Consider the following 113,206-nt stretch of genomic DNA (forward strand, 5'->3'; position numbering starts at 1 on the left):
GTTTCGTCGCTCCCGTCACCGAGGACCAGGTGCGCCCGCTCGCCGAGACCACCCTCGCCGCCGTCGCCCAGGGCGTCGACCGGCTGCTGATCGGTGTCGACGACGGCCGCCTGGTCGCCCTGCTCTTCATCGCCGACAACCGGTTCCCGCTCAAGGCGCACTGGCGGGTCCTCAAGCGCGTCATGGTCCTGCCCGGCAGTCAGGGCCGCGGCTACGGCGCCGCCCTCATGCGGGAGGCCGCCGCCGTCGCCTCAGGGTTGCGACTTGCTGCCTTGCAGGTGACCGTCCGGGACGGGCACGGGCTGGACGGGTTCTACCGGCGGCTCGGCTACCGGGAGGTCGGCCGCATTCCGGGTGCGCTGCGGGTCGGTCCCGGTGATGACCGGGACGAGCTGGTCATGTGGCTGGAGCTGCGTCAGCCGCAGGAGGCCGCTTTCACGGCCGGTTCCGCCGCGGCCAGCGCCACGTCGCCGGCCTGATCGGGTGCGGCTTCGGTTGCTTCGAGCACCGGGGCCGGCGCCGCCGACGAGGAGGTGACGCTCGGAGACGGGGATGCCTTCTTCGGCTTGGGGGACGGCGTTGCCTTCTTCTTGGCCGGCTTCGGCGCTGCTTCGACGTTGGTGCTGGTGCCGTTGGCGAAGCGTACCGATGTGGTCTGCTTCTTCTGCGGGAGCAGTTTGATGTTCTTCGCCGTGATCGTCTTGCCGTAGATGTCGGTCATCTTGACCTGGAACGGGCCGTTGCCCATCCGGCCGTCGATGATCCAGACGTTGTAGTCCTCCTGAGCCGCGGCTTTGAAGCTGCCGCCCGGGCCCTTGGCCGACACCGATCTGATGGCGTTGGAGTGGTTGTCGATGCTGATCGCCCAGTAGTACTGCGAGGTGCCTTCGACGAAGGTGATGCTCAGCGGGCCGGGGGCGGGGGCGTTCGGCACGGTCTTGTAGGTGATCGGGATGATGCCGTCGATCTCCTTGCCGATCTTCTTGAACGCTGTGCGGCTCAGGTCGAGGTGACCGACCGGGCATTCGGGGCACGAGTCGAAGACCTTGACGCGTACCTTGCCCTTGGGGCCGGTGACGTCGATGTAGCTGCCGCAGGCCGCCGCGCCGGAGTATTCGCCTTTGCCCAGGGCCACGTACAGGTCGTCGGCCGGGGTTCTGGTCGAGCAGTTGCCCTGGGTGCCGGCGAGGTCGTAGAACGTCGCCTTGCCGCTGTGTTTGGCGCTGCTCGGTGGCGCCGCGCACGCGGGGTCGCTGTGCTGCAGCAGCAGGGCGACGCCGAGGACGCCGGCGAGCAGCACGGCGCCGCCGGTGGCGAGCCAGCGGGGGGCGAGGAGACGGTGAGCAGTCACGTTGACGCATCCTTCGCGGGTGCGGCGCCCGTGGGCAACTCTCCTAAGACAGAGCTAAGGAAGACTCCCCCACCCGGATGACTTCGGTCTCACCTGGGCTGATGTCGGGGATGAGGTTGATGCCGAAGAGCAGGCCGTCGTCGTAGCGGCGGTGCCGGCCGAGGGCGCGCAGCGGTTGCCGGCCCACTTCGCCGGTCTCCTGATCGACGGTGGTGACTACGCAGCGGCTGCAGGACTTGGCGGCGCGGAAGGTGGTGCCACCGAGCTGGACGCGGTGGCCGAGCCAGTCGTCCTCGGCCCAGGGGTGGGCGCCGGTGATGACGACGTTGGGCCGGAAGCGGGTCATCGGCACGGGTTCGTCGCCGGCTTCGAGCAGCCAGTCGTTGACGGCGTCGAGGGAGGCGGTGCTGGTGAGCAGCAGCGGGTAGCCGTCGGCGAAGCTGACCCGGTCGCCGGGCCGGGCGTGGGTCTCGATCGGCCGCACGCTCGTGTCGGCCAGCCAGGCGAGGCGGGCCGGGCGGCCGAGGAAGTCGGAGATGAAGGCGGTGGCGGCGGGGGCGAGCCGGGCGGTCAGCGGCGGTTTGGAGCTGAAGACGCGCAGGGTCTGCTTGGGGCCGTCCTCGGGTTCGGCGACGTCGAAGCCGTTGAGCAGCAGGCCGCCGGGGCGGGGGACGGCGTGCAGGCCGGTGAGGGCGGGGGCCTGGCGCTGGGTGATGCCGACCCCGTCGGGGTCGATGATCATCCAGCGGCGGTCGCCGGCGAGACCCCACGGTTCCACTCGCGCCGCGTCGTGGTCGAGGCGGTGACAACCCTTGACGGGGTACGTGTGCAGCGAGCTGATCCGCATCCGCCCAGCCTAGGCGTCGTCAGGGGTTGATGAGGCGTACGCGGACCGCGCTCGCCGCACACAGCACGACGACGAGGCCGCCGATGAGGGTGGCCGCGGAGAGGTGTTCGCGCAGCAGCAGGCCGGCCCAGGCGATGGTCAGCACGGGCTGGATGAGCTGTACCTGGCTGACCTGAGCCATCGGTCCGAGGGCCAGCCCGTGGTACCAGGCGAAGAAGCCGAGGAACATGCTGACCACCGCCAGGTAGGCAAAAGCTGCCCATTGCGCCGGCGACGCCTGTGGGTCCTGCCGCGCGGCGGAGAGCACTGTCAGGGTGAGCATCAGGGGTGCGCAGACCACGAGTGCCCAGGAGACGGTCTGCCACGCGCCGAGTTCGCGGGCGAGGAGGCCACCTTCGGCGTACCCGATGGCAGCGGACAGCACCGCGCCGAACAGGAGCAGGTCGCTCCAGTGCAGCCGGCCCAGGTCTCCGCTCTGCGCGGAGGCGAAGCCGAGCGCGGCGGCCGCGCCGAGGCCGGCGGCGGCCCAGAAGGCCGGTGGTGGGCGTTCGTGGCCGCGGATCACGGCCAGGGCCGCGGTCGCGGCCGGCAGGACGGCGATGACCACAGCGCTGTGGCCGGCCGGGGCTGTGGTGAGCGCGTACGAGGTCAGCAGGGGGAAGCCCACCACGACGCCGCCGCCGACCACCGCCAGCCGCGACCACTGGGCGCCGCGGGGCAGGCGCTGGCGGGTGACGATCAGCGCGACCGCCGCCAGGGCCGCCGCGACCACCGCCCGCCCGGAGCCGATGAACAGGGGTGAGAGCCCACCCACCGCCACCCGGGTGAACGGGACGGTGAACGAGAAGGCCACCACGCCGAGCAGTCCCCACCACAGTCCCGATAGCGGTGAGCGAACAAGGACGATAGCGCTACTATGCTCGTTCATGAATGACAGTAGCAGTTCGCGCATCGTCGACGATCTGCGCACGTGGATCGCCGCGGCGGCGCCGGGCGCTCGGCTGCCGTCGACCCGGACGCTGGTGGCCCGGTACCAGGCCGGCCCGGTGACGGTGCAGCGCGCGCTGCGTACCCTGCTCGACCAGGGGCTCATCGAGAGCCGGCCCGGCGCCGGCACCTTCGTCCGGGCGGTACGGACGGCCCGGCCGGCCGACTACGGCTGGCAGACCGCCGCCCTGGGTTCACCCCGGGCGCGGATCCCGGCGATCTCCACGGCGCTGCGCAGCACCCCGCACGACGTCATCGCCCTGCACGCCGGCTACCCCGACCGTGAGCTGCTGCCGGAACGCCTGGTGCGGGCGGCGCTGACCCGGGCGGCCCGATCGGACGCCGCCGTCTCCCGGCCGCCGGTCGCGGGCCTGCCGGAGCTGCAGTCCTGGTTCGCCCGGGAGCTCGGCGCGGCGACCCCGGCCGGGGTCACGCCGCCGGTGCCGAGCGACGTCATCGTGCTGCCGGGCAGCCAGAGCGGCCTCAGCTCGGTGTTCCGCGCGCTGGTGGGCCCCGGGCAGGCGGTGCTGCTGGAGTCGCCGACGTACTGGGGCGCGATCATCGCCGCGCAGCAGGCCGGCGTACGGGTCGTGCCCGTGCCCAGCGGTCCGGCCGGGCCGGACCCGGACGATCTCGCGCGGGCCTTCGCGGAGACCTCCGCCCGGCTGTTCTACGCGCAGCCGAACTACGCCAACCCGACCGGCGGGCAGTGGCCGGCCGCGCTGCACGACCAGGTGCTGGAGGTGGTCCGGCAGCACCGCGCGTTCCTGGTCGAGGACGACTGGGCGCACGACCTCGCCGTCACCGGCACCGCGGCACCGGTCGCCGCCCGCGACGACGGCGGCCACGTCATCTATCTGCGGTCGCTGACCAAGAGTGTGTCGCCGGCCATCCGCGTCGCCGCCGTCATCGCGCGTGGCCCGGCCCGCGACCGCATCCTGGCCGACCGCGGCGCCGAGTCGATGTACGTCAGCAGTCTGCTCCAGGCCGCGGCGCTGGACATCGTGACGCAGCCGGCCTGGCAGACCCACCTGCGCGGGCTGCGCCACCAGCTCGGCGCCCGCCGCGATCTGCTGGTCACGGCCGTCCGCGAACACGTGCCGCAGACGGACCTCGAACACGTGCCGGCCGGCGGGCTGAACCTGTGGTTACGTATGCCGGACGGCACGGACCTCGGGCGGCTGGCGACCGACTGCGCGGCCGCCGGACTGATCATCGCGCCCGGGACCGAATGGTTCCCGGCCGAACCGACCGGGCCGTTCATGCGGCTCAACTATGCGGGTCCCAACCCGGCTGCTTTCGCCGAGGGGGCGCGCATCCTGGGGCGGGCGCTGGCCGGTCAGCTCACCTGAAGTCCGTACTCGCCGGACGCGACGGCCCGCCGGATCGCTGCGGCCGTCTGCGCCGCGTCGAGATCACTTGTGTCGATGGCGTGATCCTCCAGGTTGCCGAGCTGTGCGAACGCGGCGTGCAGGCCGGTGATGGCGTCGATGTCCTTGAGCTCGTGGCCGGCCCGGGCGGTGGCGCGGGCCAAGGTCGTGGTCAGGTCGGGCCGCAGGACCACATAGGACACCTTCGGCTGTTCGCGGCCGGCGAGCGCGCGGAACGGTGGCAGGAACCACGGCCCGAGGATTCCGTCCACCACGACGTCGTAGCCGCCGCGGGCGAACGTCGCCACAGTGCCGACAATCGCCTCGATGACCACCTCGTTCTGCCGCTGCGCGGCGGGCAGGAACGGCAGCACGAAGCCGGTGCGGATCGAGCGGTAGAACATGTCGGTCACCAGATGGACGGTGGGGACTTCGGCGTCGGTGGCGAGCAGCTCGGCCACGGTTGTCTTTCCGGCGCCGGGCGGGCCGGTCAGGATGGTCACTTCGCTGGTCACGCCGGAAAGGTAGCTACCGGACCCGCCGAGAAACAGTCTTGTCTTTCCCCGCGCCGTGCCCCGGCCGGGCTTCCGGTCCGAAGTCGACGGTGGGCGGAAATTGTCGGACCCGGTCGATACGGTCCGTACCCCTGCATCCGCACGCCGAAGGGTGGCCCCCATGCCTGCCGAGACGACGTACCTCGAGCTCTCCGAAGACAGCGGCAGCGCCCACAAGTTCTATGAGGTGACGGTCGACGGCACCGAGCTGACCATCCGTTTCGGGCGGATCGGTGAGCGGGGACAGCTGCGGCAGTCGTCCTTCGCCAGCCGGGACAAGGCGACGGCCGAGGCGGCGAAGAAGATCGGCGAGAAGGTCCGCAAGGGGTACGCCCCGGCTGTCCCCGGGGGACGGGCGAAGCGGGCCGTCTCCCGGCGGCAGATCATCAGCAGCCGCTCGACCGCCACCCGGGCGCCGGTGCTGTGGCGTTACGCCTCGCACAGTCCGGCCTTCGGGATCTTCGTCGACGACGACGTGTGCATGGTCGGCAACGAGAGCGGCCTGATCACGACGCTGAGCCACGATGCCGAGGTGCTGAGCCAGTTCCGGCTGCCCGAGGGCGTCAAGTGCATCGTCGCCGACGACGGCTGGATCTATGCGGGGTGCGACGACGGCAACGTCTACGACCTGTCCGGGAAGGTGCCGCGGCTGGCCTACCGGATCGCTCCCGAGATCGACATCTACTGGCTGGACATCCACGACGGGGTCCTCGGGGTGTCCGACGCCAACGGTGGCATCTCGGCGATCGACCACGAGGACGAGTTCCTCTGGCAGCGGCCCGGGCGGGGCTCGTCGGCCTGGATGGTGCGGTGCGATCCCGGCGCTGTGCACCACGGTCACTCGGGCGGGGTCACCAGCTACGACTGGCGCACCGGGCGCGAGCTCTGGCACACCCCCACCGGCGCGGTGCTGTTCGGCTGGCAGGAGCGTGACACCCTCTACGCGGGCACCGCCACCCGGCAGGTGGTCGAGCTGGGCAAGGACGGGTCGGCCCGGCAGACGTACCGCTGTGACGCCGCGGTGTATTCGTGCGCCACGGCCGCCGACGGTCGTTACGTCTTCGCCGGTGACAGTGCCTCGTCCATCTACTGCTTCGACGCCGCCGGGACCAGGCTGTGGAAGCTGGGCACGGGCTGCGGCTCGGCGTACTCGATGCAGTACCGCGACGAGCGGCTCTACATCGTGACCACCGACGGCTCCCTGGCCTGCATCGACGCCAGCGAGGAGGCGATCCGGTCGGCGGTCGGCGGCAGCGTTCCGCAGGTGGTCGACGTGAAGGCGCCGCCGCGCATGCCCGCGGTCGTCCCGTCGACCACTGTGGAGATCGCCCACGACGTGGCGGGTGGCGTGGTGGTCGAGTGCGTCGACGAGGGCGGCCGGCTGCGGATCCGGGTCGTGTCGTCGGGCTACCACCGCGACTGGCAGGTCCAGTTCCCGAAGGGCATCCGCGAGCACGGCAGCCGCTACGTCGTGACCGGGATCCGCGAGGCGAGCCGCGGCGGCTTCTACCGGGCGTACGGCGAGATCCGCCGCCTGGTCTGAGGCTCACGCAGCCTGATGTCAACCCTGACGATCGTCGGGTCCGGAGGGTGTCGTTCGGCTCGGGTGCCCGGGCATTCCCACTTCTACGTTCGGTCCATGGAACGAGAACGGCGAAAGATGACCCCGGCCGGTCGGTTATGGGCCGCGATGGGGATGCTGAGTGTTGCCGCTGGTGTGATCGCCTGGCTCTCCCCCGGCGGGCTGGGCGAGGCGGGAGCGGTCGCGGTGACGAGCGGAGTCTCGGCGTCGGTGTATCGGTCACTGACCGGGATGATGACGGACGCACCGTCCTGGCTCGGCCCGGTGCTGGAGGTCGCCGGCGAGGGGATTCCGGTGATTCTCGGAGTGCTGTTGGTGGGGAAGTGGTGGACAGCGATCCGCCGCCACGACACCCGCAGAGCTGTCGAAGCCATGCTCGTCGGAGTCAGCACCGTCGCGGCCTACGCGGTCAGCGAAGGGATCAAGCTCGTGGTCGACGAGGAACGGCCATGTCGTGCGCTGCGCGCGACAGCCGACGCGATCGCCGAATGCCCAGGCGCCGGGGACTGGTCGTTCCCGAGCAATCACGCCACCCTGGCCGCCGGGTTCGCTGTCGGTCTGGCCCTGCTGTGGCCCCGGCTGGCTGGGGTCACGCTGGCGCTGGCCGCAGCGGCGGCGCTGTTGCGTGTCCTGGTCGGAGTGCATTACCCGCACGATGCGCTGGCCGGGGCGGTTCTCGGCGGCGCGACGGTGGCAGCGGTGTCATGCCTGGCGGGACTGTGGCGGGGGAACGATTCCGGCCTCGTGAGCCATGACCGCGGCGGCGGCCCGGTTGTCCACGCCCAGGCGTCCCAGGATGGAACTCACGTGGGCCTTCACCGTTCCCTCCACCACATGCAGTCGCCGGGCGATCCGGCCGTTGGACAGCCCGCTGCCGAGCAGGGCCAGCACCTCGCGTTCCCGGGCGGTGAGCGCCTCGACCCGGTCCCGGGCGGCGGAGCGCCGGCCGGCCAGGACGCCCGCGCCCGTCGCCGCCAGGTGCGCGACGACTCTGGCGGCGACCTTCGGTGACAGGTAGGCGGCGCCCTCGGCCACCGCACGAACCCCGGCGATGAGTTCCTCGGGCTCGCCCGACTTGATCAAGAAGCCGGTGGCGCCGCCGCCGAGGGCCTTCAGGATGTAGTCGTCCTCACCGAAGGTCGTCAGGATGATGACGCCGGTGGCCGGCACCGCGCTGCGGATCTCCGCCGCAGCCTCGATGCCGTTGATTCCGGGCATGCGGATGTCGAGGACGGCCACCGCGGGACGGTGGCGACGAGCCAGTTCCACGGCGTCGCGCCCGTTGCCGGCCTCGGCGACGACGTCGATGTCCGGGTCCGTGGCCAGCACGGCGCGGACCCCGGCACGGATCATCGGCTCGTCATCGGCGATCAGCACCCGGATCATCGAACGCTCACGGGGTGAGCGTGTCGAGGGACACCAGCGTGTCCTTCCGGAAGCAGAGCCGGTAGGCGTCGCCGGATCGGTCGTCGAACCGGTCGGCCGTCATCGCGTAGTACTCGCACCTGAGGTCGTCTCCCGTCGGCTCGGCGGTCAGCGGCCGGTGGTTCGTCTGCCGGTCCGGCAGTACGTGCGCGAGCTCGGAACGATTCTGTCCCACGCGCAGGCGCGCATAGTCGCCCGGATCCAGGACCGCTTGCGACGCCGACCGCATTTCCCACCCCATGAGTGCTCCGCTCAGCAACGCTCCTACCACCAGGGGCACCATGACGGCGGCCGCCAGGACCCGGCCGGCCCGGTGCCGAGCCCGCCGATGTTCGGGCCGCAGTTCACCGCCCGCGGCCGGGGAAGCGGCGGTGCTGGGCGCGGGAAGCTGCGATGGCAGAGCGTGCGGAATCGTCGCGACAACCTCGAAGCCGCCGTTGCTCGGGCCGTACCGGAAAGAGCCGCCGGCCAGCCGCACGTGTTCGGCGAGTCCGATGAGGCCACGGCCTCCGCCTGACGGGCGGACAGCGGTCGTGAGCGATGGCAGGCTGTTCTCCACGACTACTGTTGTCGCCGAAGGCGTATGCGTCACGCGGATGGCCGCTTTCGCGTCGGGTGCGTGCTTGGCCACGTTGGTCAGTGCCTCTTGTACAACACGCTGAACAGCGCGTTCGACCGCCCGGGAGAGACCGCCCGGCTCGCCGTCGACATGCAGCTCGACCGCGAGCCCGGACGCGGACGCCTCGGCTGCCAGCTGCGCGAGCCCGGGCCCGGTCGGCCGCGTGGGCGCTTCTTCGTTCTCCTCGCGGAGGACACCGATCACCTCTGCGAGCCGCTCCACCGCAGCCGCCGCCCGGGCTCTGATGTCTCCGGCGGCCTGCCGGTGGTGGTCTTCGAGCCCCGGCGCGAGCTTCAGAGCGCCGGCCGACAGCGCGATCAGGCTGAGGTCATGACCGAGCACGTCATGCATGTCCATCGCGATGCGGGCCCGCTCGCGCAGCCGGGCCTGGTCGGCGACGAGCCGTTGCTCGCGCTGCAACTGCGCGGCCCGTTCCCAACCGGCCCGGCCGAGTTCCTGATACTGCCGCCAGAACCGGCCGGCGAACCAGGGCAGCATCGTGGCGAGCACCACGACCGCCACAAACCGGCTCCCCCAGGGCAGCCAGGCCGGCACGACGGACAGCAGCAGCACACCGGCCGAGAGCAGGGCGACCAGAGCAAACACCGTCGAACGGGCCCGTCCCGGTCGTCGTCCCGCCAGGAACGCGGCGACCGCGGCGGGCACAGCCCACCAGAGGCTCACCACGCTCAGACCGGCAAGCAGCGCCGCAGCCACGGTCAGGAGACTTCCTGGATCAAGAGTGCGCCGGGACCCGGCCGGTCGTGGCTTCACGGAGGCGACGGTACGGACATCGCCGGTCGTTCGACACTGCCGAAAGACCAATATCGGCGACAGGACTAGCGCTCTGAAAGTTTTCATGCATACTCTGCTTGGGTGAATGACGGAGCGGCCAGAACGGCCGAGCGGGTGGTGGATCTCTTCCAGGGCGCCCGGCTCACCCCGACGCAGCGGCGGATCGCGCACAGCCTCGTGCAGCACGCGCCCTCCGCCGCCTATCTCTCCGCCGCCGAGGTCGCCGAGCTGGCCGGGGTCAGCCAGCCGTCGGTGACCCGGTTCGCCATGGCCCTGGGCTACGCCGGCTATCCGGCCCTGCGGCGCGAGCTGCGCGCCCTGGTCGGGGTCGGCACCGCCCCCGCCGACAACGGGGACAACCCCGTGCAGCGGGCCCTGCGGGCCGAGACCCGGCATCTGGAACGCATGGCCGACCAGTTGAGCAGCCTCGACGCCGTGCAGCAGGCCGCCCGGCTGCTCGCGGCCAGCCGTCCGCTGCCGGTGCTGGGGCTGCGCGCCGCCGGACCGCTCGCGGCGTACTTCGGCTACTTCGCCGCCAAGGTGCAGCCGGACGTCCGGGTGCTCGACGACGGCGGCACGATGCTGCTGGATCGGCTCGATCAGGCCCGCGCGGCCGGCGCGACCGCGATGCTGGCGATTGTGCTGCCGCGCTATCCGCGGGAGACCCTGGAGGTGATCCGCGAGGCCGGGGCCGCCGGTCTGGCCGTCGTCGCGCTCACCGACTCGGCGGTGAGCCCGGCCGCCGCGCACGCCGACGTGGTGCTGCCCGCCCCGGTCGGCACCCAGCTGGTGTTCGACCTGCACACCGGCCCGATGGCCATGGCCATGGTGCTGCTCCAGGCGATGTGCGACGCCGCGCCCGAGCAGGCCCAGCGTCGCCTGGAGGAGTTCGAGGCGACCGCCTCCCGCCGCCACATCTTCGAAGCGTGAAGGAGTTCGGTATGTCAGTGCGAGCGCCACGGGGCACCACCCGTACCGCCAAGGGGTGGCCGCAGGAGGCCGCCAAGCGGATGTTGCTCAACAACCTCGACCCCGACGTGGCCGAGCGCCCCGACGACCTGGTCGTCTACGGCGGCACCGGGCGCGCGGCCCGGAGCTGGCCGGCGTTGCACGCGATCGTCCGGGAGCTGGACCTGCTGGCCGACGACGAGACGCTGCTGGTGCAGTCGGGCAAGCCGGTCGGGGTGTTCCGCACCCACGAGTGGGCGCCGCGGGTGCTGCTGGCCAACTCCAACCTGGTCGGCGACTGGGCGACCTGGCCGGAGTTCCGCCGCCTGGAGCAGCTCGGCCTGACCATGTACGGCCAGATGACCGCCGGCTCGTGGATCTACATCGGCACCCAGGGCATCCTGCAGGGCACCTACGAGACGTTCGCGGCCGTGGCGGCGAAGCGGTTCGGCGGCGACCTGGCCGGCACGTTGACGCTGACCGCCGGCTGCGGCGGCATGGGTGGCGCCCAGCCGCTCGCGGTCACCATGAACGGCGGCGTCTGCCTGATCGTGGACGTCGACGAGTCGCGGCTGCGGCGCCGGGTCAAGGACCGCTACCTCGACACGGTGGCGGCCGATCTGGACGACGCCGTCCGGCAGGCCGAGGCGGCCAGGCGGGACCGGCGGGCCGTCAGCATCGGGGTCGCCGGCAACGCCGCCGAGGTGTTCCCCGAGCTGCTCCGCCGGGGCGTGGCGATCGACATCGTCACCGACCAGACCAGCGCGCACGATCCGCTGAGCTACGTGCCGATCGGCATCGACCCGGGTGACGCCACCGACTACGCGGCCGCCAAGCCGGAGGAGTTCACCGACCGCGCCCGGGAGAGCATGGCCCGGCACGTCGAGGCGATGGTCGGCTTCCTCGACGCCGGGGCCGAGGTGTTCGACTACGGCAACTCCATCCGCGGCGAGGCCCAGCTCGGCGGCTACGACCGGGCGTTCGCCTTCCCCGGGTTCGTGCCCGCGTACATCCGGCCGCTGTTCGCCGAGGGCAAGGGGCCGTTCCGCTGGGCCGCGCTGTCCGGCGACCCGGCCGACATCGCCGCCACCGACCGGGCCGTGCTGGAGCTGTTCCCGGACAACGAGCCGCTGGCCCGGTGGATCCGGCTGGCCGGCGAGCGGGTCGCCTTCCAGGGGCTGCCGGCGCGGATCTGCTGGCTCGGCTACGGCGAACGCGACAAAGCCGGCGTGCGGTTCAACGACATGGTGGCGCGCGGCGAGGTCTCCGCTCCCCTGGTCATCGGGCGCGACCACCTCGACGCGGGGTCGGTGGCGTCGCCGTACCGGGAGACCGAGGCGATGCTGGACGGCTCGGACGCGATCGCCGACTGGCCGCTGCTCAACGCGATGATCAACACGGCGAGCGGGGCGAGCTGGGTGTCCATCCATCACGGCGGTGGCGTCGGCATCGGCCGGTCGATCCACGCCGGGCAGGTCTGTGTCGCCGACGGCAGCGCCCTGGCCGGGCAGAAGATCGAACGTGTGCTGACCAACGACCCGGGCATGGGCGTGATCCGGCACGTCGACGCCGGCTACTCCTCCGCCGCCGCGGCCTCCGTACACATCCCCATGCGGGAGCCGAGCCAACCCGCGGCGGAAAACCAAAAGGGAAAAACGCAGTGACCGCGGCCTTCCCGCGGCTCTGGGCCGAGATCGCGCCGATCGGCCTGGACCGGACCGGCGGTTATCTGCGGTACGCCCTCAGCGACCCCGAGCTGATCCTGCGCGACTGGTTCCGCAACCAGGCGGACCGTCGCGACATGACGGTCACCGACGACGGCAACGGCAACCTGTTCGCCTGGTGGGGCCGGCAGTGGGGGCCCGGCACCGTGCTGACCGGCTCGCACTTCGACTCGGTCCCGCACGGCGGCGGCTACGACGGCCCGCTCGGCATCGTCAGCGCGTTCCTGGCCGTCGACCGGCTCCGGGCCGCCGGCGTGACGCCTTCGCGGCCGATCGGCGTGGCCGCGTTCGTCGAGGAGGAGGGTGGCCGCTTCGGCCTGCCCTGCCTCGGTTCCCGGCTGCTGACCGGCGCGATCGACCCGGACGCCGCCGCCGCGCTGTGCGACGCCGACGGGGTGACCTTCGGCGAGGCGCTGGGCGGCCGCCCGGCCGGGGCGCTGCCCGCGCTGGCGAGCCGGGTCGGCGCCGTCGTGGAGCTGCACATCGAGCAGGGCCGGGCGCTGGAGGTGCCGGTCGGGGTCGCGAGCGCGATCTGGCCGCACGGCCGCTGGCGGCTGGACTTCACCGGTCACGGCGACCACGCCGGGACGACCCGGATGGCCGACCGGCACGACCCGATGCTGACCTTCGCGGCCACCGTGCTGGCGGCCAACGAGGAGGCCCGGCTGGCCGGGGCGCTGGCCACCATCGCCCGCGTCTCGGTGCAGCCCAACGCCACCAACGCGATCCCGTCGCTGGTGCGGGCCTGGCTGGACGCCCGGGCGGCGGACACCGCCACCATGGACCGGCTGGTCGAGACCATCGTCAAGCGGGCGGTCGACCGCGCGGCCGACGACGGTACGCAGGTCAGCGTCGAACCGGAATCAGCCTCCCCGGAGGTCGCCTTCGACACCACGCTGGCGTCCCGGCTGTCCACGTTGCTGGGCGGCGCACCGATTTTGCCGACCGGTGCCGGTCACGACGCCGGGGTGCTGTCCGCGCACGTGCCGACCGCGATGCTCTTCGTCCGCAACCCGACCGGCGTCTCGCACTCCCCGGCCGAGCACGCCACCGACGCCGACTGCGCGGCCGGCGTCGAGGCGCTGGCCACCGTGCTCGGGGAGCTCGCGGCATGACGTACTTCGCGCAGTACGCCTGGGTCGGCGGGACGGTCGCGCGTGATGTCCGCATCGAGATCGAGGACGGGCGCTTCGCCGCGGTCACCCCGGGCTCGGCGCCCACCGGCACCCTGCTGCCCGGGCTCGTGCTGCCCGGGCTGGCCAACGCGCACTCGCACGCGTTCCACCGGGCTCTGCGCGGTCGCACCCACGCTGACCGCGGCAGCTTCTGGACCTGGCGCGAGCTGATGTACGAGGTGGCCGGCCGGCTCGACCCGGACAGCTACTTCACCCTGGCCCGGGCGGTCTACGGCGAGATGGCCCTAGCCGGGATCACCTGCGTGGGCGAGTTCCACTACCTGCACCACGGCCCGGACGGCACCCCCTACGCCGACGCGAACGCGATGGGTCACGCGCTGATCGAGGCGGCCCGGGAAGCCGGCATCCGGATCACTCTGCTGGACGCTGTCTATCTGACGTCCGGCGTGGACGGCAAGCCGCTCGAAGGCGTGCAGCGCCGGTTCGGCGACGGCGACTACGACGGCTGGGCCGCACGTTTCGACGGACTACGCGCGTCCGCGGGCGTGAAGATCGGCGCGGCCCTGCACTCGGTACGGGCGGTGCCGGTCGACGGGATGGCGACGTTCGCGCACCGCACCGACGGGCTGCCGGTGCACGTCCACCTCTCGGAGCAGCGCGCCGAGAACGAGCAGTGCCAGGCCGTGCACGGCTGTTCACCGGCTGAGCTGCTCGACAGCATGGGCGTCTGGCAGCCCATGACGACCGCGGTGCACGCCACCCACCTGTCCCCCGCCGACCTGCGGATCCTCGGCGACCAGCACGTCTGCCTGTGCCCGAGCACCGAACGTGATCTGGCCGACGGCATCGGCCCGGCCCGGGCACTGGCCGACGCGGGCGCCCGGCTCAGCCTGGGCAGCGACAGCCAGGCGGTCATCGACCTCTTCGAGGAGGCCCGCGGCGTCGAACTCGACGAGCGGCTCGCCACCGAGCGCCGCGGTCACTTCACCGCCGCTGAGCTGCTGACCGCGGCCACGGCCACCGGTCACGCGGCGCTGGGCTGGGACGACGCCGGCACGATCGCGGCCGGCCGGCGCGCCGACCTGGTCGCGGTGTCGCTGGAGAGCGTGCGCACCGCGGGCGTCGACCCGGCCGGCCTGGTCTTCGCGGCCACCGCGGCCGACGTCACGCACGTGGTCGCGGACGGCCGGCTGATCGTGGACGGCGGCCGGCACACGGCATTCGATGTCCCGGCGGCGCTGCGGGAGGCCCTGACATGAGCGACAGCACCGGTGGTGGGCTTGCGGGCACAGGGCCGGAAGGGCACGCCGGAGCCCCCAGCACCGCACGCGAGCTCGCCGGTGCCCGGCCCGGCCGCACGGAGCCCGGCCGCAGCCTGCTGATCGGCGGCATCGGTGAGCTGGTCACCAACGATCCCGAGCTGGGCGTGCTGACCGACGCGGCGGTGGTCGTGGCGGGCGACCGGATCGCCTGGATCGGCCCGATGCGCGACGCGCCCGCGGCCGACGAGCGCCTCGACGCTGCCGGCGCCGCGGTCATCCCGGGCTTCGTGGACAGCCACGCCCACCTGGTCTTCGCCGGTGACCGGGCCGCGGAGTTCGCGGCCCGGATGAACGGCGAGCCCTACACCGGCGGGGGGATCCGCACGACGGTGGCCGCGACCCGGGCGGCGAGCGACGAGGAGTTGCTGGCCGCGGCGAGCCGGCTGGTCGGTGAGGCGCGGCGCCAGGGCACGACGACCATCGAGATCAAGAGCGGCTACGGCCTCAGCGTCGCCGAGGAGGCCCGGAGCCTGCGGATCGCCCGGCAGCTGACCGAGGAGACCACGTTCCTGGGCGCCCACGTCGTCCCGGCCGAGTACCGCGACGACCCCGACGGTTACGTGGCGCTGGTCGCCGGGGCGATGCTGACGGCTGCCGCGCCGTACGCCCGGTGGATCGACGTGTTCTGCGACCGGGGCGCCTTCGACGGCGACCAGACCCGGGAGGTCCTGACCGCCGGGGCGAAGGCCGGGCTGGGGCTGCGGGTGCACGCCAACCAGCTCACCGCCGGGCCGGGCGTACGGCTGGCGGTCGAGCTCGGTGCGGCCAGCGCCGACCACTGCACGCATCTCGATGACGCTGACGTGGACGCCCTCGCCGGTTCCGGGACGGTGGCGACGCTGCTGCCCGGGGCCGAGTTCTCGACCCGGTCGCCGTACCCGGATGCCCGCCGGCTGCTCGACGCCGGGGTGACCGTGGCGCTGGCGACCGACTGCAACCCCGGGTCGTCGTACACGTCGTCGATGCCGTTCTGCCTGGCTCTCGCCGTACGGGAAATGCGCATGACGCCCGCCGAGGCCCTCTGGGCCGCGACCGCGGGCGGCGCGCGGGCCCTGCGCCGCGACGACGTCGGCGTGCTGCGCCCCGGCGCCCGCGCCGACCTGGCCGTCCTGGACGCGCCCTCGTATCTGCACCTGGCCTACCGGCCCGGTGTCCCTCTGATCAGCACAGTGCTGCACAACGGAGTGCCCCAATGACCGTCTCAGTCGAACCCACCGGCATCAACCCCGCCGATGTCCTCGCCGTCGCCCGGCACGACGCCCGGGTCGAGCTCTCCGAGGCCACCTACGCGGCCATGGCCCGCAGCCGGGCCATCGTCGACACCATCGAGGCCTCCGGCCGCCCGGTCTACGGCGTCTCGACCGGCTTCGGCGCGCTGGCCAACACCTCCATCGCCCCGGAGCGCCGGGCCGAGCTGCAGCACGCGCTGATCCGCTCGCACGCCGCCGGCATCGGCGCGCCCATGCCCCGCGAGGTGGTGCGGGCGATGATGCTGCTGCGGGTGCGCTCACTGGCCCTGGGCCTGTCCGGGGTACGGCCGGTGCTCGCGCAGGGACTCGTCGACCTGCTCAACAACGACATCACCCCGTGGGTCCCCGAGCACGGCTCGCTGGGCGCCTCCGGTGACCTGGCACCGCTGGCCCACTGCGCGCTGGTGCTGCTCGGCGAGGGCTGGGTGCTGGGCAAGGACGGCTCCCGGATGGCCGCCGCCGATGCCCTGCACGGCACCGGCCTGCAGCCGCTGACGCTGGCCGCCAAGGAGGGCCTGGCGCTGATCAACGGCACCGACGGCATGCTCGGCATGCTGCTGCTGGCCATCGAGGACGCCCGGCATCTGTTCACCATGGCCGACGTGACGGCGGCGCTGGCGATCGAGGCGATGCTCGGCTCCGAACGGCCGTTCCTGCCGGAGCTGCACGCGATCCGGCCGCACCCCGGGCAGTCCGACTCGGCGGCCAACATCCACCGGCTGCTCCAGGACTCGGCGATCATGGACTCGCACCGTGACGACCTGGCCCACGCCGTGCAGGACGCGTACTCGATGCGCTGCGCGCCGCAGGTCGCCGGGGCCGCCCGGGACACGCTGGAGTTCGCGTGGACCACCGCCGGCCGCGAGCTGCGGTCCGTGGTCGACAACCCGGTCGTGCTCCAGGACGGCCGGGTGGAGTCCACCGGCAACTTCCACGGCGCGCCGCTCGGCTTCGCCGCCGACTTCCTGGCCATCGCCGCCGCCGAGGTCGGGGCGATCGCCGAGCGCCGGGTCGACCGGCTGCTCGACGTGACCCGCAACCGCACGCTGCCGCCGTTCCTGACCCCGGACGCGGGGGTCAACTCGGGCCTGATGATCGCCCAGTACACGGCGGCCGGGATCGTCGCGGAGAACCGGCGGCTCGCGGCGCCCGCCTCGGTGGACTCCCTGCCCACCAGCGGCATGCAGGAGGACCACGTGTCGATGGGCTGGGCCGCGACGAAGAAGCTGCGCACGGTCCTGGACAACCTGACCAGCCTGCTCGCCGTCGAGCTGCTGGCCGCGACGCGGGGCCTGCAGCTGCGGGCGCCGCTGAGCCCGTCACCGGCCGGCCGGGCGGCGGTCGCCGCTCTGGAGGGCTTCGCCGGGCAACCGGGACCGGACGTCTTCCTGGCCCCGGTGATGGAGCAGACCCGCGCGGTCGTCGGCGGCCGGGCCCTGCGCGCCGCGATCGAGGAGGCGATCGGGCCGCTGCTCTAGGTGTTCTGTCCGGTGAGGTTGGGGACGCGGCCGGCGGGTGGTCCGAGCGGCCGGATACCGGTGTTGTATCCGGCCGTTCGGACCGCGCCGCGAGGCGGAAGCTGGGCCCGGCGCAGGCCGTCATGACCGGCAGGACAGGCCCTAAGCTCTCCACCATGGACGGCACAGCGGTGGTCATCGGGGCCGGCATCGGCGGGCTCGCCGTCGCTCGGGTACTGAGCCGACGGTACGCGCGGGTCATAATCCTCGACCGGGACCTGCTGCCGGCCGACGGGGTGCCGCGGCGCGGCGTGCCGCAGAGCGCGCACGGGCACATCCTGCTGATCTCCGGACTGCGGGTGCTGACCGAGCTGTTCCCCGGCCTCGAGGACGCCCTGGCCGAGCAGGGTGCCAGCCGCATCGACCTGGGCTCCAGCCTGTGCAACTACCGGTTCGGCCGGCGCCGGGCCCGGATACCGACCGGACATCACTTCACCTCCGTGAGCCGCCCCCGGCTGGAGGCGATCCTGCGTGACCTGGTCGCCGCCGACCCGAACGTGACGATCCGCCACGGCGTCGCGGTCACCACGCTGGCCGGCTCCGCCGAGGCGGTCGCCGGGGTGGTGCTCGACACCGGTGAGACGATCGCCGCCGACCTGGTCGTGGACTGCTCCGGGCGCGGCAGCCGCTCCGACCGGTGGCTCGGCGACCTGGGCCTGCCGGCGCCCCGGCAGCTGGAGGTCAAGGTCGGCGTCGCCTACGCCACCCGCCTCTACCGGCGGGCGCCGGGGCAGCTGGAGGACTGGCAGGCGGCGTTCGTACTGCCTGACCCGCCGCGGGAGAAGCGGTCCGGGCTGGTCCTGCCGATCGAGGGCGACCGGTGGCTGGTGTCGCTCGGCGGCTGGCACGTCGGCTCGATGCCCACCGACCCGGCGGGCTTCGAGATCTACGCCAAGAGCCTGCCCGACCCGATCGTGGCGCAGCTGATCGCGGAGGCCGAGCCGCTCGACGACCCGGCGCCCATCCGCTTCCCGTCCAGCCGCCGCCGGCTCTTCGAGGAGCTCGACCGGCTCCCGGCGGGCCTGGTCACCGTCGGCGACGCCGTGTGCAGTTTCAACCCGATCTACGGCCAGGGCATGACAGTCGCCGCCATGGCGGCCGCCGCGCTCGGTGACACCCTGGACCGGCACGGTTCCGTCACGGCCGCCGCCGCCCGCGACTACTACCGGGCTGTCGCCGAGGTGATCGCCGTGCCGTGGCGCTTCGCGGTCGGCAACGACTTCTCCTATCCGGAAACCACCGGGCCGCGACCCCGCGGCGTCCGCTTCAGCAACTGGTACGCCCGGCGGCTGGCCGTCGCGACCCACGCCTCGCCCGAGCTGACCGACGTCTACCTGCGGGTGCAGCAGCTGCTGGCCCCGCCGACCGACCTGCTGCGGCCGGGCGTGGTCGCCAAGGTGCTGCGACTCGGCGGGCGGCGGGCCGCCTAACGCGGGATGGCCGTGCGGACCACCAGCACCCGGTCGGTGCTCTCGTCGTCGGTGAAGGCCCGCGCCAGGTAGAGCCAGTCGCCGTGCACCGCGGCCGCGTCGGCGTGACCGGCCGCGGTGGCCAGCGACCCGTCCGGCCGGATCTGCAGCACCTCGGTCGTGTCGGTGCCGACGTCGCGCCGCTTGCGGGACTGGACCAGCAGGTCACGTTGGCGGCCGGTGGCGTCGCCGGTCCAGTCGAACCTTCCCGGCAGGTCGTCGGCGCCGGTGCGGACGCTGGTCACGTACACGTTGCCGCGCTCGTCGGTCACCAGGCTCGCGTTGCTCTCGCCGCGCTGGCCGGTGCGGCTGCCCCGGAGCCAGACCGACGCCCGCGCCGCCGGGCCGCGGTCGGCGAACGGCTTCTCCGGATCGTCGACGGCACCGTCGAGGCCGCCGGCGGCGACGTTGCCGATCAGTTCGTGCGCGGAGCCGTCCGCGCGGACCGCGACGACGCTGCGCCGGCCCGGCGCAGCGAAGAGAGTGCCGTCGGCGCCGATCGCGATCGGGTCGTTCAGGCCGCCCTCCAGGGCGATCTGCGTGGCCGCGATGCCGTCCGGGAAACCGCCCTCCCGGGTACGCGCGGAGCGCCACTGCCGCGCGGTGAGCCCGGCCAGGTCCCGCCCCAGCACGGTTTTGATCTTGCCGCCGTCGACCGTACGGACCAGCTGGTGGGTCGTCGGGTCGTTGCGTTCCTCGGCGAAGTACATCCGGTTGTCCGGCCCGACCGCGACTCCGTGCAGATACCGCAGGTAGGCGCCCTCGGCAGCGGCACCGTCGGCCGGCGGCTTGCGGTCACCGCGGTAGGTATCGCGGTTGATGCCGAGCCGCTGGGTGGCCTTGCCCTCCGGCGTGATCTGCCAGACGCCGCCGTCGCCGTTCCACAGGGCGACGTAGACGGCACCGTCCGGGCCGGTCGTCATCTGGCTCACGTACTCGGCCCGGAAGCCGGGCACCGCCACATGGGACAGCTTGCCGTCCTGCACCGTCCACATGGTGGGGACCGCGTTGGTCTCGGTCAGCACCCGCAACGTGCCGGCCCGGTCCACCGTCATGTCCACGAGCCGGCCGTCGATGAACGCGTCCACGGCCGGGCCACCGTCGGCCTCGCCGCCGCCGGCCACCAGCTCCACCGTCTGCGCCGACGTGCTGCCCGGCGTGCATCCCGCAGCGGCCAGCACCAGTGCGGCCGCGACACCCATCCCCCGTTTGGTCACGGCGGCATAGTAAAGCTAGCGGGGAAGCTCCTTGGCAATGACCTTGGCCAGCTCGCGGAACGCCTTGCCGCGGTGGCTGATCGCGTCCTTCTCCTCGGCGCTCAGCTCCGCGTTGGTCCGGCTCTGGCCCTCGCCCAGGAAGATCGGGTCGTAACCGAAGCCGCCGGTGCCGCGCCGCGCGCGCAGGATCTGGCCGCGCTGCTTGCCCTCGACCAGGTGCTCGCGGCCGTTGGGCAGCACCAGCACGGCCGCGCAGACGAAGGCGCCGCCGCGGTGCTCGTCCGGGACGTCGCCGATCTGGGCCAGCACCAGATCGAGGTTGGCCTGGTCGTCGCCGTGGCCACCGGCCCAGCGGGCGCTGAAGACGCCGGGCATGCCGTTGAGCGCGTCCACGGCCAGCCCGGAGTCGTCGGCCACCGTCGGCAGACCGGTGCGCGAGGCACCCTCGCGGGCCTTGATCAGCGCGTTCTCGCCGAAGGTCAGGCCGGTCTCGGGCACGTCCGGGTAGTCCGGGAAGTCGCCCAGCCCGACCAGGTCGATGCCGCCGGAGCCGAGCGCGTTGTCGAGGATGCGCTGGAGCTCCACCAGCTTCTTCGGGTTCGCGGTGGCGAGCAGCAGGCGGGCGCTCACGACGCCAGCGCCTTCTGCTGGGCCGCCGCCAGCTCCGCGCAGCCCAGCACGCCCAGGTCGAGCAGCGCGTCGAGCTGGTCCCGGCGGAACACGTTGGCCTCGCCGGTGCCCTGCACCTCCACGAAGTCGCCGTCGCCGGTGCAGACCACGTTCATGTCCACCTCCGCGGCGACGTCCTCGAGATACATCAGGTCGAGGCGCGGCTCGCCGTCGATGATGCCGACGCTGACCGCCTGGATCGAGCGGTGCATCACCTTCTCGACCTTGCCGGCCAGCGACTTGCGGTCGGCCAGCCAGTTGACCGCGTCGTGCAGCGCGACGTAGGCGCCGGTGATGGCCGCCGTGCGGGTGCCGCCGTCGGCCTGCAGCACGTCACAGTCGAGCACGATGGAATTCTCACCGAGGGCCTTGAGGTCGATGCAGGCCCGCAGGCTGCGCCCGATCAGCCGGGAGATCTCCTGGGTGCGGCCGCCGACTTTGCCCTTGACGCTCTCCCGGTCGCCGCGGGTGTTCGTCGCGCGGGGCAGCATGGCGTATTCGGCGGTCACCCAGCCCAGGCCGGAGCCCTTGCGCCAGCGGGGCACGCCCTCGGTCACGCTGGCGGTGCAGAGCACCCGGGTGTCGCCGAATTCGACGAGCACCGATCCCTCGGGATGAATGCTCCACCGGCGGGTGAGGGTCACGGGTCGGAGTTGGCCGGGCTCTCGGCCGTCGGGTCGCGCCATGGGAAGAGCCTAGGCTGATCGCCGCTACAGCGCGTCGCCGGGTGCCGTCGCCCAGGCACTGGAGGCGACGGCGGCAACCGCCGGCACGGCCGGTCGCAGCGCCCGCTCCGGCCTGGGCTGCCGGGCCAGGACCGCTGAGCTGCGCGCCTGCGGCTGGGCGCCGTGGGCCCGCAGGAAACCGTCGACGGCTTGCGGCCAGCCGAACAGCTCGGCACGGGCCCGGGCGGCCGCCCGGCGCTCGCCCTCGGGACGCTCCATGAGGCTGCGCACCCCCTCGGCGAACGCTTCCGGGGTGCCGCGAACAGCCACACCGGCGTCCCCGACGACCTCGGGCAGCGCGCTCGCGGCGTTGACCACCACGGGTGTGCCGCAGGCCAGCGCCTCCAGCGCGGCGAGCCCGAAGGTCTCCACCGGGCCGGGCGCCACGGCCACGTCCGCGCTGGCCAGCAGCGCGGCGACGTCGTCACGGTCGGAGATGTGCCCGGCGAACCGCACCGGCAGCCGGGCCGCCCGGTAGGCCAGCGCGGCCCGGCGGGAGCCGTCGCCGGCCAGCGCCAGCACGGCGGGCACCTTGGCGGCGCGCAGCGCGGCGATGGTGTCGACGGCCAGCTCGGGACGCTTGTCGGCGGACAGCCGGCTGCAGTAGACGACCAGCAGCTCCTCCGGGCGGGCATAGCGGGCCCGGACGGCGGCGTCGGCCCGGCTCGGGTGGAACTGGCGCAGGTTGACGCCGAGCGGCACCTCGACCAGATTCGGCACGCCGAGGCGGCGGAACTCCGCCGCCGCGAAGGCGGTCGTGCAGACGATCTGGTCGAAGACCTCGGCCGTACGCCGGTTGAGCCGGTCGGCGAGCGAGTCGCGGTGCGGCATGCCCCAGACGCCCAGCAGGCCGGCCAGGGACTCGTGGGAGACCATCATCGAGCCCACCCCGCGCTCCCGGGCCCAGCGGCCGGTCCAGCGCAGGGTGGCCCGGTCGGAGACCTCGATGCGGTCCGGCTGCAGGCCGTCCAGCAGCCCGGTCAGCTCCCGCCGGCCGGCCAGCACGCGGTAGCCCCCGGTGCGCGGCACCCGGTGGCCGGGCAGCGTGATGACCCGGCCCTGCTCGGTCATCTCGTCGGAGCGCTCCCGCCCCGGCACGATCAGGATCGGCTCGTGGCCGGCCCGCAGATAGCCCTCGCCGAGGTTGCGCAGCGCGGTGCGCAACCCGCCCGAACGAGGTGAGACGAAGTTCGCCAGTCGGACGATACGCAGCTTGCGTTCACCCACTGATCGACCGGTCATGCAAGGCACTCCAAGGTCACTTCGAGGTCGGTGGTCCGCTCGTGCCGTCCCCTCGGCAAGCTCAGAGATCGTAGCGGGAACCGGGTCGCACGACCTCCACCGGACCCACGAACGCGGCGGACGCGGCCTCCACAGTAGAGGCCTCACTGCCCCAGGCGGGAACCAGATGGGTCAGCAGCAGTTTGCCGACGTCCGCCTTGGTGGCCGCCTCCCCCGCCTCCCCGCCGGTGAGGTGCAGGTCGGGCGGGTTGACCACGCCGTCGAGGTAACTCGCCTCACACAGGAACAGGTCCGCGCCCTGGGCCAGGCGCAACAGGGCGTCGCACGGCGCGGTGTCCGACGAGTACGCCAGCACCCGGCCGTTGTGCTCGACACGGACGCCGTACGTCTCGATCGGATGGTTGACGCGGTCGGCGGTCACGGTGAACGGGCCGATCGGGAACGTGCCCGGCTGCAGACCGTAGAACGTGTACACGTCGTCGACCGGCTCGTTCTCGGCACTGTAGGCAGCTGAGATGCGCTCGGCGGCGCCCATCGGGGCGTACACGGGCAGCGGCGGGAGCGGGCCGCCCGGGGCGTAGCGGCGCACCACCACGTAGGTGCACGCGTCCAGCATGTGGTCGCAGTGCAGGTGGGTCAGCATGATCGCGTCGACGGCGCCGATGCCCGCGTACCGCTGCAGGGCCGACAGGGAGCCGGACCCGAAGTCGATCAGCAGCCGGAACCCCTCCGCCTCCACGAGGTAGGCCGAACAAGCCGACTCGGGGCCGGGAAAACTGCCGGCACAGCCGAGAACGGTCAGTCGCATGCGGGTTCCTCTGGTTCACGCTCGGTCGTCCACTCGGCCAAGACCCATGCTCCTTGAAAGTCCTTTGCCCCCAGGAAACGGTCCTTGGTCGAGACGGCAGACCAGTCAATCACGCTGCGCAGCCTACGCCGGGGCCAGCACGTCGGCTAAATGTCTGATCGATTTGTCGCGAAATCGACAACGCAGGTCACACCGGTCGTGACCTGCATCATTATCCCATCCGTTACGCCACGTGAGTCGCATTCGTTGCACACCGTGAAGGACCACCAGGGTCAAACGGAGGAGCGCAGTGGCGACGACGGGCGTGCAGGAGCCGAGACGGACTCGGGTCCCGGTGCAGGACTCTCCGGCCCCGGACGTGGTCCCGTTCGGCTGGGAACCGGGTCCCGCCGACCTGATGGACGACATCGACGGCGAGGTCTACTTCCGCTTCCCCACCCCGGACGACCCGGCGCCGGGGACCCGGCGGCTGCTGGCCATGTCCCTGTACGCGTCGCTGCTGGGCCTGGCCGGCGTCGGTATCGGTATCCGCGGCCTGGTCTCGCAGATCGGCGGCGGGGTGCCCGGCTGGTACGTGCCGGTGCTGGCCTTTCTCGGCATGGTCAGCGTGGCCCTGTCGGTGGCAGCGTTTCTCTCCATCCACCGGCGGGTGCTGCCGTGGCTGTTGCTGCTGGCCGCGGCGCTGCCGCTGATCGCGGACATCATGCTCGCGGTGGCCTACTGAGCTCGTCGGCGCTGGGGCGGTGCTGGCCGCCCCCGTGCAGCGCTGGCCTGCCTGGCGCGGCCCTCGCCGCTCCCGCCGCTCCCGTGCAGCGCTCGCCCGCCCGGCGTGCGGCCCTCGCCCGCCTTGCGGGCGACTGAGCCGGCGGGACGGCAAAGCCGCCCCGCCGCGTGCTCAAGCCCAGAGCTGACCTTCGAGGGCGTCCTCGGCCTCGGCCAGCGTGCCGCCATAGGCACCGGTGGAGAGGTATTTCCAGCCGCCGTCGCAGACCACGAAGGCCACGTCGGCGCGCTGACCGGCCTTGACCGCCTCGTGCGCCACGGCCAGCGCCGCGTGCAGGATCGCGCCGCTGGAGAAGCCGGCGAAGATGCCCTCGACCTCGACGAGCTGCCGGGTGCGCAGCACCGCGTCGCGGGTGCCGACCGAGAAGCGCCGGCTCAGCACGGTCGCGTCGTAGAGCTCCGGGACGTAGCCCTCGTCGATGTTGCGCAGGCCGTAGACCAGCTCGCCGTAGCGCGGCTCGGCGGCGACGATCTGGATGCCTTCGACCTTTTCCCGCAGGTAGCGGCCCGTGCCCATCAGCGTGCCGGTGGTGCCCAGACCGGCCACGAAGTGCGTGATCGTCGGCAGGTCGTGCAGCAGCTCCGGCCCGGTCGTCTCGTAGTGGGCCCGGGCGTTGCCCGCGTTGCCGTACTGGAACAGCATGACCCAGTCGGGGTGCTCGGCCGCGATCTGCTTGGCCGTCGCGACCGCCTGGTTGGAGCCGCCCGCGGCCGGCGAGAAGATGATCTCCGCGCCGTACATCCGGAGCAGCTGGACCCGCTCGGAGGAGACGTTCTCCGGCATCACGCAGACCAGCCGGTAGCCGCGCAGCTTGGCCACCATGGCCAGGGAGATGCCGGTGTTGCCGCTGGTCGGCTCGAGGATGGTGTCGCCGGGGCGCAGCCGCCCGGACTCCTCCGCCTCCCGCACCATGTACAGGGCCGGGCGGTCCTTGATGCTGCCGGTCGGGTTGCGGTCCTCCAGCTTGGCCCAGAGCCGCACCGGCGGCGCCCCCTCGGGCACCGTCGGCGACAGCCGGGGCAGACCGACCAGCGGCGTGCCCCCGCAAGCGTCCAGCAGGCTCTCGTAGCGAGCCATGACGACGCCCTACCTGGTGCCGAGCAGGGCCGCCGCGGCAGCGAAGCCCAGGGCGCCGCCGGCCACGGCCGGCAGGATGGTGACGGAGTCGCCGTCGTTCAGCGGGGCGTCGAGCGCGCCCAGGAAGCGGACGTCCTCGTCGTTGACGTACACGTTGACGAAGCGGTGCAGGCCACCCTCGGGCGTGAGCAGCCGGCCCTTGAGACCCGAGTGCTTGGTGTCCAGGTCGTCGATCAGGCCGGAGAGCGTCGCACCGGAGCCCTCGACGACCTTCGAGCCGCCGGTGTAACTGCGCAGGATGGTGGGAACGCGAACTTCGATAGCCATGACTGTGATGCTCCTAGGAAAAGAGAAGTCGAGAGAGTTCGAGGGCAGGGTCTGCTGAGGTCGCGCGTCAGCGACACTCGTAGTAGACCGACGCGGGGCTCTGCCCGAACATGTACGACTGGACGGCGTAGCCGTCCGCACTCCCACTCACGCGTCCACCGTCGCATCCACGATGTTGACCTCTTCTTCGGTCACCACACCGTCCACGATACGGAACGAGCGAATCTCCTCGGAATCCGGCTCGCGGGTCGAGACCAGAAGGTAATGAGCGTCCGGCCAGCCGGCGATGTCGGCGTCCGTCCGGGAGGGGTAGGCCTCGGTCGCGGTGTGCGAGTGATAGATGACCACGGCTTCTTCGTCGTTGTCGTCCATCTCGCGCCAGACGCGGAGGTACTCCATCGAGTCGAACTCGTAGAAGGTCATGGACCGGGCCGCGTTGTCCATCGCGATGTGCCGCGTCGGCAGGTCGCTGCCGACGGGCCCGGCGACGACACCGCAGGCCTCGTCGGGGTGGTCCCGGCGGGCGTGGGCGACGATCGCGTCGACGATCGCGCTGTCGATGGTCAGCACGTTGTTCACATTACCGTGGCGCGGCGCCCGACCGGGCGTGGCAGTGCTCACGCGCGTACGGATCACCGCGTGGGGTAGGGGTGGGGGCATGAAGCAGCGATCAATCGGAAACGTCCAGGTCAGCGCCATCGGGCTCGGCGGCATGCCGATGTCCATCGAGGGGCGGCCCGACATCGACCGCTCGGTCCGTACCATCCACGCCGCACTCGACGCCGGGGTGACCCTGATCGACACGGCCGACGCGTACCACCTGCACGCCGACGAGGTGGGGCACAACGAGACCCTGATCGCCCAGGCGCTGGCGAGCTGGAGCGGTGACACCTCCGACGTGCTGGTCGCCACCAAGGGCGGCCACCTGCGTCCCGGCGACGGCTCGTGGACCGTCGACGGCTCCCCCGCGCACCTGCGGGAGGCGGTGGAGGGCTCGCTCAAGCGTCTCGGCGTCGACGCCATCGGCCTCTACCAGTTCCACCGGCCCGACCCGAAGGTCCCGTACGCGGACTCCGTCGGCACCCTGCGCGAGCTGCTCGACGAGGGCAAGATCAGGCTGGCCGGCATCTCCAACGCGAACGTCGAGCAGATCCGTCAGGCCCAGGAGATCCTCGGCGGCCGGCTGGTGTCGGTGCAGAACCAGTTCTCGCCCGCGTTCCGCTCCTCGGAGGACGAGCTGCGGCTCTGCGACGAGCTCGGCATCGCCTTCCTGCCGTGGTCGCCGCTGGGCGGGATCGCCAAGGCCGGGGAGCTGGGCAGCCACTTCGCCGGGTTCGCCCAGGTGGCCGAGGCCCACGGGGTCAGCCCCCAGCAGGTCACCCTGGCCTGGGAGCTGGCCAAGAGCGAGCACGTGATCCCGATCCCCGGCGCCAGCCGTCCCGAGTCGATCACCGACTCGGTGCGGGCGGCCGAGCTGACCCTCACCGACGAGGAACTGGCCCGGCTGGACCAGGCCGCCTAGGGCCGTTCCTCGATCTCCGGAAGGGCGTTGAGCAGGGACTCCTGGAGGTAACCGAGATAGGCGTAGACGGACAGCTGGAAGACCCGGCTCGACGCGGGGTCGCGCACCACGGCCTCGTCGAGCTCGTCACCGAGGTCGGTGTCGCCCTGGATGTCGAGCCGGGTCCCCATGGCCAGCCGGGCGTCGTTGATCGCCCGCAGCCAGGCCTCGGCCTCCTCGCCGTCCAGGCGCACCTCGCCGGGGCCGTCGTCGGGCAGCGCGGCGAGGATGGCCCCGGCCTGGTCGATCTTGCCGGTCTTGAGGTCACCCTCGGTGTAGAGGCGGAACTCGGCCGAGTCGTCGGGCCGGTCCGGGTAGATGTCCGGGAAGAGCCGGCCGACCACCGGATCGGTGTGGTCGAAGCCGTCCATGAGCAGGCCCACGACCTCACCGGCGACCTTGCGCAGCACGCGCACCTCGTCGATGGCGAAGGTGGCCACGCACTGGCTCCCGTTGCGTCGGAACATCGTTCAGTTCACCCGCCCACTCAACCGCGGTCCACCGTCGCCCACAAGCCGTAGCCGTGGAGTTGCGCAGCGTCCATTTCCATCCGTTCACGCGCGCCGCTGGACACGACCGCCTTGCCCTTGTTGTGCACGTCCATCATCAGCTGCTCGGCCTTGTCGTGGCTGTACCCGAAGATCTTCTGAAAGACCCAGGTCACGTACGACATGAGATTGACCGGATCGTCCCAGACGATGGTCACCCACGGCCGGTCATCAGCCGGTACCTCCTCGATCTGCGGCGTCTCTGCGGGAGCGACCTGAGGCAACGCCATGCCCCCCATCGTGCCACGCCGATTCGGGCGGGAGTCGAACCGAGCACGCCAGGCGCGCCGCAAGGGGTGGGATGGCGCAGCCCCGAGCCTGCGCCGCGCCCGCGGAAAACGCCGCTCACCGGCGCGAACAGCCGGTGGAACCGGCGGGGCGCCCGGACCCGCCCCGCCAGGCTGGGCCCGGGCAGTCACGCCGGCACCGCCGAACCGTATGGGACGGCAGCGGGGGCGGACAGATGCCTGATTACTCACCGTTTCATGCACTCTTACTCATTCTCGAACGTGGTACGGGCGGTGATGTGAAGGTGACGGATCTCGATATGCTGACCCGGTGGAGCACTGGGGATTCGTCGGTCGCGCCGACGAGTTGACCCGGCTCACGACCGTCGCCACCGCGGACACCGACCGCGGCCTCATCCTGAGCGGCAGCGCCGGCATCGGCAAGAGCAGGCTGCTGCACGAGGCCGTCGCCGCGCTGCCGGACGAGCATTACGCCGTCCACTGCGCCTCGGCGAACGTAGCCAGTTCCGGATTGCCGTTCGGCGGCCTGGCCCAGATCCTGCCCACTGACCCGCCGGCCGGGCTGTCCCCCGCCGGGCTGCTGCGCTGGGCGGTCGACGGGCTGCACGCCGACTCCGGCGACCGGCCGATGGTGCTCGCCATCGACGACGCCCACCTGCTGGATCCGCCGTCCGCCGCGCTGACCCACCTGCTGGTCCGCGAGGGCGCGACCCTGCTCGGCACGCTGCGCACGGCCGAGCCGGTGCCGTCCCCGATCAGCGCGCTGTGGACCGAGGGGCTGCTCAGCCACGCCGAGCTCGATCCGCTGACCGACGACGAGTCCCGCCAGCTGCTGACCGCGCTGGTGCGCGGGCCGGTCGAGCCGGGCTCCGCGCAGCGGCTCATCCGGCTGGGCGGCGGCAACCCGCTGCTGTTGCGCGAGCTGGTGCTCGCGGCGCTGAGCGGGGGCGAGCTGTCCGAGACGTACGGCTTCTGGCGCTGGACCGGCCGGCTCACCCTGGCCCCCAGCCTGGCCGACCTGGTCGGCGCCCGGATCGGCGGGCTCACCCCCGGCGTACGCGACGTGCTCGAGATGGTCTCGTTCGGCGAGCCGGTCGGGCTCACGCTGCTGATGCGGGCCGCCGCGGCCGCCGACGTGGAAGCCGCCGAGGAGCGCGGGCTGATCCGGATCGTCGCCGACGAGCGCCGCCGCGACGTACGCCTGGCCCACCCGCTCTACGGCGAGGTGGTCCGCCGCGGCTGCCCGGTCACCCGGTCCCGGCGGCTGCTCGGCACGCTCGCCGACCTGGTCGAGGGGGCCGGCGCCCGGCGCCGGGACGACCTGCTGCGGGTCGCGGTCTGGCGGCTCGACTCCGGTACGGCGCAGGACGGCACGCTGCTGCTGGACGCGGCCCGCCAGGCTTTCAACCGCTTCGACATCGACCTGGCCCGCCGCCTCGCCGCCGCGGCCCGCGATGCCGGAGCCGGCTGGGCCGCCGCCGAGCTGCTGGCCACGGTGCTGCTGTTCGCCGACTGCCCGGAGGAGGCGCTGACGGTCCTGGGCGCGGATCCGGACGACAGCGCCCGCCGGCTCACCGCGCGGGCCGCCGTGGAGTTCTTCGGGCTGGGCCGGGCCGAGGCGGCGGACACGCTGGCCGCGGCCCAGCCGGCCGACCCGGCCGAGCGGGCCCGGGTGCGGGCGTTCGAGGCGTTCATCCGGCTCCAGCTCGACGAGCTGCCGGCCGCCCGGAGCCTGGCCCGCGGCGTGCTCGAGGAGCCGGCCGCCGGGGTCGCCACCCGGGCGCTGGCCCGCTGCGTGCTGGCCTACCTGCTGGCCGCCGGCGGCGACCCGGACGGCAGCGCCGAGCTCATCGCGGCGGTCGAGGCCGACACGGCGGACTGGCGGCGCGACACCCCGACCCTGCAGTACGCCCTGCAGATGGCCGAGGGCACCCGGGTCAGTGTGGCCCTCGACCTGCCCGCCATCGACCGGATCCTGGCGGCCGAGTTCGCCCACCTGGCCCAGGCCGGCGGCTTCGGCTTCGGCTCCGGCTGGGTGTCGCTGCTGCAGGCCCAGGCGAGCCTGCTGCGCGGGCAGACCCACGAAGCCCTGCACGCCACCGAGCAGGCCTGCGCGTCGCTGGCCCCGGCCCGGGTGTACGACGGCAGCGCCCACTTCGCCCGGGCCAACGTGGCGGCGTTGCGCGGCGAGAGCACGATCGCCACCGAGTCCCTGGCCACCGCCGAGGCGGCCGCCGGCACCGCCGTCAGCCTCTACTACCCGTGGCAGGAGCAGGCCCGGGCGTGGACGCTGGTGAGCCAGGGCGAGCCGGCTGCCGCCGTACGGGTCGTGCAGCGTGCGGTGACCCGGCTGCGGGCCGACCACCTGCACGGTCAGGAGCTGCTCGCCCTCTACGACCTGGTCCGGCTCGGGCAGCCGCAGCTGGCCGCCGCCCGGCTCGGGGAGCTGGCGCCGCTGGTCGGCGGCCCGGCGACACCGCTGGTGGTCCGGCATGCGGCGGCCGCCGCGGCCGAGTCCGGCGAGGACCTGTTCGCGGTGGCCCGGGAGTTCGCCGTGCTGGGCTACCAGCTCTTCGCCGCCGAGGCCGCGGCCGGTGCGGTCCGGGTCTTCCGCACGGCCCGGGACCCGCGGGCCCTGGCCGCCAGCACGCTGATGGCCGACGTGCTGAGCCGCTGCGGTGCGCTGCGGACCCCGGCGCTGCTGGCGGTCCAGCCGGCGCTGACGGTCCGCGAACGCCAGGTGGCCGAGCTGGCCGCCGAGGGGGTCCGCAGCCGGGAGATCGCCGACCGGCTGTATCTGTCACCACGCACGGTCGAGAACCATTTACAGCGCGTCTACACCAAGCTGGGAGTCAACGGCAGGCTGGAACTTGCTCCGGCACTGCGCCTGCTCCCGCAATAAGGTAGGCCGGTGACCGACTTCGCACCCGCGCTGCTGACCGACCAGTACGAGCTGACCATGGTCAGTGCCGCCCTCAAGGACGGGACGGCGAACCGCCGCAGCGTCTTCGAGGTGTTCGCCCGGCGCCTGCCGTCCGGGCGCCGCTACGGTGTCGTCGCCGGTCAGGGCCGGCTCATGGAGCTCATCCGCGACTTCTGCTTCACCGACGCGGACGTCGACTTCCTGCGCCGCTCCGGGGTCGTCGACGAGACCACCGCGGCGTGGCTCGCGGACTACCACTTCACCGGCGACATCGACGGGTACGCCGAGGGCGAGCTGTTCTTCCCCGGCTCACCGATCCTGACCGTGTCCGGCAGCTTCGCCGAGTGCGTGGTGCTGGAGACGCTGATCCTGTCGGTGCTCAACCACGACTGCGCGATCGCGGCGGGAGCGGCCCGGATGGTCACCGCCGCCCGCGGCCGGCCGATCATCGAGATGGGCTCACGCCGTACCCATGAGGAAGCCGCCGTGGCCGCGGCCCGCGCGGCCTATCTCGCCGGCTTCGCCTCGACCTCGAATCTCGCGGCCGGCGGCCGCTACGGCATCCCCACGACCGGCACGTCGGCGCACGCGTTCACGCTGCTGCACGACGACGAGCCGGCCGCGTTCGCCTCGCAGGTGGCGGCCCTCGGCAAGAACACGACGCTGCTGGTGGACACCTACGACATCGCCCAGGGCATCCGCAACGCGATCGCCGTGGCCGGGCCCGACCTGCGCGCGATCCGCATCGACTCCGGTGACCTGTCGGTGCTGGCCCAGCACTCGCGCGAGCTGCTCGACTCCCTCGGCGCCACGGAGACGAAGATCATCGTCTCCGGTGACATGGACGAATACTCGATCGCGACGCTGGCCGCCGAGCCGGTCGACATGTACGGCGCGGGCACGGCGGTGGTCACCGGCTCCGGGGCGCCGACGGCGGGCCTGGTCTACAAGCTGGTCGAGGTCGAGGGCCGGGCCGTGGTGAAGCGCTCGGAGAACAAGGCGACGGTCGGCGGCCGCAAGACCGCCGTCCGGCGGCACAAGCCCACGGGTACGGCCACCGAGGAGATCATCGTGTCCCAGGGTGTGCCGGACCACAACACCAACGACCGGCTGCTGCAGCGCTCGTTCGTCGTGGGCGGTGAGGTGGCCCCGCTGCCGACCCTGGCCGAGTCCCGCGATCACCTGCGCCAGTGCCTGATCTCGATCCCGTGGGAGGGCCTGAAGCTCTCCGCCGGCGACCCGGCGATCCCGGTCACCGTCGTCCCCACCGCCTGAAAGGTGTGACCATGTCACGCGCACTGATCATCGTCGACGTCCAGAACGACTTCTGCGAGGGCGGCTCCCTGGCCGTGGCGGGCGGCGCGAGCGTGGCCGCCGGCATCTCGGCCGCCCTGAGGTCGGGCAGCTGGGACCACGTCGTGGCGACGAAGGACTACCACATCGACCCGGGCGCGCACTTCAGCGAGCACCCCGACTTCGTCGACTCGTGGCCGGCCCACTGCGTGGTCGGCACGGAAGGCGCGTCCTTCCACCCGGCGCTGGAGACGCAACGGGTGGAAGCGGTGTTCCACAAGGGCGAGCACAAGGCGGCGTACTCGGGCTTCGAGGGACACACCCGCGAGGGCGAAGGGCTGGCGGACTGGCTGCGGGCCAGGTCGGTGACGGAGGTCGAGGTGGTGGGCATCGCCACAGACCATTGCGTACGGGCGACAGCGCTCGACGCGCAGCAGGCGGGTTTCGCCACCACCGTGCTGCTGGACCTGACGGCCGGGGTGGCCGCGGCAACGACGACCGCGGCACTGGCGCAATTCGAGGAGGCCGCGATCGTGACGACCGGCACACCGATCGTCGCGTAGACCTGCCCTGAGTTGTCGTACCCCTGCTGTTGACTGTCCGGCGGAGGTTAGGACCGCCATGACACTCACGCCTTACCGGGAGACCCTCGCGCTGCGCGGGATCCGTTCGCTGCTCATCGTGGCGACGCTCGCCCGCATCCCGATCACGGCCGGCACGGTCACCCTGACCCTGCACGTGACCCAGGACCTGCACCTCGGCTACGGCGCCGCGGGCCTGGTCGGCGCGGCCTTCACCGTCGGCAGCTCGCTGGGCGCGCCGGTGCTGGGCCGGGTCACCGACCGCAAGGGCCTGCGCCCGGTGCTGGTGCTGACCACGGTGGCCGAGGTGACCTTCTGGACCACGGCGCAGGCCATGCCGTACTGGGCGCTGCTGATGGCGGCCCTGGTGGGCGGCTTCCTGACCCTGCCGGCATTCGCGGTGGCCCGGCAGTCGATCGCCGCGCTGGCGCCGGAATCGCACCGCCTGCCGGCCTTCGCCCTGGACTCGATCACCACGGAGCTGTCCTTCATGGCCGGCCCGGCACTGGGCGTCCTGGTCAGCACCACAGCGGGCGCCCGGGTGGCGATGCTGGCGGTCGGCACGGGCATCCTGCTGTCCGGCATAGGGCTGTACCTGCTGAACCCGCCGATCCGCGGCAAGGACGAAAAGCCGATCTCCGCGGGCGAACGCGTCCCCCGCAGCACCTGGCTCAAGCCCCGCCTGGTCGCGATCCTGGCCATCACCAGCGCGGCAACCATCGTCCTGAGCGGCACGGACGTGGCGGTGGTGGCGGTGTTGCAGAGCTCCGGGGAGGTCGAGTGGACCGGGGCGGTGCTGGGCCTGTGGGCGGCTTATTCGCTGGTGGGCGGGTTCGCGTACGGGACGGTGAAACAGGGGCTGTCGCCGTTGGCGTTGCTGGCGCCGATGGCTCTGCTGACGATCCCGGTCGGACTGGCCGGAGGTCATTGGTGGCTGCTCGCGCTGCTGCTCCTGCCGGCGGGCGCGCTGTGCGCCCCGACGATCACGGCAACGGCGGATGCGGTGAGCCGGATGACCCCGGCGTCAGCCCGAGGCGAGGCGATGGGGCTGCACAACTCGTCGCTGACGGTAGGGGTGGCGCTGGGGGCGCCGTTGGCCGGCGTGGTGATGGACACGTGGTCGCCTGCTTGGGGGTTTGCTGCGGTTGGTGGGGTCGGGGTGGTGGTGGCTGTGCTGGCCCTGCCGGCCGAGCTGCGTCGGCGGCGGGAGGGTTCTGGCGGGTTGGAGAGTGAGGTCGGGCAGGGGTCGGCGGATTCGCTGGGGTCGGGGATGGCTGGGCCAGCGGCGGAGTTCCCGACGCCTGACGCGGCGGCACCTCGGCGCTGAGGTGGGCGCGGCGGGTGCGGCGGGTGCGGCGGGTGCAGCGGGTCGGAGGCAGCGCGCGGCATGGGCAGTGATGGCAGCGGGGGCAGTGAGCGGCGGGCGACGGCACGCGCGAGCCGCGTCGGCGCGAGCCGCGTAGGCGCGTAGGCGCGAGCCGCGTAGGCGCGTAGGCGCGAGCCGCGTAGGCGCGAGCCGCGTAGGCGCGAGCCGCGTAGGCGCGTAGGCGCGTAGGCGCGAGCCGCGTAGGCGCGTAGGCGCGAGCCGCGTAGGCGCGTAGGCGCGAGCCGCGTAGGCGCGAGCCGCGTAGGCGCGAGCCGCGTAGGCGCGTAGGCGCGAGCCGCGTAGGCGCGTAGGCGCGAGCCGCGTAGGCGCGTAGGCGCGAGCCGCGTAGGCGCGAGCCGCGTAGGCGCGAGCCGCGTAGGCGCGAGCCCGGCGGGCACGGGCAGCGCGAGCAGCGGCTCGCAGGCGGCCTAGGCACCGCGGCCGGGGTGGCACGGGCAGCGGGTTCGCCGGGAGCTTAGGCGCGGGGCCAGGGCGGGAGCAGGGAGCGTAGGCGTAAGCAGCGCAGACACAGGCTCCGTAGGGCGCAGTAGCTCAGGCACCGCTGCCACCGGCAGCGCAAGTAACACGGCCAGCGCAAGCACAGTCACCGCAGGCGCGGGCACCGCGGGCGCGGGCACCGCGGGCGCGGGCAGCGGGCAGCGCGGGCAGCGCGGGCAGCGCAAGCAACACGGCCAGCGCAGGCACAGTCACCGCGGGCGCGGGCACCGCGGGCACAGGTACCACAAGCGCGGGAAGCGCGGGAAGCGCGGGAAGCGCGGGAAGCGCGGGAAGCGCGGGAAGCGCGGGCGCAGGAGCAGGCAGGCATGGGCAGCACAGCCATGATCAGCGGCGCTGCTCGTTGCCGACTGTCCGATGCCGGCGGCAAGGCCGCAAGTTGGCGCTCCGCGGCCGGCGACCGCAGGACGCGACGCGCCGCAAGCTGGCCGACGGCCACCGCCTGCAGCGGACCGTCGTCAGCCGGTTGTGACCAGCCAGCGGCGATCAGCCAGCCGTGGCCAGCCAGCCGCGATCAGCCAGCCGTGGCCAGCCAGCCGCGATCAGCCAGCCGTGGCCAGCCAGTCGTAGCGAGGCGGCCATCACGAGGCGCCCATGGCCAGCGGCGGGCGCCGCCCAGGCCAGTCAGCGCAAATACCCCGAACGCAAGCCCCCGCGCCACAGCTCGGCGCTACAGCTAGGAGCGCTGCGCGAGATCGCCCGGCCGGAGCTTCCCGAGACGAGCCCCGGCGCACGGAGGTTCGTGACGGAACCGCCACGTGAACGCAAGCGGCCCGCCCCCGGCAAGGGACGGGCCGCGAAGCGGATACCGGTCAGTGCTTACGGTCGCTGACGTCTTCCTGGTAGGTCGCGCCGCCGTCGGACTCGCTGGTCAGGGGGCGGGCGCCGCCCTCCGGCGGGCCGGCCAGGGACTGGGCGCCGGCCGCGAGCTCTGGGAACTTCGCGTCGAAGGCCGGCCGCTCGGAGCGGATCCGCGGCATCTTGTCGAAGTTGCGCAGCGGCGGCGGCGACGAGGTCGCCCATTCCAGGGAGTTGCCGGCGCCCCAGGGGTCGTCGACGGTTACCAGTTGGCCGACCTTGTAGGACTTCCACACGTTGTAGATGAACGGCAGGGTCGAGGCGCCCAGGACGAACGAGCCGATCGTCGAGAACGTGTTCAGGAAGGTGAAGCCGTCGCTCGGCAGGTAGTCCGCGTACCGGCGGGGCATGCCTTCCGCGCCCAGCCAGTGCTGGACCAGGAAGGTGGCGTGGAAGCCGAGGAACGTCAGCCAGAAGTGGATCTTTCCTAGGCGGTCGTCGAGCATCCGGCCGAACATCTTCGGGAACCAGAAGTAGATGCCGGAGAACACCGCGAACACGATCGTGCCGAACAGCACGTAGTGGAAGTGCGCGATGACGAAGTACGAGTCCGAGACGTGGAAGTCGATCGGCGGGGCCGCCAGCAGCACGCCGGACAGGCCACCGAACAGGAACGTCACGAGGAAGCCGATGGCGAACATCATGGGCGTCTCGAAGCTGATCTGCCCGCGCCACATCGTGCCGATCCAGACGAAGAACTTCATGCCCGTCGGGACCGCGATGAGGAAGCTCAGGAAGCTGAAGAACGGCAGCAGCACCTGGCCGGTGACGAACATGTGGTGCGCCCACACGCTCATCGACAGCGCGGCGATGAGCAGGGTCGCGCCGACCAGGCCCTTGTAGCCGAAGACCGGCTTGCGGCTGAAGACCGGGATGACCTCCGTGATGATGCCGAAGAACGGCAGCGCCACGATGTAGACCTCGGGGTGGCCGAAGAACCAGAACAGGTGCTGCCAGAGCATCGGGCCGCCGGTGTCCACGTCGAAGACGTGCGCGCCGAGGACACGGTCGGCGGCCAGCGCGAACAGCGCCGCGGCCAGGAACGGGAAGACCATGATCACCAGGAGGCTGGTGACCAGGATGTTCCACGTGAAGATCGGCATCCGGAACATCGTCATGCCGGGGGCGCGCAGCGTGATGATCGTGGTGATGATGTTGACGCCACCGAGGATCGTACCGAGGCCGGAGAGCGCCAGGCCGACGACCCACATGTTGCCGCCGATGCCCGGCGAGTGCAGCGAGTTGCTGAGCGGGGTGTACGCGAACCAGCCGAAGTCGGCCGCCCCACCCGGGGTCAGGAACCCGCCGATCGCGATGGTGCCGCCGAACAGGTACAGCCAGTAGGCGAACGCGTTGAGCCGCGGGAACGACACGTCCGGGGCGCCGATCTGGATCGGCACCACGAAGTTCGCGAAGGCGAACACGATCGGCGTCGCGAAGAACAGCAGCATGATCGTGCCGTGCATCGTGAACAGCTGGTTGTACTGCTCCGGCGAGAGGAACTGCATGCCCGGACGGGCCAGCTCCGATCGCATGAGCAGGGCCATGAATCCGCCGAGGATGTAGAACACGAAGGCGGTGATCATGTACATGATCCCGATCTGCTTCGCGTCCGTCGTCCGCAGGATCCGCGCGAGGGCCGAGCCCTTCACCTGCTGTCGCACCGGCCAGGGCCGGGTCACGATCGGCTTAGGCGCAACGGTCGTCACGGATAGCCTCCGGTGTCTCGTTCGTCCCACTGCGTACACCCGAGATGAAAGGCGTACCTCGCAGGCAGAATAGTCCCCCGCCGACCCCCGGCGGGCGCGGGGTGACCAAAGAGCACCCAGGTCTCAGAACGGCTCGACGAGTCCCCGGTACTGATCGGCGAAGATCCGTTGACCCCGCCTGCGCAGCATAGGGTCGCGCTCGGCCGGGGCGACGTCACGGGTCTGGTCGCGCTGGCGGGTGTGCTCGCGCACCTGGGCGCAGCGATCGCGTCTGCGCTGCTCAAAGGACCGCAGCGCGGCCGGCACGTCGTGCGGGGTGGCCTTGAGCACTTCGCCGAGCACGACGGCGTCCTCGAGCGCCATCGCGGCGCCCTGGGCCAGGGTCGGGGCGGTCGCGTGGGCCGCGTCGCCGACCAGGAGCACCGGGCCCCTCGTCCAGCCGTCCAGCACGACCTCGTCGGTGCGGGCGACCTGGACTTTCTCCAGCGCGGCGAGGACGGCCGGGACCGGCCCGCCGAAGCCGCCGAACAGCTCACGGACGCGGGCGCGCGGGTCCTCGGGGTTGGGGGTGCCCGCCTCGACCGTCTCGTCCGCGTGGACGTAGAGCCGGCGGCCGCCCATCGGCATCACGACGAACTGCGAGCGCTCGCCGAGCAGGCAGGTCCAGTCGCTGAGCGACGGGCCGCCGCTGACCACGCTGCGGTAGACGATCTGGCCGGTCGGGACCGCGGCGCCGCCGAGCCCGGCCTTGGCCCGGATCATGGAGCGCCGCCCGTCGGCCGCGACGACCAGGTCGTACTCGGCGATGGCGCCGTTGCCGAACTCGACCTTGGCCCCACCGTCGACGATCTCCAGGTCGCGCACGGCGGTCTCGTAGCGCACCTCGCCGCCGACGCTGGTGAGCAGCACCTGCTGCAGGTCGGCCCGGGACAGCGCACGGCTCTCGCCGACCCCTGCCCACAGCCCGGCCAGGTCGACCTCGAAGAGCAGGTCACCGCTGGAGTCGTGGAAGACCTGCCGGAAGATGAGGTCGCCGAGTGGGCGCAGCGGTGCATCGAGGCCGAGCTGCCGCATCGCGCGCGACGCGTTGCCGGGCAGGAAGATGCCGGCGCCGGGGACGGTGCTGGCCGGCAGCTCCTCGACCACGTCGGGCCGGAAGCCGGCGACTCTGAGCCCTCGGGCCGCCGCGAGGCCGCTGATGCCGGCGCCCACGACGAGGATGCGCAAGGTCATCGCAACAACGCCTCCGAGGGGTGGTCGATACGCGTCGGAGCCAAGACACTACAGGCCGCCACTGGAGGACGAAACCCACGATCATGCTTGTGTCCGATTTGTTCGGGACGAAGAGACACGTCAGGCCACCAGCTCGCGCAGGGGTACACCCGCCAGCGCCTTGACGTCCCGGGAGAGGTGGGCCTGGTCGGCATAGCCTGCGGACACCGAGACGTCAGCGAAGGGACGGCCGGACCGGGCCAGCGCCACCGCCGTCTGCAACCGCAGGATCCGGGCGAGCGTCTTGGGGCCGTACCCGAAGGTGCTCCGGCATTTTCGCTGCAGGTGGCGCGGGCTCAGGCCGCACCGGTCGGCGATCGCGCCGACCGGGCGCCCGGCCCGGGCGCCGGCCGCCACCGCGACCATCGCCGGGTCCGGCTCCTGCCAGCGGCTCCGCGCGAAGTCCTCGAGCGCGGCGAGGGGGTCGGCGGCCTCCGACAGCCGGCGCTGCTCGGTCGCGGGGCACACCGCGTCGAGCGGCACCTGCTGGTCGGTGAACTCGTCGGCCGGGATGCCCAGCACGCCGGGGCCGGTGCCGACCGCGAAGCGCAGGGCGAAGAAGCGGCTGCCGGCAGGGGCCGTGCCGAGCTGGGCGGTGGTGTCCGGGCCGGCGATGAAGACGGCTCCGTCGTGCCAGATCAGGTCCATGCAGCCGTCCGGCAGGATCCGCGTCGGCGGGCAGCCCGGCGGGACCGTGCTGCGCCACGCGATCACATGCGGAAGCTTCGCGGCCCATTCGACGTACATGTCCCAGACCTTGGCACGGGGGTGCGACAACTTCTCCGAATGACAACCGTGTAACTCCGGCGGACAATTGGGTGGTGACCGACCAGCTGGACGAATACCGGCGTAAGCGTGATGCCCGCCGTACCCCCGAGCCCGTGCCCCGCGGCCGGCCCCGGCCGACCAGCGGAAACCGGTTCGTGATCCAGCAGCACCACGCCCGCAGCCTGCACTGGGACGTGCGGCTCGAACGCGACGGCGTGCTGGTCTCCTTCGCCGTCCCGCGCGGGCTGCCCCGCGATCGCGGCCGCAACAACCTGGCCAAACACACCGAGGACCACCCGCTGGAATACCTCACCTTCGCCGGCGAGATCCCGGCCGGCGAGTACGGCGGTGGCCGGATGTCGATCCATGATCACGGCACCTACGAGACCGACAAGTGGCGCGACGACGAGATAGGCGTCACTTTTCACGGCGAGCGCACCAGCGGGCGCTACGTCTTCTTCCAGACCGGCGGCAACGACTGGATGGTCCGCCGGATGGACCCGGCCGAGCCGGGCTGGCAGAGCATGCCCGAGGCCGTCGAGCCCATGCTCGCTGCCCGGGCCGCCGGGCTGCCACCCGACGACGAGGACTGGGGGTACGAGCTGAGCTGGGCCGGCCGCCGCACCCTGATCCACGTGTCCGGTGGCCGGGTCCGGCTCGCCACGGCGGACGGCACGGATGTGACCTCGTGGTATCCGGAGTTGCGCCCGCTGGGCGAGGCGCTGGCCCCGCTGGAGGCCGTCCTGGACGGGGAGATCGTGGCCTTCGACGGGCCCCGGATCGCGCCCGAGCTGCTGGAACGCCGCAAGCCACCGCGCGACTCAGCGGCCGCCCGGCGCGCCGCGGAACGGACGCCGGTGCAGTTCCTGGCCTACGACCTGCTGTGGCTGGAGGGCCATTCCACGGTGGAGCTGGTGCGCTACGCGGAACGGCGGGAACTGCTCGACGGGCTGAACGTGAGCGGCGACAACTGGCAGACCCCGCCGTACTTTCCGGGTGGCGGCACCTTCGCGCTCGACACCGCCCGGGCCCAGGGGCTGACCGGCGTCGTCGCGAAACGGCTCGACTCGCCGTACCTGCCGGGCCGGCGCAGCCGGTTGTGGCTGGCCATCGACGCCGGCTGAGCCGGCCCGCGCGGAAGACCCGGGTTCGCGGCCGTTTTCCTTGATCCGGGCCGGGTGCACCCGATGAAGGGGTTTACCGGTCCCGGCGACGGAAAGGGCTATACCTGAATGCGTTGCCCGAAGCTCGAGCCGCCCACCGCTGTGGATTCGGATATGTCTGCAGATCTCTGGAACTCCGCCGCTCACGTCCTCGACACCAACTGGTCCACCGATCACATGGTTCCCTCGCGAGGCCTCTATCCCCACCAGTGGAGCTGGGACGCCGCGTTCATCGCTGTCGGGCTCGCCTACGTCAACCCGACCCGCGCCTGGCGCGACCTGCGGAGCCTGTTCGAGGCGCAGTGGCCCGACGGCCGGGTGCCCCACATCGTCTTCGACCCGCGCACGGCGGAGGACGACTACTTCCCGGGGCCGGGCTTCTGGGACGTGCCCGCGTACGGTGGCCGCCCGGCCCGCGGCAGCACCGGCCTGGTGCAGCCGCCGCTGCACGCGCTCGCCGCCTGGGAAGTCTACCGGCGCGCCGCCTCGCACGGCGTGGCCTGTGCCCGCGCGGCCGGCGAACAGCTCGCCTGGCTCTATCCGCGGCTGGTCGCGCAGCAGGAATACCTGACCGGCCGCCGCGACGCCGGCGGTGACGGCCTGGCCAGCATCGTGCATCCGTGGGAGTCGGGGCTGGACAACAGCCCGTCCTGGGACTCCGCTCTGGCGGCTGTGCCGGCCGATCTGACGCTGCTCCAGCGCTTCCGGCGGCGGGACATCGAGAACGCGGACGCGGCGCACCGGCCCACCGACGCCGACTACGCCCGGTACGTCGGTCTGGTGGTCGACTACCGCGACGGCGGCTATTCCGACGTCGAGCTGGCCCACCGGCACGCGTTCGTGGTGGAGTGCCCGTCGTTCAACACGATCCTCGCGGCGGCCGAGCTGGCCCTGGCGCACATCGCCGCGGTGGTCGGGGCGGATCCCGTGCAGCACCGGCAGCGCGCCCAGCGGATCACCCGGGCGATCTCCGAGCACCTGTTCGACCCGGAGACCCGCACCTTCCGGTCGCGCGACGTGCGCACGCGCACCCTCAGCCCGGCCCGTTGTGTCAACGGCCTGGTGCCGCTGCTGCTGCCCGACCTGCCCACCGGGCAGGTCGAGGCGATCATGGCCGAGGCCGGCTCGCCGCGCTTCGGCCTGCCCGCGCAGACCGGGCTGCCAGTGCCGAGCTACGACCGGACCGCGCCTGATTTCGACCCGCTGCGGTACTGGCGCGGACCGGTCTGGATCAACATCAACTGGCTGCTGCGGCGCGGCATGCTCGTGCACGGCTACCTCGACGAGGCCGAGGACCTGCGGCTGGCGATGATCCGGCTGGTGCACACCTCCGGGCACTTCGAGTACTACCACCCGCGGACCGGTGCGGGGATCGGCGCGCCGGCGTTCAGCTGGACCGCCGCCCTCGCCCTCGACCTGCTCGCCGACCGCAGCGTCCCCGCCTACGCCCGGGCCGCCTGAGCGCTCAGAACGCCTCCGCCCGCACGGTCGTGTCCGCGCCGTGGCCGGTGTGCACGACCGTGTCCGGCGGCAGGGTGAGCAGGCGCTCGCGGATCGAACGCTCGATCGTCGGCCGGTCGCTGTGCGAACGGCCGGTCGCGCCCGGACCGCCCTGGAAGAGGGTGTCCCCCGTGAAGACGCAGCCCAGCGCCGGCGCGTAGAGGCAGACGGCGCCGGGGCTGTGGCCGGGCGTGTGCAGCACCCGCAGCGCCTCACCGGCGACGGCGATCTCGTCACCGTCGGCCAGCGGCGCGGGCATCGGCTCGCCGGGGTGCACCAGCTTCCAGAGGACCTCGTCAGCCGGGTGCAGCAGCAGCGGGGCGCCGGTCTGCCGGGCCAGCTCGGGAGCGACCCGGACGTGGTCGTCGTGGGCGTGGGTGAGCACGATCGCGACGATTCGCCGGCCGCCGGCCACGTCGAGGATGGTCCGGACGTCGTGCGGGGCGTCGATCACCACGCACTCCTCGTCGTCGCCGACCACCCAGACGTTGTTGTCGACGTCGAAGGTTTCCCCGTCCAGCGAGAACGTGCCGTGCGTCACCGCGTGGTCGACCCTCATGAGAAGAGCACCACCGAACGCAGCACGCCGCCCTGGTGCATCTTGGTGAACGCGTCCTCGACCTGGTCCAGGCGGATCTCCTCGGTCACGAACGCGTCCAGGTCGAGCCGGCCCTGCAGGTAGAGCTCGGTCAGCATGGGGAAGTCGCGGGTCGGCAGGCAGTCGCCGTACCAGCTGCTCTTGAGCGCCCCACCGCGGCCGAAGATGTCCAGCAGCGGCAGCTCGACAGTCATGTCGGGGGTCGGCACGCCGACCAGGACCACGGTCCCGGCCAGGTCGCGGGCATAAAAAGCCTGCTTGTACGTCTCCGGCCGGCCCACCGCCTCAACCACGACGTCGGCCCCGTGGCCGCCGGTCAGCTCCTGCACGGCGGTGACCACGTCCTGCTCGCGCGCGTTGACGGTGTGCGTCGCGCCGAACTTGCGGGCCCACTCCAGCTTCTGCGGGTCGGTGTCCACCGCGATGATCGTCGTCGCCCCGGCCAGCGCGGAACCGACGATCGCGCCGTCGCCGACGCCGCCGCAGCCGATCACGGCCACCGAGTCGCCGCGGGTGACCCCGCCGGTGTTGATCGCCGCGCCGATGCCGGCCATCACGCCGCAGCCGAGCAGGCCGACGGCGGCGGGCCGGGCCCGCGGGTCGACCTTGGTGCACTGACCGGCGTGCACGAGCGTCTTCTCCACGAACGCGCCGATGCCCAGCGCCGGGGACAGCTCGGTGCCGTCCTCGAGCGTCATCTTCTGCGTCGCGTTGTGGGTGTTGAAGCAGTACCACGGCTTGCCCTTGCGGCAGGCCCGGCAGTCGCCGCAGACGGCCCGCCAGTTGAGCACGACGAAGTCACCCGGGACGACGTCGGTGACCCCGGCTCCGACGGACTCCACGATCCCGGCGGCCTCGTGGCCCAGCAGGAACGGGAAGTCGTCGTTGATGCCGCCCTCGCGGTAGTGCAGGTCCGTGTGACAGACCCCGCAGGCCTGGATCTTGACCACGGCCTCCCCGGGACCGGGATCCGGCACGATGATCGTGGCCACCTCGACCGGCGCGCCCTTGGCCCGGGCGATGACTCCGTTGACTCGCTGACTCATGGTTCCCACCTTCTCACCTCCGGCTCACCGCGCGGGTTGTCGGACCCAGGTTCTAAGTTGAGGTGGTGACCGTCCTGCGCCGCACGCTGCTCGCCGTCCTGGCTCTGCTCCTGGTCCCCGCACCGGCCTGGGCGGACGCCCCGATGCGGGTGCCGACGCAGGTGACCGACGAGGCGGGCGCACTGGGCAGCCGCGCGGCCGCGGTCGACACGGCGCTGGCCCGGCTGCAGTCCGACACCGGCATGCAGCTCTTCGTGGTGTTCGTGGAGTCCTTCGACGGCACGCCGGCCCAGACCTGGACGGACGAGACAGCCCGCCTGAGCGACCTGGGCGAGCGCGACGCGCTGCTCGCGGTGGCGACCCGCGACCGCTCGTACGCGTATTCGTTCCCCGACGACTCCCGCTTCTCCAACGCGGAGCTGGCCGACGTGGCCGGCAACGACATCGAGCCGGCGCTGTCCCGTGGCGACTGGCCCGGCGCGGTGATCGCCGCCGCCGAGGGCTACTCGGCGGCGGCCGCGGGCTCGAGCGGATCACTGATCTGGGTGCTGATCCTGCTCGCGGCAATCATCGCGGGCGCGCTGATCTGGGTGCTGCTGCGGCGCCGCCGTCGGGCCCGACCGGCCCCGCCGCAGGTCACCGGCCCGCCGACCGAGGAGCTGACGGCCACGGCCAACGCCCTGCTCATCGAGCTCGACGACGACCTGCGGGCCAGCGAGAGCGAGCTGGCGCTGGCCGCCGCGCAATACGGCCCGGAGGCGACGGCGCAGTTCCGGGCCGCGCTGGATGCGTCCCGGCAGGACGTCGCCGAGGCGTTCCGGCTGCGGATGACGCTCGAAGAGGAGCCGGCACCGGACGAGGAGACCCGCCGCCGCACGCTCGGCGAGATCATCGCGAGGTGCCGGGCCGCCGACGAGCGGCTGGACGCGGAGTCCGAGGCATTCGACCGGCTGCGCGACCTGGAAGGCCGCGCGGAGCAGGTGGCCGACGAGGTGGACCGGCGCCGGGCGGCGGTCGAGGCCGCCCTGCCGGCGGCGGCTGAGGCTCTGCAAACCCTGACTCAGCGGTACGCGGGACCGACGGTCACCGGGATCTCGGCGAATCTGGATCAGGCGCGGGAGCGACTGCGGTTCACGGGTGAGGCGGTGGGCCGGGCCCGCGCGGCTCTTGTCGCTGCCGGAGCTCGGGCGGGCGGAGCTGGGGCGGCCGGAGCTGAGGCTGGCGGAGCTGGGGCTGCCGGAGCTGCGGCTGGCGGAGCTGGGGCTGCCGGAGCTGCGGCTGGCGGAGCTGGGGCTGCCGGATCCGGTGGCGTTTCCGGTGGGGTCGGGTCGCCGGGAGGTGGGCGGGCTGAGGCGGCGTTGGCTCTGCGGGCCGCTGAGCAAGCGGCCGGGCAGGCCGAGCAATTGGTCGCGGTCGTTCAGCGCGCCGGGCCCGAGCTGACCAACGCGCGGTCGGCGGCCGATGCCCTGATCGTGGAGCTGGACGCGGAGATCGCGGCCGGGCGGGCGGCGCTGGCCGGCGGCAGTGCGGTGCCGGCCGGGCTCGGAGCAGCGGTGACGGGCGCCGAGCAGGCCGTGACTGAGGTGCGCCGGGAGCTTTCCGGATCGAAGACTGATCCCGTGACTGCGGTCGCGACGCTGCAGGCTGCCGATGCGGCGCTGGATCGGGCGCTTGCGGAGGCGCAGGACGCCGCCGACCGTGCGGCACGGGCCCGGGGGCTGCTGGCCCAGGCGTTGCCGGTGGCGCGGGCCGAGGTTGCGGCGGCGGGAGACTTCATCACCACCCGGCGCGGGGCGGTCGATGCGGGGGCGCGAGCGTCGCTGTCGGAGGCTCAGCGGCATCTGGCGTTGGCCGAGAGCCTGGCCGGGTCCGACCCGGTGGCGGCTCTGGGTGAGGCCCAGCAGGCGCAACAGCTGGCGGCGAGTGCCGGGCAGGCTGCGCGGGCGGATGTGCAGAGCTGGGGCGGGGGTTATGGCAACCGTGGGGGCTTCGACGAGGCATTTGCGGGTGCGGTGCTCGGCGGGATTCTGTCCGGCGGCCGAGGCGGCTTCGGGCGGGGCGGTGGTGGCGGCTTCGGCGGCGGCGGCTGGGGTGGCGGCGGCTTCGGCGGCAGCGCCAGCCGGGGCCGGCGATCAGGTGGCGGCGGGGGCGGCGGTGGACGCCGAGGTGGCGGCGGCCGCTTCTGATCCGGGGCCGGGCTCACTTCCCGGGGCGGACTCCCCGCCAAGGCGGACTCCCCGCCAAGGCGGACTCCCCGCCAAGGCGGACTCCCCGCCGGGGCGGACTCCCCGCCGGGGCGGGCTCCCCGCCGGGGCGGGCTCCCCGCCGGGGCGGACTCCCCGCCGGGGCGGACTCCCCGCCGGGGCGGACTCCCCGCCGGGGCGGACTCCCCGCCGGGGCGGACTCCCCGCCGGGGCGGGCTCCCCGCCGGGGCGGGCTCCCCGCCGGGGCGGGCTCCCCGCCGGGGCGGGCTCCCCGCCGGGGCGGGCTCCCCGCCGGGGCGGGCTCCCCGCTGGGGCGCTCCCCGCTGGGGCGCTCCCCGCTGGGGCGCTCCCTGCCAAGGCGAGCTCCCGCCGGGCGGACTCCCTGCCAAGGCGGACTCCCTGCCAAGGCGGGCTCCCTGCCAAGGCATACTTCCTGCCGGGCGGGCTCCCTGCCGGGCGGACTCCTTGCCGGGCGGACTCCTTGCCGGGCGGACGCCCTACCAAGGCGGACTCCCTACCAGGACGGGCTCCCTACCAGGACGGGCTCCCTGCCCGGGGCGGGATCGCTGCCGGGCGTCGAGCTCAGCTCAGGAGCAGGGCTTCTCGGCGGGGGCGGGGTTTTCCAGGAGGGCGTCGCAGAGCTTGCTGAGCTGACGGATCTGGGCCGGGGTCAGCCGGTCGAAGACCAGGTGCCGCACAGCGTCCACGTGACCGGGCGCCGCCCCCACGATCTTCGCGAAACCATCGTCGGTCAGCACCGCGATCTGAACGCGGCCGTCCTCGGGGTCACGCTCCCGGCGAACCAGGCCCTGCGCCTCCAGCCGGGCGACCACGTGCGACAGGCGGGACAGTGAGGCGCTGGCCTTGCGCGCCAGGCGGCTCATCGCCAGACGGCGGTCGTCCCGCTCGGACAGTGTGGCCAGCACCAGATAGCCCATATGGGTCAGGCCCGCGTCCCGCTGCAGCTGACCCTCGAGCGCGGCCGGCAGCTTGACCAGCACCTCGATGAACCGGCGCCACGCCTGCTGTTCCTCTTCGGTCAACCACCGTGGCTCGTCCATGGCAGCAGATTAGTTAACGGGGTTCCCAGCAAGCTGCCCCGGGGCCGGGATCGGCGTCCCGCCGCACCCCAACCTTCGGGAAACAGGGCAAGAACATTCGGGCAGGTCGATCGACTTCATTGAAGCCTCAAGGGTAAAGTGCGTGGAGACTTTTCCCTTCCGGCACGGCGCCGGGACCGGCTGGCTGGGGGGCCTCGGCCGGCCCCGGCGCTGTGTCGCCCCGGCCGGCGGGGCTCCTACCGCGGGCACGGAAAGAGACGGCCTGCGCGTCACGCTCAGCGCGGCCGTCCCTGGATCCGATGCATGAACACCTCGCCCCGGAGGGCGGCGAGCTCAGGAAGCCGGCGGCTCGTCCTTACCGGCCTCTTCCAGCGCATCCGCCTCGTCCTTGGTCTTGTGCACCGCACCCTCGGCGTGCTCCGGCGGCCCGTAGACCGTGTACAGCACCAGCGGGTTCGGGCCCTCGTTGGTGAAGTTGTGCTTGTGCCCGGCCGGTACCACCACCAGGTCGCCCTGGCTGACCTTGCGGGTCTGGCCGCTGACCTTGGCCTCACCCACGCCGCTCACGAACGTGAGGATCTGGTCCACCTCGTGGACCTCCTCACCGATCTCGCCGCCCGGCGGGATCGTCATGATCACGAGCTGGGTGTGTTTGCCCGTCCACAGCACGCGGCGGAAGTCCGGGTTCTTCTCGGCAACGGTGGCGATCGTGTAGTGCTCCATGGCACCCACGTACCCGGATCACTGCAAGTTTGAACGCCGCAGCCGGGTCGCCGGCCGCAGTTCCTCCACCGGCGCCGGCCGGCCGATCAGGTAGCCCTGCACGAAGTCGACGCCCATCTCGCGCAGCATCCGCAGCGTCGCCTCGTCCTGCACGTACTCGGCCACCGTGTGGATGCCGTACGCCTGGCAGACCTGCACCAGCGCCCGGACCAGCACCTGGTCCTCCGGGTTACGCACCAGGTCGACCACGTACTCGCCGTCGATCTTGACCAGGTCGATCGGGAAGAGCCGCAGGTAGCGGAACGACGCGTAGCCCGAGCCGAAGTCGTCCAGGGCCAGTTGGCAGCCCAGGTCGCGGATCCGGTCGGCGAAGTGCCGCGCTTCGCTCAGGTTGCCGATCAGGGCCGTCTCGGTGATCTCGAACGTCAGCTGTTCGGGGTTCACCGCGTACCGCTCGATCAGGGCCTCGACCTCAGCGGTCAGCCGGGGGTCGCCGACCGACCGGCCGGAGAGGTTGATCTGCAGGCAGAGGTCGGTGCGTTCGGCCGCCAGCTGCATCGCCCGCTCGACCACCCACAGGTCGATGTCGTAGATCGTGTCGAGGCGTTCGGCGATCTGCAGCACCTGCTCGGGCGACTGCGGGTCGTCGGCCTCGTCGAGGACGCGCAGCAGCAGCTCGTGCCGCAGCACCCGGTTGGTCTGCAGCTCCAGGATCGGCTGGGCGAACAGCGTGAACCGGTCGGTGCCCAGCGCGTCGGCGACCCGGTCGCGGTAGGTGTCCTGCCGGTCGCGGGCCGGCACCGGGTCGGAGACCAGGGTCAGCGGCCGTTCCGCGTCGCGAGCCTGCCGCCACGCCTGCTCGGCGTCGATCAGCAGATCCTGGCTGTCCGCCTCGCCCTCGGCGCGGAACCGCACCAGGCCGCCCCACACCCGGGCCCGCAGCCAGGCGTCCGGCAGCACGAACGGCTGCGAGCGCAGGGCCTCGACGAACAGGTCGGCCTGGCGGCGGGCCATCACCCAGGATGCGCCGGGCAGCAGGACGGCGATCTCGTTCGGCCCGGCCCGGCCCAGCAGGTCGTCGGGACGGGCGAGGCCTTCGAGCACGCGGGCGGCCCGCTGCAGCAGGTCGGCGTGCCGGTCGGCGCTGATCCCCTCGGCCCGGTCCGGCTCGACGCGGACGACCAGCACCGCCCCGCCACCGCGGCGCTGCGCCCGGTCCACCTCGTCGGCGAAACGGGCGCGGGTCAGCAGGCCGGTGGCCGGGTCCTTCTCGACGACCGACGCCTGCACGGTCTCGCCGCGGCGGCTCAGCCGGGCCACTTCACGGCGGGCGCGTTCGCGGGCGGAGACGTCACGCAGGGAGCCGTGGATGCCGACCACGGCGTTGTCCGGTCCGATGATCGGTTCGAGCCGGCAGTCCACGTCGAACCAGCCACCGTCTTCGCGCATCAGCCGTACCGTCGTGCGCACCGGCTCGCGCGCCGTCCAGGCGCGGGTGATCGCGCCGAGGGCCTTGGCGTGGTCGTCGACGTGCACGTGCCGGGCCAGGATCTGCTGGGTCAGCTCGTGGCCGCCCGGGGGACGGCCGAGCAGGCCGGCGAGCGCGTCGGACCAGACGATCTCCTCGCCGGCGGCCAGGTAGGTGAACCAGGCCTCGTCGTCGGGGGCCGTGCGGGGCTCGGGCAGCGGCAGCTGGTGGCCCTGGTTGGGGGTGAGCCGGGGGCGGCGGGAGAGGCGGTCGCGCAACGCGCGGGGACGCGGAAAGCGTTCTTCGGGTGCCGTCATGCGCCGTCGCTACCTCCCTCCCAGGTCAACCGTTGCCCCTGACCTATTACGACCCGTCACAGGTCGATGTAACAGTGGGCACCCACGACAATGTTTTCGCAGCTGGCCCAACAAAACAACGAACTGCACGTTCTCCACCGTTCAGGGCCGTAATTTGGCCGATCGGTCGACCCTGCTGCCGCGCTCGGCGAGAGCCCGGTCACCGTCGGATCCATGACGGACAGTTACTTGCTGTGCTTACTGTGGAACCTTGTGCGACCCCTACCCGCTCTCCTCGATCAACATGCACGCATAGGCGCGACAGGCATGCGCCGCGTAACGAGATCCGGAGACGGTGGATATGGTGGCTGTTCGGACACGTGAGCGAGGACGACGACGCATGGGCATCATTCGGGACATGCAGCGGGCGCACGCGACCCAGACTGCCGCCGAGCAACGGGCACAGACTGCCGCCGAGCAGCAGCGCCAGCTGATCAGGCGTAATGCCGACCTGGCCGCCGCGGCCGCCCAGCGGGCAGCCGCTGACGCGGAGCAGCAACGCGAACACCGCCGGTTGTACGCGGAGGCCCGCACGGCCGAGGCGGCAGCGGCGAACGCGGACATCCGGGCCCGGCTGTCCGAGCTCGACTCGCTGTTGCTGTCCACCCTGGATGTCGACGACCACATCGACCTGGACCGGTTCAAGAAGCCGGTGCGGGTGCCGCCGTTCGACCCGGGCAAGCTCGGCCGGGCGCTGCCGGAGCCGGCGTGGGAGAGCTTCGCCCCGCCGGAGCCGCGCGGGGTGGGCAAGATCCTCGGTGGTGAGCGGATTCACCAGCAGCAGGTGGAAGCCGCGAAAAGGGCGTACCAGGACGCGCGGGCGCGCTGGATCGACGCGGAGACCCGCCGGCTGCGCCAGCTCGCGGCCCGGGAGCTGCAGTACGAGGAGAACCGCAGCCGGTACGAGGCGAAGCTGATCTCGTACAACGCCGAGGTGGACCGCTTCGCGGCGGCCGTGGCCGGGGCCGATCCGGCGTCCGTGGTCGAGTACTTCGCGATGGTGCTGGGCAACTCGGTCTATCCGGACGACTTCCCGCAGCATTTCCGGCTGGCGTACCAGGCGAAGCAGCGCCGCCTGCTGGTCGAGTACCACCTGCCGCCGGTCGAGGTGATCCCGGTCGTCAAGGAGTACCGCTACGACCGGGTCCGCGACGACCTGGTGGCGGCGCCGCGCGACGAGGGGGAGATCCGCCGCCGGTACACGGAGATCATCTCGATGGTGGCGCTGCGGACCATCCACGAGATCATCGAGGCCGATCGCGGCGCCCTGGTGGGTGAGGTGCTGTTCAACGGCATCGTCGACACGATCGATCGGCGCACCGGCCAGTTCGTCCGGCCCTGCCTGGTGTCGGTACGGGCCGACCGGGACACCTTCGCCGCGATCAAGCTGCGCCGGGTCGATCCGGTCGCCTGCGTCAAGCACCTGCCGGCCGGCCTCTCCACCCAGCCGGACCAGCTCGACGGCGTGACCCCGATGATCGACTTCGACCGGGAGGCCGGGGAGGACTTCACCGGCGAGTTCAACGTGCTGGCCGACATCGACGAGCGGCCCAACCTGGCCACGCTGCCGGCCGCCGAGTACGAGCAGTTGCTCGGCGACCTGTTCGGCAACATGGGACTGGAGATGGGCCAGGCGGCCGAGGGTCCGCGCTGGCTGGCCACCGATCCCCGGCCACTGTTCGGGGGCGCGGTGGTGATCTATGCCGTACGCGGCAAGCCGGTCAGCGCGGCCACGGCCGCCGGCCTCGCCGAGGAGGTCGCGGCGGCGGGCGCGACAAAAGGCATCCTGGTCGCCGTCGACGGGTACGAGGTCGAGGCGTACGAGGCGGTGGCGGGCCGCCCGGTCGAGCTGCTGGACGGCTCCGCCCTGCTCAACCTGCTGACCGAGCACTCGGGGGTGAAGGCCCGGATCGAGTCTGCCTAGCCGCCGAGCTGGTGGCCGGTGGTGGCGTCCACGTGATCGGGGATCTCCTCGTGCCAGTCGCCGACGGTCGGCGTCCCGGTCGGTTCGAACATCATGATCTGGGCGCCGCCGGGTGAGCTCGGCTTGTGCTCGGTGCCCCGCGGCACGGTGAAGACGTCGCCCTGGCGCAGCACGACCGTACGGTTACGCAGGGCGATCTGCAGTTCGCCGTCCAGTACGAGGAAGAACTCGTCGGTGTTGTCGTGGGTGTGCCAGAGGTGCTCGCCCTGGACCTTGGCCACGCGTACGTCGTAGTCGTTGACCCGGGTCACGATGCGCGGGCTCCACAGGGTGTCGAAGGAGGCCAGGGCCGCACGCAGGGAAATCGGTTCGTCGCTCATCTGCTCATCCTCGCCGCTGGCCGGCCGAGGCAGGGAGTGCTAGGAATCGCGGATGACGCAAGATTCCTTGCACCGGGTCGTGGTCGTCGTCGACGACAACTCCAACCCGTTCGAGCTGGGCTGCGCGACCGAGATCTTCGGCCTGCGCCGCCCCGAGCTGGGCCGCGACCTGTACGACTTCCGCCTCTGCTCCCCCACCCCCCGTACGCCGATGCGCGACGGCTTCTACACGCTGACCGGCGTGGCCGGGCTGGAAGCAGCCGAGCAGGCCGACACCCTGATCGTTCCGAACCGCCCCGACGTCGAGGTGCCCCGGCGCCCGGCGGTGCTGGCGGCGATCCGCCGTGCCCACGCTCGCGGCGCCCGCCTGATCGGCTTCTGCAGCGGGGCCTTCACGCTGGCCGAGGCGGGCGTGCTGGACGGCCGCCGGGCCACCGCGCACTGGCAGTGGGCCGACGACTTCCGCACCCGGTTCCCGGCCGTGACCCTCGAACCGGACGTCCTGTTCGTCGACGACGGTGACATCCTCACCGCCGCGGGCAGCGCGGCGGCGCTGGACCTGGGCCTGCACGTGGTCCGCCGCGACTTCGGCGCCGAGGTCGCCAACGCGGTCAGCCGCCGCCTGGTCTTCGCCGCCCACCGCGACGGCGGCCAGCGCCAGTTCGTGGAACGCCCGGTGCCGGCGACCCGCGACGAGTCCCTCGCACCGCTGCTGGCTTGGGTGCAGGAGCACCTGGACCAGCCGCTGACCGTGGCCGACCTGGCCGGGCACGCGGCGATCAGCCAGGCGACCCTGCACCGCCGGTTCCGCGCCGAGCTGGGCACGACGCCGCTGGCCTGGCTGACCGGCGAAGGCGTCGCCCTGGCCTGCCGGCTGCTCGAACGCGGCGAGTCCCGCCCCGAGGTGGTGGCCCGGCGCACGGGCCTGGGCACCGCGACTAACCTGCGGGCTCTGCTGCGCCGGGAGACGGGTCTGACCCCGACGGAGTATCGCCGCCGCTTCGGAACGGTGCCACGTTGAGCTCCTCGATGCGCTGCCAGAGGGGGCGCAGAGCTGCTTCCGGTTCGCGGGCGAAGATGCTGCCACGGATCCGGACGAAGACGCAGTTGCCGACCCGTTCCAGCACCGCCTGCCGGCGCATGTCGCTCTCCCACTGCTCCGGCCCGTGGTACGCGTCCCCGTCGCACTCGATGGCCAGGCGGCGCCCGTCCGGGGCGTTGAGCACGAAGTCGATGCGGTAGCCGCCGATCCGGAACTGCGGGGTCGGCCGGTAGCCGCGCTGGACCAGCCGGCGCAGCACCTCGCGTTCGAAGTCGCTCTCGCAGAGCAGTTCCAGGTCCGGTGCGGTGGTCTGCACCGGCAGGTTCAGCGCGTAGTTCAGCAGCAGCGCCCGCGCGTCGTCGGCCAGCAGCGACGACGGCCGGACCGAATAGAAGATCCAGAGCTGGTCGCGGGCGCGGGAGGCGGCCACGTTGATCCGGCGGTGGTACTCGCGTTTGGTGAACGCCGAGGGCCGGCCGTCGTTGTCGGAGACCACCATGGACACGAGCACGACGTCGCGTTCGTCGCCCTGGAAGGTGTACGCGTCGCCGACCCGCAGCCGCCGCGCCTCCATCTCGTCCTCGCCGATCGCCTCGCGGATCCGCGACAGCAGGTAGGTGGCCTGTCCGCTGGTGCTGAGCAGGCTGATGACTCCGATCGTCTTACCGGCATACGACGGATCGGCCACCAGGGCGGACACCTGCGCCACCAGGGCCTCAGCCTCGGCGACGTTGACGTCTCCGTAGGGCGGCAGCGGCTGCCGGGTCCCGTCCGGGACGAACACCGGCCGCACCGGGGCATGCACCGCCCGGTCCGCGCGCAGCGGCTGGATCTTGCCGTCGTAGTAGTGCCGGGACGAGAACTCGATGATCTGCGGCACGCAGCGGAAGTGCTCGGTGAGCAGGATCCGTTCCGGCGAGCGCCGCACCGCGTGGTCGTAGAGCGACGACTCCGGGTCGAAGTGCTCGGCCGACGGCACGTCGTCCAGGTGGCTGTGGATGAGCCCGGCGACCGAGCCGACGAAGCCGAGCTGCGGGCCGATCTGCTGGTCGTCGCCGACCACCACGGCCCGCTCGGCCAGCGACAGCACCGGCAGCGCGAACAGGTCGGCCTGCGACGCCTCGTCCACGATCACCACGTCGAAGTGCGCGCCCCCGGCGAACTGCTCGATCGCGCGGTCCACCGACATGACCCAGACCGGCACGGCCTCGACGGCGGACTCCATGGCCCGCTGGGCGTGCGCCTGCCAGGCTGCCGCGCTGCGGCCCGTACCCTTGCCGATCTTGCGCAGGGCGGTGGTCCAGTCGGCCAGCGCGGCCCGCCGCCGGTCGTCGAGGGCGCGGGAGACCTCGAGCCACGCGGACGCGACCACCAGGTCACCGGTGAGCCGCCGGATCTTGTCACGGGCCAGCTCGACCCGGCGGTTCAGCACGGCCGGGTCCACGCTGCCGACGACCTGGTCGAACCACGTCTGAGCCTGCCGCCACTGCCAGGCCCGCAGGCAGAGAGGACCGGACACGGCCGGCACCAGGCCCGCGTCGACCTGGGCGGCCCACTCCGGGGCCACCTCCGCCAGTTGGTCGCGCAGGTCCACGTACCGCTGCACGTCGGGCCGCAGCGCCGCGAGCCGGCGGGCCTCGGCGACCAGCGCGTCCCATTGGTCCAGGTCAGGCGCGAACCAGGCGGCGGCCAGCGGCGGCCACGGCACCAGGGCATCCGCGACCGCGCGGTCCGCGGCGTCCAGCTCATCCAGCTGAAAAACGTCCAGGAGGCCGCCTTCAGTCCGGTCAAGGGTGGTGGTGGGGTGGTTGGACGAGGCGTCGAGCAGGGCCGAGACCTCGGCCAGCCGGGCCGCGTCGAGCTCCAGCTCCTCCTGGGGTACGAGCACCCGCAGCCGCGCCGACAGCTCGGGCCACTGCCGGGCGTCCCAGCCCAGCGACTGGGCGGCCTCGGCCAGCAGCGTGCCGGCCCACACCTCCGGGTCGCCGGGGCGTTCCGGGATGGCCAGCCGCTGGATCCACTCGGCCCAGTGCTCGCCGAGCCGCCGCCGGGCCTGCCCCCGCCGCACCCAAGCGGCCGCCAGGTCCACGTCCTCGACCGTGCGCAGGGCCTCGCCGTCGACCCGGACCTCGTCGGCGATGCGCCACAGGCCGCCCTGCAGGATCCGGTTGACACCCCGGCCCGCGGCGAACCGTTCACGCAGTTCGCCGAGGCCGATCAGCAGCCTCTTCGGCTCCGCGGCCAGCGCCTCCGAGGCGGTGACCCGGTGCCCGCCGAGGGCGCGGGCCAGCTCGGCCAGGGTGCGCTGCAGCTCCTCGGTCGCGGTCACGTGGTCGGTCCACAGGGTCGCCCAGTGCGGGTCGGACAGCAGCCGGCCGAGCCGATCGGTCCAGGTGCCCTCCCGGCGGTGCAGCCACGCGACCGCGTCCCGCAGGCCGTCGAGCAGCTCAGCGACGGCACTCGCGCCCTGCGTGCGTACCGCGTCGGTGTCGACCCCGGCCGCCTCCAGGCGGGCGACGCGGTCGGCGGCCGACTCCCGCTCGGCCCGCGCCTGTCTGGCGGTAGCCGCGTCCGGCAGCGCCGCGACCTCCGGCAGCGGGCGCAGCGCGGCCGCCCGGTCGGCCGGCGAGATCCGCGCGGCGAGCTGCAGCAGAGCGGCGAACTCGTCCGCGGACAGCGGCGGCCGGTCGGCCGGAGAGACTGGGTCGGGGATGCCACCGTGCGCGGCGGCCCGCTCCCGCAGCCAGGCGCCGACCTCGGCGGGCGAGAGCCGCACGTCGTCGATCCGGTACGTCGCAGCCTCGTTCTCCGCGATCGCCCGCAGCCCACCCAGCGCCGCCGCCAGATCCTGCTCGGCGTCCTCGAGCCGCCGGGTGAGCCGTTCCACCCGGCCCGCCTCGGCGTGCTGATCCAGCGTGGCGGCCCGGTCGGACAACTCCCGGGCGGCCAGTTGGAGCTGCACGAGCTGGTCCGTGGTGCGGCCCAGCACGGCCAGGCAGAGTGCCTGCACCTCGGCCGGCAGCCCGTCGCGGAGCACCCGCAGCGGGTCCTCCTTCTGCGCGACGACCAGCACCCGCTTGCCGTTGGCCATCAAGTGGCAGATCAGGTTGCGGATCGTGTGGGTCTTGCCGGTGCCGGGCGGGCCCTGTACGGCCACGTTGCGGTGCAGCGCGAGCCGGCGGGCGATCGACTCCTGGGCCTCGTTGGTCGGCAGCGGCATGAGCAGCCGCTCCCCCACCCGGTGCCAGTCCTCCGGCCGGTCGTCGGGCATCCGCAGCTTGCTGGGCTCGTGCGCGACGATCGCGGCCAGCGCGCCGATGCTGGTGGTGTCGCCGGCGAGCAGCCGGTCGCGCAGGCTCTCCAGGAAGCCGCGCAGCAGTCGCTGCCGCGGCCGGGCGAACAGCACGCCGGTGTCGACGATGTGCGAGCCGATGGCGGTCTCGCCGGGCGCGACGACCCGCCGGTCGTAGCCGAGCCGGCCCAGGGCCCGCTCGAACAGCTCGCGGCGTTCCAGATCGTCCCAGAGGTCGACCTCCAGGGTGCCGGCCGGCCCGGCCAGGCCCAGGAGCTGGCCGAGGTAGCGCTCGTCCAGCCCGGCCAGCGCGTCGGTCTGCAGCCGAGACGGACCCTGCGGGGACACGGTGATCATCGAGCGGTCGGGGTCGTATTCGATCAGCACCGGCGTCGCCACCAGCGGATAGCGGACCCGCTGGCCGTTGATGACGGTGTCCAGGACGCCGTGGCCCCAGACCAGCTCGGTGCCGGCGGCGGCCATGTCGACCTGGTGCATGAGGTCGAACAGCTGCCGGTGCAGCACCCGGGCTCGCTCGGCCTCGGCGCTGGCGATCGACCAGGGCCGCCACACCTCGTCCCGCCAGGTCTCGAACTCCTCGCCGTCGGCCTTGGGCTCGTCGGTCGGGCTGATCTCGTTGAGCCGGCGGCGCAGCTCGGCGGGCACCGCGACCGCGGCCGGCGGGTCCGGCAGGCCGACCCGCAGCCAGCCGGGGCCGTCCGCGCCCGGTCCGATCGAGCACGCCGGGTGCTCCGGCAGGGCATCCATCCGGTACGCGTCAGCGGGCAGCGTCCGCGCGGGACGTTCCATGTGCGCGCGAACGGCGAGCAGGTAATCCGCGACGGAGACGGCCCGGTCCCGGATGACGGTGGGCGACTCAACCTGCGGCGCGGACATTCTTCGCAGGTTATCCGATGTCCGCAGCACAACGGGGCGGCGCGGGAGGCACCGGCACCGCTATGGTTTCGACGCCTGGAGGGGGGATTCATGTCGCAGGGTGATTGGCAGGGCTGGGACGCGCAGCCCCAGCAGCCGTACCCCTATCCCTATCCCTACCCGCAGCAGGTCGGCTTCGATCCGGCCGACCCGCTGGTCAGCAACGACTTCAACGGCTGGTGGCGGCGCAGCTTCCGGCTGCTCAAGGCGGCGTGGCGGCCGATGGCGGTGATCCAGCTGATCGTCTCACTCCCGGCGCTGGTGCTGCTGCTCCCGGCCATGCTGGCCTTCCAGGACGAGCAGCGGGTGGCGCAGGAGAGCCTGCAGGCGTCGGTCGACGCGGGCACCCGACCGGACTTCTCCCTGTTCTTCGCCGGGCTGACCGTGCTGCTGCCGGCCGCCGTCGTGGCCGGCCTCTTCTACATGCTGGGCCAGCTGGCCAACCAGCAGGTGGCGGTGTTCACCGCCACCGGCCGCACCGGCAACCTGGTGGGCCCGGCCCTGCTGGCCGCGGCGAAACGCCTCCCGGCGCTGCTCGGCTGGTACCTGCTGGCGATCCCGGTGCTGATCGTCGCGACGGTGCTGTGCTTCTTCCCGGTGTTCTACGTGGGCGCGGCCCTGACCGTGCTGTCGGTGGTGGTCCTGCTGGAACGCGGCAACGGCATCGGCCGCTGCTTCCAGCTCTTCCACGCGAGCATCGGCGTCTCGGTGGCCCGCATCGCGACGATCTTCGGCCTGAGCGTGGGCGCGAGCCTGCTCCTGACGCTGGTGACCACACTGGTCGACGTGACGCTCGGCGGCAGCTACACCACCCCGAACAGCACGGCCACGGTGATCAACACGCTGCTGCAGACGGCGTACTACGCGGTGAGCTACGTGGTTCTGGCCCCGCTGCTGGTGACCACGTACGCCGACATGCGCGCCCGCCGCGAACCGTTCACCACGGCGAGCCTCGTCACAGAGGACCGGTAAAGGTAGTCGTACACAGACGTTCAGGGGAAGACCCGGTGCCATAGACACATGGCGATTCCACGAACTCAGCGTCGCAAGGTGTCCTCGGTGACGGCCCTCCAGCAGGACCTGTCGATCGGCCTCCACACGGTTACGGAGATCAACCAATCCATTCGGTACGCCGACACCAAAGCCGGCGCCCTGGCCGCCGTACAGGCCCTCGCCGTTACGGTTCTGGCCAACCGACGAGCAGCCGGCACGGCTGACCTCGTACCGATGGTGGTGTTCACCGTAGGGTTGGGGTTGGTTCTGGCTTCGGCGGGGTTGCTGGTAGCCGGGCAGGTTCCCCGTCTGTCCCGCCCGACTGCCGCTGGCAGCCGCATTGCCTTTCCGGCCCTCGCGACGATGTCGGCGTTAGATGTCTTGACCACGCCGTCCCCGGCCGGGCAGCACGAACAGGTCTGGCGGCAAGCATCGGACCTCGCATCGATCGCGATGGCGAAGTACCGCTGGCTGCACCGCGCAACTGTCGCGACCTTCCTCACGCTGGCAACTGTACTGCTCTGGCTCGGCGTGACCGCTTGGTTCACTCCTTGATCAGCTTCTTACGCTCCGTCTCTGTCACCGTCTTGGTCTTCTCATGCACGGCGGTGATCTTGGTGGGCATGGCCCCGATATCGAACGCCGACTGCAGTCTGCTGATGGCGTACTCCCGCATCGGCTCGGCGTCCGCCTGATTGATCAGATTGTTGGTGAGCAGGTCTTGCAAGATCTGCCGAGCTCGCTCGTACTCGTCCTTCTGACCGGCATGCAGCATGTCCACGACGGTCTTGATGTCGTTGGGGTGTTCGAGCAGGTGCAGCATCACGACGTTGTAGCCGCCCTCGGCGACAGCGGTGCGGTAGAACGCCACCCGCTGATCTTTGAGCGCCAGTTCGTGCCGGGACGCCATCGCCTCGAGTTGATGAGTGTGCTCTGCGCGAATCCGCTCGGCCTGGATCCGGTGCTCTTCCTGTCCGCGTTCCAACACCCCTCGCAGGACGGCCAATTCGCGCGTCCGCTCCGAATCGATGCGGGCGGCGATGTGTCGCCCAGCGGCTTCATCGCATTGGACGTTCACTGACAGGAGGTTCAGCCGCACCCCTTGGCCGATGTCCTGAATCTTGCGTTCCAGGCAATCGTTCATGTCCTGTTCGGCGATGCCTGCGGTCTCGATCCGGTGCCTTCTGCTGATGCCCCGTAGCAGGTGGTCGAGAAAACCCCAGATGACCGGCCGGAAGTCCCGGATGCCCGAGAGGACCACCTGCGCCGGATCGCTGATCGTCCAGGTGAGATTCACCCGGGCCGTGAAAACGGTGGTCTCCTCGGCCGCCGGTAGCGTAAGGCTCACCGACGTGGCATGCATCGCGGTATCCACCTCGAAACGCCAGTAGCGCCGCTTGATACGTTCCCGCAGAGGCGGCGGGTTCCCGATCCTGACGTCAGGACGTCCAGACCCCGTGCGCGACAGGTACACCAGAACGGCATGGCCGGTCATCATGTTCACCGGAGCGCCGAGGGTGAACAGCGGTAGCACAGACTCGCCGATGATCGGGTCGATGGTCTCGGAAACGTTCATCGGCATTCTCCATCGTTGCTCAAGGCGGTCAGAAGCCGGTCGAGAATCGGCGCGTGCGATTCTTCCCGCGTCCACTGCCGTGCTTCGAAGACAAGAGTCCGCAGTTCCCGCGCTGTTTCCGGCAGAGTGCGGACAAGCTCGACGAGCGTGCGCTCCTCAGCGCTTTCCACGTCGACGTGTTCAGCGAGTTGGCGCAGGGCCCGGAGAGTCGCCGGACCCATCAGCCGGTCGTCCAGCGCGCGACGCCACAAATATGCGATGCGTGGAAGATTTTCAGGCTCGACTACTGCGGCCCGCAGAACGGGAGGGATGCGGCGGCCTTCGCCGTCGCCCGCATCGGGTGACCTGCCGACGATACCGATCAGAGCGCCGACGGCGACGTTGTGCGGTCCGATCTCCTTCTTGTCGATCCAGTCCACCATCTGCTCGAGCACCATGACACTCTGCGTGGAGCTGCCATCGCCGAAGAGTTCGACCACTGCCCGCGCCGTCGCAAGGATGCGCCGATCGGGATAAGACCCGGGCTGCCGGTCGAGCAAGCGGCGGTTGATGATGTCCAGAGCCCGCCGACAGTCGGTCCCACCGACGGGGTCGCCGAGCGCCGCGGCAGCGGTCAACCTCCGGTTGTTCTCGGCAGTCTTCGGCGTACCCCCCGGCGACGCCCAGTCGTCGAGCAGTTCCCAAACGATCTCCTTGAGCGTGCCACTGAGGGCGGAAGCCCGGAGCGCAACCCCGGCCGCGCGGCGCACATCGGACCTCTCGTTTCCAGCCCACTCGAGAAGGACACGTACGCGAATGAAGTCGAAGTCGTGTTCCGCCAGAAGTCCGGTGACGACCGCCGCCCGATCTCGTACGTAGGGATCGTCGCTTCCCACCAGATGACCCAGCCACTCGAGATAGATCTCCTGCAGATATGGAAACTCTTGCCACAACGCGGTGAGCATGCGCCGGGGGAAGTCCTCCCGGTTGGAACGCACCACCGTTACGGGCACCTTGCCGTAGCTTCGCTCCAGCTCACCCGCGGCTCTTCGCGCGTTCACCGCTTTCAGCAACGGATGTGCCGGACGCTCAACCGGCCTGATGAAGATCCTGCCTTCCGGATCTTCGGCGGCTTGCAGCATCTCGTCCAAACGGCGGGCACCAGCGACAACTGTCGGGAAGGACAGGCCGTCGAGCGCTCCCAGCGCGAGTGCGAACGCGCGGTCCTCACGCTGTTTCAACGTGGCGAACCATTCGCTGGTCTGCTCCGCCGAAGCGGCGAACCGGTTCAGGACATCCGCCGGAGAGCCGCCGTCGCGAACCACGTCGCGCAGTGCGGCGCCCAGCCGCGCAGCCTCCTCGGCACCGGCGAGCCGGGCAAGTGCCTCCGCCACCAGCGGATCATCGAGCAGCGAGGCCACTGCGGAGGTCGTCCGTGGATCTTCGTCGAGACCCGCCTGCAGGTGCTGTCTCAGGACGGCCGAAAGATCCGGCGTAGCTGTGAACAACTGGCGCAGCTCATCGAGCTCAAATGGCCACGTCGCACTGGCCGGCCAGATGACGACCATGCGCGAGCGGCGTGTCCGCAGAGCTTCCCGCAGCAGTTCGGCTTCATGCGCCTCGGCGACGACGTTGTCCGCCAGGCCGGTCCAGAGGTAGCCGGTGTCCTCGGACAATTCGGCAACCGTCAGCTCGGCCATGCCGCGAGCGGTCAGTTCATGCACGCGGCCGTCACAGACCGCGTCCAGCGCGTGCATCGCGGCGTGGCGCTTCCCGCGGCCCGGGCCGCCGCTGAGCACCACCAGATGTTGATCAAGCAAGCGGTCCCACAACGCAGGGTAGTCGTTCGACTGCACGAAGGAACCACGGACCCGTGAAAGAGTGTCAGCAGACAAGGCGGTGACGGAGAACGGTCGCGCACCGTCGGGCGTACCGAAAATGTTGATTTGTTGATTGGTCTGCAGCCGGAAGGTACGGGAAGCTTCGGCCAGTGCGCGAGAGCCAGCAGCGAGAGCATCCGCACCATCCAACAGTCCCGCGGATACGCGGTCCCGGCCCTGTGCGGAGTCATCGTCCGATGTCTTTTCGCCGGCTGTCGTCGTCACACCGTCGTCGGCTGAGGGTTGCGCTCCCTGGACCGGCTCCACGCGCTCGTCCCCACTCATCGGTCGCCGCCGGGGTCGCGCGAGGCGGCGCCGAACGTCACAGTCCCCGAGCTGCGGCCGACGAACCCGCCGGCATTCGTCCCGACGGAGTTGTTGTCACCGACGTGCATGGATGGTTGCGGGTGAGAGACATGCAGCTCCGACGTGCTCGCATCGCCCGCGCTGCTGCCGGGTTGCTCGGTTGCGCCGAGCACGGTCACCCAGGTGCGCAGCCGGCCCCTCTTGGTTTCGAGCTGTCGCATGCGGAACCGCTGCGGATCGGGCCTTGGATAGCCACGCACGACACTGAGGTACAGATCGTCCGGCACCACGACCGCTATCCGTCCTCGCTTCGCACTTCGCAGTGCCTCGCGAAGTTGGGGGGAGTCCACCATCGCGAATGCCGTGTCGACAGCCCCGCCGCTTGATCCTTGCTCGTCCAGCAGTACTTCACCGTGGTGCACGACGAGGCGTAGCCGCAGACCCGGCTGGCCGACTGGGCGCTCGCCCAGTTCGTCGTCCAGGGCGGCGATGAACGGGTCGATCAGCAATCGCTTGGAGACATCGGCCGAGATGAGCAGATAGACGCCGTCCCCGCGGTCCTCCTTGCGTACCGAGGCCGCGCCGACGCCGCTCAACTCCAATGCACGGCTCAAGATGGCATAGAGGTCTCGTCTGACCAGTTCCTTCTCCGGCCCGGTCAGCTCTCCGGACCCCTCAACATCAAGGACGACGATGGAGAAATGGTGCGGTACCGCCATGAGTGTCGCTCCTCCGAGATAGGCACTGCGATGTGTCTATCTCCGGTGACGGCAGACGTCTGTGCAGAAATACCGGTTCAGAGACGTGGCCTCAGTGCCTTCACGCTGAGCACGACGATCCGCTGGCGCGCGGTCGTGACCACCCCGCGGTCGCGCAGTTGACGAAGCGCCTTGGCGACAGCTTCTCGAGACGCTCCCGTAGCACCCGCCACCTCCTCCTGGGACAGCCGCAGGCCGATGGTCACTGCCCCCTCGGCGGAGACTTCTCCGTGGGTGAGCGCTAGCTCAGCAAGCAGGAGGGACACTCGTTCCAGCACGTCGAATCCGGTGAACTCGAGCCGGCGCCGATCCGACTCCCGCAGGCGCCCGATCACGGCGGCCAGCACAGCGAACAACGCATCCGGGTCCTGACGCAGCCGCTGCTGAAACACCGACGCGGCGATCAAACGGGCTTCAACGCCGCTCAGTGCTCGCACGGTCGCCGACCGCGGGCTGCCGTAGAGTGCTGCGAGCTCACCTACGATTTCGCCCGCACCGCGCAGGCCAAGCAGTGCCTCTCGGCCCGTGGCAGTGGAAGCGGTAATTTTCACGACACCGCGGAGGATGATCGCGATGTGGGTGGACTCGTCGCCCTCTCCGAAAATCTTCTCTTTGGGCGGGTAGGTGACCGTCCTCCCGTCGGGCAGCAGGTCCGCCATTCGTTGCCGCAGGTCAGGGGGAAGCAACGACTGCGTCAGACCCGTTTTCAAGCAGAACACCCCTCGCCAGAGACTTCACCTTTCGTAACCATAAAGAAGCATTGAGTGTTCGGCAATTGATGACGATCACTATCAAGCCTCTTCGGGGTCGCGCCCCTGGGCGGCGCGGCCCCCGTCGACCGGGAGCACCGCCCCGTTGACGAAGGAGGCCGCCGGCGACAGCAGGAACGCCACCGCGTCGGCGACCTCGGTCACCCGCCCGAGCCGCCCCACGGGATGCAGCAGCCGGATCTCGCGCGCGAAATGCCCGGCCCCGGCCTCGTCCAGCCCGGCCACGTATTCGTCGGACCGTTCGGTGGCGATCGAGCCCAGCGCGACCGCGTTCACCCGGATGCCATGGGGTCCGTAATCGACGGCCAGCGCCCGGGTCAGCCCCTCGATCGCGGCCTTGGCGGTGGCGTAGGCCAGCGCGCCCCGGACCGGGCGTTGCGCCTGATGGGACGAGACGTTGACGATCGCTCCGGTGCCCTGCGGCAGGAAGTGCCGGACCGCCGCCGCGCTGCCGACCACCACCGGGTCGAGGTTGCGGCCGATCAGCGCGAGCAGCTCGGCCGGCGGCACCTCGTGCAGCCACGCGTCGCGGAACACGGCGGCGTTGTTGACCCAGCCGGCGAGCGGTCCGGCCGCCGCGGCGACGGCGGCGGCCTGCTCGGCAACCGCCGGGTCGGCGGCGTCACCGATGACCGGCAGGATCCGCCCGGCGGCCGGATGGTCACGGACCCAATCCAGCGCCGCCGGATCGAATTCGAGCACGGCCACGCTGTCGTGCTCGCCGGCCAGCCGCTCGACCACGGCCCGGCCGACGCCTCGTCCACCGCCGGTCACCACGTAGGAAGCCATGCCCCTCAGCTTTCCAGCCGGGCGGCTGCGGCGCCGCGCACACCGGCGTCCTCCATCGGGTCGTCGCGCAGGTAACCCAGCCGCTCGCGGGTCTCGGCGTCAAGCGCCACGTGCTCGGCGGCCACTCGGCGGACGCCCTCCTCGCAGTCCCACAGCCCTTCGACGAGCAGACTTTCTGCGACCGCCGGGTCGGCGATCCGGTACGCCCGCAGATAGCTCGCACGTTCATAGCTGTGCGGAGTGAGCCAGAGCCGGCGCAGGATCGCGGCGACCGGGCCACCGATCCGGGCCAGGCCGGTGACCAGCTCGTCGTACCCGCAGAGCTGGTCCGGTGTGCTGTCGAGGCGGACGACCTCGGCCAGCAGCACCGGCACGTCGGCCTCGTCGCCGTGGGCAGCGAGGATGGAAACGGCCGCTTGCCGCAGCGGGCCTTCGGCTGCGGCCCAGCGCCGGGCGGCCGGCACCGCGACACTGCCCAGTTGCGCGACGGCCCGGACGATGGCACCGCCGAGCCCAGCGGTGTCCATTGTGTTCAGCACGTCGAGCAGCTCCGGCTCACCGGGGCGCCGCGCCAGTTCACGCAGCACCGACCGGTGGAGCGACCGGGGTGCCGGAGCGCGCAGCACGGCCAGCAGCTCGCCGTTCGACCAGGCCAGGTGCGGCGGCGGCGGCGCACTCCGCGGCGCCGGCGGCTCCCGATCGATGTGTTCGAGCACCTCCGGTCCGCGCCGCCCGCGCTCGATGTAGTCGCGGACACCGGCGACCACTTCCTCGATTCCGGCCGCTTCCAGACAGGCCAGCACACCGAGAGAGACGGTGAACTCCGGCTCCTCGGCGTACAGCCGCGCCAGGATCGGCTGGACCGGCAGGCCGAGGTCCCGCACGAGCCGAGCCAGATAGACATCCCGTGAATCGACCTGCCAGTCCCAGGCGTACTGCCGCCGTAGGCAGGCCTCGACGAGCGCCGGGTCCCGGACCGCGCGAGCGCCCCGGCCGAGGCCGCGTTGCAGCTGCCCGGCGATGGTCCGGGCCGATTCGTGGAAAGTCATCGCCAGGCAGTGTGGGCCCCGGCGCGGCCGGCCGTCCGCTGAATTTCAGACGATGGCGCTGTACGCGTTCAGGGCCGGCTGGCCGCCGAGGTGGGCGTACAGGACCGTCGCGTCCTTGCTGATCTCGCCCCGGGTGACCAGGTCGATCAGCCCGGCCATCGACTTCCCCTCGTACACCGGGTCGGTGATCATGCCCTCGGTCCGGGCCGCCAGCCGCATAGCTTCCAGGGTTGTCTCGTCCGGGATGCCGTAGATGCCGGCGTGGTAGCGGTCGTCCAGCAGGATCTCGTCGTCGCGCAGCTCGCGGCCCAGGCCGATCAGCTCGGCCGTGTTGCGGGCGATCCGGGCCACCTGGTCCCAGGTCTCCGCCGGCTTGGCCGAGCCGTCGATGCCCAGCACCCGCCGCGGCCGGTCGTCGCCCAGCGCCGCGAAGCCCGCGATCATGCCGGCCTGGGTGCTGCCGGTCACCGAGCAGACCACCACCGTGTCGAAGAAGACCCCCAGCTGGGCCTCCTGGTCGGCCACCTCACGCGCCCAGTTGGCGAAGCCGAGACCGCCGAGCCGGTGGTCGGAGGCGCCGGCCGGGATCGCGTACGGCTTCCCGCCGCGCGCCTCCACCTCCGCGATGGCCTGGTCCCAGCTCTCCTTGAAGCCGATCCCGAAGCCGGCCTTGACCAGCCGTACGTCAGCCCCGGCCAGGCGGCTGAGCAGGATGTTGCCGACCTTGTCGTAGACGCTGTCCGGCCAGTCGACCCAGCTCTCCTGGATCAGCACGCACTTCAGTCCCGCGTACGCGGCCACGGCGGCGACCTGCCGGGTGTGGTTGGACTGCACGCCCCCGATCGAGACCAGCGTGTCGCAGCCCTGGGCCAGCGCGTCGGCGACCAGGTATTCGAGCTTGCGGGTCTTGTTGCCGCCGTACGCGATGCCGGAGTTGCAGTCCTCGCGCTTGGCCCACACGGCGGCACCGCCGAGGTGCCGGGTGAGCCGGTCCAGGCGGTGCACGGGCGAGGGCCCGAACAGCAGCGGGTACCGGTCGAAGTCGTCCAGCGGCATGGCAGCTCCTCAGTCGGGTCCTGCCGACCATCCTGCCAGGTCAGGCCGGGCGAACCCGGCGAGAAGGCCGGTGTGGTGCGGCGGCGACGGGTGACGTAAGCAGGCCCAGCGACTGCGGTGATGAGACCCCGGAGGAGGCGGCCACGCCGTCCAATCGCCCCGCCTCGGACCGAGGATGTGGCCCTGACCCTGTGCGTGCCGCGTTGTCGGCGGGTTCCCGCTACTTCAGCGGCTGCAGCTTCAGCTTCTTCGCCCGTACGGTGTTGATGATCTTCTGCAGTCCGGACGCGGTGTTCTTTCCGTGGCCGTGCATGAGGATCACGCCGCCGGCGCTGATCGGCGCCGAGCGGTGGTCGCCGTACCGGATCCGCTCGGTCATCAGCGCCGTGGACGGGCCGTCCCAGTCGTAGGTGTCCGTGGTCCACCGGCAGAGCTGATAGCCCTGGCCCTTGGCGTGGCTCTGCAGCCGGGTGGTGAAGGCGCCGGCGCCGAACGGGGGCCGCAACAGCTTCGGAGTGCCGGTCGCCGCCGTGCCGGCGGTGATCTGCTTGACCACGTTGGTCTTGCCCATGCGGCTCAGCGCGGGATGGCTCGAGGTGTGATTGCCGATGACGTGCCCGGCCGCCTTGATCGTCTTGAACAGCGCGGGGTTCTTGCGGGCCCAGTCGCCGCGGAAGAAGAAGTGGCCCTTGACGTTGTTCCGCTTCAGCGTGGCCAGGATGGACGTGACCTGGGCCTTGCTGCCGCCGTCGTCGAAGGTCAGCCAGACGTCGCCGGTCGTGTTGCCGCAGCGCTCGATCTGCTGGATGCCGGCCATTGTCATCGGCTTCGGTGCCGCCACGCCGTCGGCGACCACGGGCCGGGTGCCCTTCCCCGAGGCGGTGCGGACCACCGAGCCCGTCGTGACCACAGCCTTCCCCCGCACGGCGTAGCCGCCCTTGGCGTTGGGCAGCTGCAGATAGCAGGTGCGGCTGGCGGTGTGCCGGACCGGGTTCTGCCAGACGGAACCGGTGCAGGTGACCGTGCTGCCACCGGCGCCGGTGGCGGAGATGGACACCTTCGAGGACTTGGGCACCGCATAGACGGTCACGATGGTGGGCACGGTGCCGCCCGGGCTGTCGTACTGCGGGGCACTCACGCCGATCCGGAGGGCGACCTTCGCCGGCCCCCGTTGGGCGGCGACCTTCGCGGTCGCCTGCGGAGCGGCGACCTTGGCCGCCCCCTGTGGGGCGGCAACCTTCCCGGTCGCCTGGTGGGCGGCGATCGTGCCGCCCTCGGCCACACCGATGCCCGCTCCGGCGACCAGCAGGCCGCCGGCGGCGACGGTGGCGGCAACCCAGGAATGACGCATGAGACTCCCCCGTGAGCAAGATCGATGGACTCTAGCGTCCGGGCGTCGCCGGCGGAACCGGCCGCGGACACAAAAACGTCCGCCGCCTGCGGGTCTGCAGGGCGGCGGACGGAGGGGGAAGTGCGCTAGGGGAATTGCATGCGGCGCGGTCGCGGGATCACCGGGGGCGGCAGTGGCAGGTCGGCCAGGTGACTCCAGTTGAGCGAGCCGTTGTCCGTCGACTTGATCTCACCCAGGCAGGCCCGCAACAGGCCGAGGTTCGGCGCACCGGCATAGCCGGCGATGACCACCTCGGGTGTCGGATCGAGCTGGGCGATCGCCGCGCAGATCTTCGACACCTCGCGCTCGTCGACCGCGTCGAGCGGCAGCGGCGCCTCGGCCTGCGAGCGGCGCCACGGCGGCCCGAACCGGCGCAGCAACTCGCGGGCCAGCCGGCCGAAGGAGCGGCCGACCTCGGCATCCGCCATGGACATCCGCGCCGACTGGCCGTAGCACCAGGGCACCACCACGTGGCCGTTGATGACCACGAGCTGGTAGACGGACCGGGGGACGCTGATGATCTCGGCCCCCGGCAGCGTGCCGAGAAATAGGACCAACTCCTCGTACGGCAGGGGCCACCGTGGATTGGCGAGCACTCGTTCCGTGGTCGTCGTCATAGCGGGATGAGCATGGACCTCGCGGTCGATCGCCGTGCTCAAAGCTTCGGGAACCCGGGTCCAGAGCTCTGCGGCAACCTTGTCGCCGAACTGCTCGACCACCCACTCACTGGGACCGACGAGAACGTCTGGGCGCATGCGGTACCACCACCGTCCGTGTCGCTGGCGCTACGTCTGGGTAGAACAGTTCCACTCACGGAGATCGACTGGAAGACCAATCATCGCCGAACTCAAAAACATCCATGAATGAAAACCGGCAGGACGGTCAAACCGTTGCGGCGACATTGGAGCAGCAGGTCCGCGACTCGCGAAACATGCAACTTGCATGGCGAACCGCTGTGCAAGTTGCATGCCGGCTCGCGAATCAGTCCTCTATCCGACAGTGAACCCCTCCCATATTTCGAGCCGATGACCGTCACGCAAACATCAACGGACAGTGATCAAGGCTCGTCGGCGGCCCGAGGACCCGGTAACGTGCCCGGCTGTGATCGACCCGGCCGGCACCACAGCGCCGCCGCCCCGGCGGGCGGATCGCTGGCTGGCCCTGTTCGGTGTGCTGGCACTGATGTGCGGCGGCGTCTTCGCCTTCAGCGTGGCGCGCAGCCGGGTCACCGCCGGCCGGGCGCAACAGGCCGAACGGGCGATCCGCGCGACCCTCGACCGGCAGGGCGCCGCGCTGCTGCGCGGGGACCGGAGCGGATGGCTGAGCGGCGTCGACCCGGCACTGTCCGGCGACCTGACCCGCCTGTACGCGAACCTGCGCGGGCTGCGGGTGTCCGGTTGGCTGCCCCGTACGCGCAACGTCCGGACAGGACCGCGGTGGACGGCGGACATCCGGATCCGAGTCTGCTTCTCGGCGCCGGCCTGCCCGCGGACACCCGAGACGTACGTGCCGGCGGGTGACGTCATCTCGGCCCGTACCGAATGGCTGGTGACCGGTGACCGGGCCGTCCTGACGGCCTTCGACCAGAGCGGGCCGGACGGCTCGGTGCCGTGGAAACGGGGGACGCTGAGCTTCGCCCCGGGCCGGCGGGTGGTGGTGGCGGCCGCGAAGGGCCTGACCGGCACGAAACCAGAGGCCTGGCTGGCGGCGGCGGAACGCGCGGCCCAGGTGGCCGACCGGTACGCCCTGGCCCGGCCCGGCACCTACGTGGCCTTCCTGGCGGACGAGCGACACTGGCGCGAGTCACTGGGCGAGGACCGCGAAGCGGCGGCCTTCGTGGACCGGACCAGCGAGCAGACGGCCTTCGCGATCATCGACGCGACCGCCCTGGACGCGGACCCGGCCGACGAACGCCTGCTCCGCCACGAGTTCGGCCACATAGCGACCCTGCTCGGCACCCTGGACAACCCGGACGAATGGGCCATCGAGGGCCTGGCCGAATACATCGCGTACGCGGGCGCGCCGGTGCAGTCGTACGAACTGGTGGCCGACGCGCGCCGGCATGTGGAGGAGTCGGGCTGGAACGGCCGGCTGGACCTGCAGTGGTCGGCCGAACCGACGGAGAGGTTCGGCTACTACGCGATGGGCTTCCTGGCGATGCGCTGCCTGGCCGAGACGTACGGCGAACCGAGGATGCTGACGTTCTTCACGGAGGTGGCCCGCCGAGGCGAAGCACCGGCGGAGGCGGCCGAGGGGGCGCTGGGGATGCCGTGGGAGCAGGTGCAGAACGCCTGCCAGCCGAAGATCTTGTCGTGGCTCAGCCCCGCCGCCGCCGAACCCCGACAACCAGCGCGCTGACGGCACCGGCGAGCAGGAGGATGCCGAGCCCACCGATCGCCAGGAGGGGTAGGCGGTCATCGTCGTCACCCGTACCGGCGATGACCGTGGCCGATGTCGCCGGCGCCGGCCGCGAAGGCCGACCAGCAGCCTTCAGCGCGGCGACCAGATTCAGCTCCCCGTGGCCGTAGGTGTCATCCCGCCCGGGCGTGCCTTTGTCCGTGGCCGTCGACTCGAGAACGGATACGACGTCGGCGGCAGACAGCCTCGGATACTTCGACCTGATCAGGGCAGCCGCCCCGGACACGATCGCCGTGGCCGCGCTGGTGCCCTCGACCACCCGGTACTCGCGGTCCAGCTTGCCGCCGATCACCGGGATGTCGACGCCCGGCGCCACCAGGTCGAGCTGCGGCCCTCGGTGCGAGAACTTCGTCGCCTCGCCTTGGCGTCCGCTGGCCCCGACAGCGAGCACCTCCGGACAGGCCGCGGGAAAGTCGTCCTCGATGCCCTCCTCGCCGTCGTTGCCCGTGGCCGCCACCAGCACCACGTCGGATCTCGCAGCGGCGGCGACAGCTGCGGCCAGGTCATCACCGCCCCCGACGGCGAACGACATGTTGATCACCTTGGCGTCGTGGTCCACCGCCCACTCGATTGCTTTCGCGACGACGAGCGGGCCGCTCGCGGGCCTGACCGGCAGAACCTTGGCGCGGGGGGCGATGCCGAGCAGGCCACGATCACCGCCGCGGCCGCGGGCGGCGACGATGCCCGCCATGGCCGTACCGTGCCCCAGCTCGTCCTGACGGGCGTCGCCGGAAGCCGTCACGTCGAAGCCGGGCAGCACGGCGCCCTTCAGGTCGGCCCGATCGGCCTGGACGCCCGTATCGATGATGGCAACGGTGACACCGGCTCCTTGGGAGACCCGGTGAGCAGCCGCGATGTCCAGCCGCTTCAGGTACCACTGGGCGTCCCGGCGCTGGTCGGCGCGGGCCGGCGCGCCGCCGAGCACGGGCATCACCAGAGCCGCCGCGACGATCGTGGCGACGCCTCTGATCGTCACGGACCGCTTCACCCCTGCCATCCGATGACGCCGGGACCCGGATCGTGACGGTACGTCTTGCGGGACGGCTCGATGACCGGAGCGACGCCCTGCGCGGTCGCCCATCGGCTGTCCGCGTCCAAGGCGATCTCCGTATCGCGATCGTCGGCGTCCGGACGGTGCCCTCCGCTCATCGGCACGGCAGATGACCCGGCTGCACCCGTGCTGACTCGCGAAGCCTGCCCTGCTGCCGGCGGTAGCCAGGACGGTGGCGTCGGCCTTACCGGCGTGGTCGGGCCGGCCGGGCTCCGGCCGGGAACGCCGCTGCCGATGACCGCACCCGGCGGCAGTCCGCGCTGCGCCGCGCCGCCGAGAGGGGTGGTGCCGTTGGAGCCCCGGCCTCCTGAGCCGCCGAGCGGGGTGCCGGTCAGGCCCCGGCCAGCTCCGCCAGCGCCAACCGGGGTGCCGGTCAGGCCCTGGCCTGCTGCGCTACCGCCTGGCGGGGTGCCGGTCACGCCTTGGCTCGCTCTGCCACCGATGACGAGACCCGGCAGCTGCGAACCCCCGGCAGCAGCGGTGGAGGGCGCCACCACGCTCGGCGCCGGATTGGCCGGCGCCGGAGTGATCGCCTCCGCCAGCGAGGGTCCCGCCGGAAGCGTGGTGCCCGGCGCGGTAGGCCCGGACGGCTCCTGGCCGGGCACGGGAGGCGGTGGATTGTGCGGAACCGCGATGCTGTCCGCGGCACCGACACCGATTGCCGGCCAGCCACCACCTGATTCGTCGCCCGGCCGGGTGCGGGTCTCGTCGGGCTGGAACTCGTAGATCGCCGGCGCCGTGATGGCATTGCCCGGATGCGCCACCCACTCCTCGGTCTCGCGCATGTGCCGCCGGGCCTGCTCGTCCAGCTCTTCCTCGGCGTGGTCCCACCAGCCGGGCACCCAGTCGTCACTCTTGTCGAGATAAGACCGGTAGAGCGGCGCGATCTTCTCCTTCGCCTGTCGCAACGCCTCAATGATCTGGCCCAGCGCGCCGGCGTTGGCGTCGGCGATGTCCTTGTTCGCCTGCATGGTGAACAGCAGCTCATCCATCTCGTCGACGAACGCGCGGGCGGCTTTGTTCCGCTCCGGTGGCCAGGCTTCGATCAGCTTCTGCTTGGCGGTCTCGAGCCGCGACCGTTGATCCTTCAGCAACCCGGCCATCGAACCCAGGGCGGCGACCTGCCGCCAGGACTCGGGATCGTCCTCGCGCGCAACCATGGCCCAGATCCGCGGCGTGTTGTAGGAGGACCAGGCTGTCACGCCACTCGGCCGGAAGGTTCCGTCACTCATGGCGCTTCCACGCCGGACCGCGCGGCCCGCGTCTGATCCGTCGCCGCGGTCAACATGTCCTTGATGTTGCTGATGCTCCGCTCCGACTGATCGTCGACGGCTCGGAAGTCCTCGGCCGCCTGCTCGGCAGCGTCGGCGAGGATGCGCGCCGCCTCGATGAAGCGGGTCAGATTGGTCAGCGAGTGGGCCAGCGCCTTGGCGTAGCTCTCCTTGGCCCGCAACACGGCCTCGCTGGCGTTGGTGGTGCCGAAGGTGATGCCCGCGGAGAACGACTGCCGGGACCGGGCCACGTCGACCGGGTCGACTTTCTCGGCATAGAACCGCACGTCACCGGCGAACTCGACAAGGCCGCCGGTTTCCAGGTGGATCGAGCTGTCGCTCATCGCTGCCTCCCGTGTCGTCCCGGGCGCGGACCCCGCGGAGAAGTGTCGACACCGGCCGACGTTCGTCAGCCCGCGCTCACATCCCCCATCCGCCAGCAACACGTCCCCCGGACCCGATCCGGTTCACTTCTCCTTGCCGTCCTGAATCTCCAGCAGTCTCTGCCGGCGGCTCTCGTCGATGGCCGCGTATGACTCCGCCGTCGCCCGCAGGCGCGCGCCCGTGTCCTCCAGCGCCACCGCCGCCGCCCCGATGCCGTCGACCACCACGTCCTGCAACGCACCCAGCATCACCGGGACCATCACGCACAACTTCCCGTACGCGTCGACGCCCGGCCGGACCGCCGCCCCGGCCTCCGCCGCCGTCGTCACCCGGCCGGCGATCGCCTCCACATGGCCGGCGTGGGTCACCAGCTCCTGCGGGCGTACCTCGAATTGGTCTGTCATCGCGTCAGCGAGGCGATCACGGCCTGGCCCGTCTCCGAGTCGGCGCCGACGGTCTCGTCGGTGACCACTGTCGCCTTCGCCGTGAGATCAGCCTGGGCCGCGGCCAGGGTCGCGAGGATCTGCCGGGCTGTCTCCGTCGCCGGTTGCCGGCGGATCCCCTCGTCCAGCTCCAGGCCGGTCAGCCCCCCGCCGGCCCCGACGGTCACCGTGACCAGGCCGTCGTCGCTGCGGGCCGCCCCGCTGAGCCGGGCCAGCCGGGCGGCGAGCTCGCGGGCCTGTGCCGCCCGCTGCTCGAATCCGGCTTGCCAGTCGTCGACGCGGCGCTCGGCCGCGTCCAGGTCCGGTCCCTCGAACATGGATCCACCGTAGTGCCGGAGTACGACAGAAAGGCGTTCTAGTCTCGGCCGGTGACCACGTCGTCGATCCACGAGCTGACCGCGCGCGTCCGGGCCTTCGCGGACGAGCGGGACTGGCAGCAGTTCCACACTCCCAAGAACCTTGCCATGGCGTTGACCGGGGAGGTCGGTGAGCTGGTCGCCGAGTTCCAGTGGCTCACGGCCGATCAGTCCGCCGCCGTCATGGCGGATCCGGAGCTGGGGCCACGGGTACGGGCCGAGCTCGGCGACGTCACCATCTACCTCGTCCGGCTCGCCGACGTGCTGGGCATCGACCTGGTGGCCGCGGCCCTGGACAAGCTCGCCGATTCGGCCCGCCGCTACCCGGTCGACCAGGCCCGCGGCTCCGCGGCAAAGGCCCGCGACAAAGCCGAAGCGCACGACAAGGCCGATGCGCACGACAAGGCCGAACCGCGAGACAAGACCGATTAGGGAGCCAGGCCGGCCAGGTGGGCCAGCATCGACTGGTTCGCCTCCCACCCGTCCGGGAACTTCACCGGTACGCCCAGGTGGACCGGTTCCGTCGACGGGTGGGCATCCAGCAGCTCCGCGATCCCCGCCCTGGCTACCACCACGCACGCATGCCGGTGCCGCGAGGTCAGCACGCACAGCCGCCCCGATTCCAGGTGGAACGCGGTCGCGTCGCGGCGGCCCGACAGCGGGTGCAGGACCACCGTCAGGTCGTACTCGCGGCCTTGCAGGCGGTTGGCCGTGTCCACCGTGATCTCGCGGGCGTGGGCCGGCAGGAACGACCTGATCGCCGCCACCTGATCGCGGTGGGCCGCGCCGATCGCGATGCGGTCCGCCGTCAGCGGGGTCTCGCCGGTCTCCGACACGGCCAGCGCGCCCCGGGCCAGCGCCCGGGCCGCGATCAGGGCGCACGCTGCCGCCGCCTCGGCGTCCGTGCGGACCGTGAAGCGGGCCGGGAGTTCGTGCAGGCCCCAGCCGGTGGCCGTCGCCACGTCGAGGACGCGGTCGACGTCGGTCGAGGCCGGTTCGGTGAACGTCAGCCGGCGGTCTCCCGGACCGGTGCCCGACCGGAAGCCGGTGAACGGGTAGAACGCGGCCGCGACCACCGGCGCCGCCGAGGCCGGCAGGCGCCACGACACCGGGAGGCGGTGGACCGGCAACGTCGGGTTGTGGCGCAGCAGCACAGCCACCGCGCTCTGCATCGGGTCCCAGCTCAGGCCGGTCCAGCGGTCGACCTCCACCGTCGAGAACGGGTCGAGCTGGCCGGGGTCGCCGACGAACAGGGCGCGTTCGAAGCGGGGGGCCACGCGCAGCAGGGCGTCCGAGCGCATCTGGTACGCCTCGTCGACGATCGCCCAGGGCCAGGTGCCCTCGGTGACCGTGGCCCATTTCGCCGCCGTGCCGATCGTGACCGGCGGGCCGCCCAGGTCCGGAACCTTCGCGCCGACGCGGCACGACGGGTGGTCGCGGACGCGTTCCGAGGCGGCGTAGTCCACCGCGGACAGCCGGCCCACCCCCAGCGCCGGGTGTTTCACGCCGAGGCGCTCGATCAGGTCGTCGACCTGTTCGTTGGTCTGCGCCACGATCATCAGGGAGGTGCCGGTGGCGGCGAGGACGCCGGCCGCGCGTACCACCAGGGTGCTCTTGCCCGCGCCGGGCGGTGAGTCGACCACCACGCCGCGCTGGTCGGAGGTCGCGAGGTCCCGCAGCACCGCGTCGACGACGTCGGCGGCCGCCGCGGCCGGAGAGTCCAGGGACATGGTCACCGACGCACCGTATCCCGTGACGCCGCCACCCGAGATCTTCACCTGGGGTGAGGAAAAGCCTCCACATTGTCACTCGTCGGATATCTGACGCTACTTTGAGTGAATGACCGATGGGGTATACCGTCCGATCCTGCGGCCCCGGCGCGGTGAACTCGCCGCCCTGCACCACCTGGACGCCGCCACCGCCGGCCGGGTCATGCCGATCATCGAGCTCTCCCCCGGCGACCGCCTGCCCCAGCTCGTCCGACAGATGCCACCCCGGACCGGCGCCATCGCCGTCGACCTGAGCGCGGTCGACGAGCCCGAGGACCCGCTCGATTCACCGCCGCTGGAGCTCGCCGAGGAACTGGCCGCGGTCGGGGTGGCCATGTTGCCGGTGCTGCGGGCGTACGACAGCCGTCGCCGGCTGGTGGAGCACGGCCTGGCCGCTCGCATGCACCTCGGGCGGGCCGTGCTGCGGCTGCAGCCGCACCGCGACGCGCGCAATCCGGCCACCGCGACCGAGACCACCGACCGGCTGCTCGCCGGGGCCGGCCTCGAGGCCGAGCGGGTCGACCTGGTCATCGACCTGGCCGAGACCGCCTGCGCCGCGCACGCGAACAGCTTCGAGGAGCGCGCCCGGCACGTGCTGCGCTGGGCGCGGTCGTCGCCGTGGCGCTCGGTCACCGTCGCCGCCGGCGCGATGCCGCCCAACCTGGACGACCTGCCCACCGACGAGGCCGTCCCGGTCGGGCGCCTGGACGCCCAGGTGTGGGCGCGGCTGTCGGAGCCCGGCGTGGGCTATGCCGACTACGGCGTGACCTCACCGGTACGGCGCCTCGGCATCAACCACCGCCAGCTGCCCACCCTGCGCTACACCACCGACCGCGACTGGTGGATCTACCGCTGGGCCCGGCGCGGCGCCCGCAGCGACGACCGCTGCCACGACCTGTGCCGGACCCTGGTCGGCTCGGCGCAGTGGCCCGCCGCGGGCGCCCGCTTCTCCTGGGGAGACGCGCAGATCGCCCGGCAGGCCCGCAGCGCGCGCGGCGGCGGCAGCTCGGCCAACTGGATCGCCTGGAGCACGTCCCACCACATCGCCCACGTCCTGCGGGCCCTGCCTCAGGAAGGCGCCTAGCCCAGGTGCCAGGTGGCGATGACGTCGATGGTCGGCCAGACGAAGACGATGTCACCCTTGGTGTTCGGCACGTCGAAGACGATCGTCGTCTTGTAGGTGCGGCCCGCGACGAGCCGCCGGACGAACGCGCCGTAGTTCTTGTCGCAGTTGCTGCCGTACGCCGAGTTCAGCCAGGTGCCGTCGCGCTGCTGGAAGCGGAACGCGTAGTCGGTCACGTCCGGCTCGCCGGCCAGCACCTTCACCCGCAGCTCGGTGGGCAGGTAGGCGCCGTTCTCCGGCTTGCGGGCGTACGAGTCACAGCCGGTCTTGCGCAACTTGCCGGTGCGGACGGTGACCTCGAAGCGCACCCCGCGCTCGCCCTCGACGACGAACTTCTCGCCGTTGGCCAGCCGCTGCGGCCCGATGCGTTCCAGCAGTGGCCCGGACGGCTCGATCAGCCCGGGCGCGGTCACCCGCCCGGAGGCGCGCGGGGCCGGGGACGCCGCGTTGAGCTCGGTCGCCGCCCGGTCGTAGATGCCGGCCGCCAGGTAGACCACGGCGGCGGTGCCCGCGAGCAGCAGGACCAGACCGACCGCGAAGTACGCGGTGACGAGCCGGCGGGAGAGCGTCCCGCGGGTGCGCGGGCGCCCGATCACGACCGGCTTCAGCTGCGCCGGCACGGTGTCGTCGGCCGGCGGGGGCGGCTGTTCGACCGGCGACATCTCCGCGGGCGGAGGCTCGGCGTGCGGCTCCTTCGTCACGGCGGTGGATCTCCTCGAACGGTGGTGAGTGGTGCGAGCGCAGCATAGAGGCCGTCGATCACTGCCGCAGTCCCGGCTTTCTTCGTACACTTGTGCCAATGCTGCTCGATGCCGCTCTCGCGTACGCCCGGCACGGGATTCCCGTCCTGCCGGTGCACTCGCCTGCGGCCGGCGGCTCCTGCTCCTGCGAGCGGCCCGGTTGCGAGCGGCCCGGCAAGCATCCGCGGCTGCGTCATGGCCTGACCGACGCCAGCGTCGACCCGCGCCGGATCGAGATGTGGTGGGCGCGCTGGCCGGCGGCGAACATCGGGCTCCGCACCGGCATCGTGATGGACGTCGCCGACGTCGACTCCCCGGGCGGCTGGCACGGCCTGCGCCACCTGCTCGGCGACGCGATGCCGGTGGGTCCCCAGGTCCGCACGGGCGGCGGCGGCTGGCACTTCTGGTTCCGCCCGCTGGGGTACGGCAACCGCGTCAACCTGCTGCCGGGCGTCGACTGGCGCGGGGCGGGCGGGTACGTGGTCGCACCCCCGTCCCGGCACGCCGACCGCACCACCTACTACTGGACAACCGGCCCGGGCGCGGACCCACCCGAGGCGCCTCCCGCCCTGCGTGAGCTCATCGCCGGCCCGGAGCCACCGTCCCGGCGCGGCGGTGCCGGCCCGGAGCGGATCGCCCACCCGGATCGTTACGCGTCCGTGGCCCTGGCCGCCGAGGCCGACCGGGTGGCGCGCGCGCCGGTGGGCGCCCGCAACGACACGCTCAACCGGGCCGCGTTCTCGCTGGGCCGGCTGGTCGGGGCGGGTCTGCTGGAGCCCACGCTGGTGACTGAAGAGCTGTCCGCGGCCGCCCGCTGGGCCGGGCTCGGCCGCACCGAGACGATGCGCACGATCCGCTCGGGGCTGACCGCCGGGCGGCGCCAGCCGCTCGACCCGGGACGGCGCAACGTGGCGTGATCAAGCGGTGACGGCGGCGCCCTGGCAACCCGGCCGGTGCCGGGTAATCTGGCTTGTCGGACCGCCGGGGGGCGACGGTTGGAGGGCGCATGGCCGAGGACGTCGAGGCTGCCGCGGCACACGCGGGCAGTCTGGCCGATCCCGCGCGCCTGCGTTCGTTGCAGCGCGTCTGTGTCGGCGCCGAGCCGGACGAGGCCTTCGACCGCTTCGCGAGCCTGGTCAAGCGGCTGCTCGACGTCCCGGTGGCGCTGGTCTCGCTGGTCGACGACCAGCGTCAGTTCTTTCCCGGTCAGGTCGGTCTGGCCGAGCCGTGGCTCACCAAGCGGGAGACCCCGCTGTCCCACTCGTTCTGCCAGCACGTGGTCGTCGAGGGCGAGGCCAAGGTGTTCCCGGACGCGCGGATCTACGCGCAGGTCCGCGACAATCTGGCCATCCCCGATCTCGGCGTGGTGGCCTACGCGGGCATGCCGCTGACCGACGCGGACGGCCGCACCCTGGGCTCGCTCTGCGCGATCGACACCAAGCCGCGGGCCTGGACCACGGCGGAGCTGTCGATCCTGCGCGACCTGTCCGAGGCCTGCTCCTCGGAGCTGCGGCTGCGCATCTCCCGGGAGCTGGCCGAGGAGGCGCGCCGGCACGCCGAGAACGCCCACGATCAGCTCGCGATGCTGGCCGAGCTGACCGAGACGCTGGCCACGACCACCGACATCGACGAGGCGCTGGGCTCGCTGGGCACGGCGCTGACCCCGCGGCTGGCCGACTGGTGCCTGATCTCGCTGATCGGCCCGGACGGCATGCCCCGGCAGGTCTCCACCGCCCACCGCGACCCGGAGCGCGCGGCGGACGTGGCCCGCTTCGCCGAGCTGATGGCCACCGGCCTGAACGCCAAGTCCATCGTGCTCGCGGTCCAGGGCACCGGCCGGCCTATCCGCCGCGACGGCGAGAGCGCGGCGAACATCCTGGAACGCACCACCGACGCCGAGCTGGCGACCATCGCGGAGCGGCTGGGCTACGCCTCGTTCCTGGTCGTGCCGATCACCGCGCCGGTGAGCCACCGGGTCCTCGGCACGATCACGCTGGTCAACGGGCCGTCCCGGGCCACGTTCAGCGACGCCGACGAGCGCACCGGGACGGACATCGGCCGCCGGGCCGGGCTGGCCATCGACAACAGCCGGCTCTACCGCCAGCAGCGGCACGTCGCCGAGGTGCTGCAGCAGAGCATGCTCACCGAGCTGCCCACGATCGACGGCATCGAGCTGCACGCCCGCTACCTGCCGGCCCAGGACGGCGCGGCGGTCGGCGGCGACTGGTACGACGCGTTCGCCCAGCCGGACGGCTCGGTGATGCTGGCGGTCGGTGACGTCTCCGGCCACGACATCGAGGCCGCCGCCACCATGGGTCAGCTGCGCAATCTGGTCCGCGGGGACGCGTTCGGCCGCGACGACGAGGCGGGCCCGCTGCTCAGCCAGCTCGACAAGGCGCTGCGCGGGCTGCGGGTCCCGGCCGCCGCCACCGTCGTGCTGGCCCGGCTACGCCGCGAAGCCGACCGGTACACGCTGTCGTACTCCAACGCGGGTCACCCGCCGCCGCTGCTGCTGCTCCCGGACGGCACGGTCCAGACCTGGTGGACCGCGCCGGAGCCACTGCTGGGGCTGGTCTCCCGCAACGACCGCGCCACCCACATCCGCACGGTTCCACCCGGCTCCACGCTGGTGCTCTACACCGACGGGCTGGTGGAGACGCCGGGCCGCCTGCTCGACGACGGCATCGCCCTGGTCGAGCAGGCACTGCGGGACAACGCGGGCCTGCCCGGGGACGAGCTGTGCGAGCGGCTCATCGAGGCGGCGAGCCGCCGCGCCGACGACATCGCCCTACTGCTGATCCGCCTGCTCTGAGCCGGCTTCGGGCGGCTCGAAAGCAACGGGCGGGCCGCCGTGGGTCCAGGGGGTCTGGTCCGGCTCCGGGAAAGCGCCGCCCGGCCGGTACGCCTCGCTCAGCGTCGTCAGCAGCAACCGCTCGCCCACCTCGGGCACACTGCCGGGCTCGGCCACCAGCTTGCGACCCATGCCGCCGGAGAGCTCCAGCAGCACCTCGGTCTTCTCGTCGACCGCCGTCACCGAGATCACCAGCGCCTTCTGGCCGGGCCGCTGCGGGCTGGTCAGCGTGGCGCCCGGCTCGACCCGGACCGTCTCGGTGGTCACCACCATGATCCGCGGGCGCAGCACCGGGCGCTTGCCGCTGTCGTCGATCCGGTCCGCCTTGGCCAGGGTCACGTCGCCGACGAAGGCCGCGCCGGTGAGCCGGTACTCGGCCATCACCAGCGGGTCGTCGAAGGCGCGCTGGACCGCGTACCGGGTGGCCGCGTTCTCCAGGCGGTGCAGGCGGGCCGCGGCGGCCACCGCACCGTCGCGGCGGGGCTGCGGCGGCCCGCCCTCGGCCAGGTGCTGCACGAAGCCGGAGTAGGTGTCGCGGTCGCTGTCCCACCGGCCGGCCACCCGGGCGCCGGGCGGCAGCTCACGCAGCAGGTCGAGGGTGCGCCACATCAGCTCCCAGGTCGGCAGCAACTGCGCGCGCAGCACCTCGGTGAGGGCCGCGACGTCCGGGTCGGCCGTGGACAGCAGCGGCGCCAGCACGTGGTTGTCGAAAGCCGGGTCGGTGGCCGGTCCGGCGGGTGGGCACAGCTCCGGGTCCTCGGCCGCCCGCGCGGCCTCGGCGCCGGTGCGCCCCGGCGGCGGCGAGATCCAGCCGAGCAGGGCGGCCAGCTGGGCGTCCTCCGCGCTGCTCTGCCCGCTCGCCCAGTGCAGACCGAGAGCCTGTACGGCGTTGAGCAGCAGCGACGACCCGGCCACCTCGGCGGCGTGGGCGAAGAACGTGAGCCAGCGCCCGAGCAGCGGCACCGACGGCGGCACCGCGTACTCCCCCTCGGTGCTGCGGAAACGCGTGGACCGGCCGAACAGGCGCAGGAAGTCGACGCCACCGGTGTTCGGCACCCACAGCTGCGGCGCGTCGGTGAACCGGTGTCGCACGTCGCGGCCCCGGTCCACCGCCACCGCCTCGGTCTCGGAGGTGAAGCTGTCCACGTAGGGCACGAGGATCTCGGCCAGCTCGGCGGCGAAGGCGAAGCGGTCGCTGCGGTTGCGGGGCTGCGCGACGACCAGCAGCCGGGGCGCCGAGCGGTCGGTGCCGGCCATCGCCGCCAGCGGGGCGTTCGCCTCACCGGCCATCGCGAGCGGGATCAGCACCAGCGGCCGGGAGTGGACGTGCAGGTGGCGGACGGTGGCGACGGGCTGGGCCCGGCCCGCGACAAGGGCCTGCGCGCGGGCGAGGGCGGTGAGCGTACTCATAGGATCTCGGCCCGCAGCCGGGCAGCCGCCTGGAGCAGCGCCGCGGCCTCGGCCTGCTCCTCGGTGGGCGTGGCGGCGCCCGCGGCCAGCGCGAGCGCCTCGGCCACCGTGTCGACCCCGCCGAGCGCGTCGCGGACCGGGCGGCCCAGCGCCGCGGTGCGGCCGGCCGCCTCGTGCCGGCAGTAGACCGCCAGCTCGCAGGTCGAGAGGCATTCCGGGGCGTAGCGGGCCTCGACGTGACCCAGCGCGGTGATCAGGTCGGCGGGCGCGAGCGCGACGTCGAAGCTGACGGACTCCGGCAGCGCGGCGGCCAGCGACGACACCGAGGCCAGCCGGGTCAGCTGGCGCTTGAGGGTGGAGAGCTGCTTGCGCACGTCGAGGACCACCGCGACCGGCTGGAGCGAGAAGTTCTCGGTGCAGACCAGCACGACGTCGTGGCTGACCAGGGCCGGGTCGTGACCGAGCTCCGCCAGCAGCCGGCGCAGGGCCAGCACGTAGACCGCCGCCTGCACGGCCGCGGCGGAGACCTTGGCGCTGTCGGCCTGCCCGTCCACGATCGCGAACGACTTGATCTCGACCACGTGCAGGCGGCCCCCGGCCTGGAACGCGATCAGGTCCGGCTCGAGGAAGACCCGCTGCCCGGCGACGTCGAGGGTGAGCAGCGGGTGGTCGATGAGGGCGGCGCCGGCCGACGCGGCGAGCAGCTCGCGGGTGCGCCCGTGCCGGGCGGTGAGCGTGTCGTCGGCGTCCTCGCCCAGGTCGTCGTACGCCCCGGCGGCGTCCAGCCCCAGGCACCCGGCCAGTACCTCCCGCAGCAGCGCGCAGTCGTCGGCCTTGAGCATCGCCTCGAAGCCGTTGCCCCGGGCCAGCGCGAACCTCGACTGCCCGAAGCTGCCCGGGAAGCCGATCCGCTGGGCCAGCTGGGGCTTGTCGACCCCGGCGGCGTCGAGCACGGCTCGGCGGGTGCAGCCGGGGTTGCCGGTCAGCGCGGCGATCGTCCGGGCGTTGTGCCGCTTCGGCGGGATGGCTCCGCGCAGCCGGTCGAGTCCCGCGGTCACGCGCGGCCCCGCTGCTGCGGCATCCGCGGCAGGCCGAAGAGCTGCTGCTGCTCGTCGAGGCCCTCCCAGCGCTGCACGGTCGCGGCCGGCAGCGGCGCGACCGGAACGGCGGCGAGCGCCGTGCGGGCCGCGTCGGCCAGGGCGGCGGGATTCTGCACCGCGTACGCCTCCGGGCCGCCGGGTACCTCGTCGGCCAGGCGGCGCAGCAGGGCGGCGGCGGCCGCTCCGGCGACCTCACGCATGGCGATGAATTCGGCGATCCGGACGATCGCCGCGAACAGGTCGGCCCGCGGGGCCGCGACCCGGCCCTCGACCGGCCAGGTGGAGAGCGTGAGCAGGCCGCGGGCGGCGGTCAGGTCCGGCTGCAGGGCAGGGCAGATGCGGTACGCGGACGAGTCACCGGCCGGGCGCGCGCGTTCCTCGTCGCGCAGCAGCGCCACCAGCGCCGGCACGGTCAGGTCGCCGTCGAACAGCGCGCCGTGCACGTCGACGACGAGCCGGGACGAGGCCGGGGCGCCGATCAGCAGCAGGGCCCGGCGGGCCTGCTCGCGGGTGCTCGGCAGCGTGCTCAAGCGGGTCATGGCGGCCGCTTCCGTCGGGGGGCTGGCGGATCGACTCTAGATCTTCGTACAGCGCCCGGGCAATGTGCGGACGACTCACCACGTTTCACCCACGGGAGGTGAATAAGCCGCGCGTATCGGACAGTCCCCCGGTGGCGCGCTACGTTCGGGGTATGCCGAAGGCCATCTGGAACGACGAGATCATCGCTGAGAGCGACGACACCGTGGTAGTCGAGGGCGTCTACTACTTCCCGCGCTCCTCGGTGCGCGAGGACGTGCTGCGCCCCTCGGACACGCACACCGTCTGCCCCTGGAAGGGCAAGGCGTCGTACTACACGCTCGAGTCAGGTGAGCACGTCACGCAGGACGCGGTCTGGTTCTACCCGGAGCCCAAGCCCGACGCCAAGGCCGTACGGGACCGGGTCGCCTTCTGGAAGGGCGTCAAGGTCGAGGCCTGAGGATCACCCGACGGCGCGGGCTCCCCTTGGAGTCCGCGCCGGCTAGCCGATCCGGGGATGGGCCTCCTCGATCGCGGTGACCTCCAGATAGTCCAGCATGTCGCGCTGCTCGGCCTCGCCGAGGGCGTAGAACGCCTCGTAGGCCGAGGACCGCGAGTGCGGCGTCTCCGCCGCCAGCAGCGCGATGATCGCCGACCAGGCCAGCGAGACCCGGTCGAACAGCCGCGCGGTCCGCAACGAGGTCAGCCGGCTCAGCATCGCCACCTTGGTCGCGGCGTCGTCGTCGACCGCGATCCGGTCCGAGAGCTCGAACAGCGCCTTGCCCCGGTACGGGTGCTCCGCCTCGACCAACCGGGCCAGTTCGGCGTTGTCCATCCGGTCGACGGGCGGGGCGGGGCCACGGCGCGGCAGCTGTGGCCGGGAGTCCTCAGCGGGCACGGCTGTCCCGTCCGCTCTCGAAACCCACGCCCGGCACCTGGTGCGGCAGGGTGGGCCGGCTGGAGAAGGTCGGGAACGGCGGGGCCGGCATCACCGGGGTGTCCGGCTGCTCGGGACCGCCCTCGGCGTCTGCGGCCTCCTCGACCGCGGCGTCGATCTGATCGTGCACCTCGTCCTCCGAGCTCGTCGCACCCTCCACGTTCCGTCCCAGCACAGTTTGTCCTCCGTTGCCGACTTTTGCTGTGTTGGCGTCCTATGAGATCACGCCGCGTCAACCCCGGCGAGCGCAGCGTCCGGTAACGCCCGGACATCACCCGACCCGGCGACCGCCGTAATGTGGCGGCAATACATTGATCGTTGCCGGTCGGCAAGCAGCGCCGGCCCTGAGGTGAGGGTAGGTGCCCGTGGACGGGGGTACGAGCACCACCGGTGCGACACCCGAGTGGCGGTCCGCCATGGTCGACGTCTCCGGGCTGTCCCTGGCTGAGCTGGCCGACGCGGGCCCGCCGGCGGAGACCGATGACTCGGTGCTGGCGCACTGCCTGCGCCGGCTGGCCGACGACCTGGCCCGGCCGGGCGAGCCGATCGCCGGCTTCAACTCGGCCCTCTGAGCCGTGGGTTCCACCGCCACCCTGCCGGTGCACCGGCTCAGCGACCCGGCGTTCGCCGCGCTGGCGGCGGGCCGCCCGGATGCCGCCACCCTCGACGAGCTGCGCCGGTCCCAGCTCAGCAAGCATCTGCTCCTGCTGCGCGAGCTGGTCGCAGCCGCACCGGTCCCGGGGTACGCCGAGCTGGTCGCGGCCGAACGCGAAGATCCGGCCGCGGTCCGCGCCCTGCTGGCCCGCCCGCTGGTCGGTGTATGGGCCACCCGCTGCCTGAGCGCCCTGCGAGCCGGCCGGCCGCCGCAGGCCCCGCTGGACTACCTGACCACACTGACGTCCGGCACCCGACCGGCCGCCCGGCAGCTCACTGCCGCCCATGACGGCCTGTCGATCACGGTACGGATCGAGGACAGCGACCCGCTGCGCGCCGGCCTGGGGCTCCCACCGGCCCCCACGCTGACCCCCGCCGAGCTGGACCGGTGGCAGCAGTTGCTGACCGAGGCCTGGCGCCGGCTCGTCGAGCAGCTGCGCCCGGACGCCGAAGTGCTGGCCACGGTGCTGGACTGCATCGTGCCCGTCGAGCCGGATCCGGCCGCCCGCGGGATCAGCGCCACCTCGGCGGACGCGTTCGGCGCGGTGGCCATGTCCGAGCCGGCCGACGCCACCGCCCTCGCGGTCGGCCTGCTGCACGAGACCCAGCACAGCCTGCTGAACGCCGTGCAGTACCTCTTCGACCTGCACCACCAGCCGGACGCCCTGGGCTACTCCCCCTGGCGTGACGATCCCCGTCCCGCCGCCGGCATCCTGCACGGCGCCTACGCCTACCTGACGGTCACCCGGTTCTGGCGGACCCGGCGCGCGGAGCCACTGGCGGCGTTCGAGTTCGCCCGGTGGCGGACGGCTGTGCTGAGCGCGGCGGACGGGTTGCTCGCCGGCGGCACGCTGACCGCGGCCGGCACCCGCTTCGTGACCGCGCTGCGCGCCGAGGTGCGGTCCTGGCTCACCGACGAGGTTCCGGCGACGGTCGCCCGGCTCGCCACCGCCGCCAACTCCGACCACTACCTGCGCTGGCGGCTGCGCAACCGCCACGTGCAGCCCCAGGACGCCCGCCTGCTCGCGGACGCCTGGGCACAGGGCCGGCCCGCGCCTCGGGTCGAGTCCGAGCTGCGTCCGGCGCCGCGCCGGGCTCTGGAGGCCAGCGGCCGCCTCGACCTCATCCACGCCACGCTGCGCGGAGAACCGGCCCCGGCGGATACGGCCGACGGTGATCTCGCTTACGTGCGCGGAGACGAGGCGGCGGCGCTGCGGGCGTACCGGAAAAGGGTCGGCACGGACCCGGGGGACGACGCGGCCTGGACCGGACTCGCGCTCGGCGGGGCCGGCGGCGCCCTGCGCGACGCACCGGAGGTGGTCGCCGCCGTCCACCGCACGCTGGGTGACCCGGCCGTCGATCCGCTGGCCCTGGCCGATTGGCTTTCTTCCTGAGGTTCGCTCAGGTAGGCCCCCGGCCCACCGATGAAGGCCCTGTCGGAGGTGAGTCATGGGTCGGACCGGGAAGACCATGGATCGTGTGCGTCGGGTTGTCGACGGCACCATGATCTTCACGTCGCTGCTGCTGCTCGCGTGGCCGCTGATGGTCGGCGGTCAGGCGCGCGGTGCCACAGGTGTGCTCATCGGCCTCGGCGCGGTCGGGCTCCTCGGCCTGGGCGTGCTCGTGCTGGCCGAGCGGTGGCCGCTGGTGCAGTACGCCCCCGTGGCCGCCGCCGTCCTGACGGCCGCGGCCGGGCTCGCCCGCAGCGGCGCCATCAGCCCGGGCCTGAGCTGGCTCATCATCGCCGTCGCGGCGATCATCCTGGTCCGGCAGTTCCTCGGCGCGCGCACCAACGAGGGCCTGGTCCGGGACCTGACCCGGCAGCGCGCCCAGCTCGCCCGGCAGGCGTTCCGCGACCCGCTGACCGAGCTCGGCAACCGCAAGCTGTTCATGGACCACGCCACCGACGCCCTCGCGGACGCCGACGACACGATGACCGCCGTGATCCTGTTCGACCTGGACGGGTTCAAGGAGGTCAACGACACGTACGGGCACGCCACCGGCGACGAGCTGCTGCGTACGGCGGCGGAACGGCTCACCGCGAACGTGCGGACCAACGACACCGTGTCCCGCCTCGGCGGCGACGAATTCGTGGTGCTGCTCCCCCGCCTGGTCGACGACCGGATCGCCGACACCGTGGCCAACCGGATCCTGCGCGACCTCAGCCAGCCACTGGTCATCGGCGACACCGTGCTGACCATCCCGGCCAGCGCCGGCATCGCCCTGACCCGGGGCAGCGGCCTGGCCGTCGACGACGTGATGCGCGAGGCCGACCTGGCGTTGTACCAGGCCAAGGCCGAGGGCAAGGGTGTCGCCCGGCGCTTCGACCCGGCCCAGTTCGCCGTGGCCGAGCAGCGCCGGCAGGAGGAGGCGGACCTGCGCCGCGCGCTCGACGACGGCGAGTTCGAGGTGCACTACCAGCCGATCGTCGACCTGGACGGCGAGCGTACGGTCGGCGTCGAGGCGCTGGTCCGCTGGAACCACCCCGAGCGCGGGCTGCTGCCCCCGATCGCCTTCCTCGACCTGGCCGAGACGCTGGGGCTGCTCCCGCGGCTCGGTGGCTGGGTGCTCGAAGAGGCCTGCCGGCAGGCCGCGGTGTGGCAGGCGCAGGAGCCCGGCTTCGAGCTCAACGTCAACCTGTCGGCCAGCCAGCTCGGCAATCCCGCGCTGGTCGACGAGGTCCGCTCGGTGCTGGAGCGCACCGGCCTGCCGCCCGCGCTGTTGGTGCTGGAGCTGACCGAGTCGGTCGCGCTGGTCGACCTGATCGAGTCGGCCCGGGTGCTGGGCGCGCTCAAGAGCCTCGGCGTGCGGATCGCGCTGGACGACTTCGGCACCGGCTTCTCGTCGCTGAGCCACCTGGGCACGCTGCCCGTCGACGTGGTGAAGATCGACAAGTCGTTCGTGCAGGCCATGCAGGAGGGCAACGGCGCTTCGGTGGCCGAGGCGGTGCTGCAGATCGCCCGTACGTTCAACCTGGCGCCGGTAGCCGAGGGCGTCGAGGACGCCACCCAGGCCAGCCGGCTGCGCGAGCTGGACTGCGCCCAGGCCCAGGGTTACCACTTCGCTCGCCCGATGCCGGCCGACGACCTGACGTCCCTGCTGACCAGGCAGTCCGCGCTGTCGGCCTAGGTCCTACAGCGGCGGGGGCTCGATCTCGGTCTCCAGGCGGGCCCCGGCCAGGGCCCGGGCCAGCAACGGGTGGCCCTCGCCGTACGCCTTCTGCAGCTCCTCGACGGCGGCGTGCATCGACGGCTCGTCACCGGCGTCCAGCGCCACGTTGAACGCGCAGGCCAGCGTGTCCGGATGCGAGGCTCCGCGCAACGCCCGCGACCGGGAGACCGTGTCCAGGGCGATCTCTCGGGCCTGCTGCGCGTCGCCGGTGGCCAGCAGGTCGGCGGCCAGGCCGTTCGCGCAGCTCAGCGTGAACGGGTGATCGGCGCCGACGCTGCGCCGCAGCCCGCCCAGCGCCTCGGTGTCGATTGTGCGGGCCTCGGCGAACCGGCCACCGGCCCGGACCACTCCGGCCAGGTCCGCCGCCGCGGCCAGCGTGAACGGATGCTCGTCGCCCAGCACCGCGTGATAGCGGACCACCGCGCGTTCCAGCAGCCGGTGCGCCTCCTCCAGGTCCCCGTCCTCGCGGGCACAGTTGGCCAGCGAGACCAGCGCACCGAGCGTCTCCACGTTCAGGTCGCCGAACTTTTGCCGGTACAGCTCCACGTTGGTCGCGGCCAGCTCGCGGGCCTGCGGCAGCCCACGCCGGCGCGCCGCGATGGCCGCGAACCGGCCGGCCCACAACGCCATCGGATGGTCGGCGCCGAGCGCTTCGGCTTGCCCGTTGGACAGCAGCGCCGTGGCGCCCGCGTAGTCACCGAGGCCGAACAGGTCGAACGCCAGCCCGGCGCGGGACGACAGGGTCTCGGGATGACCCTCCACGAAGATCATCTGCCGGTGCCGCAGCACCTGCTCGTCCAGCGCTCGGGCCCCGCGGAAGTCGCCCAGCAGCCGCAGGTCCACGGCCAGGTTGTTGGCGCAGCGCAACGCGGTCGGGAAGCTCTCGCCGAACAACCGGCGGTAGCGCACCAGGTTGTCGGCGTCGAGCTGCCGGGCCTGGCCGAAGTGGCCCTGCATCCGCAGATCGGCACCGACGCTGTTGGCCGTGGCCAGGGTCGTCTCGTCGTCGCCGCCCAGCGCCTCCCGCTGCGAGCGCAGGGTCTGCGCGTTCAGGGCCCGGGCGTCCGCCGTACGGCCGACCGCCCGCAACGCGTTGGCCAGGTGGAACGAGGCCAGCAGGGTCTGCTCGTCGGTCTCGCCGAGACTGTCCCGCCAGCGCGCCACCGCCTGCGCCGCCAGGTCCCGGCTGGAGTCCCAGTCGCCCCGGGCGTACAGGAAACGGATGCAGTTGATCACGAGCTGGCGGATCTCCTCGGCATCGCCGCCGAGCACGTCGGAGTGCACCAGGTGCGGGACGATGGCCGCGTACCGGGGCCAGTGGGTGGGGTTGTCCGGGTCGCCCGGGTCCGCGGCCGCGAGCATGGCCCGGACCGTGCGCAGCAGGGCGGCGTGCCGCTCCGAGCTGAGCTGCTGGCCGAGCATGCCCCGGACCAGCGGATGCACCAGCAGACTGTCACCGGGCGGGTCGAGCTCGCCCAGCCCGTACCGGCCGATCAGGCGCAGCGCGGCCTTGAGCCGGCGTTCGATGCGCACCGTGCCGGCCAGCTCCGGCGACACCAGGCCGCGGGCCGCCCAGAGCAGCTCCCACGACACGGGTGCGCTGGCCAGGAAGGCACAGAGCTCCAGCAGCTCGGAGGCGGCGGGCGAGGCGTCCCGCAGCGAGTCGGCGGCCAGCCCCCACGCCACCCGGATCGGCGTCGGGAAGGCCAGCGCGGCGGCCCGCTCGTCGTAGTGCCGCAGGTAGTCGCCGACGCTCCAGCCCGTCGCCGTGCGGACCGCGGCGGCCAGATCCAGCGCCATGGGCACGTCGTCGAGCCGCTCGGACAGCCGCTCGGCGTCGTCGGTGGACAGCTCCGCGGTGCGCCGGCGCAGGAAGTCGACGCTGTCCGAACGGTCGAACACCGGCACCGGCACGGCCTGCGCCACCTCGGACGTCCACCGCGGATTGCGGGACGTGACCAGCACATGCCCGGCGCCGCTGGGCAGGTAGGGCTTGATGTCCTCGGGCCGGTTCGCGTTCTCGAAGACGACCAGCCAGTTCCGGTACGGCTCGCCGCGGCTCAGCGCGTCCCGGACCGCGCCGAGCGTGCGGTTGATGTCGCGGGCCTCGGGCAGCTTGAGCTCACTGGCCAGCCCGACCAGCGCGGCGCGCATGCCGGCGGTCTGCTCGGCCGGGATCCACCAGACCAGGTCGTAGGTGTCGGCGTAGCGATAGGCGTACTCGACGGCGAGCTGGGTGCGCCCGGTGCCACCGAGCTGATGCTCGGCCGCCGGCAGCAGCACCACCGGGCCGTTGCCGAGCAGCCCGCGCACGTCGGCGAGCAGGCCCTCCCGGCCGACAAAACGCGGATTGCGCGGCGGCAGCCCACCCCGGATCGGCACGCCGCCCTCCCCACTGGTGACTCGGCCATCTACTGTCGTTGTGCCGATTACCGTACGTGGAATCATCACCACAGCGGAAGCTTGCGCCGAACGGAAAGGCCCCGGTGTCCGAAGAACCCGTAACCAGTCTCGACCGCGACGCCGACGTGGTCACCGTGCGCCTGCACGGCGAGATCGACGTCCTGAACGTCGACCAGGTGCGCGTCTGTCTGGTGGAGGCGCTGGAGAGCCGGCCGGCCACGATCGTGGTCGACCTGGCCGAGCTGTCCTTCATCGACTCGACCGGCCTGGGCGCGATCATCTTCGGCTTCCAGCGGGCCCGGGACCAGGGCGTGGAGTTCCAGCTGGCCCATCCGAGCCGTGGGGTGCGGCAGATCCTGGTGCTGAGCGGGGTGCTCGAAGTCGTCACCCTGACCGAATGACAAGGATCAAGAGCTTCATGTCGTAGGTCCGTGCGGATAACTGACCGTCGCTCCCGCCGAGAGCGGTCGCTGCGCTCCCTGCCAGGTGCGGGACCACTCGCCCTCGCCCGCCCAGCGGGCACCCCCCGGCTACGCCTCCACCCCCGCGCGACGCATCACGCCGGCTCGGCTCGGCTCAGCTAGATCTTGGTAGAAAGCGGCCGCATACAAGGGCCGGAATTTACCAAGATCTCGCGGGGCGCGTCCTCGGCCGCGGGCTGAAGGTGACGCGCTCTCAGACCTGGATCGGGCGCGGACCGGTGGCCCGCGCCCGAGGGAAGCAGGGTCAGCCGACCCAGACGAATTCGCGGGCCGGGATCGACGCCGCCACCGCCGCTGAGCGGAAGTTGTTGTTCACCGTGTTCGCCTCGGTGGTGTTCGGATTGGGGTTGCGGCAGGAGACCGGGGCGCTGCTGCCGGACATCAGGTCGGTGCACAGACCGGTACGGCGGTCCGGCAGGCCGAGGATGTGGCCGAACTCGTGGGCCGCGATCCGGGGCGTGTAGTAGCCCTGGTTGACCGCCTCACGGCCCATGTACCAGCGGCCGTTGCCGAGCGAGGTCGAGTAGGTGCGGGGCCAGCCGTTGTCCGCGTACACCCGGATGTTGGGGGTCCGGCCGGCCGGGACGGGCTGGAGCTGGACGTTGGTGACCCGGCTGTTCCAGATCTGGGCGCCCTGGTTGACGACCGAGACGAACTCCTGGGCCTGGCTGGCGTCGTAGTACAGGATGCGGGGTGCCGCGGCGGCCGGCCCGGCGGTGGTGACCTGCAGGCCGACCAGCATCGCGACGGCTGCCAGCGCGGCGAACAGTCTCTTGCGCAGCATCGGGGGTCCTCCCTGGGGGTGTGGGACGGGGGTGTCCACACCGTAGCCAGAAAGTGACGATTGTCGATGCATGGCGGCCATACCGGTTGCCGCCTCTCGCCATGTGATGGCTACGAGGCGGGCGCGGCCGAGGTGGTGGCGGCCGGGAACGCCAGGCCGATACCGGGGCCGGCCGGACCCACGTCCTTGCGGCGCTTGCCCAGCAGCAGCATCAGCGAGAGCAGCGAGGCCAGCAGGGCCAGCGCGCCGGCGCCGTACCAGGCCGCGTCGTAGTTGCCGAGCTGGTCGCGGACCAGGCCGGCCGAGGTGGCCGCGATCGCCGCGCCGAACTGGTGCGAGGCGAAGACCCAGCCGAAGACCACCGCACCGCTGGCCCCGAAGTATTCCCGGCACAGGGCGACCGTCGGCGGCACGGTGGCCACCCAGTCCAGCCCGTAGAACAGGATGAACACCACCATCGAGGGGTGCGCGGTCGCGGCGAACAGAGACGGGAGCACCAGCAGGGACAGCCCGCGCAGCGCGTAGTAGCCGGCCAGCAGCCAGCGGCTGTCCACCCGGTCGGTGAGCCAGCCGGAGGCGATGGTGCCGATGATGTCGAACAGGCCGACCAGCGCGAGCAGGCTCGCCGCGGTGGTCGGGGCCATCCCGTGGTCGTGCGCGGCCGGGATGAAGTGGGTGCCGATCAGCCCGTTGGTGGTCGCCCCGCAGATCGCGAAGCCGCCCGCGAGCAGCCAGAACGGCCGGGTCCGGGCGGCCTGACCCAGGGAACGCAACGCGACACGCACCGCACCGCCGGGCGCCACCGCGGGCAGCGAGGCCACATCGTCGGGCCCGGCGCCGTACGCGGTCACCCCGAGGTCGGTGGGCCGGTCCCGCAGCCGCCACCAGACCAGCGGCACCACCGACAGCGCGACCGCCGCCACGGTCAGCGCGGCGACCCGCCAGCCGTGAGCGCCGGTGAGCCGGGCCAGCAGCGGCAGGAAGACCAGCTGCCCGGCCGCGCCGCCGGCGGTCAGCACGCCCACGACGAGTCCGCGCCGGGCCACGAACCAGCGGTTGGCCACGACCGCCACGAAGCCCAGCGCCATCGAGCCGGTGCCGAGCCCGACCAGCACGCCCCAGCAGAGGATCAGCTGCCAGCTCTGCTGCATGAAGACGGTCAGCCCGCTGCCGGCCGAGACGAGCACCAGCGCGCCGGCCACCACCCGGCGGATGCCGAGCTTCTCCATCAGGGCCGCGGCGAAGGGGGCGGTGAGGCCGTAGAGCAGGAGGTTGACCGAGACCGCCGCGGAGATCGTGCCCAGCGACCAGCCGAACTCGTCGTGCAGCGGTTGCAGCATCACCGACGGGGTGGCGCGGAAGCCGGCCGCACCGACCAGCGCGATGAAGGCGACGGCGGCGACGAGCCAGGCGGGATGAAGACGGCGAAGGGTCACCCGATCATTCTGCGGAGGTGGGGACGGACGGACGAGTGGCCGGGAGGCCATCATGCGCAAGAATCGGGCCATGGTGCATTCCGTGGCGATGCTGGCCCTCGACGGTGTGGTCGGTTTCGACCTCGGCGTCCCCCCGCAGGTCTTCGGCGCGGCCCGTGATCCCGGCAACCGCTTCCTCTACTCGGTGACCACCTGCGGCGACGGCCCCGGCCCGGTACGCCCCGAGCGCGGCGGCTTCCAGATCGTCCCGGACCACGACCTGAGCCCGCTGGCCACCGCCGACACCGTGCTGGTGCCCGGGGTCAGCGGTGGCAGCACGATGACTGACGGCAAGGTCTCGCCGGCCGTCACCGAGGCCCTGCGCGCCGCCCACGCCCGCGGCGCCCGGATCATCTCCATCTGCACCGGCGCCTCGGTGCTGGCCGCGGCCGGCCTGCTCGACGGGCGCACCGCCGCCAGCCACTGGGCCTGGGCCAAGCGGCTGACCCGGCTGTACCCGCAGGTCGACTGGGACTTCGACGTGCTGTTCGTGGACGACGGCGACGTGCTCACCTCGGCCGGGGTGGCCGCGGGCGTGGACCTGTGCCTGCACGTGATCCGCCAGGACCACGGCAGCTCGGTGGCCAACCAGGCGGCCCGGCGCTGCGTGGTGGCCCCCTGGCGCGACGGCGGCCAGGCCCAGTACATCGAGCAGCCGGTGCCCGCGGTGGCAGGCGCCGGCACCGAACCGGCCCGGGCCTGGGCGCTGAGCCGGCTGGCCGAGCAGCTGAGCCTGGAGGAGCTGGCCGGGCACGCCCGGATGAGCGTGCGCACGTTCACCCGCCGGTTCCGCGACGAGACCGGGCTCAGCCCGCTGCAGTGGCTCCTCCAGCAGCGGGTGGCCCACGCCCGGTTGCTGCTGGAGTCGACGGATCTCAGCATCGACGTGGTGGCCCGGCGGTCCGGGCTGGGCAGCGCGACAGCCCTGCGCCAGCACCTGCGGGCGACGATCGGGGTCGCGCCGTCGGCCTACCGGCGGGCATTCCGGCAGACGTGACGTCCAGCCAGCCCCGGCGGCCTCAGGAACGGGCATAAGTGTCCGATGGGACGGACGTACCCCGAACGTACCGTTTCCCTGAGGATGTCATGGACCAGACCTTCCGCCCGCTGCTTGACGCGCTCAAGCAGATCGGCATCGACCCGGTCGCGGTGGACGCCGCGGCCGACGAGGCCCAGCGCAGCGGACGTTCGGTACGCGCCGTTCTCATCAACGACCAGGTCGTCACCGAGGAGCAGCTCACCTCGGCCGCCGCGGCCGCGTTCGGCATCAACACCCTCGACCTGGTCGGTTACTCGCCCGACCCGGCCGCGCTCAAGCGCATCCCGCTCCCGGTGGTTCTGCGCCACCGCGTGCTCGGCCTCGCGATCAACGACGGCGAGCTGGTCGTCGGCGTGACCGATCCCGGCGACGTGGTCGCTCTCGACGACATCCGCGCCTCCACCGGCATGACCATCCGCCCGGTCGTGGTGGCCCGCAGCGAGGTCCGCCGGATCATCGAGCGACTGCAGCGCGAGTCCAGCGACCTGGGCGACCTGGCCGACAGCTCGCTCGACGAGCAGCCGATGGTGGCCCAGGCGACCAGCGCGGACGACGCGCCGATCGTGCGGTACGTCAACAACCTGATCGAGCAGGCCGTCCAGAACCGTGCGTCGGACCTGCACCTGGAGCCGACCGAGGACGAGATGCGGGTGCGCTACCGCATCGACGGCGTGCTGCACGAGCTCGACACGGTGCCGCGCGGCGTGATGGCGGCGCTGACCTCCCGTCTGAAGATCATGTCAGGGGTGGACATCACCGAGCGGCGTGTCCCCCAGAACGGCCGGATCACGGTCACCATCCGGGACCGGCAGGTGGACCTCCGGACGGCGACGCTGCCGACCGTATGGGGCGAGAAGATCGTGCTCCGGGTGCTCGACACCGGCGGCATCGACCTGGACCTGGCCAAGCTCGGGTTCACCCAGCACAACCTGAACCGCTTCTCCGAGTCCTTCTCCAAACCGCACGGCATGCTCCTGGTGACCGGCCCCACCGGCTCCGGAAAATCCACCACCCTGTACGCGACCCTGGGCCGGATCAGCAAGCCGGAGATCAACGTCATCACCGTTGAGGACCCGGTCGAGTACCGCCTGCGTGGCGTCAACCAGGTCCAGGTGAACGCCAAGGCCGGACTGACGTTCGCGGCGGTGCTCCCGGCGATCCTGCGCTCCGACCCCGACGTCGTACTGATCGGCGAGATCCGCGACGGCAACACCGCCCAGATCGCGGTTGAGGCGTCGCTCACCGGCCACCTCGTCCTGTCCACCCTGCACACCAACGACGCCCCCGGCGCGGTCACCCGGCTCACCGAGATGGGCATCGAGCCGTTCCTGGTCGGTTCGTCACTGGACTGTGTGCTGGCCCAGCGGCTGGCCCGGCGGCTCTGCGACTGGTGCAAGGAGGCGTACCGGCCGACCGACGAGGAGCTCGAGGGCGCCCGCTGGCCGGTGCACGACCTCAAGATCCCCGAAGCGCTCTACCGGCCGGTGGGCTGCCGCAACTGCGCCAACACCGGCTACCGCGGCCGGGTCGCGCTGCACGAGGTCATGCCGATCTCGCCGGAGATCGAGTCGCTGGCCATCCGCCGGGCCTCCTCCAACGAGATCCGCGACGTGGCCCTCGACCAGGGCATGTACGAGCTTCGCTCGGACGGCCTGGCCAAGGCGGCCGGCGGGCTCACCTCCATCCGCGAAGTCTCGCGCGTCGCGGTCTGACCGGCGGGGGCGGGCAGAGTATCGCGCGCTCCGAGCGCCCGTGGATTTCTCGCGAAAACCGTCCTAAACCAGCTCCCCGCGATGCCGAATGAATAGGCGTCAGACTTCACGACGAGATTGCCGGTGCAGCTCATGTACACGCTCGACCACGAGGTACCGCCGCAGGCGGCACCGGTTGACCCGGCCGCGCCCGGCCCGGGCGACCTGGCCGTGCTGGACCAGATGCTGATCTCGCTCGTCGAGGCCCGCGGCTCCGACCTGCATCTGACCGTCGGCTCTCCGCCGATGATCCGCGTCGACGGCACCCTGCGGGCGCTGCCCGGCTACGGCAAGCTGAACTCCGCCGACACCGCCCTGCTGGCCCGCGCCGCCGTCTCCGCCCAGCAGTGGGAGACCTTCGAGCGCGACCAGGAGATGGACTTCGCACACAGCATCACCGGGGTCTCCCGGTTCCGCGGCAACCTCTACATCCAGCGCAACTCCTGTGGCGTGGTCTTCCGGGCCATCCCGCACACCATCAAGCCGCTGGACGAGCTGGGCATGCCGGACTCCGTGTCCCGCTTCGCGCACCTGCCGCGCGGCCTGGTGCTGGTGACCGGCCCGACCGGCTCGGGCAAGACCACCACTCTGGCCTCGGTGCTGGACCTGGCCAACCGCAGTCGCGCCGCGCACATCATCACCATCGAGGACCCGATCGAGTTCCTGCACCCGCACAAGCGCAGCCTGGTCAACCAGCGGGAGGTCGGGTCCGACACGGAGACCTTCCCGCAGGCACTCAAGCACGCCCTGCGCCAGGATCCCGACATCATCCTGGTCGGCGAGCTGCGTGACCTGGAGACGACCGCGACAGCGCTGACCGCCGCGGAGACCGGTCACCTCGTACTGGCGACGCTGCACACGCAGAGCGCGACCCAGACGATCGACCGCGTCATCGACATCTTCCCCCCGCACCAGCAGCTGCAGATCCGGGCCCAGCTGGCGGCCAGCCTGCAGGGCGTCGTCACCCAAGCGCTGGCGCCACGGGCCGACGGCAAGGGCCGGACGGTGATCTGCGAGATCCTCACCGCGACACCGGCCATCCGGAGCCTGATCCGCGAGGGCAAGTCCCACCAGATCCCGTCCTTCATGCAGGCCGGCGGCAACGACGGCATGTTGGCGTTCGACCAGCATCTGGCCGAGCGCGTCCGGGAGGGCGTGGTCTCCATGCAGGCCGCCCTCGAGATCTGCCACTCCCAGGAAGAGCTCAAGCGCCTGATCGGACGGATGTGACATGCCGGCCACCAAGACCTTCCACTACAACAGCATCGACGCCAACGGCCGCAAGTCGAAAGGCACCGTCGAGGCGGCCAACGAGACCGCCGCCACGCACGCGCTGCGGCAGCGCGGCGAGACCCCGCTCGAGCTGACCCAGGCCGGCCAGGGCCTCAACCGGGACCTCAAGATCCCGGGTCTGGGCAACCGGACCAAGCTGAAGGACCTGGCCGTCTTCGCCCGGCAGTTCTCCACGATGACCGGGTCGGGCATGTCGCTGTTGCGTTCGCTGGCGATCCTCGAGGAGCAGACCAGCGCGGTCCCGCTCAAACGGGCGACCGGCGAGATGCGTACCGATGTGGCCGGTGGCGTGTCGCTCTCGGCCGCCATGGCCAAGCACGACAAGGTCTTCCCCCGCCTGATGGTCGCGATGATCCGCGCCGGCGAGGCGGGCGGCATGATCGACAGCGCGCTGGAGCAGATCGCCGCCAGCCTGGAGAAGGACACCGCGCTCCGCGGCAAGATCAAAGGCGCGCTGACCTATCCGGCGATCGTGCTGGCGTTCACCTTCGTCATGATCGCCGCTGTGCTGATCTTCATCGTCCCGATCTTCGAGGCGATGTTCAAGAATCTCGGCGGCGAGCTGCCGGCCATCACGCAGTTCCTGGTCGACACCAGTCACAACATGTGGTGGATCGGGCCGCTGGCGCTCGGCCTCGGCATCGGTGGGGCGGTCTTCTACAAGCGCAAGATGCGCGCGAGCGAAGAGTTCCGCCTCAAGGTCGACAAGGTGAAGCTCGGCATGCCGGTCTTCGGTCCGCTCTTCCGCAAGCTGGCGATGAGCCGGTTCTCGCGCAACCTGGGCCTGCTGCTCAACGTCGGCGTACCGGTCATGCAGGCGCTCTCCGTGGTCGGCGAGACCACCGGCAACGAGATCATCAATATCGCCATGCGCGACGTCCAGTCGGCCGTACGCGACGGGCAGCCGATGTCCTCGGCCATGCGGCAGCACAAAGTCTTCCCCGAGATGGTCACCCAGATGATCGAAGTGGGCGAAGAAAGCGGTCAAATCAGTCAGATGCTCGACAAGGTTGCCGATTTCTATGACAGGGAAGTCGACAGCGCCGCCGAGTCCCTGACCGCTTCGATCGAACCGATCATGGTCCTCGTCATGGGCTCCGTGGTCGGCGGAATGGTGATCTGTCTCTACCTACCGATGTTCACCATTTACCAGAACATCCAGGGCAACTGACGCCCTGGGCGAGAAAGCGACCGGTCTCCGGTCGACGTCGGGCGCCCGAGCCCGAGCAACCCCATCCCCACCCCTGACGCCACTGGAGGCACCCCAAATGCAGGACATCATCAGCCGGATGCGCGCGAAGAAGCAGGACGAGGGCTTCACCCTCATCGAGCTCCTGGTCGTCGTGGTCATCATCGGTGTGCTGGTCGCCATCGCCGTCCCGGTCTACCTGAACTACCGCCAGGGCGCCGCCGACAAGTCGGCCCAGTCCGACGTGCGCGGCGCGGTCAGCGCGGTCGAGCAGTGGTACACGGACAACGGCAACACGTACCCGGACGGCCCCACCGCGGTGCAGAAGGTCAGCTTCAGTCTCGAGAGCACCGCCGTGCCGGCCACCGCCGCCACTCCCAAGCACGTCACGCTCTCCGACAACACCGAGATGATCTACAAGAAGACCTCGACCACCGGCACGGCCGGCAGCTACAAGATCTGTGCCGTCAACAGCGGCGGCACCGGCAACGTGTACGTGTACGACAGCTCCAAGGGCGGCTCGGTCAAGGCCGACAAGTCCCTCGCCAACCTCGCGGCCTGCAGCTGACGTTCCACCGCTCCCGAACAACCCCGTCCCGGGTGGCGCCGACCGCGGCGTCACCCGGGTCATCCACTCAGTAGACCGAGGAGGATCGTCATGCCCCAGCCCATGTTGCTCGGCATCGTCGCTCTGCTCGGCCTCGCGGTGGGCTCGTTCCTCAACGTCGTCATCCACCGCGTTCCCCGCGACGAATCCCTGATCCGCCCCGGCTCGCACTGCCCGCAATGCGGCGCGGCGGTCCGCAACCGGCACAACGTGCCGGTGCTCGGCTGGCTGCTGCTGCGCGGCCGGTGCGCCGACTGCCGTACCCCGATCAGCGTCCGCTATCCGCTGGTCGAAGCCGGCACCGCGGCCCTCTTCGTGGCCGTGGCCGCCCGATTCGGCCTGTCCTGGGCCCTGCCCGCCTACCTCTACCTGGCCGCCGTAGCGATCGCCCTCGCTCTGATCGACCTCGACGTGATGCGGCTGCCGAACGCCATCGTGCTGCCGTCCTACCTGGTCGCGGCCGCACTGCTGGTGCCGGCCGCGCTGCTCGGCGACGGGCCGGCCCCGATCGTCCGCGGGCTCGCCGCCGCCGCGCTGCTCTGGCTCCTCTATCGCGGGCTGGCCCACTTCGGCGGCATGGGCGGCGGCGACGTCAAGCTCGCGCCCCTGCTCGGCTTCTACCTCGGCTGGCTGGGCTGGGGCCCGGTAGCGGTCGGTGCCTTCGCGGCGTTCCTGCTCGGCGGGGTCGTCGGCGTGACGCTGATGGCCACCCGGCTGGCCGGTCGCAAGAGCCGGATCCCGTTCGGGCCGTACATGCTCGCCGGCGCCTTCCTGGCCGTCTTCGCCGCGGCACCGATCACCGACTGGTACGCATCCCTGCTCCTCCCCACCGCCTGACGAGGAAGGAAACCGATGGCTGGCGTCAATCCGATCGGGCTGGACATCGGCTCGTCGTCCATCCGCGCCGTGGAGGTCCGCCGCGCGAAGGACGAGTACTCCCTGAGCAACTTCGGCCAGGTGCCGCTGCCCCCGGGCACCGTGCAGGGCGGCGTGCTCGAGGACCCGATCGCGGTCACCTCGGCCCTCAAGCAGCTCTGGGCCGCCTGCAAGTTCACCACCAAGAAGGTCATGCTGGGCGTCACCAACCCGCAGCTGGTGGTTCGCGAGACCTCCGTCTCCAATCTGCCCGCCAAGGAGATGCGCAGGTCGTTGCCCTTCCAGGTGCGCGACATGCTGCCGCTGGCGGTCGAGCGCTCCCTGCTGGACTTCCGCCCGCTCGAGGATCCGGGCGACAGCCCCACCGTGCGCGGGCTGCTGATCGCCATGCCCAAGGACGCCGTGATGGCGCTGGTCGACGCCGTGGAGAAGGCCGGACTGCGCGTGGTCAACGTCGACCTGGGCTCGTTCGCGATGCTGCGGGCCGCGTCCCGGCTGGATTCCCAGGTCGAGGCCATCGTGGACATCGGTGCCGAGGTCACCAGCGTGGTCGTGCACGCCGACGGCGAGCCGCTGATCGTCCGCACCGTGCCGCGCGGCGGCGTCGAGATCACCGCCAGCATCGCCACCCGGCTCGGCACCACGCCGGCGGAGGCCGAGGCGCTCAAGTGCCGCTACGGCCTGCACGGCGACGACCGGCCGGACACCGCGGCCGCGGTCGCCGACGCGATCCGGCCGCTGGTCAACGAGCTGCGCAGCTCGTTCACCTACCTGGCCTCCGGTGAGCGGCAGAAGCAGGTCACCCGGGTCTCCCTGTGCGGTGGCAGTTCCCTGATGCCGGGCCTGGCCGAGCACATCCAGAATCAGCTCGGAGTCCAGGTCATGTACGCCGACGCCGCCGGCCGCCTGCGCGACACGCGCGCGGCCCGCCAGCACGGATTCGACAGTTTCGTGCCGTCGGCAGCGGTGTCGATCGGCCTGACCCTGGGAGCGGCAGCCTGATGGCCACGACCCTGATGCCGATCGATCCGGCCGTATCGACCCAGCGGGCCAACCGGATCCCGATGATCTCGGCGAGCCTGCTGCCCGAGGAGACCATTGCCGCCCGCCGGGCCCGCCGCGCCCTGATCTGGGTGGTCGTGATGGTCGTCCTCGTCACCGCGCTGTGCGCGGCCTGGTTCACCATGGCCCGCCGCGACAAGCTGGCCGCCGAACGCGACCTCGACGCGGCCACGGTCAAGGTCACGGACCTCCAGCGCGAGCAGCGCAGCTATGCCAAGACCGTGCAGGTGCAGAACGAGATCACCGCACTCAGCACCCAGCTCAAGGCGGTGATGGCGGACGACCTCGACTGGAGTGCCCTGCTGAACACGGTCCGCAACGCCGGCGCACCGTCGGGAATCCAGGTCGACGGCGTGAACGGCCGGATCAACGGCGCGGAGGGTGGCGAGACCTCCGCGGCCAACACGCTGCCCCGCACGAACAGCACGGCCGCCGTCGGCTCCCTCACGGTGTCCGGATCCGGGCCGGACAAGCAGGCTGTCGCCGCGTACGTCGACGCCCTGGCCAAGGAGACCGTGGTCGCGAACCCGTACATCACGAGTGTGGCGACGGACGACAAGAACGGGGTCACGTTCAGCCTCACCGTCGACATCACGCAGACGGCGCTCTGCGGCCGGTTCACCCAAGCGTGCAAGCCCGCAGGAGGTAAGTGATGCGTACCCGGCACGCCGACCGGCTGTGGTTGATCGCCGGTGTGGCCGTCGTCGCCCTGCTGGTGGTCGTCACCTGGCTGCTGCTCGTCGGCCCCCAACGTACCGAGGCCGCGGACCTGCGGGAACAGACCGGTACGACCGAGACCCAGGCTGCCCAGCTGCGCGCGCGGACCGCCAAGCTGGCGGCTGCCCAGGCGCAGATCGGCGAACTCACCCGCCAGCGCAACGCCAACGCGGCCGCGCTGCCCGCCGGGTCCAGCGTGCCGGCGTTCCTGCGCCAGTTGCAGTCGTCGGGCACCAAGGTGGGGGTCGACGTCAGCGGTGTCACCGTCGGGCTGCCGACGGCGGAGAAGGACGTGCCCGGAGTCTGGTCCCTGCCGATCCAGCTCACCGCGGAGGGGCCCGTCGCCAAGCTCGGCGCGTTTCTCGATGAGCTGCAGGACTCCGGCCAGAAGCGAGCGGTGCTGATCCAGACCGCTGGTCTCAGCGACGAGAGCGGCGACGTCAAGGGCGCGGCCCGGACGATGAGTCTCAGCCTCAGCTTGAAGGCATTCGTGGCGCCACCGGCCGGAGCCGGGGCCCCGGTCGTCACCTCGGACTGAACCGGCGGCACGAGCCCGGCAAAGGCTCAACCGCCCGGCGTCCCGACCGATGGAATGACGACACCTGTGAGCGCACGGCCCGGACGGGCCGGCCGAGACCGCTGAAGAAACGGAAGGGTATGCCGACCGATCGAGCCACCGTCGCGATGCGCGCCGTACCGGGCAAGCCGGTGCGGACGGGCGGCCTGCGCCGCCGCGGGAGCGACGACGGGCTGTCGGTGGTCGAGGTCATCGTGGCGCTCGCGGTGATCGGCACCGTCATGACGGCGATGGTGCCCTTCCTGGTCAGCACCGTGGTCGCGGTACGGCAGCAGGGCGGTGAGCAGACCGCGGTCGAGATCGCCAACGACGCGCTCGAACGGGCCCGCGCCCTGAAGCCGTCATCGCTCCTGGTCGGTCGCGGGGAGGTGGCGACGAAGAAGCAGTGGGCCGATGCTCCGCAGCAGGTACGGACCTATCTGGCCACGATGAAGCAGGACTGGGATCCGACGGCTCAGCCGAACGGTGCCGCGGTGCCCCTGCCGGCCGAGGGGCACGACGTCACAAGGCACGGGCTCACGTACACGCAGAACTGGTATGTCGGCCGGTGCTGGCAGCCCCGGGTCGACCCGGCCAAGCTCGCGACCGCCGTCGGGGACTGCGCCCCGGCCTCGGCGAAGTCCACCGACGTGCCGTTCTTCCAGGTCGTCGTCGCTGTCACCTGGAACGTCGCCGCCCGCGTGACGCAGGGGTCCTGCGTCAACGGGGTGTGCGCCTACATCGCCACCACGCTGCTGAGCCCCGGCACGGATCCGATCTTCGACATCAAGCGCCCGCCGCCCACGATCACCGCACCGGGCAACCAGTTCAGCTACGTCGGCGAGGCCGTCACCATGCAGTTCGCCGCCACGGGGGGCTGGCTGCCGCGCACCTGGACGACGACGACCGGCTTGCCCGCGGGTCTCAGCCTGGCCCCGAGCACCGGCGCCGTCTCCGGCACGCCCACGACCGTCGGGTCCTCCTCGGTGACGATCGTGGTGACGGACCGGGACAACAAGACCGACGACCTGACGTTCACCTGGGCCATCGCCCAACCGCCGGTGCTGACCAGCCCCGGCGATCAGACCAGCCGCGTCGGCACCCAGGTCACCCTGCCCGTTCCCGTCACCGGGGGGCACAGCCCGCGGTCGTTCTCGGTGACCGGCCTGCCGCCCGGCCTGTCGATCAACGCGGCCACCGGTGTCATCACCGGCAACCCGACGACCGAGGCGCAGACCATGCGGCCCGTCACGGTGACCATGGTCGACGCCGGCAAGAGGTCGGTCTCGGTGACGTTCGGCTGGCGGGTGCTCACGGCCGTGCAGGTGGCCACCGTACCGGCGCAGACCTTCGCCAGCGGCTCGGATGCCGGGAACTTCACCGTCCGGGCGTCCGGCGGGCTGCCGCCCTACACCTGGCAGGCGACCGGGCTGCCGGACGGCTTCACGATGAGCGCGGGGGGCGTGGTGACCGGCATCGCCGCCAACGGCACCCGGTACGTCGTGACCGCTGTCGCCACGGACAGCGCCGGCGGCCAGGCGACGATGACCGTGGTGTGCAATGTGACACCGCGGCCCAACGAGCTCCGGATCGCCGCCCCGCTGGCCAACCGGACCGACCGGGTCAAGGCGGCCATCACCGGGACAGCCAGCGCCACCTTCGGTGCTGCGGGGGCCCGTACCTGGTCCGCGACCGGCCTGCCGCCCGGCGTCACGTTCAGCGCGGGAGGCGTGCTCGGGGGAAGTCCGGACACCGCTGGTTCGTACATCACCAAGCTCACCGCCCGCGATGCCGACGGCAAGATCGCGAACTCGATGTTCGTGTGGACGGTGAATCCGTGAACCGCGCCCGGCGCCGTCCGGCGCGACCCGACGAGAGCGGCTACTCCCTCGTCGAGGTGGTCGTCACCGCGGGCCTGGTCAGCGTGCTCATGGTCATCTTCACCACAGCCGTCCTGCAGGTGTTCCGGACGGGCGCGCAGACTGAGTCGGCAGCCGCCGCGCGGTCCCAGCTCCAGCTGGCCTTTCAGCGCTTCGACCGGGAGCTGCGCTACGCCTCCTGGATCGGCGAGCCGGGCAAGGTGGGCACCGCCTGGTACGTCGAGTTCGCCTCGTCCGACGGCAAGGAATGCCTGCAACTCCGGTTGCGGACGATCGATCCCCTGGCCGATCCGAGGGACACCGCCGGGCAGGGTGTCCTGCAGCTGATCCGGTGGGCCCCCGGCTCGCCCGCGGTCAAGACCCGGCCCGACCAGACGATCGCCTCGCAGTTGATCACCGGCAGTGACAGCCCGTTCGAACTCCAGCCGGCGGGGATCACGATCGCCGGCGCGGCCCCGTTCACTCCGGACTTCGAACGGTTGCGGATCCGGCTGACCGCCAAGGTGGGCACCAGCACCGCCGATGCCGACACGACGTTCACCGCCCTCAACACTTCCCGCAACACCCCGGCCACCCACCAGTGCGGCGAAGGGAGACCATCGTCATGAACGCTCACCGGACCGTACCCACCGCGCCCTCCGACCGCGGCTCGATGCCTCTCGCCATGCTGATCACCCTGGTCGGCATCCTCGTGAGCGCAGCCCTGGTACCCGTGGTCGTCAACCAGATCGGCGGCACGCGCAGCGTCTCCAACCGCGCGCAGGAGATCCAGGCCGCGCAGGCGGGCCTCGACATGGCGCTCGGGCAGCTGCGCGGATCCACCAACGGCAGCGGCGCGGGTGACCTGGAGCTCCTGCCTCCCTGCACCATGACCGGCAGCACCGGGCCGGACCTGAGCACCGGCTCGCCCGCCGAGCGGATGCGCTACCGGGTGACGATCACGTACTACAAGCTCGGCGACGAGGCCGACGATCCCGAGCCGCAGCCCTGCCCGCCGATCTACGTCCCGGTCATGGCCACGCTCTCCGCCACCGGCGGCCGCTCGGCGAACGCCGACACACTGACCGTCGGCAGTCCCGGGACCCGCACCGTCGAGGCGACCTACACCTTCCGGACCAACAACGAGAACATCACCGGCGGCGCGATCCAGCTCGCCTCGCCCGCCACCAACCCACTGTGCATGGACGCCGGACAGGACGCGTCTCCCGCCGCCGGCGCCAAGCTCAAGATGCAGCTGTGCAAGGCCGGCGGGAGCAGCGACCAACGCTTCGCCTACACCTCCGACCTCAACATCAGACTGGTCGGGTCCGAGACCTCGGACGCGCCGGCCGGCATGTGCGTCGAGGTGCCCTATCCCCGCAAGAACGGCGACGCCGCGACGTTCCAGCGCTGTCTGGGGCTGGCGCCCAAGCAACAGTGGAGCCTCAACGACAACTCCAACTTCAGCAGCACCCGGGAGAACGAGGTCAAGCTGGGTGACTTCTGCCTGAATCTCAAGTCGGCCGGGTCCGCCGGCAGCGACGTCGTGCTGGGTGCCTGCGGTGGCGGCGACAACGTGCGCATCTTCCGTCCGCAGAGCGGGGTCGGCGCCGGCATGGCCTCGGCGAAGGTCGGTCAGCTGGTGAACTACAAGCAGTTCAGCCGCTGCCTGGACGTCACCAACTTCACGCCGACGTTCAGCTACATGATCGTCTGGTTCTGCAAGCAGTCGCCGGACGGCAACATCCCGTGGAATCAGAAGTGGACCATTCCCGCCCAGGCGACCTCGATGGTCGGGGCGGTGCCGGAGCGCATCCGGTCGCCCAACTCCGGATACTGCCTCAAGAGCCCCGGGTCCACCGCCGCCAACAAGTACGTCACCATGGGCCCGTGTGCCGCCACCGGCACGCTCACCGACGCGAGCATGAAGTGGATCGTCTACGGCGACACCGGCGACTACACCACCAGCTATCGCATCGTCGACTCGTACGGCTACTGCCTCGTCCCCACCGACATCACGGTGGCCAACCCCGACACGCATCCCGACGGCACCGCGAAGGTCAAGGTCGCCGCCTGCAGCAAGGCGGAGCTCCAGAAGTGGAACGCGCCGGCCAACCTCAACGAACCGCTGACGTTGACCAACACGCGGGAGAGATGAGGCCTACCCCGGCAGGGGCGGACGGCTGCGATGCAGCTCGGCCAGTTGCTCCGGGGTCATGCTCTCGCGCGCCCGCCTCCGGGTTTCCGCCATCTCGGCCAGCTCCTCCGGGCTGAGCTGAGCAGCCAGCGCCTGCCGCCGCGCCGCCATCTCTTGCAGTTCCTCAGGTGTGTAGGTGTGTTCCACCGCGGTCATCTCCTCGATCAACGTCACCAGGACCGCCGCGGACGGGGTGCCCGCGGCGTCGAACTGTCCCAGCACCACCTCGAGCCGGTCCCGCAGCCGCGTCGCCCGGGCGATCCGGTCGCGGACCTGGTCCAGCTGGCTGCGCACCAGCTCGCGGGCCTCGGGCCCGGAGCCGTCCAGCAGCGCCGCGATCTCGGCCAGGGCGAAGCCGAAGCCGCGCAACGCGACGATCCGGTGCAGCCGGCGGACATCGGCGTCGGTGTACCGCCGATGCCCGGCCGGGCTGCGCAGGGAGGGCCGCGCCAGGCCGATCTCGTCGTAGTGGTGCAGGGTGCGCACGGTGAGGCCGGTGGCTGTGGCCAGTTCGCCGACGCTCCAGGTGCCCATGACGGAGACGCTAGGTCCTTCCGTTACGTGAGGAGCAAGCCCGCGGTCACGGGATCTGCCAGACGGTGGTCGGCCCGGCGGAGGTCGGGCAGGCCAGGTACGGGCGCCGGACCATGCAGCCGTACGGAGCCCCGGTCTGCATCGAGCCGACGGTGTGCACGGTGCCGTCGCCCCCGTCCGCGACCGCCACCCAGGTCCGGCCCGCGAGCTTGCTGTCCTCGCGCAGCTCCAGACCGCCGACCGAGAGCGTACGGCCGAGCTCGCGCCGTACCGCCCCGGTGCGCGCGTCGAGGATCGCCGACTCCGGGTTCTCCTGCTGGTCGTACGCGAGCAGAGTGCCCTCGCCGAGCCGCCACGCGTTCCGCCAGGCCGGGCTCGACCAGCGCACCGAGCCGTCGCTGGGGTCGAGTCCGCTCACCCGGCCGGCGTCCGCGATGCACAGCACCGGCCCGCAGTCGTGCACGAACCCGGTCGGGCCGCCCTCGGTGCGCCAGCGCCGGGTCAGTTGCGGCAACCGGTACGCGGCCAGGGAAGCCCGTCCCCGGTCACGCCGTGACAGGTACAACTGGTCGCCGGACACCGCGACACCGACGAAGTCGCCCGGGAGCGTGCCGTCCGACTCCGCCGGCAGCCGTACGCCCAGCTCGCCCTGGCCGAGCACCGAGCCGTCGGCGAACTGCAGCGTGCTGACCTGTCCGTCGACCCCGAGGACCACGATCCGGTCGGGGCGGTCGGTGAACAGGTCGTCGTTGAGGATCTCGCCGACCCCGGCGACCAGCCGGCTCCAGATCGTGGCACCGGTGCGCGCGGCGGCGAGCCGGAGCTCCGTACCCCCGTCGTCGGTGTCGATGCGCAGCAGCGCGCGGCCGCCGCTGAGGGTGACCACCGTGGCGTTCGGCTCGTTCAGGGTCCACAGCACCTTGCCCTCGGTGGCGTCGAGGAACGACATCCGCGGGGCGCTGCCCGAGCGGGCCAGCAGCACGCTGCCGTCGAGCGTCAGGTTCTGCACGTTCTGCGGCAGCGAGGTGGCCCACAGCTGCTCGCCACCGGGCAGCGCGTACCGGCGGATGCCCGATTCACTGTTGGGGTTCGCGCCGAAACTGGCGGTGTAGAGCGCGTCCGGGCCGAGGGTGAACGCGGCGGCCGCCGTACCCCCGGCGGCCAGGATCGGCTCCATGGTTCGCGCCGGCGGTGTGGCCGCCGCCAGCGTGAGCAGCGCGGCGACCAGCACGGCGAGGATCAGGACCGGTCGCGGCGCGCTGAGCCGGGGCCGCGGTGCGGCCGCGCCGGGCTCCGGGCGCGGGGATGCGTCGAGATCTATGAGCGGTACGGCGTCAGCCACGCGTTCAGCATGACGGGCGGAAGCGACCATGGGTACGGTCCGCTGTCCCTCATCACTGTAGGTAGGCTGCCGGTATGTCTTACACGGTGCCGCCGACCCGCACGGCCGCGGTTGTCCAACAGCTCCGTAACGAGATCGTCACCGGTGAGTTACCGCCCGGGACGCTCATCAAGGACGCCGAGCTGGCCGCCCGGCTCGGCGTCAGCATCACGCCGGTGCGCGAGGCCATCGCCCAGCTCTCGGTCGAGGGCCTGATCGACATCGCCCCCAACCGCACCCGGCACGTCACCAAGATGACCCAGAAGAACGCGCTCGAGCTCATCGATGTGATGGGCGTGCTGGCCTGCGCGGGCTTCGAGTGGGGCGTGGAAAACCTGACCAGTACCCACCTCGACCTGATGCGCCAGCGGCAGAAGGAGTTCGTCGAGGGGCTGCGCACCGGCAACGTGCTGGCCGCCGGGGCCGCGGGCGCCGACTTCAGCACCATCGTCATCCTGGCCAGCGGCAACCGTGAGCTGCAGTCCATGGTCGACCTGGTGGTGGCCCGCACGCTGCGCATCCTGGCGATGGGTGCGGAGAGCAACCTCTGGGACGTCTGGATCACCGGCCACGAACAGGTGCTGCAGCACCTGGAAGCCGGCGACCCGGCGCGGGCCCTGGAGCGCTACCGCCAGATCTACGTCGACTTCCGAGCCAAGATCGAGCCGGCCCTCTTCGCCGAGTAGTGCCCGCTACGCCTGCGCCAGGCGCGGCAGCAGCGGACCCAGCACGTCCAGCCCGGCCCGGCGTACGGCATAGCGGGTGATCCCCCACCGCTCGCGGTGCGCCCGAACCGCCGCGACGATCTCCTCGGCCGTGCCCACCAGCAGGAACGGCACCTGGCGCAACTCGTCGACGCTCATCGCCAGCCGCTCGGCGTGCTCGGCCAGGAAGCCGGCCGCGTCGTCGGTCACCTCGACCAGCTGCACCAGCGCCTCCAGCGTGGCGTCGCCGCCCGCCCGGGCCAGCGCGACCTGCGCGTCGATGTCGGCCGTCCGCCAGCGGGCCTCGTGCTGGTGCCCGTCGGACTTGGTGCGGCCGAAGCCGGTCAGACCGACGATGTCGGCGTGCTCACCGGCCCAGCGCAGCAGCCGCGAGTTCGCCGTGCCGATCAGCAGCGGGATCCGGTCCTGCACCGGGCGCGGCTGCTCCAGCAGGGCGTTGAGCATGGTCAGCCCGGGCTCGTCCACGGTGACCTTCTCCCCCGCCAGCAGCCGGGTGGTCGCCTCGGCGACGGCGATGCACCGGTCGACACGGCCGCGCACGTCCGGGCGGACCTGGCCGATCGCGTCCCACTCGGCCGGCGTGTGCCCGGCGCCGAGGCCGAGCAGCGCGCGCCCGCCGGAGACCACGTCCAGCGTCGCCACGTCGGTCGCCAGCAGGATCGGCTCCCGCACCGCGGCGTTGGAGACGTACGACCCCAGCTTGAGGGTCGTGGTGACGGCGGCCGCGGCGGCCAGCGCCACGAACGGCGCCGCGCAGGAGCCGGGGTGGTCGGCGGCGAGCAGCGTGTCGAAACCGGCCGCCTCCGCGCGGCGGGCGAGGTCGAGCCAGTCGGCGGCGTCGGTGGGCTGAGCCTGGAGCGCGAAGTCGGCCATGGCGCGATTCTGGTCCCGTCCGGGTCCGGGTGCCCGCCCGTGGCCGCCGGTTTCGCTGTCGGCGTACCCGCCGGATGGCGGGGACTTTCCGCCAGTTGGCGCTCGTCCCGCGGGCCGCGACCACCGAAGCTGAGGACAGCGATCACACGCTTGTGATCTCCTCGAAGTCAGGAGGCCTGCCCATGTCGCTGTCCGTGGAGATGACGCCACCGCCGTTCGACCCGGAGCTCGGCGCGGCCCTGCCGGCCATCACCGAGATGATGCCCGCCGCGCTGACCGCGGATCTGATCCCCGCCCTGCGCACCGGCGGCCCCCTGGGCGCCCCGACCGACGACGACCTGCGCCGCGACGGCAAGTTCACCCTCGAGGAGCGCACGGTCCCCGGCCTCGACGGCGACCCGGACATCTCGCTGCTCATCCTGCGGCCGACCGCCGCCACCGGCACCCTGGGCTGCGTCTACTTCACCCACGGCGGCGGCATGATCCTCGGCGACAACCGCACCGGCGTGCTGGAGGCGCTGGACTGGGCCGAGGAGTTCGGCCTGGTCGTGGTGTCGGTGGAATACCGGCTGGCCCCCGAGACACCGCACCCGGGCCCGGTCAACGACTGCTACGCCGGGCTGGCCTGGACCGCCGAGCACGCCGACGAGCTGGGCTACGAGCCCGGCCGGCTGATCGTGGCGGGCGGCAGCGCGGGCGGCGGACTGGCCGCGGCGCTGGCCCTGATGGCCCGGGACAAGGGCGGACCGGCGCTGGCCGGCCAGATGCTGATCTACCCGATGCTGGACGACCGCAACGACACGTACTCGGCGCGGCAGATGGCCGGCCGCGGCATCTGGGACAGCACCGCCAACGACACCGGCTGGACGGCTCTGCTCGGCGCGGCGCGGGGCGGGCCGGATGTGTCCCCGTACGCGGCGCCGGCCCGGGAGACCGACCTGTCGAACCTGCCGCCGGCCTTCATCGACGTGGGCTCGGCCGAGACCTTCCGCGACGAGGACGTGGCCTACGCCAACCGCATCTGGCAGGCCGGCGGCCGCGCCGAGCTGCACGTCTGGCCGGGCGCGTTCCACGGCTTCGACGCGACGGTGCCGCAGGCCGGCATCTCCCAGGAGGCCCGCGCGGCAAGGGTGCGCTGGCTGCACCGCCTGCTGGACGTTTAGGGCCTGTCCGGCCGATCATGGCGTCGCCGAGCCGAGGTCCAGGTTTCGCGTCGCAAGTGGGCCGGGCGGTCGAATACCGGTGTTGTATTCGGCCGCTCGGACCGCGCCGCGAGGCGGAAGCTGGACCCGGCGCAGGCCGTCATGATCGGCCGGACAGGCCCTATCCTCGGGGAATGAAGGACCTCGCCGTCCGGCTGGCCGCGCTCGACGCCGACGCGGGCGCGGCGCTGCGGGTCATCTCGTACTTCGACAGCCTGGTGGAGTCCCGCGCCGGCCTCCAGTCGATCGTGCGTGGCGCGGCGGTGCTGGCCGACTGCCCGGCCCGCCTGCGCGACGATGAACGCCGGGTGCGGATCCGGGTCACCGCGGCGGGAGTGAGCGCCTGGCAGGACGATCCCCCGGCGCCGGACTGGATGACCACCGGGGCGGGCTCGGCGACGCTGTGGCTGGAACGCGCCGGCCCGCCGGGCCCGGTGGAGGCGATGATCCTGGAACGGGCGGCGGGTGCGGCCCGGGCGGTCCTGGACCGGACCCGGGGCCGCGCACCCGCGGCCGACCCGGCGTCGGCCGAGCTGATCGTGGACGCGTCGGCTCCGGCGGACGTACGCCGGCAAGCGGCCCGCCGCCTGGGGCTGACGGAGCCGGCGTACGCGATCGCCCGGCCGTCGGAGATCCAGGTGCGGTCCGGACCGTTGCCGAAGCTGCCGGGCCGGGCCGGCATCGGCCCGGCGACGGCGATCCTGGACCTCCCGGCGTCCTGGACGGCGGCGAAGGTGGCCCTGCGCTTCGCCGCGGAAGGCACCGACGAGGACCCGGGCTCCCGGGTGGTCCACGCCGAGGAGCTGGGCGCCCTGGCCGTGCTGGCGGAGGTGGGCGACCAGTCGAACACCCCGGACGTACGGGCGCTGGACCACGCGGCCGCGGCGGCGCCCTGGATGCTGACCACCCTGCACACGATGGCGACAAGCATCAGCCTGCGCGCGGCGGCGGCGACACTGCGGCTGCACCACTCGACGCTGCAGGACAGAATCACCCACGCGGAGCACCTGCTGGGCTGGAACGTCCGCTCCCCGCAAGGCCGCCTGCGCCTCCAGCTGGCGCTGGCCCTGCGCCGACTGCACCGGCACCCGTGATGGAGCTCCAGCGCCTGACCGAGCGGCACGCGGCTGAGGTGTTGCGCTTCGAGCAGGAGAACAGGCAATGGTTCACCCGCACGATTTCGGACCGCGGCGACGACTACTTCGCGGAGTTCCCGGCCCGCCACGCGGCGCTGCTGGCGGAACAGGCGACCGGGTTGTGCCACTTCCACGTGGCGGTCGACGAGGAGGGCGCGGTGATCGGCCGGTTCAACCTGGTGGACGCGGTGGACGGGCAGGCGGAGCTGGGCTTCCGGGTGGCGCAGCGGGTCGCGGGGCGCGGCGTGGCCACGGCCGGGGTGCGCCGCATCTGCGACCTGGCGACCGGCGAGTACGGCCTGAGCAGGCTGATCGCGAACGCGGCGCGCGACAACGCCGGATCGCTGAAAGTGCTGCGCCGCACCGGTTTCCAGCCGGTCGGCGAGGTGCAACTCCCCGGCCGCCCCGGCATCCGCCACATCCTCGAGCTGCGGCCGGCTGCTCCCGGCTCGCCCAGACCGAACACGCCCGCGAGTCTGGGGAGGCGATCAGCAGAGCCCCAGTGAGAAGCGAGGCATCCAAGATGACCATTCCCACAGCTACGTTCTCGGCTTTCGCAGCCTCGATTGCCGCCGTCCTGGCGGCGCTCAATCGATATCTGTCGGGCCGTAGAGAACAGCATCGCTGGGCCCGGGACGTGCTGGTCGATGTCTTCGTGACGTTCCTGAACGCCGACTTCGCGAGCGCCGGCGCCTGCACCAGGCTGGCCGATCTCCGCCGATCGCGTTCGTCGAAGAGGCCGAGCCGGCTCCGGAACGAGAGGCACAACGCGTCGCGGGACAAGAGGTGTGGCGAGCCCGCCGCACCTTCCTCGCGCAGGCTTCGAAGTACAGCTCGCGGGACACCTTGAACCATCTGGAGTAGGTGTTCGACTCCCGCACCTCGTCCCAGGCCCGCATCTCCGCCTCGGGAAACTCGTCCTCGCTGAATCCGACCAATCCGGTCGTCAGATAGTCGATATGCATCGACCGCACTGTGTCATACCGGCCGGCTGGCGCGCCGCCGTGAGCGCTTGAGGGCCATCCACAATGTCGCCAGGATCGGCGCGTACACCATGACAGCGACCACCCAGCCCCACCAGAACCGGCCACTGCCCACCCCCGCGCTGAAGCCCTCGCCCGCCCAGCGGGCGACGTAGGACAGCAGCGGCAGGTAGAAGACGGCGAAGTAAACCACCGCCAGCCCGCACCCCGCGAGCCACACCCACCGGAACCACGCCCCCACCCGCAGGTCGCGGGGATCGG

Annotated in this window: 102 protein-coding genes and 2 pseudogenes (2 of these 104 cut by a window edge); 50 read left to right on the forward strand and 54 right to left on the reverse strand. The window is 72.0% G+C overall.

Translation table 11 applies throughout. The features are described from left to right. On the forward strand, positions 1–479 hold the 3' portion of the coding sequence (locus AB0C12_RS37435; RefSeq protein WP_360555164.1) for a GNAT family N-acetyltransferase. The gene continues 100 nt to the left of window position 1, outside the view; 479 of the gene's 579 nt are visible here — the last part of the coding sequence; the start codon falls outside the window, past its left edge; the stop codon is at positions 477–479. Here AB0C12_RS37435 and AB0C12_RS37440 read toward each other — a convergent pair. The 3 genes from AB0C12_RS37440 to AB0C12_RS37450 are packed head-to-tail and all read right to left on the reverse strand — an operon-like array spanning position 416 to position 3,126. Beyond that, complete coding sequence (locus AB0C12_RS37440; protein ID WP_360555166.1) at positions 416–1,351, reverse strand: expansin EXLX1 family cellulose-binding protein; 936 nt, start codon at positions 1,349–1,351, stop codon at positions 416–418. The genes AB0C12_RS37435 and AB0C12_RS37440 overlap by 64 nt on opposite strands. A 43-nt stretch (positions 1,352–1,394) precedes the next feature. Next, complete coding sequence (locus AB0C12_RS37445; RefSeq protein ID WP_360555168.1) at positions 1,395–2,198, reverse strand: MOSC N-terminal beta barrel domain-containing protein; 804 nt, start codon at positions 2,196–2,198, stop codon at positions 1,395–1,397. 19 nt (positions 2,199–2,217) lie between these two features. Next, positions 2,218–3,126, reverse strand: a complete 909-nt coding sequence (locus AB0C12_RS37450) for a DMT family transporter (protein WP_360555170.1) — start codon at positions 3,124–3,126, stop codon at positions 2,218–2,220. Here AB0C12_RS37450 and AB0C12_RS37455 point away from each other — a divergent pair. Continuing rightward, positions 3,125–4,537 carry a PLP-dependent aminotransferase family protein gene (locus tag AB0C12_RS37455; protein WP_360555172.1) on the forward strand — a complete coding sequence of 471 codons (1,413 nt, stop codon included), beginning with the start codon at positions 3,125–3,127 and terminating at the stop codon, positions 4,535–4,537. The genes AB0C12_RS37450 and AB0C12_RS37455 overlap by 2 nt on opposite strands. Here AB0C12_RS37455 and AB0C12_RS37460 read toward each other — a convergent pair. Beyond that, entirely contained in the window at positions 4,525–5,070 is a 546-nt protein-coding gene (locus AB0C12_RS37460) for an AAA family ATPase (RefSeq protein WP_360555174.1), read from the reverse strand. The two genes, AB0C12_RS37455 and AB0C12_RS37460, sit on opposite strands and share 13 nt — an antisense overlap. A gap of 160 nt (positions 5,071–5,230) precedes the next feature. Here AB0C12_RS37460 and AB0C12_RS37465 point away from each other — a divergent pair, with 160 nt between their 5' ends. Continuing rightward, positions 5,231–6,652 (forward strand): WGR domain-containing protein, encoded by a 1,422-nt coding sequence (locus tag AB0C12_RS37465; protein WP_360555176.1) that lies wholly within the window; start codon positions 5,231–5,233, stop codon positions 6,650–6,652. 411 nt (positions 6,653–7,063) lie between these two features. Beyond that, positions 7,064–7,339 (forward strand): annotated as a pseudogene (locus AB0C12_RS37470) (phosphatase PAP2 family protein); the annotation flags it as partial. 54 nt (positions 7,340–7,393) lie between these two features. Here AB0C12_RS37470 and AB0C12_RS37475 read toward each other — a convergent pair. Both AB0C12_RS37475 and AB0C12_RS37480 read right to left on the reverse strand, forming a co-directional pair. Then, positions 7,394–8,077: a response regulator transcription factor gene (locus AB0C12_RS37475; RefSeq protein ID WP_360555178.1), complete on the reverse strand. Its 684-nt coding sequence runs from the start codon at positions 8,075–8,077 to the stop codon at positions 7,394–7,396. A gap of 7 nt (positions 8,078–8,084) precedes the next feature. Then, positions 8,085–9,452, reverse strand: coding sequence for a histidine kinase (locus tag AB0C12_RS37480; RefSeq protein WP_360555180.1), 1,368 nt, complete (start codon positions 9,450–9,452; stop codon positions 8,085–8,087). Between the two features lie 159 nt (positions 9,453–9,611). On the opposite strand from AB0C12_RS37480, the gene AB0C12_RS37485 reads away from it, so the two are divergent. From AB0C12_RS37485 to AB0C12_RS37515, 7 genes are all read left to right on the forward strand, one after another. Then, positions 9,612–10,460 carry a MurR/RpiR family transcriptional regulator gene (locus AB0C12_RS37485; RefSeq protein ID WP_360555182.1) on the forward strand — a complete coding sequence of 283 codons (849 nt, stop codon included), beginning with the start codon at positions 9,612–9,614 and terminating at the stop codon, positions 10,458–10,460. 11 nt (positions 10,461–10,471) lie between these two features. After that, a complete protein-coding gene (gene hutU, locus AB0C12_RS37490; protein ID WP_360555184.1) occupies positions 10,472–12,142 on the forward strand; it encodes a urocanate hydratase in 1,671 nt (556 codons plus the stop codon). Then, the gene (locus AB0C12_RS37495; protein ID WP_360555186.1) at positions 12,139–13,317 is read left to right on the forward strand and encodes an allantoate amidohydrolase; all 1,179 of its coding nucleotides are present in this window, start codon (positions 12,139–12,141) and stop codon (positions 13,315–13,317) included. Before hutU ends, AB0C12_RS37495 begins: the two co-directional genes overlap by 4 nt. Beyond that, the gene (locus AB0C12_RS37500; RefSeq protein WP_360555188.1) at positions 13,314–14,597 is read left to right on the forward strand and encodes a formimidoylglutamate deiminase; all 1,284 of its coding nucleotides are present in this window, start codon (positions 13,314–13,316) and stop codon (positions 14,595–14,597) included. The genes AB0C12_RS37495 and AB0C12_RS37500 overlap by 4 nt, the downstream gene beginning before the upstream one ends. Further along, complete coding sequence (gene hutI / locus AB0C12_RS37505; RefSeq protein ID WP_360555190.1) at positions 14,594–15,856, forward strand: imidazolonepropionase; 1,263 nt, start codon at positions 14,594–14,596, stop codon at positions 15,854–15,856. The genes AB0C12_RS37500 and hutI overlap by 4 nt, the downstream gene beginning before the upstream one ends. Then, the gene (hutH, locus tag AB0C12_RS37510) at positions 15,853–17,388 is read left to right on the forward strand and encodes a histidine ammonia-lyase (protein ID WP_360555192.1); all 1,536 of its coding nucleotides are present in this window, start codon (positions 15,853–15,855) and stop codon (positions 17,386–17,388) included. The genes hutI and hutH overlap by 4 nt, the downstream gene beginning before the upstream one ends. A 155-nt stretch (positions 17,389–17,543) precedes the next feature. Beyond that, on the forward strand, positions 17,544–18,857 hold the full coding sequence (locus AB0C12_RS37515) for an FAD-dependent monooxygenase (protein ID WP_360555194.1): 1,314 nt from the start codon (positions 17,544–17,546) through the stop codon (positions 18,855–18,857). Here AB0C12_RS37515 and AB0C12_RS37520 read toward each other — a convergent pair. The 5 genes from AB0C12_RS37520 to AB0C12_RS37540 all read right to left on the reverse strand — a co-directional run bounded on the left by AB0C12_RS37520 (position 18,854) and on the right by AB0C12_RS37540 (position 23,557). Beyond that, complete coding sequence (locus tag AB0C12_RS37520; RefSeq protein ID WP_360555196.1) at positions 18,854–20,113, reverse strand: hypothetical protein; 1,260 nt, start codon at positions 20,111–20,113, stop codon at positions 18,854–18,856. The genes AB0C12_RS37515 and AB0C12_RS37520 overlap by 4 nt on opposite strands. Before the next feature lie 15 nt (positions 20,114–20,128). After that, complete coding sequence (gene rdgB / locus AB0C12_RS37525) at positions 20,129–20,743, reverse strand: RdgB/HAM1 family non-canonical purine NTP pyrophosphatase (protein WP_360555198.1); 615 nt, start codon at positions 20,741–20,743, stop codon at positions 20,129–20,131. Next, entirely contained in the window at positions 20,740–21,468 is a 729-nt protein-coding gene (gene rph, locus AB0C12_RS37530; RefSeq protein WP_360555199.1) for a ribonuclease PH, read from the reverse strand. The genes rdgB and rph overlap by 4 nt, the downstream gene beginning before the upstream one ends. A gap of 24 nt (positions 21,469–21,492) precedes the next feature. Continuing rightward, positions 21,493–22,749 carry a glycosyltransferase gene (locus AB0C12_RS37535; protein ID WP_360555201.1) on the reverse strand — a complete coding sequence of 419 codons (1,257 nt, stop codon included), beginning with the start codon at positions 22,747–22,749 and terminating at the stop codon, positions 21,493–21,495. A gap of 61 nt (positions 22,750–22,810) precedes the next feature. After that, positions 22,811–23,557: an MBL fold metallo-hydrolase gene (locus tag AB0C12_RS37540; RefSeq protein ID WP_360555203.1), complete on the reverse strand. Its 747-nt coding sequence runs from the start codon at positions 23,555–23,557 to the stop codon at positions 22,811–22,813. A 334-nt stretch (positions 23,558–23,891) separates the two neighbouring features. Between AB0C12_RS37540 and AB0C12_RS37545 the strand changes: the two genes are divergently transcribed. Next, complete coding sequence (locus AB0C12_RS37545; protein ID WP_360555205.1) at positions 23,892–24,281, forward strand: hypothetical protein; 390 nt, start codon at positions 23,892–23,894, stop codon at positions 24,279–24,281. A gap of 171 nt (positions 24,282–24,452) precedes the next feature. Here AB0C12_RS37545 and AB0C12_RS37550 read toward each other — a convergent pair whose 3' ends face one another. The 3 genes and pseudogenes from AB0C12_RS37550 to AB0C12_RS37560 all read right to left on the reverse strand — a co-directional run bounded on the left by AB0C12_RS37550 (position 24,453) and on the right by AB0C12_RS37560 (position 26,315). Further along, positions 24,453–25,418, reverse strand: coding sequence for a cysteine synthase (locus AB0C12_RS37550; RefSeq protein ID WP_360555206.1), 966 nt, complete (start codon positions 25,416–25,418; stop codon positions 24,453–24,455). A 9-nt stretch (positions 25,419–25,427) separates the two neighbouring features. Next, entirely contained in the window at positions 25,428–25,745 is a 318-nt protein-coding gene (locus AB0C12_RS37555; RefSeq protein ID WP_360555208.1) for a MoaD/ThiS family protein, read from the reverse strand. A 67-nt stretch (positions 25,746–25,812) separates the two neighbouring features. Further along, positions 25,813–26,315: pseudogene (locus AB0C12_RS37560) on the reverse strand (M67 family metallopeptidase). A gap of 88 nt (positions 26,316–26,403) precedes the next feature. On the opposite strand from AB0C12_RS37560, the gene AB0C12_RS37565 reads away from it, so the two are divergent. Next, positions 26,404–27,267 (forward strand): aldo/keto reductase, encoded by an 864-nt coding sequence (locus AB0C12_RS37565; protein WP_360555210.1) that lies wholly within the window; start codon positions 26,404–26,406, stop codon positions 27,265–27,267. Here the strand turns inward: AB0C12_RS37565 and AB0C12_RS37570 are convergent. Further along, positions 27,264–27,773 carry a DUF2017 domain-containing protein gene (locus AB0C12_RS37570; RefSeq protein WP_360555212.1) on the reverse strand — a complete coding sequence of 170 codons (510 nt, stop codon included), beginning with the start codon at positions 27,771–27,773 and terminating at the stop codon, positions 27,264–27,266. The genes AB0C12_RS37565 and AB0C12_RS37570 overlap by 4 nt on opposite strands. A gap of 20 nt (positions 27,774–27,793) precedes the next feature. Next, positions 27,794–28,084 (reverse strand): ATP-dependent Clp protease adapter ClpS, encoded by a 291-nt coding sequence (gene clpS / locus AB0C12_RS37575; RefSeq protein WP_212992473.1) that lies wholly within the window; start codon positions 28,082–28,084, stop codon positions 27,794–27,796. A gap of 328 nt (positions 28,085–28,412) precedes the next feature. Here clpS and AB0C12_RS37580 point away from each other — a divergent pair, with 328 nt between their 5' ends. The 4 genes from AB0C12_RS37580 to AB0C12_RS37595 are packed head-to-tail and all read left to right on the forward strand — an operon-like array spanning position 28,413 to position 34,226. After that, positions 28,413–31,004: a LuxR C-terminal-related transcriptional regulator gene (locus tag AB0C12_RS37580; protein WP_360555214.1), complete on the forward strand. Its 2,592-nt coding sequence runs from the start codon at positions 28,413–28,415 to the stop codon at positions 31,002–31,004. 9 nt (positions 31,005–31,013) lie between these two features. Next, positions 31,014–32,300: a nicotinate phosphoribosyltransferase gene (locus tag AB0C12_RS37585; protein WP_360555216.1), complete on the forward strand. Its 1,287-nt coding sequence runs from the start codon at positions 31,014–31,016 to the stop codon at positions 32,298–32,300. An 11-nt stretch (positions 32,301–32,311) separates the two neighbouring features. Then, positions 32,312–32,881 carry an isochorismatase family protein gene (locus AB0C12_RS37590; RefSeq protein WP_360555218.1) on the forward strand — a complete coding sequence of 190 codons (570 nt, stop codon included), beginning with the start codon at positions 32,312–32,314 and terminating at the stop codon, positions 32,879–32,881. Positions 32,882–32,939: 58 nt separating this feature from the next. Further along, complete coding sequence (locus AB0C12_RS37595) at positions 32,940–34,226, forward strand: MFS transporter (RefSeq protein WP_360555220.1); 1,287 nt, start codon at positions 32,940–32,942, stop codon at positions 34,224–34,226. A gap of 1,367 nt (positions 34,227–35,593) precedes the next feature. Here the strand turns inward: AB0C12_RS37595 and ctaD are convergent. The 3 genes from ctaD to AB0C12_RS37610 form a co-directional block, all read right to left on the reverse strand. After that, a complete protein-coding gene (gene ctaD / locus AB0C12_RS37600; RefSeq protein WP_360555222.1) occupies positions 35,594–37,348 on the reverse strand; it encodes a cytochrome c oxidase subunit I in 1,755 nt (584 codons plus the stop codon). A 123-nt stretch (positions 37,349–37,471) separates the two neighbouring features. Further along, entirely contained in the window at positions 37,472–38,581 is a 1,110-nt protein-coding gene (locus AB0C12_RS37605) for an FAD-dependent monooxygenase (RefSeq protein ID WP_360555224.1), read from the reverse strand. A gap of 120 nt (positions 38,582–38,701) precedes the next feature. Beyond that, a complete protein-coding gene (locus tag AB0C12_RS37610) occupies positions 38,702–39,367 on the reverse strand; it encodes a helix-turn-helix transcriptional regulator (RefSeq protein ID WP_360555226.1) in 666 nt (221 codons plus the stop codon). Positions 39,368–39,441: 74 nt separating this feature from the next. Here AB0C12_RS37610 and AB0C12_RS37615 point away from each other — a divergent pair, with 74 nt between their 5' ends. After that, entirely contained in the window at positions 39,442–40,512 is a 1,071-nt protein-coding gene (locus AB0C12_RS37615; protein ID WP_360555227.1) for a DNA polymerase ligase N-terminal domain-containing protein, read from the forward strand. Positions 40,513–40,665: 153 nt separating this feature from the next. After that, positions 40,666–42,012, forward strand: a complete 1,347-nt coding sequence (locus AB0C12_RS37620) for a hypothetical protein (protein WP_360555229.1) — start codon at positions 40,666–40,668, stop codon at positions 42,010–42,012. Between the two features lie 4 nt (positions 42,013–42,016). On the opposite strand, the gene AB0C12_RS37625 is transcribed toward AB0C12_RS37620, so the two are convergent. Both AB0C12_RS37625 and AB0C12_RS37630 read right to left on the reverse strand, forming a co-directional pair. Then, complete coding sequence (locus tag AB0C12_RS37625) at positions 42,017–42,610, reverse strand: MBL fold metallo-hydrolase (RefSeq protein ID WP_360555230.1); 594 nt, start codon at positions 42,608–42,610, stop codon at positions 42,017–42,019. Beyond that, a complete protein-coding gene (locus tag AB0C12_RS37630; protein WP_360555232.1) occupies positions 42,607–43,695 on the reverse strand; it encodes an S-(hydroxymethyl)mycothiol dehydrogenase in 1,089 nt (362 codons plus the stop codon). Before AB0C12_RS37630 ends, AB0C12_RS37625 begins: the two co-directional genes overlap by 4 nt. Before the next feature lie 65 nt (positions 43,696–43,760). On the opposite strand from AB0C12_RS37630, the gene AB0C12_RS37635 reads away from it, so the two are divergent. After that, the gene (locus AB0C12_RS37635; protein ID WP_360555234.1) at positions 43,761–45,881 is read left to right on the forward strand and encodes a TPM domain-containing protein; all 2,121 of its coding nucleotides are present in this window, start codon (positions 43,761–43,763) and stop codon (positions 45,879–45,881) included. 605 nt (positions 45,882–46,486) lie between these two features. Here the strand turns inward: AB0C12_RS37635 and AB0C12_RS37640 are convergent. The 3 genes from AB0C12_RS37640 to AB0C12_RS37650 form a co-directional block, all read right to left on the reverse strand. Further along, positions 46,487–46,960, reverse strand: a complete 474-nt coding sequence (locus tag AB0C12_RS37640) for a MarR family transcriptional regulator (RefSeq protein ID WP_360555235.1) — start codon at positions 46,958–46,960, stop codon at positions 46,487–46,489. A 333-nt stretch (positions 46,961–47,293) separates the two neighbouring features. Next, positions 47,294–47,683, reverse strand: a complete 390-nt coding sequence (locus tag AB0C12_RS37645; protein WP_360555237.1) for a cupin domain-containing protein — start codon at positions 47,681–47,683, stop codon at positions 47,294–47,296. Between the two features lie 18 nt (positions 47,684–47,701). Then, entirely contained in the window at positions 47,702–49,468 is a 1,767-nt protein-coding gene (locus AB0C12_RS37650) for an EAL domain-containing protein (protein ID WP_360555239.1), read from the reverse strand. 379 nt (positions 49,469–49,847) lie between these two features. Here AB0C12_RS37650 and AB0C12_RS37655 point away from each other — a divergent pair, with 379 nt between their 5' ends. Further along, positions 49,848–51,431, forward strand: coding sequence for a restriction endonuclease (locus AB0C12_RS37655; RefSeq protein WP_360555240.1), 1,584 nt, complete (start codon positions 49,848–49,850; stop codon positions 51,429–51,431). On the opposite strand, the gene AB0C12_RS37660 is transcribed toward AB0C12_RS37655, so the two are convergent. Continuing rightward, positions 51,428–51,811 carry a cupin domain-containing protein gene (locus AB0C12_RS37660; RefSeq protein WP_360555241.1) on the reverse strand — a complete coding sequence of 128 codons (384 nt, stop codon included), beginning with the start codon at positions 51,809–51,811 and terminating at the stop codon, positions 51,428–51,430. The genes AB0C12_RS37655 and AB0C12_RS37660 overlap by 4 nt on opposite strands. A gap of 52 nt (positions 51,812–51,863) precedes the next feature. Between AB0C12_RS37660 and AB0C12_RS37665 the strand changes: the two genes are divergently transcribed. Then, entirely contained in the window at positions 51,864–52,832 is a 969-nt protein-coding gene (locus tag AB0C12_RS37665) for a helix-turn-helix domain-containing protein (RefSeq protein WP_360555243.1), read from the forward strand. Here AB0C12_RS37665 and AB0C12_RS37670 read toward each other — a convergent pair. Further along, entirely contained in the window at positions 52,750–57,042 is a 4,293-nt protein-coding gene (locus tag AB0C12_RS37670; protein ID WP_360555245.1) for an AAA domain-containing protein, read from the reverse strand. The genes AB0C12_RS37665 and AB0C12_RS37670 overlap by 83 nt on opposite strands. A gap of 90 nt (positions 57,043–57,132) precedes the next feature. Between AB0C12_RS37670 and AB0C12_RS37675 the strand changes: the two genes are divergently transcribed. Together AB0C12_RS37675 and AB0C12_RS37680 are read left to right on the forward strand one after the other, a co-directional pair. After that, positions 57,133–58,053: a hypothetical protein gene (locus AB0C12_RS37675; protein WP_360555246.1), complete on the forward strand. Its 921-nt coding sequence runs from the start codon at positions 57,133–57,135 to the stop codon at positions 58,051–58,053. Positions 58,054–58,140: 87 nt separating this feature from the next. Beyond that, complete coding sequence (locus AB0C12_RS37680) at positions 58,141–58,629, forward strand: Pycsar system effector family protein (protein WP_360555248.1); 489 nt, start codon at positions 58,141–58,143, stop codon at positions 58,627–58,629. On the opposite strand, the gene AB0C12_RS37685 is transcribed toward AB0C12_RS37680, so the two are convergent. From AB0C12_RS37685 to AB0C12_RS37725, 9 genes are all read right to left on the reverse strand, one after another. Next, positions 58,619–59,650, reverse strand: coding sequence for a hypothetical protein (locus tag AB0C12_RS37685; RefSeq protein ID WP_360555249.1), 1,032 nt, complete (start codon positions 59,648–59,650; stop codon positions 58,619–58,621). The genes AB0C12_RS37680 and AB0C12_RS37685 overlap by 11 nt on opposite strands. Next, entirely contained in the window at positions 59,647–61,776 is a 2,130-nt protein-coding gene (locus tag AB0C12_RS37690; protein WP_360555251.1) for a hypothetical protein, read from the reverse strand. The genes AB0C12_RS37685 and AB0C12_RS37690 overlap by 4 nt, the downstream gene beginning before the upstream one ends. A gap of 14 nt (positions 61,777–61,790) precedes the next feature. Further along, positions 61,791–62,534 carry a hypothetical protein gene (locus tag AB0C12_RS37695; RefSeq protein ID WP_360555253.1) on the reverse strand — a complete coding sequence of 248 codons (744 nt, stop codon included), beginning with the start codon at positions 62,532–62,534 and terminating at the stop codon, positions 61,791–61,793. A 77-nt stretch (positions 62,535–62,611) separates the two neighbouring features. Next, positions 62,612–63,283: a Crp/Fnr family transcriptional regulator gene (locus tag AB0C12_RS37700; RefSeq protein ID WP_360555254.1), complete on the reverse strand. Its 672-nt coding sequence runs from the start codon at positions 63,281–63,283 to the stop codon at positions 62,612–62,614. An 81-nt stretch (positions 63,284–63,364) separates the two neighbouring features. Next, a complete protein-coding gene (locus tag AB0C12_RS37705) occupies positions 63,365–64,132 on the reverse strand; it encodes an SDR family oxidoreductase (RefSeq protein WP_360555256.1) in 768 nt (255 codons plus the stop codon). Between the two features lie 5 nt (positions 64,133–64,137). Next, complete coding sequence (locus AB0C12_RS37710) at positions 64,138–65,181, reverse strand: hypothetical protein (protein WP_360555258.1); 1,044 nt, start codon at positions 65,179–65,181, stop codon at positions 64,138–64,140. Positions 65,182–65,226: 45 nt separating this feature from the next. After that, the gene (locus AB0C12_RS37715) at positions 65,227–66,237 is read right to left on the reverse strand and encodes a 1-aminocyclopropane-1-carboxylate deaminase (protein ID WP_360555260.1); all 1,011 of its coding nucleotides are present in this window, start codon (positions 66,235–66,237) and stop codon (positions 65,227–65,229) included. A gap of 220 nt (positions 66,238–66,457) precedes the next feature. Beyond that, positions 66,458–67,588, reverse strand: coding sequence for a polysaccharide deacetylase family protein (locus AB0C12_RS37720; RefSeq protein ID WP_360555262.1), 1,131 nt, complete (start codon positions 67,586–67,588; stop codon positions 66,458–66,460). A 125-nt stretch (positions 67,589–67,713) separates the two neighbouring features. Further along, complete coding sequence (locus tag AB0C12_RS37725; protein ID WP_360555264.1) at positions 67,714–68,382, reverse strand: hypothetical protein; 669 nt, start codon at positions 68,380–68,382, stop codon at positions 67,714–67,716. 346 nt (positions 68,383–68,728) lie between these two features. On the opposite strand from AB0C12_RS37725, the gene AB0C12_RS37730 reads away from it, so the two are divergent. After that, positions 68,729–69,985 carry a hypothetical protein gene (locus tag AB0C12_RS37730; protein WP_360555266.1) on the forward strand — a complete coding sequence of 419 codons (1,257 nt, stop codon included), beginning with the start codon at positions 68,729–68,731 and terminating at the stop codon, positions 69,983–69,985. Here the strand turns inward: AB0C12_RS37730 and AB0C12_RS37735 are convergent. The 5 genes from AB0C12_RS37735 to AB0C12_RS37755 form a co-directional block, all read right to left on the reverse strand. Beyond that, on the reverse strand, positions 69,945–71,021 hold the full coding sequence (locus AB0C12_RS37735) for a S8 family serine peptidase (RefSeq protein ID WP_360555267.1): 1,077 nt from the start codon (positions 71,019–71,021) through the stop codon (positions 69,945–69,947). The genes AB0C12_RS37730 and AB0C12_RS37735 overlap by 41 nt on opposite strands. 8 nt (positions 71,022–71,029) lie before the next feature. Further along, positions 71,030–72,328, reverse strand: a complete 1,299-nt coding sequence (locus AB0C12_RS37740) for a hypothetical protein (RefSeq protein WP_360555269.1) — start codon at positions 72,326–72,328, stop codon at positions 71,030–71,032. Further along, positions 72,325–72,711 (reverse strand): hypothetical protein, encoded by a 387-nt coding sequence (locus AB0C12_RS37745; protein WP_360555271.1) that lies wholly within the window; start codon positions 72,709–72,711, stop codon positions 72,325–72,327. The genes AB0C12_RS37740 and AB0C12_RS37745 overlap by 4 nt, the downstream gene beginning before the upstream one ends. Positions 72,712–72,834: 123 nt before the next feature. Then, positions 72,835–73,155: a type VII secretion target gene (locus tag AB0C12_RS37750; protein ID WP_360555273.1), complete on the reverse strand. Its 321-nt coding sequence runs from the start codon at positions 73,153–73,155 to the stop codon at positions 72,835–72,837. Beyond that, the gene (locus tag AB0C12_RS37755; protein ID WP_360555275.1) at positions 73,152–73,511 is read right to left on the reverse strand and encodes a YbaB/EbfC family nucleoid-associated protein; all 360 of its coding nucleotides are present in this window, start codon (positions 73,509–73,511) and stop codon (positions 73,152–73,154) included. Before AB0C12_RS37755 ends, AB0C12_RS37750 begins: the two co-directional genes overlap by 4 nt. 66 nt (positions 73,512–73,577) lie before the next feature. On the opposite strand from AB0C12_RS37755, the gene AB0C12_RS37760 reads away from it, so the two are divergent. After that, positions 73,578–73,982 (forward strand): nucleotide pyrophosphohydrolase, encoded by a 405-nt coding sequence (locus AB0C12_RS37760; protein ID WP_360555412.1) that lies wholly within the window; start codon positions 73,578–73,580, stop codon positions 73,980–73,982. Here AB0C12_RS37760 and AB0C12_RS37765 read toward each other — a convergent pair. Beyond that, complete coding sequence (locus tag AB0C12_RS37765; protein ID WP_360555413.1) at positions 73,979–75,280, reverse strand: AAA family ATPase; 1,302 nt, start codon at positions 75,278–75,280, stop codon at positions 73,979–73,981. The genes AB0C12_RS37760 and AB0C12_RS37765 overlap by 4 nt on opposite strands. Before the next feature lie 109 nt (positions 75,281–75,389). Between AB0C12_RS37765 and AB0C12_RS37770 the strand changes: the two genes are divergently transcribed. Next, positions 75,390–76,403 carry a beta family protein gene (locus AB0C12_RS37770; protein ID WP_360555276.1) on the forward strand — a complete coding sequence of 338 codons (1,014 nt, stop codon included), beginning with the start codon at positions 75,390–75,392 and terminating at the stop codon, positions 76,401–76,403. On the opposite strand, the gene AB0C12_RS37775 is transcribed toward AB0C12_RS37770, so the two are convergent. Then, positions 76,400–77,143: a hypothetical protein gene (locus AB0C12_RS37775; RefSeq protein ID WP_360555278.1), complete on the reverse strand. Its 744-nt coding sequence runs from the start codon at positions 77,141–77,143 to the stop codon at positions 76,400–76,402. The two genes, AB0C12_RS37770 and AB0C12_RS37775, sit on opposite strands and share 4 nt — an antisense overlap. Before the next feature lie 98 nt (positions 77,144–77,241). Here AB0C12_RS37775 and AB0C12_RS37780 point away from each other — a divergent pair, with 98 nt between their 5' ends. Both AB0C12_RS37780 and AB0C12_RS37785 read left to right on the forward strand, forming a co-directional pair. Further along, positions 77,242–78,099 (forward strand): bifunctional DNA primase/polymerase, encoded by an 858-nt coding sequence (locus tag AB0C12_RS37780; RefSeq protein ID WP_360555280.1) that lies wholly within the window; start codon positions 77,242–77,244, stop codon positions 78,097–78,099. A gap of 89 nt (positions 78,100–78,188) precedes the next feature. Beyond that, positions 78,189–79,994, forward strand: coding sequence for a SpoIIE family protein phosphatase (locus AB0C12_RS37785; protein ID WP_360555281.1), 1,806 nt, complete (start codon positions 78,189–78,191; stop codon positions 79,992–79,994). Here AB0C12_RS37785 and AB0C12_RS37790 read toward each other — a convergent pair. From AB0C12_RS37790 to AB0C12_RS37800, 3 genes are read right to left on the reverse strand one after another with little or no spacing between them, the layout of a single operon-like run. Then, complete coding sequence (locus tag AB0C12_RS37790) at positions 79,971–81,443, reverse strand: hypothetical protein (protein ID WP_360555283.1); 1,473 nt, start codon at positions 81,441–81,443, stop codon at positions 79,971–79,973. The genes AB0C12_RS37785 and AB0C12_RS37790 overlap by 24 nt on opposite strands. Further along, positions 81,440–82,501: a hypothetical protein gene (locus AB0C12_RS37795; RefSeq protein WP_360555285.1), complete on the reverse strand. Its 1,062-nt coding sequence runs from the start codon at positions 82,499–82,501 to the stop codon at positions 81,440–81,442. The genes AB0C12_RS37790 and AB0C12_RS37795 overlap by 4 nt, the downstream gene beginning before the upstream one ends. After that, a complete protein-coding gene (locus AB0C12_RS37800) occupies positions 82,498–83,082 on the reverse strand; it encodes a hypothetical protein (RefSeq protein ID WP_360555287.1) in 585 nt (194 codons plus the stop codon). The genes AB0C12_RS37795 and AB0C12_RS37800 overlap by 4 nt, the downstream gene beginning before the upstream one ends. A gap of 152 nt (positions 83,083–83,234) precedes the next feature. Between AB0C12_RS37800 and AB0C12_RS37805 the strand changes: the two genes are divergently transcribed. After that, on the forward strand, positions 83,235–83,519 hold the full coding sequence (locus AB0C12_RS37805) for a DUF427 domain-containing protein (protein WP_360555289.1): 285 nt from the start codon (positions 83,235–83,237) through the stop codon (positions 83,517–83,519). A 42-nt stretch (positions 83,520–83,561) separates the two neighbouring features. Here AB0C12_RS37805 and AB0C12_RS37810 read toward each other — a convergent pair whose 3' ends face one another. Beyond that, complete coding sequence (locus AB0C12_RS37810; protein ID WP_360555291.1) at positions 83,562–83,894, reverse strand: hypothetical protein; 333 nt, start codon at positions 83,892–83,894, stop codon at positions 83,562–83,564. A 52-nt stretch (positions 83,895–83,946) separates the two neighbouring features. Continuing rightward, positions 83,947–84,171, reverse strand: coding sequence for a hypothetical protein (locus tag AB0C12_RS37815; protein WP_360555292.1), 225 nt, complete (start codon positions 84,169–84,171; stop codon positions 83,947–83,949). Positions 84,172–84,355: 184 nt separating this feature from the next. Between AB0C12_RS37815 and fxsA the strand changes: the two genes are divergently transcribed. The 3 genes from fxsA (at position 84,356) to AB0C12_RS37830 (ending at position 87,779) form a co-directional block, all read left to right on the forward strand. Then, the gene (fxsA, locus tag AB0C12_RS37820; protein WP_360555294.1) at positions 84,356–84,568 is read left to right on the forward strand and encodes an FxSxx-COOH cyclophane-containing RiPP peptide; all 213 of its coding nucleotides are present in this window, start codon (positions 84,356–84,358) and stop codon (positions 84,566–84,568) included. Between the two features lie 3 nt (positions 84,569–84,571). Continuing rightward, positions 84,572–86,044 carry an HEXXH motif-containing putative peptide modification protein gene (locus tag AB0C12_RS37825; RefSeq protein ID WP_360555296.1) on the forward strand — a complete coding sequence of 491 codons (1,473 nt, stop codon included), beginning with the start codon at positions 84,572–84,574 and terminating at the stop codon, positions 86,042–86,044. A 76-nt stretch (positions 86,045–86,120) separates the two neighbouring features. Next, complete coding sequence (locus AB0C12_RS37830) at positions 86,121–87,779, forward strand: bifunctional diguanylate cyclase/phosphodiesterase (protein ID WP_360555298.1); 1,659 nt, start codon at positions 86,121–86,123, stop codon at positions 87,777–87,779. A gap of 3 nt (positions 87,780–87,782) precedes the next feature. Here AB0C12_RS37830 and fxsT read toward each other — a convergent pair whose 3' ends face one another. Next, positions 87,783–90,203 (reverse strand): FxSxx-COOH system tetratricopeptide repeat protein, encoded by a 2,421-nt coding sequence (fxsT, locus tag AB0C12_RS37835; RefSeq protein WP_360555300.1) that lies wholly within the window; start codon positions 90,201–90,203, stop codon positions 87,783–87,785. 104 nt (positions 90,204–90,307) lie between these two features. Here fxsT and AB0C12_RS37840 point away from each other — a divergent pair, with 104 nt between their 5' ends. Beyond that, positions 90,308–90,625: an STAS domain-containing protein gene (locus tag AB0C12_RS37840; protein WP_360555302.1), complete on the forward strand. Its 318-nt coding sequence runs from the start codon at positions 90,308–90,310 to the stop codon at positions 90,623–90,625. Positions 90,626–90,950: 325 nt separating this feature from the next. Here the strand turns inward: AB0C12_RS37840 and AB0C12_RS37845 are convergent, their stop codons facing one another. Both AB0C12_RS37845 and AB0C12_RS37850 read right to left on the reverse strand, forming a co-directional pair. After that, entirely contained in the window at positions 90,951–91,490 is a 540-nt protein-coding gene (locus AB0C12_RS37845) for a snapalysin family zinc-dependent metalloprotease (protein ID WP_360555303.1), read from the reverse strand. 110 nt (positions 91,491–91,600) lie between these two features. Beyond that, positions 91,601–92,926, reverse strand: a complete 1,326-nt coding sequence (locus AB0C12_RS37850; protein ID WP_360555305.1) for an MFS transporter — start codon at positions 92,924–92,926, stop codon at positions 91,601–91,603. 52 nt (positions 92,927–92,978) lie between these two features. On the opposite strand from AB0C12_RS37850, the gene AB0C12_RS37855 reads away from it, so the two are divergent. From AB0C12_RS37855 to AB0C12_RS37910, 12 genes are all read left to right on the forward strand, one after another. Further along, positions 92,979–93,962, forward strand: coding sequence for a helix-turn-helix domain-containing protein (locus AB0C12_RS37855; protein ID WP_360555307.1), 984 nt, complete (start codon positions 92,979–92,981; stop codon positions 93,960–93,962). Positions 93,963–94,051: 89 nt separating this feature from the next. Further along, positions 94,052–95,716: an ATPase, T2SS/T4P/T4SS family gene (locus AB0C12_RS37860; RefSeq protein ID WP_360555309.1), complete on the forward strand. Its 1,665-nt coding sequence runs from the start codon at positions 94,052–94,054 to the stop codon at positions 95,714–95,716. Positions 95,717–95,848: 132 nt separating this feature from the next. Beyond that, positions 95,849–96,985, forward strand: a complete 1,137-nt coding sequence (locus tag AB0C12_RS37865) for a type IV pilus twitching motility protein PilT (RefSeq protein WP_360555311.1) — start codon at positions 95,849–95,851, stop codon at positions 96,983–96,985. A gap of 1 nt (position 96,986) precedes the next feature. After that, positions 96,987–98,219 (forward strand): type II secretion system F family protein, encoded by a 1,233-nt coding sequence (locus AB0C12_RS37870; protein ID WP_360555313.1) that lies wholly within the window; start codon positions 96,987–96,989, stop codon positions 98,217–98,219. Between the two features lie 97 nt (positions 98,220–98,316). After that, entirely contained in the window at positions 98,317–98,805 is a 489-nt protein-coding gene (locus AB0C12_RS37875) for a prepilin-type N-terminal cleavage/methylation domain-containing protein (RefSeq protein WP_360555314.1), read from the forward strand. 90 nt (positions 98,806–98,895) lie between these two features. Then, positions 98,896–99,681 (forward strand): prepilin peptidase, encoded by a 786-nt coding sequence (locus tag AB0C12_RS37880; RefSeq protein ID WP_360555316.1) that lies wholly within the window; start codon positions 98,896–98,898, stop codon positions 99,679–99,681. Between the two features lie 15 nt (positions 99,682–99,696). After that, positions 99,697–100,722 (forward strand): type IV pilus assembly protein PilM, encoded by a 1,026-nt coding sequence (pilM, locus tag AB0C12_RS37885; RefSeq protein WP_360555318.1) that lies wholly within the window; start codon positions 99,697–99,699, stop codon positions 100,720–100,722. After that, complete coding sequence (locus AB0C12_RS37890; RefSeq protein ID WP_360555320.1) at positions 100,722–101,435, forward strand: hypothetical protein; 714 nt, start codon at positions 100,722–100,724, stop codon at positions 101,433–101,435. The genes pilM and AB0C12_RS37890 overlap by 1 nt, the downstream gene beginning before the upstream one ends. Next, positions 101,435–102,037 carry a type 4a pilus biogenesis protein PilO gene (gene pilO, locus AB0C12_RS37895; RefSeq protein WP_360555322.1) on the forward strand — a complete coding sequence of 201 codons (603 nt, stop codon included), beginning with the start codon at positions 101,435–101,437 and terminating at the stop codon, positions 102,035–102,037. The genes AB0C12_RS37890 and pilO overlap by 1 nt, the downstream gene beginning before the upstream one ends. 119 nt (positions 102,038–102,156) lie before the next feature. Continuing rightward, positions 102,157–103,896 carry a putative Ig domain-containing protein gene (locus AB0C12_RS37900; protein ID WP_360555324.1) on the forward strand — a complete coding sequence of 580 codons (1,740 nt, stop codon included), beginning with the start codon at positions 102,157–102,159 and terminating at the stop codon, positions 103,894–103,896. Continuing rightward, complete coding sequence (locus AB0C12_RS37905) at positions 103,893–104,543, forward strand: hypothetical protein (protein WP_360555326.1); 651 nt, start codon at positions 103,893–103,895, stop codon at positions 104,541–104,543. Before AB0C12_RS37900 ends, AB0C12_RS37905 begins: the two co-directional genes overlap by 4 nt. Continuing rightward, positions 104,540–106,072, forward strand: coding sequence for a ricin-type beta-trefoil lectin domain protein (locus tag AB0C12_RS37910; protein ID WP_360555328.1), 1,533 nt, complete (start codon positions 104,540–104,542; stop codon positions 106,070–106,072). Before AB0C12_RS37905 ends, AB0C12_RS37910 begins: the two co-directional genes overlap by 4 nt. A gap of 3 nt (positions 106,073–106,075) precedes the next feature. Here AB0C12_RS37910 and AB0C12_RS37915 read toward each other — a convergent pair whose 3' ends face one another. Both AB0C12_RS37915 and AB0C12_RS37920 read right to left on the reverse strand, forming a co-directional pair. Then, positions 106,076–106,645, reverse strand: a complete 570-nt coding sequence (locus AB0C12_RS37915) for a MerR family transcriptional regulator (protein ID WP_360555330.1) — start codon at positions 106,643–106,645, stop codon at positions 106,076–106,078. A 46-nt stretch (positions 106,646–106,691) separates the two neighbouring features. Continuing rightward, a complete protein-coding gene (locus AB0C12_RS37920; RefSeq protein ID WP_360555332.1) occupies positions 106,692–107,987 on the reverse strand; it encodes a PQQ-binding-like beta-propeller repeat protein in 1,296 nt (431 codons plus the stop codon). Between the two features lie 74 nt (positions 107,988–108,061). Here AB0C12_RS37920 and AB0C12_RS37925 point away from each other — a divergent pair, with 74 nt between their 5' ends. Beyond that, positions 108,062–108,712 (forward strand): GntR family transcriptional regulator, encoded by a 651-nt coding sequence (locus AB0C12_RS37925; RefSeq protein WP_360555334.1) that lies wholly within the window; start codon positions 108,062–108,064, stop codon positions 108,710–108,712. A gap of 6 nt (positions 108,713–108,718) precedes the next feature. Here AB0C12_RS37925 and AB0C12_RS37930 read toward each other — a convergent pair whose 3' ends face one another. Continuing rightward, positions 108,719–109,624: an LLM class flavin-dependent oxidoreductase gene (locus tag AB0C12_RS37930; protein WP_360555336.1), complete on the reverse strand. Its 906-nt coding sequence runs from the start codon at positions 109,622–109,624 to the stop codon at positions 108,719–108,721. A gap of 182 nt (positions 109,625–109,806) precedes the next feature. Here AB0C12_RS37930 and AB0C12_RS37935 point away from each other — a divergent pair, with 182 nt between their 5' ends. The 3 genes from AB0C12_RS37935 to AB0C12_RS37945 all read left to right on the forward strand — a co-directional run bounded on the left by AB0C12_RS37935 (position 109,807) and on the right by AB0C12_RS37945 (position 112,468). Next, positions 109,807–110,787, forward strand: coding sequence for an alpha/beta hydrolase (locus AB0C12_RS37935; protein ID WP_360555338.1), 981 nt, complete (start codon positions 109,807–109,809; stop codon positions 110,785–110,787). Between the two features lie 173 nt (positions 110,788–110,960). Beyond that, complete coding sequence (locus tag AB0C12_RS37940; protein ID WP_360555340.1) at positions 110,961–111,920, forward strand: helix-turn-helix domain-containing protein; 960 nt, start codon at positions 110,961–110,963, stop codon at positions 111,918–111,920. Further along, a complete protein-coding gene (locus AB0C12_RS37945; protein ID WP_360555342.1) occupies positions 111,920–112,468 on the forward strand; it encodes a GNAT family N-acetyltransferase in 549 nt (182 codons plus the stop codon). The genes AB0C12_RS37940 and AB0C12_RS37945 overlap by 1 nt, the downstream gene beginning before the upstream one ends. Before the next feature lie 472 nt (positions 112,469–112,940). Here AB0C12_RS37945 and AB0C12_RS37950 read toward each other — a convergent pair whose 3' ends face one another. Further along, positions 112,941–113,206: the end of a hypothetical protein gene (locus AB0C12_RS37950; RefSeq protein WP_360555344.1), read on the reverse strand. It continues 916 nt past the right edge of the window; the window shows 266 of its 1,182 coding nt (coding positions 917–1,182); its start codon lies off the right edge, out of view — the gene reads right to left on this strand; it ends in the stop codon at positions 112,941–112,943.

It is taken from the genome of Actinoplanes sp. NPDC048967 (genome assembly GCF_040649415.1).
Lineage (GTDB): Bacteria > Actinomycetota > Actinomycetes > Mycobacteriales > Micromonosporaceae > Actinoplanes.

Excerpts from the sequence above, each read along its gene's own strand:
- AB0C12_RS37720 (WP_360555262.1), bottom strand. The coding sequence starts at position 67,588 with ATGCGTCATTCCTGGGTTGCCGCCACCGTCGCCGCCGGCGGCCTGCTG.
- AB0C12_RS37875 (WP_360555314.1), top strand. The coding sequence starts at position 98,317 with ATGCAGGACATCATCAGCCGGATGCGCGCGAAGAAGCAGGACGAGGGC.
- AB0C12_RS37765 (WP_360555413.1), bottom strand. The coding sequence starts at position 75,280 with ATGTCCCTGGACTCTCCGGCCGCGGCGGCCGCCGACGTCGTCGACGCG.
- AB0C12_RS37925 (WP_360555334.1), top strand. The coding sequence starts at position 108,062 with ATGTCTTACACGGTGCCGCCGACCCGCACGGCCGCGGTTGTCCAACAG.
- AB0C12_RS37935 (WP_360555338.1), top strand. The coding sequence starts at position 109,807 with ATGTCGCTGTCCGTGGAGATGACGCCACCGCCGTTCGACCCGGAGCTC.
- AB0C12_RS37870 (WP_360555313.1), top strand. The coding sequence starts at position 96,987 with ATGCCGGCCACCAAGACCTTCCACTACAACAGCATCGACGCCAACGGC.
- AB0C12_RS37705 (WP_360555256.1), bottom strand. The coding sequence starts at position 64,132 with ATGGCTTCCTACGTGGTGACCGGCGGTGGACGAGGCGTCGGCCGGGCC.
- AB0C12_RS37550 (WP_360555206.1), bottom strand. The coding sequence starts at position 25,418 with ATGGCTCGCTACGAGAGCCTGCTGGACGCTTGCGGGGGCACGCCGCTG.
- AB0C12_RS37565 (WP_360555210.1), top strand. The coding sequence starts at position 26,404 with ATGAAGCAGCGATCAATCGGAAACGTCCAGGTCAGCGCCATCGGGCTC.
- AB0C12_RS37630 (WP_360555232.1), bottom strand. The coding sequence starts at position 43,695 with ATGAGTCAGCGAGTCAACGGAGTCATCGCCCGGGCCAAGGGCGCGCCG.
- rph (WP_360555199.1), bottom strand. The coding sequence starts at position 21,468 with ATGGCGCGACCCGACGGCCGAGAGCCCGGCCAACTCCGACCCGTGACC.
- pilO (WP_360555322.1), top strand. The coding sequence starts at position 101,435 with ATGCGTACCCGGCACGCCGACCGGCTGTGGTTGATCGCCGGTGTGGCC.
- AB0C12_RS37675 (WP_360555246.1), top strand. The coding sequence starts at position 57,133 with ATGTCGCAGGGTGATTGGCAGGGCTGGGACGCGCAGCCCCAGCAGCCG.
- AB0C12_RS37695 (WP_360555253.1), bottom strand. The coding sequence starts at position 62,534 with ATGGCGGTACCGCACCATTTCTCCATCGTCGTCCTTGATGTTGAGGGG.
- AB0C12_RS37900 (WP_360555324.1), top strand. The coding sequence starts at position 102,157 with ATGCCGACCGATCGAGCCACCGTCGCGATGCGCGCCGTACCGGGCAAG.
- AB0C12_RS37685 (WP_360555249.1), bottom strand. The coding sequence starts at position 59,650 with ATGAACGTTTCCGAGACCATCGACCCGATCATCGGCGAGTCTGTGCTA.
- AB0C12_RS37475 (WP_360555178.1), bottom strand. The coding sequence starts at position 8,077 with ATGATCCGGGTGCTGATCGCCGATGACGAGCCGATGATCCGTGCCGGG.
- AB0C12_RS37535 (WP_360555201.1), bottom strand. The coding sequence starts at position 22,749 with ATGACCGGTCGATCAGTGGGTGAACGCAAGCTGCGTATCGTCCGACTG.
- AB0C12_RS37605 (WP_360555224.1), bottom strand. The coding sequence starts at position 38,581 with ATGACCTTGCGCATCCTCGTCGTGGGCGCCGGCATCAGCGGCCTCGCG.
- AB0C12_RS37715 (WP_360555260.1), bottom strand. The coding sequence starts at position 66,237 with ATGCCGCTGGACGACTTCGACCGGTACCCGCTGCTGTTCGGGCCCTCG.
- AB0C12_RS37515 (WP_360555194.1), top strand. The coding sequence starts at position 17,544 with ATGGACGGCACAGCGGTGGTCATCGGGGCCGGCATCGGCGGGCTCGCC.
- AB0C12_RS37500 (WP_360555188.1), top strand. The coding sequence starts at position 13,314 with ATGACGTACTTCGCGCAGTACGCCTGGGTCGGCGGGACGGTCGCGCGT.
- AB0C12_RS37445 (WP_360555168.1), bottom strand. The coding sequence starts at position 2,198 with ATGCGGATCAGCTCGCTGCACACGTACCCCGTCAAGGGTTGTCACCGC.
- AB0C12_RS37660 (WP_360555241.1), bottom strand. The coding sequence starts at position 51,811 with ATGAGCGACGAACCGATTTCCCTGCGTGCGGCCCTGGCCTCCTTCGAC.
- AB0C12_RS37940 (WP_360555340.1), top strand. The coding sequence starts at position 110,961 with ATGAAGGACCTCGCCGTCCGGCTGGCCGCGCTCGACGCCGACGCGGGC.
- AB0C12_RS37880 (WP_360555316.1), top strand. The coding sequence starts at position 98,896 with ATGCCCCAGCCCATGTTGCTCGGCATCGTCGCTCTGCTCGGCCTCGCG.
- AB0C12_RS37945 (WP_360555342.1), top strand. The coding sequence starts at position 111,920 with ATGGAGCTCCAGCGCCTGACCGAGCGGCACGCGGCTGAGGTGTTGCGC.
- AB0C12_RS37865 (WP_360555311.1), top strand. The coding sequence starts at position 95,849 with ATGTACACGCTCGACCACGAGGTACCGCCGCAGGCGGCACCGGTTGAC.
- AB0C12_RS37450 (WP_360555170.1), bottom strand. The coding sequence starts at position 3,126 with ATGAACGAGCATAGTAGCGCTATCGTCCTTGTTCGCTCACCGCTATCG.
- AB0C12_RS37810 (WP_360555291.1), bottom strand. The coding sequence starts at position 83,894 with ATGGACAACGCCGAACTGGCCCGGTTGGTCGAGGCGGAGCACCCGTAC.
- AB0C12_RS37780 (WP_360555280.1), top strand. The coding sequence starts at position 77,242 with ATGCTGCTCGATGCCGCTCTCGCGTACGCCCGGCACGGGATTCCCGTC.
- AB0C12_RS37590 (WP_360555218.1), top strand. The coding sequence starts at position 32,312 with ATGTCACGCGCACTGATCATCGTCGACGTCCAGAACGACTTCTGCGAG.
- AB0C12_RS37750 (WP_360555273.1), bottom strand. The coding sequence starts at position 73,155 with ATGACAGACCAATTCGAGGTACGCCCGCAGGAGCTGGTGACCCACGCC.
- AB0C12_RS37665 (WP_360555243.1), top strand. The coding sequence starts at position 51,864 with ATGACGCAAGATTCCTTGCACCGGGTCGTGGTCGTCGTCGACGACAAC.
- AB0C12_RS37570 (WP_360555212.1), bottom strand. The coding sequence starts at position 27,773 with ATGTTCCGACGCAACGGGAGCCAGTGCGTGGCCACCTTCGCCATCGAC.
- AB0C12_RS37655 (WP_360555240.1), top strand. The coding sequence starts at position 49,848 with ATGGGCATCATTCGGGACATGCAGCGGGCGCACGCGACCCAGACTGCC.
- AB0C12_RS37915 (WP_360555330.1), bottom strand. The coding sequence starts at position 106,645 with ATGGGCACCTGGAGCGTCGGCGAACTGGCCACAGCCACCGGCCTCACC.
- AB0C12_RS37540 (WP_360555203.1), bottom strand. The coding sequence starts at position 23,557 with ATGCGACTGACCGTTCTCGGCTGTGCCGGCAGTTTTCCCGGCCCCGAG.
- AB0C12_RS37800 (WP_360555287.1), bottom strand. The coding sequence starts at position 83,082 with ATGACCCGCTTGAGCACGCTGCCGAGCACCCGCGAGCAGGCCCGCCGG.
- AB0C12_RS37610 (WP_360555226.1), bottom strand. The coding sequence starts at position 39,367 with ATGTACGTCGAATGGGCCGCGAAGCTTCCGCATGTGATCGCGTGGCGC.
- clpS (WP_212992473.1), bottom strand. The coding sequence starts at position 28,084 with ATGGCGTTGCCTCAGGTCGCTCCCGCAGAGACGCCGCAGATCGAGGAG.
- hutI (WP_360555190.1), top strand. The coding sequence starts at position 14,594 with ATGAGCGACAGCACCGGTGGTGGGCTTGCGGGCACAGGGCCGGAAGGG.
- AB0C12_RS37860 (WP_360555309.1), top strand. The coding sequence starts at position 94,052 with ATGGACCAGACCTTCCGCCCGCTGCTTGACGCGCTCAAGCAGATCGGC.
- hutH (WP_360555192.1), top strand. The coding sequence starts at position 15,853 with ATGACCGTCTCAGTCGAACCCACCGGCATCAACCCCGCCGATGTCCTC.
- AB0C12_RS37745 (WP_360555271.1), bottom strand. The coding sequence starts at position 72,711 with ATGAGCGACAGCTCGATCCACCTGGAAACCGGCGGCCTTGTCGAGTTC.
- AB0C12_RS37845 (WP_360555303.1), bottom strand. The coding sequence starts at position 91,490 with ATGCTGCGCAAGAGACTGTTCGCCGCGCTGGCAGCCGTCGCGATGCTG.
- AB0C12_RS37595 (WP_360555220.1), top strand. The coding sequence starts at position 32,940 with ATGACACTCACGCCTTACCGGGAGACCCTCGCGCTGCGCGGGATCCGT.
- hutU (WP_360555184.1), top strand. The coding sequence starts at position 10,472 with ATGTCAGTGCGAGCGCCACGGGGCACCACCCGTACCGCCAAGGGGTGG.
- AB0C12_RS37770 (WP_360555276.1), top strand. The coding sequence starts at position 75,390 with ATGACCGATGGGGTATACCGTCCGATCCTGCGGCCCCGGCGCGGTGAA.
- AB0C12_RS37465 (WP_360555176.1), top strand. The coding sequence starts at position 5,231 with ATGCCTGCCGAGACGACGTACCTCGAGCTCTCCGAAGACAGCGGCAGC.
- AB0C12_RS37640 (WP_360555235.1), bottom strand. The coding sequence starts at position 46,960 with ATGGACGAGCCACGGTGGTTGACCGAAGAGGAACAGCAGGCGTGGCGC.
- AB0C12_RS37555 (WP_360555208.1), bottom strand. The coding sequence starts at position 25,745 with ATGGCTATCGAAGTTCGCGTTCCCACCATCCTGCGCAGTTACACCGGC.
- AB0C12_RS37785 (WP_360555281.1), top strand. The coding sequence starts at position 78,189 with ATGGCCGAGGACGTCGAGGCTGCCGCGGCACACGCGGGCAGTCTGGCC.
- AB0C12_RS37725 (WP_360555264.1), bottom strand. The coding sequence starts at position 68,382 with ATGCGCCCAGACGTTCTCGTCGGTCCCAGTGAGTGGGTGGTCGAGCAG.
- AB0C12_RS37455 (WP_360555172.1), top strand. The coding sequence starts at position 3,125 with ATGAATGACAGTAGCAGTTCGCGCATCGTCGACGATCTGCGCACGTGG.
- AB0C12_RS37830 (WP_360555298.1), top strand. The coding sequence starts at position 86,121 with ATGGATCGTGTGCGTCGGGTTGTCGACGGCACCATGATCTTCACGTCG.
- AB0C12_RS37710 (WP_360555258.1), bottom strand. The coding sequence starts at position 65,181 with ATGACTTTCCACGAATCGGCCCGGACCATCGCCGGGCAGCTGCAACGC.
- AB0C12_RS37650 (WP_360555239.1), bottom strand. The coding sequence starts at position 49,468 with ATGACGGCACCCGAAGAACGCTTTCCGCGTCCCCGCGCGTTGCGCGAC.
- AB0C12_RS37620 (WP_360555229.1), top strand. The coding sequence starts at position 40,666 with ATGTCTGCAGATCTCTGGAACTCCGCCGCTCACGTCCTCGACACCAAC.
- AB0C12_RS37805 (WP_360555289.1), top strand. The coding sequence starts at position 83,235 with ATGCCGAAGGCCATCTGGAACGACGAGATCATCGCTGAGAGCGACGAC.
- AB0C12_RS37755 (WP_360555275.1), bottom strand. The coding sequence starts at position 73,511 with ATGTTCGAGGGACCGGACCTGGACGCGGCCGAGCGCCGCGTCGACGAC.
- AB0C12_RS37790 (WP_360555283.1), bottom strand. The coding sequence starts at position 81,443 with ATGAGTACGCTCACCGCCCTCGCCCGCGCGCAGGCCCTTGTCGCGGGC.
- AB0C12_RS37670 (WP_360555245.1), bottom strand. The coding sequence starts at position 57,042 with ATGTCCGCGCCGCAGGTTGAGTCGCCCACCGTCATCCGGGACCGGGCC.
- AB0C12_RS37910 (WP_360555328.1), top strand. The coding sequence starts at position 104,540 with ATGAACGCTCACCGGACCGTACCCACCGCGCCCTCCGACCGCGGCTCG.
- AB0C12_RS37890 (WP_360555320.1), top strand. The coding sequence starts at position 100,722 with ATGGCCACGACCCTGATGCCGATCGATCCGGCCGTATCGACCCAGCGG.
- AB0C12_RS37930 (WP_360555336.1), bottom strand. The coding sequence starts at position 109,624 with ATGGCCGACTTCGCGCTCCAGGCTCAGCCCACCGACGCCGCCGACTGG.
- AB0C12_RS37625 (WP_360555230.1), bottom strand. The coding sequence starts at position 42,610 with ATGAGGGTCGACCACGCGGTGACGCACGGCACGTTCTCGCTGGACGGG.
- AB0C12_RS37645 (WP_360555237.1), bottom strand. The coding sequence starts at position 47,683 with ATGGAGCACTACACGATCGCCACCGTTGCCGAGAAGAACCCGGACTTC.
- AB0C12_RS37740 (WP_360555269.1), bottom strand. The coding sequence starts at position 72,328 with ATGAGTGACGGAACCTTCCGGCCGAGTGGCGTGACAGCCTGGTCCTCC.
- AB0C12_RS37855 (WP_360555307.1), top strand. The coding sequence starts at position 92,979 with ATGCGCAAGAATCGGGCCATGGTGCATTCCGTGGCGATGCTGGCCCTC.
- pilM (WP_360555318.1), top strand. The coding sequence starts at position 99,697 with ATGGCTGGCGTCAATCCGATCGGGCTGGACATCGGCTCGTCGTCCATC.